Raw genomic sequence first — 113,091 nt, 5'->3', positions numbered from 1 at the left:
CGGCGGCACCACCGAGATCCTCACCGGCCTGGCCGCGAAGCGATTGGGATACACCTCGTGACTACTCTGAGGTCCACAGTGGACACGCGGACCGCCGAGTTCGGCGCCAACCGCGAGGCGATGCTGGAGAAGCTCGCCGAGATCGACACCGAGCAGGCCAAGGCCGTGGCCGGCGGCGGCGAGAAGTACGTCGAACGCCACCGCAAGCGCGGCAAGCTCCTGGCCCGCGAACGGGTCGAGTTGCTGCTCGACGAGGACTCGCCGTTCCTGGAGCTCTCGCCGCTGGCGGCCTGGGGCACCGACTACCGCGTCGGCGCGAGCCTGGTCACCGGCATCGGCGTCGTCGAAGGCGTCGAGTGCCTGATCTCGGCGAGCGACCCGACGGTCAAGGGCGGCGCGAGCAACCCGTGGACGACGAAGAAGAGCTTCCGGGCCGCGGACATCGCCGCGCAGAACCGGCTGCCGTCGATCAACCTCGTCGAGTCGGGCGGCGCGGACCTGCCGACGCAGAAGGAGATCTTCATCCCGGGTGGCCGGATCTTCCGCGACATCACGCGGGCCTCGGCCGCGGGCTGCCCGACGGTCGCGCTGGTCTTCGGCAACTCGACCGCCGGCGGGGCGTACCTGCCGGGCATGTCGGACTACGTCGTGATGGTCAAGGAACGCGCCAAGGTGTTCCTCGGCGGGCCGCCGCTGGTCAAGATGGCGACCGGGGAGGAGTCCGACGACGAGTCGCTCGGCGGCGCCGAGATGCACGCGCGCACGTCCGGCCTGGCCGACTACCTCGCCGTCGACGAGCAGGACGCGATCCGCCTGGGCCGCAACATCATCAAGCGGCTCAACTGGACGAAGCAGGGGCCTTCCCCGAAGCCGGAGTACGACGAGCCGCTGTACGACACCGAGGACCTGCTCGGCATCGTGCCGCCCGACCTCAAGGTGCCGTTCGACCCGCGTGAGGTCATCGCCCGCGTCGTCGACGGTTCCGATTTCGACGAGTTCAAGCCGCTCTACGGGTCTTCGCTCGTGACGGGGTGGGCGAGCATCCACGGCTACCCGGTCGGCGTGCTCGCCAACGCCCAGGGCGTGCTGTTCGGCGAGGAGTCGCAGAAGGCGGCGCAGTTCATCCAGCTGGCCAACCAGATCCACACGCCGCTCGTCTTCCTACACAACACGACCGGTTACATGGTCGGCAAGGAGTACGAGCAGAGCGGCATCATCAAGCACGGCGCGATGATGATCAACGCCGTGTCGAACTCGAAGGTGCCGCACCTGTCCGTCCTCATGGGAGCGTCCTACGGCGCCGGGCACTACGGGATGTGCGGCCGTGCCTACGATCCGCGCTTCCTGTTCGCGTGGCCGAGCGCGAAGTCCGCGGTGATGGGCCCGGCGCAGCTGGCCGGCGTGCTGTCCATCGTGGCCCGCGCGGCGGCCGAAAGCCGCGGCCAGGAGTACAACGAAGACCACGACAAGGCCATGCGCGCCATGGTGGAAGGCCAGATCGAGGCCGAGTCGATGCCGATGTTCCTCTCCGGCATGCTCTACGACGACGGCATCATCGACCCGCGCGACACCCGCACCGCGCTCGGGCTGAGCCTGTCGGCGATCCACAATGGACCAGTGAAGGGCGCCGAGGGCTTCGGCGTCTTCCGGATGTGAGTGAGCGATGATCCAGAACCTGCTGGTCGCCAACCGCGGCGAGATCGCCCGCCGTGTGTTCCGCAGCTGCCGCGACGCCGGGATCGGCACGGTCGCCGTGTTCTCCGACGCCGATGCCGCCGCGCCCCACACACTCGAAGCCGACGCGGCCGTCCGGTTGCCCGGCAACGCGCCGTCGGAGACGTACCTGCGCGCCGAACTGCTGGTGAAGGCCGCGGCCGACACCGGTGCCGACGCCGTCCACCCCGGCTACGGCTTCCTGTCCGAGAACGCCGCGTTCGCGCGCGCCGTCCTCGACGCCGGGCTGACCTGGGTCGGGCCGCCGCCGGAGGCCATCGAGACCATGGGCTCCAAAGTGGAGTCCAAACGGCTGATGGCCGCAGCGGGAGTCCCGGTGCTGTCCGAACTGGACCCCGCGTCGGTGACCGAAGACGATCTTCCGTTGCTGGTCAAGGCTTCCGCGGGTGGTGGTGGACGCGGGATGCGTGTCGTCCGCGCCCTCGACGAGCTGGCCGAGGCGGTGGAAGGCGCCAGTGCGGAGGCCGCGTCGGCGTTCGGCGACCCGACCGTGTTCTGCGAGCGGTACCTGGAGACCGGGCGGCACATCGAGGTCCAAGTGCTCGCCGACCGGCACGGCACGGTGTGGGCGATGGGGGAGCGGGAGTGCTCGATCCAGCGCCGGCACCAGAAGGTCGTCGAAGAGGCGCCGTCGCCGTTCGTCGACGAAGCGATGCGCGAGGAGCTGTTCGACGCCGCGCGCAAGGCCGCCCAGGCGATCGACTACGTCGGCGCGGGCACGGTCGAGTTCCTCGCCGGGCCCGACGGCCGGTTCTACTTCCTCGAGATGAACACCCGGCTGCAGGTCGAGCACCCGGTGACCGAGAACGTCACGGGGCTCGACCTGGTCGCGCTGCAGCTGCGCGTCGCCGACGGCGAACGGCTGCCCGCCGACCCGCCGCCGACGGTCGGGCACTCCATCGAGGTCCGGCTGTACGCCGAAGATCCGGCGGAGAACTGGCAGCCGCAGAGCGGCACCCTGCACACGTTCGAAGTGCCCGATGTGGACCGTGCGTTCACCCACGGCGCCGGGCTGCGGCTCGACTCCGGGTTCGAGAGCGGGTCCGTGGTGGGCGTCCACTACGACCCGATGCTCGCCAAGGTGATCACCTGGGCGCCGACCCGCGCCGAGGCTGCCCGCCGGCTCGCCAAGGCACTGGCGGCGTCGAAGATCCACGGCGTCGTCACCAACCGCGACCTCCTGGTGAACATCCTCCGCCACGACGCTTTCCTCGCGGGGGAGACCGACACGGCGTTCTTCGACCGGCACGGCCTCGACACCCTGGCCGCGCCTCTGGCCACTGTGGACACCGAGCGGCTCTCGGCGCTGGCCGCCGCACTCGCGGACGCGGCGGGCAACCGCGCGTCGGCGACCACGCAACGCCGGCTGCCCAGCGGCTGGCGCAACGTCCGCTCGGCCGGGCAGCGCAAGGTCTTCACCGTCGCCGACCGCGAGTACGAGGTCGGCTATTCGCTGACGCGTGACGGGCTGAAGGCCGACGGGTACGAGGCCGAACTGGTGAGCGCCGAACCCGGCCGGGTCGTCCTCGACGTCGCCGGCGTGCGGCGCACCTTCGACGTCGCCCGCCACGACGGGGTGTCCTACGTGGACTCCGCGCTCGGCTCGGTGGCACTCAAGGCCGAGCCGCGGTTCGCCGACCCGGACGCCGCGCTGGCCGCGGGGTCGCTGGTCGCGCCGATGCCGGGCACGGTCGTGCGGCTCGCCGTGCAGGCCGGAGATCCGGTCAAGGCGGGCGACCCGTTGCTGTGGCTCGAAGCGATGAAGATGGAACACCGGATCGCCGCGCCCGCCGACGGCGTGGTCGCGGAACTGCCGGTGACAGTGGGACAGCAGGTCGAAGTCGGCACGATCCTCGCGGTGGTGGGAGAAGCAGAATGAACGCCATGAACTTCATCGAGCCGGAGGAGCGGATCGCGCTCCGCAAGGCCGTCGCCGAGCTCGGCGCCAAGTACGGGCACGAGTACTACGCCAAGAAGGCCCGCGCCGACGAGAAGACCCACGAACTGTGGGACGAAGCCGGCCGGCTGGGCTACCTCGGCGTCAACATCCCCGAGGAGTACGGCGGCGGGGGCGCGGGCATCGCCGACCTCGCCGCGGTGCTCGAAGAGCTCGCCGCCGCGGGCTCGCCGCTGCTGCTGATGGTCGTCTCACCGGCGATCTGCGGCACGGTGATCTCCCGCTTCGGCACCGAAGACCAGAAGAAGCAGTGGCTGCCCGGCATCGCCGACGGCACCAAGCGGATGGTCTTCGCGATCACCGAGCCGGACGCCGGATCGAACTCGCACAAGATCACCACCACCGCCAAGCGCGACGGCGACGGCTGGGTCCTCAGTGGACGCAAGGTCTACATCTCCGGCGTCGACGAGGCCGACGCGGTGCTCGTCGTCGGGCGCATGGAGGACTCGAAGACGGGCCGCCTCAAGCCGGCGCTGTTCATCCTGCCGACCGGCACCGAGGGCTTCGAGTACACGAAGATCCCGATGGACATCGTCGCGCCGGAGAACCAGTACTCGCTGTTCCTCGACGACGTCAAGCTGCCGGCCGAAGCGCTGGTCGGCGAGGAGGACGCGGCGATCGCGCAGCTGTTCGCGGGCCTCAACCCGGAACGCATCATGGGCGCGTCGTTCTCCCTCGGCATCGCCCGGTACGCGCTGGCCAAGGCCGTCTCCTACGCCAACCAGCGGCAGGTCTGGGGTACCCCGATCGGCGCCCACCAGGGCCTCGCGCACCCGCTGTCGGAGATCAAGATCGAGCTCGAGCTGGCGAAGCTGATGACCCAGAAGGCGGCGTCGCTCTACGACTCCGGCGACGACTTCGGCGCGGGGGAGTCGGCCAACATGGCCAAGTACGCCGCCGCCGAGGTGGCCATCCGCGCGACCGACCAGGCCGTGCAGACCCACGGCGGCAACGGTCTCGCCACCGAGTACGGCCTCGGGACGCTGGTCACGGCGGTGCGGCTCGGCCGGATCGCCCCGGTCAGCCGCGAGATGGTGCTCAACTTCGTCGGCCAGCACAGCCTCGGCCTCCCGAAGTCCTACTAGGAGAGTCGCTATGTCTACATTGGACGGCAAGACGATCATCATGTCCGGCGGCAGCCGCGGCATCGGCGAAGCGATCGCACTCCGGGCCGCGAAAGACGGCGCCAACGTCGCGCTGCTGGCCAAGACCGCCGAACCGCACCCGAAGCTGCCCGGCACGATCTACACCGCCGCGGAGGCCATCGAGAAGGCGGGCGGGCACGCGCTGCCGATCCTCGGCGACGTCCGCGACGACGACGGGGTCGCGGCGGCCGTGGCGAAGACCGTCGAACAGTTCGGCGGCATCGACATCGTCGTGAACAACGCCAGCGCGATCGACCTGACGCCGACCGAGCAGGTCAGCATGAAGCGCTACGACCTGATGCAGGACATCAACGCGCGCGGCACGTTCCTGCTGTCCAAACTGGCCATTCCGCACCTGAAGAAGTCGGCCAACGCGCACATCCTGACGCTGTCGCCGCCGATCAGCCTCGACGAGAAGTGGTTCACCGCCGGGCACCTCGCGTACAGCATCGCGAAGTACTCGATGAGCCTCGTGACCGTCGGCCTCGCCGCCGAACTCAAGAAGGACGGCGTCGCGGTCAACTCGCTCTGGCCGCGCACCACGATCGACACGGCGGCGATCCGCAACGTCGTCGGTGCCGAGCTGGCCGACCGCAGCCGCACGCCGGAGATCATGGCCGACGCCGCGTACGCGATCCTCACCAAGCCGAGCGGTGAGGCGACCGGGAACTTCTTCCTCGACGACGAGGTGCTGCGCGCCGCCGGGGTCACGGACTTCTCGAAGTACCGCATCGGGGGTTCGGAGGAGGACCTCCAGCTCGACTTCTGGGTCGACCCGGCTTGACCGGCGTCCGCGAACCCCAGCAGGAGCGCAGCCGCACCACGCGGCGGCGGCTGATCGAGGCCGCGCTCGACGGCTTCGGCGAGCGCGGCTGGCACGGCGTGACGGTGGCCGCGATCGCCGAGCGCGCCGGCGTCTCGCGCGGCGCGGCCCAGCACCACTTCCCGACCCGGGAGGACCTCGTGGTGGCGGCGGTCGACCTGCTCGGCCAGTCGCAGATCGACGAGCTGCGGGCCCAGGCCGCGGACCTGCCGAGCGGGGCGTCGCGCATCGAGGGCGTCGTCGAGATGGTGCTGAACCTCTACACCGGGCCGCTGTTCCGCGCGGCCCTGCAGCTCTGGTCGGTCGCGGCGACCGACGACGCGCTGCGGGACGTGCTGGTGCCTCTCGAGGCGCGGGTCGGGCGCGAGGCGCACCGGGTGGCGGTGGAGCTGCTCGGCGTCGACGAGTCCCGGCCGGGGGTGCGCGAGCTGGTCCAGGCCACCCTCGACCTCGGGCGCGGGCTGGGCCTGGCGAACCTGCTCACGGACGACACGCGCCGCCGGCGTCAGATCGTCCGGGAATGGGCGCGGACGCTGGAGCTGCGGCTCGGGTGAGCCGGTCCAGCGCCGCCTGGCTCTCCTCGTCGGCGGCGCGGTGGATGACCAGCAGCTGGTCGGGGTCCTGGACCGGCCGGAGCGTCTCGAACTGCACGGCGAGCACGCCGGCCTCGGGGTGCCGCACGACCTTGCGCCCGCGGGCGTTGACCTTGACGTCCTGTTCGGCCCACAGGCGCGCGAACTCGGCGTCGCCCGCGGTCAGCTCGGCGATGAGGCCGGTCAGCGCCCGGTCGTCCGGGTGCGCGGCCCACGCGGTGCGCAGGTGGGCGACCCCGTCGCGCACCACGCGTTCCCGGTCGACGTAGAACTCGCGCACCTCCGGGTGCATGAGGCAGATCCACACGGCGTTGCGCCGCGACGGCGGCAGCGCGGCGAAATCCACCAGCAGCCGCGCCATCTCGGGGTTCCACGCCAGGACGTCGTAGCGGTGGTTGAGGAGCATGGCCGGCAGCGGGGACAGGTCGGTGACCAGCCGGGCCAGCGACGGCGCCGGGGTGGTGACGAGCTCGTCGGCGTCCCGCGGGCGCTGCCGGGTCAGGTCGAAGAGGTACGCGCGTTCGTCGGGAGCCAGGCGCAGCGCGCGGGCCAGCGCCTCCACGACCTCCGCCGAGGGCCGCAACCCGCGCGCCTGCTCCAGCCGCACGACGTAGTCGATGCTGATGCCGGCCAGCTCGGCGACGTCTTCGCGGCGCAGCCCCGGCGTCCGCCGGCGCGGCGGCAGGCCGAAGTCGCGCGGGTCCAGGCGTTCCCGCCGGGACCGCAGGAACGCGCCCAGCTCCACGGTGGGGGTCGTCATGATCGGTGCAACCGCCAGGGTGGGACCGGTGTTCCCAGGAAGTTCCTTCCCTTACCGCGGGTGAGCGGTGGCCGGAGACTCGCTGCCGACACCGTTCCAAGGAGGACACCATGACGCTCACCCTCGACAGCTACCGGCTGCTGGGCCGCTCCGGGCTGCGGGTCTCCCCGCTGGCGCTGGGCACGGCGACCTTCGGCACCGAGTGGGGCTGGGGCGCCGAGAAGTCCGAGGCACGCAAGCTGTTCGACACCTACGTCGAGCGCGGCGGCAACTTCATCGACACCGCGAACACGTACACGAACGGCAGTGCCGAGCGCCAGCTGGGGGAGTTCGCCCGCGACCGCCGCGAGAGCCTGGTGCTGGCCACGAAGTACACGACGCTGCGCCGTCCCGGCGACCCGAACTCCGCGGGCTCGCACCGTAAGAGCCTGTTCGCGTCGGTGGAAGCCAGCCTGGAGCGGCTGGGCACGGACTACCTCGATCTGCTTTATCTGCACGTGTGGGACTTCACGACGCCGGTCGAGGAGATCCTGCGTGGTCTGGACGACCTGGTCCGCCAGGGCAAGGTCCTGTACGTGGCGATGTCCAACGTCCCGGCCTGGGAGATCTCGCGCATGCAGGCGATCGCCGACCTGCGCGGCTGGTCGCCGCTGGTCGGGCTGCAGGTCGAGTACAACCTGGTCAACCGCGCCGCGGAACGCGACCTGATCCCGATGGCGCGGGCGATGGGGCTGGGGGTGACGCCGTTTTCGCCGCTGGCGGGCGGCCTGCTCACCGGCAAGTACGGCCGCGCTGTCCCGAGTGCGCGCGAGAGCTTCAACGCCGGGCTGGGGATGGTCACCGACCGGAACCTCGCGATCGCCGACGTCGTCACGGAGGTCGCGGCCGAGCTGGGCCACACTCCGGCGCAGGTCGGGCTGGCCTGGCTGCTGGCCAACCCGGACGTGACGGCCCCGATCGTCGGCGCCCGCACGCCCGAGCAGCTGGAAGGCAACCTCGGCGCGCTGGCGGTGGAGTTCACCGCGGCCCAGCTGACCCGGCTGGACGAGGCGAGCGCGATCGACCTGGGCTATCCGCACGACCTGCTGGCGGGCGACCACATCCGCGCGGTGATGCGAGGGGAGCTGAAGCTCGAAGCGCGCCGCTGACCGCGCGCGGAGGTGGGCCGGCCGCGGGCCCGTGCTGTCGCAGTTCCAGCGGAAGCAGACCTGGTAGCGGATCTTGCCGTGCGACAGCGTGCCCGAGCACTTCGGCGACGCGACGGCCGCGAGTGGTGCCGCCGCCTCCAAGCCCGGGTAGGTCCGGCGGTTCAGCTGCCGCTTGCCGCGACTCCTGAACCGGTCGGCGACACGCCGGACCAATCCGGAACCTCATCCGGGTCCGAAGCGTCATAGTGCCGTAAGTAACACAATCGGCCCAATGGGCGAATGACTGGTAGTAGCGGTTCTCAGAGGAAGGCAGTCCGGTGTCCGGTTCAGGAGTCGAGCTCACCCACCGCGCGATGGCGATGCTGAAGGCGGTGGCAGCAGGCCGTGCGCAGATGTCGTGCAGCTGCGAGCCCGACCTCTTCATCGACGGATTCGCCTGTTGCGATCAGATGACGGCCCACGCGCTGGCCCACGGCGGCTACCTGCGCCCCGCCGTCGAAGCCGCCGCCGGGCGCGTTCCGGCCGAACTGACCGAGGCCGGCCGCGCCGCGCTGGAGATCACCGCCGCCGCCTGAGCACGTTACGCAGTGTCGTAGCTTCGAACAAGTGTTCGATCTACCGTCGGTTATCCCGACCTGGCAGGCTTGAGCCATGGCGGAACCCCCACCACCGGTGGACGACGACGCGACGGTCTTCCTCCCCAGTGACCTGCGCGGCGCCCACTGGCCGACGCGCGACCTCGACGTCTCCCGGCGGCCGTACGACGAGTTCGCCACCCAGATCGTCGCGCGCCCGCCCGCCTCGCCCGTCTCCGCCGGTCGCGGCGACGGCGCCGGCTCGTCGCTGGCCCGATCGAGTGGCCGGATGGCCGTCGCCTCGGCCGTCAGCAGGCTCACCGGGTTCGTCGCGAAGCTGCTGCTCGCCGCCGTGGTCGGCACCGGGGTCGTCAACGACTCCTTCACCGTCGCGAACACGCTGCCCAACATCGTCTTCGAGCTGCTCTTCGGCGGCGTGCTCGCCAGCGTCGTCGTGCCGCTGCTCGTCCGCTCCCAGGACGACCCGGACGGCGGCCGCGCCTACACACAGCGGCTCATCACGATGGGGCTGGTGCTGCTCGTCGTCGGCACGGTCGTCGCGGTGGCGATCGCGCCGCTGTTCACCGCGCTCTACGTCGACAAATCGTCTCCGACGGCCAACTCGGCGCTGACCACCGCCCTGGCCTACCTGCTGCTGCCGCAGATCCTGTTCTACGGCCTCTTCGCGCTGCTCTCGGCGATCCTCAACGCCCAGAACGTCTTCGGCCCGCCGGCCTGGGCGCCGGTGCTGAACAACGTCGTCGTCACCGCCACGCTCGTCCTGTTCGCCGTCGTGCCGGGGGAGCTGACGCTCGACCCGGTCCGGATGGGCGACCCGAAGCTGCTGGTCCTCGGCCTCGGCACCACGCTCGGCATCGTCGTGCAGGCCGTGGTGCTGGTCCCGGCGTTGCTGCGCACCGGGTTCCGGTTCCGCTGGCGCTGGGGCTTCGACCCGCGGATCAAGGAGTTCGGCGGGCTCGCCGCGTGGATCCTCGGCTACGTCGTGGTCAGCCACGTCGGGTTCGTCGTCACCACCCGCGTGCTGACGCACGGCACCAGCGGCGGCGTCACGGCCTACAGCTACGCGTCCCTGCTCTTCCAGCTCCCGTACGGCATCCTCGGCGTCTCGCTGCTGACCGCGCTGATGCCGCGGATGAGCCGCGCGGCCGCCGACGGCGACACGGTCTCGCTCGTCGGCGACCTCTCGCTCGCTTCCCGCATCTCGACGGTGCTGTTCGTGCCGATCTCCGCGGTGCTGGCCGTGATCGGCACGCCCGTCGGCATCGCGATCTTCACCCTGGGCCGCGGCACCCTCGGCGACGCCGAACGCCTCGGCCAGACCCTAGCTGTCTCCGCCGTCGGGCTGCTGCCCTTCGCGCTGGTCATGTTGCAGCTGCGGGTGTTCTACGCGATGAAGGACGCCCGCACGCCCACGCTGATCATGCTCGTGATGACCGTCGTGAAGATCCCGCTGCTGCTGCTCTGCCGCGGCCTGCTCGACGGCGAGCACATCGTCCTCGGCGTGATGCTGGTGAACGGCGCCGGGTTCGTGGTCGGCGCCGTCCTCGGCCAGGTCTGGCTGTGGGTCCGGCTCGGGCACCTGCGCAGCAAGCGATCCCTGCGGGTCGGGCTGATCACCCTCTGCGCGAGCGCCCTCGGCGTCGGGGCGGCGGTGCTCGCCGGCTATGCCGTGCCCGGCTCCCTCGGCACGATCCCGTCCGCCTGGGTGAAACTGCCGGTCCAGACCTTGCTCGGGATGGCCGTCCCGTTCGGTTTGCTGGCGCTGCTGAGGCTCCCGGAGTTCACGCCCGTGACCCGGCGCGCGGGCGCTCTCCTGCGGCGGTTCGCCCCTCGTTGACGACTACGGCCGGGAACGTGATCCGGATGTCTCGAAACGGTAACGAGACCGCTGCGATCAGCGCGTTTACATTTCCCGCGCGGCTTTCTACGATCCATCCGGATCAGCGATGGGGTGGAGGGCGTGCATGACGCGCAGGGCGCGCAGACGGCGGGACCGGGTCACGGTCGACGAACTGCTGCGGGCGGCGGGGGCCCGGCCGCGCAAACCCGGTTCGCGCTCGGCCGAGGTGGCCGCCCGGCGTGATCCCGACGCCGAGCCGCGCGGCGCGGCGGGCCGGATCGCGCTGGCGTCGGCGGTGATCGTGGTGCTCGGCGGGCTCGTGCTCGTCCTGGCGACGCGGACCGACCCCGTCCCGGGGTCCACGCAGTTCCCTCAGCTGCAGCCGGCCACCGCCGTCCCGACGTCGACCGCGATCGCCGTGCCGACGCAGACGACGACGCCGTCGCCGGTGGTCATGCACGCGCGCCAGACGCCGACCCCCACGCCGACGGTGACGATCGACCTCCCGCCGTCCCCGACGACGACGGTCACCCTCCCGACGTTCACCCCGGACTACCGGTGCTACCCCTACGGCTGCCGCCGGGACGGCACGCCGGTGCGCTGACGCCGGAGCAGCAGGTAGATGCCGGCGGCGAGCACGAACCCGGCGGCGAACGTCAGGTCGCCGGTGCCGGGAACCGCTTTCGGGATCGGCGCGGTGTAGAGCGCCTGGTTCGCGAACAGCCCGACGGAAACGACCAGCCCGACCAGGAACGCGGTGAACCCGGCGACGTTGCGGTGGTGCCGGTCGGCGAGCAGCTCGCCGAACCCGGTGCCGCGGCGCAGGTGGTGGTCGGCCAGCAGCACGCCGAGCCACGGGCCGATCCAGTAGGCGATGACCAGCAGGAAGTTCTCGTACGCGTGCCCGGCGTCGGCCAGCCCCAGCCAGGCCAGCGCGAACCCGACGACGCCGAACGCGAGCGCCACGGCGGCGCGGCGCCAGGCCAGCGGCAACCGGACCCCGAGCGCGAGGAAGGCGAGCGCGCCCGAATAGACGTTGAGGACGTTCGCCGCGACCGCGCCGAGCGTGATCGCCAGCAGTGTCGCGGCGGCGAGGAAGCCGGGCAGGTGCCCGGTGAACGCCGTCGCCGGGTTGTCGTCGGCCGGGCCGGCGATGGTGGTCGAGGCGGCGCCGACGAGCATCAGGATCGTGGTCGAAAGGAACAGGCCGCCGCCGGCGTAGAGGCCGATCGCGCGTGGTGACGCGGTCTTCGGCAGGTAGCGCGTGTAGTCGGCGGCGTAGGGGTTCCAGCCCGCCGTGTAGCCGAACGCCGTGCCGACGGCGAGGAGGAACCCGCCCACGCTGCCGGAGTTCGTGGTGGCGCCCGCCTTCCCGAAGATGACGACGCTCGCGACGGCGAACACGACGGCGAGGACGGCGAAGACGTACTTCTCGTACGCCTGGACGAGGTTGTGCCCGAAGAACGCGATGACGATCTGCAGCACGACGACGAGCACGAGGCAGGCGACGGTGGGGAGCCCGGTGAGGCTGGCGAGCGCGAAGGCCCCGCTGACGCTGTTGACGGCGAACCAGCCGATGCCGGCCATGACCGACATGAGCGCGGCGGGCACCAGGTTCCCGCGGTAGCCGAACGCGGCCCGCCCCAGCACCATCTGCGGCACGCCGTAGCGTGGCCCGCGGGCGCTCAGGACGCCGTGCGCGACGGCGCCGAGCGCGTTCCCGACGATCGCCGCGAGCGCGGCCTGGGTGAAGGAGAGCCCGAACGCCGTGACGGCGAGGACGCCGACGAAGATCGTCGCGAACTCGAGGTTGGGGGAGGCCCACGTCCAGGCCAGCTGCCGGGGCCCGCCGTGGCGGTCCGCGTCGGCGACGGGTTCGACCCCGCCGGGTTCGACGGCCACCAGCTTGGCGCCGTAGCCGGGTTCCTCGATGCTCGCCATGCGAAAACGGTAGGCGACGAAGATTGCGCCGGTGTGACGGAATCCGGTTCCCGGTCACCGGAACGGTTTCCGCTCACCGGGCACCGTCTCCGAAACCCGCGAAGACCCCCTCACCGGCCCCGATGCCGGTGAGAGGGCCTTCGACAGCCCCACTACGGGCCTGGTGTCAGCCGGCGTACCCGGCGACGATCTTCGTGAACGCGTACTTGTCCTGAGTGATGCCGCTGCACTCGCCGCCGCCGCTGCAGTCGCGGTTGGTGGCCCAGAACGTGAAGCGGGCCAGGTGGTGGCTCGTCGCGTAGCCGCGGATGGAGTTGAAGTTCGCGACCGTGACCGTCTCGCCCGCGTTGTCGGTCTTGCCGTTCATCGAGGAGAGGCCGCTGTGCCGGTAGGCGGTGTCGTCGTTCCAGCCGAACGTGGTCTTGAGCTGGTTCTTCAGCCCGTCGACCGCGGACTTCGTGTGCGCGGCCATGTCTCCGCCGCTGGAGAAGTCGAACGGCATGACCGACCAGACGTCGACCGGGGCGCCGATCGCCTTGGCCTGGTTGATCAGGCGCTTGCCCCACGAGTCGGGGCCGGTCGTGGTGGTGCCGATGGTGATGACGACCTTCAGGTTCGGGTTCTTCTGCTTGGTCAGCTTGACCGCGTTGAGGATGCGGTCCTGCACCGTGTTGTTCTGGAACTCGTCGGTGTTCTCGATGTCGAGGTCGATCGCCTTGAGGCCGTAGGCGTCGATCACCTTCTGGTACGCGCCGGCCAGCGCCGACGCCGACGTGCACTTCGAGCCCAGCTTCGTGCCGGACCAGCCGCCGAAGGAGGGGATCACGTCCCCGCCCGCGTTGCGGATGTTCTGGATCATCGTCTTGTCCGAGCCGGTCAGCGAACGGCTGCCGTCCCACTTCGGGTTGCAGGTGCCGTCGGACAGGACGAACGCCAGGGTAAACGCTTTCACCCCGGTCGCGGACATCGCCGCGGTGGGGCTGGTCTGGCCGCCCCACTGGTACAGGTACGGGGAAGCGAGCACCGGATCGACCGCGGCCATGGCCTGCGGGGCGAGGCCGACCGCCGTCGCCAGCGCGGCCTCGGCGGCGACCGCGAGGGTCAGCAGACGGTGCATGGGTTTCATTGGGGTCCTCCAAACGAGCTGGTTGGAGCACCTCCGGTTTGAGGCGGCGGGATCAACCCGGGAGGAGCGCTGTGTGCCACCACACAGTGGACTAGACCAATGTTGTATGTCAACCCTTCGAGGGTCGGAAACATGACTGACCGTGCGCGCACGGCTCCCGAGCGTCGGCGACGTGAGATTCCCCTGAAGGCGGAGTGACAGCGCCCCGCATTCCGGCTACTTTGCCGAAATGGTGGGGGATTCCACGGTCGCCGCCGGCGGGGGACGCCGCCCGGGCCGGTTCCTGCCCGCCGTCGTCCTGCAGCGCTGGGCGCTGCGACGTTGGGCACTGTGGCGCCTGCCGCGCCGCGGCCAGGTCCTCTACCTCGTCGCGATCGACGTCCTCGCCGTGGCCGCCACCGTGCTCGCGGCCCTCCGGTTCCCGCCGCTCGCCACCATGCTGGTGCCGTTCGCGCTGCTCCTGGGCGGGATGGTGGTGTCGGCCGAGCTCGCCAGGACGGTGGAGCGCCACCGCGAGGACACCCTCCTCGGCCCCGGCATCGACACTCCGTGGATCTTCGCCGCGGTGCTCGTGCTCCGGCCCGGTCTCGCCGTCGCACTGGTCGTGCTGTCCGCGCTGCACCAGTGGTTCCGGGTCCGCAGAAGACCCGTCTACCGGCAGGTGTTCGGCGCCGCCGCGACGGCGCTGGCCGGCCTCGTCGCCGGCGCGTTCCGCACCGCGACCGGCGGGCAGCCGCTCGGCGCGGTCCTCGACACCCGCACCGTCCTCCTGCTGACCGTCGCCGGCGTGGTGTTCCTGGCGGTGAACGCCGCGCTCGTGACCGCCGCCGACGGTCCCCGACCGCTCCGCGAAGCCCTTCCGGGACACGCCTTCGACGCCGCGATGACGGCGTCCGCGCTGCCGCTCGCCTGGGCCGCCGGAGCCGCTCCGCTGCTGGTCCCGCTGCTGGCCGGCGCCACCGTCGTGCTGCACCGCGGCGGACTGGGCCGCGGCCGCCGCGACCACGTCACCCTCGACCCCGGCACCGGCGTGCTGACCGCGGCGTCGTGGCGCGGCGCCGCCGAGGCCGAGCTGGACCGGCTCGGCCGCCACGGCCCCGGCCAGGCCGTGCTGCTGCTCGACCTCGACCACTTCCGCCAGCTCAACGACCGCTACGGCGCCCGCATCGGCGACGCCGTCCTGCGCGCGGTCGCCGACACCCTGCGCGACGAGGTCCGCGCGGCGGATCTCGTGGGCCGCTCCGGCGGCGAGGAGTTCGCGGTGCTGCTGCCGGGCACCGGCCGCTTCGACGCGATGGCGATCGCCGAGCGCATCCGGCTGAAGGTCGCCTCGACGCTGGTGGCGCTGAAGGCCTCGGGTGACGGGCCGCAGTTCGTCGGCGTGACGGTGTCGATCGGCGTCGCGGGCTGCCCGGACGGCCTCCTCGGCGAGGCGCTCCGGGTCGCGGAGGCGGCGGTGCTGCGCGCCAAGGCGGCGGGCCGCAACCGGACGATCTGCGCGGAGCCGGGCTAGCGGGTCAGGACATCGTGATCGCGTTCAGCTTCTCCCGCAGGTAGTCCGCGGCGATGACCTCCGGGTACGTCCGCTTGCCCAGCGGCGGCGCCAGCGACGTGATCCGCGCGTCGTGGTCGGTCTCGTAGAAGAAGATCAGCGACACCAGGTCCTCGTCGGGGGCCGCGGCGGCCGGCGGCAGGACGCGGTGCCGCGTCGACCGCCACCGGTCGCCCGTCCAGCGGGCCATCAGGTCGCCGATGTTCACCGTGAACGCGTCCGGGTGGAACGGCGCGTCCTCCCACTCGCCGGCGGCCGTGTAGACCTGCAGCCCGCCGACCCCGGCCTGGCGGTCGAGCACCGTCACCGTGCCGAAGTCGGTGTGCGGGCCGATCCGGAACTGCTCCGGCTCGGGCGCGCCGACGTGGGTCATCGGCGGGTACCAGTTGATGTTGAACGTGTACGTCGGGTGCACGGTGTGCCGCGTGAAGTGGCTCTCGGCCAGCCCGAGCGCCGCGGCGAAGATCTCCAGCAGGTGGTCCGACAGCGCCCGCATCCGGTGCATGTACTCCGTGGCCGCCTCGGCGAGCCCCGGCACCTCGTCCGGCCAGACGTTGGCCTGGAACCAGAACCCGTCGACCTCGGCGACGCCCACACCAAGGTCCGCGCCCGCCGAGTACGACTCCTTGAGGTCCGGCGGCGTCTCGGTGCCCTCGGCGTAGCCGTTGGCCTCGACCCCCGGCGGCAGCCAGCCGCGTCCGCCGACGGTCACGGCGTAGCGCTGCTTGACGTCCTCGGGCAGCGCGAAGAACTCCCGCGCCAGCTCCCGCGTCCGGCGGCGCAGGTCGTCCGCGATGCCGTGCCCGGTGACCAGCAGGAACCCGGACTCGCGCAGCGCGCGGTCGATCTGCCCGGCCACCTCGGCGCGGCCCTCTGACGTGCCCGCGAACCACGGCGAAAGGTCCACGAGCGGAACGGTTGACGGCATACCGGCTCCTCGGAAAACTCTGTCCTATTCGGACTTCTCGACCCCGATGTCCTCGAACCACAGGTCCGGGCGCGCGGCGATGAACTCGGTCATCAGCGCGGTGCACGCGGGGTCGTCGAGCAGGGTGATCTCCACGCCGAGCCCGGCCAGCCAGTCGTGCCCGCCGTGGAACGTTTCGGCCTCGCCGATGACGACGCGTCCGATCCCGAACTGACGGACGAGCCCGGAGCAGTACCAGCACGGCGAAAGCGTCGTGACCATGATCGTGTCGCGGTAGTGCGGGCGGCGACCGGCGTTGCGGAACGCCGAGGTCTCGGCGTGCATCGAGGGGTCGTCGTCCTGCACGCGCCGGTTGTGCCCGCGGCCCAGCAGCGTGCCCGCGGTGTCGAACAGCGCGGCCCCGATCGGCACGCCACCCTCGGCCTTGCCCAGCTCGGCTTCTTCACGGGCGACGGCGAGGAGGGCGGCGGGGTCGATCGGCATGCGCCACTCTTTCCGCCCGACGCGGTCCGTGGCAAGTGTTTGACCACATGGCTGCACCATCCGGCGGATCGCGGACCGGAACTGTCCTCGATGTCTGCCACACTGCGTCTCATGTACGGGACATCGGAACGCCTGCTCAGGCTGCTGTCGCTGCTGCAGGCCCGGCGCGACTGGCCGGGCGCCGACCTCGCGTCACGGCTCGACGTCGACGTCCGCACGATCCGCCGTGACGTCGAGCGGCTGCGGTCCCTCGGCTACCCGGTGCACGCGACACCCGGCGTCGCGGGCGGCTACCGGCTCGGCGCGGGCGCCGCGCTCCCGCCGCTGCTGCTGGACGACGACGAGGCCGTCGCGGTGGCGGTGGGCCTGCGCACGGCGGCGAGCGGCACGGTCAGCGGCATCGAGGAGACGTCGGTGCGCGCGCTGGCGAAGCTCGAGCAGGTGCTGCCGGCGCGGCTGCGGCCGCGGGTGGGCGCGCTGCAGGCGGCGACGGTGTCGATGCCCGGCGGCGGCCCGACGGTCGACGCTTCGGTGCTGACGGCGATCGCGTCGGCCTGCCGCGACCACGAGCGGCTGCGATTCGGCTACGGCGACCGCGCGGGCACGGAGACCGAACGCTCGGTCGAGCCGCTGCGGCTGGTCCACACCGGACGCCGCTGGTACCTGGTGGCGTTCGACCTGGACCGCGACGGCTGGCGCACGTTCCGCGTCGACCGCGTCACCGGCGTGCCCGCCCCGAGCTTCCGGTTCACCCCGCGCGAGCCCCCGGCCGAGGACCTGGCGGCGTACGTGTCGCGACAGATTTCGTCGGCGCCGTACCCGGTCCAGCTGGTGCTGCGGGTGGCGGCCCCGGCGGCGGAGGTGGCTCGCCGGGTGCCGCCGACGAGCGGCGCGGTGGAGGAGGTCGACGAGCACAGCTGCCGGGTGCGGACCGGCGCGAACACCCTGGACACGGTGCCGTACTACCTGGCCCAGTGGGGCTACGACTTCGTCGTCGAGGAGGCCCCGCCGGGGCTGGTGGAGCGGCTGCGGGAGGTGGCCGAGCGCTTCGCCCGCGCGGTGGGCTAGGTCGTTTCGACGCGGATGCGGTCACTTTCGCCGTCGGTCAGGAACGACGCGAGTTCGCTTCCTTCCCCGGTCACCGCCGAGCGTTCGGCCCGGGTCAGCCGCCGCAACGGCCGCACCGCCACCGTGCCGTCGTCCACCGTCCAGGTCGCCGAGACCCGGCCGTCCACCAGCACCACCCGTTCGCCCGCGACCGATACGCCCCGGTGGGCGTCGTCGATGATCCGGCTCCGGTCGTCGTAGCCGAGGATCGCGTTGTCGAACGCCGGCAGGAACCGCACCGGAGCCGGCGTGTCCGGGTCGGGACGCGGCGCGTCCGGCAGGTCGAGCAGCTCGCGGCCCCGCTCGTCGCGGAAGGCCACCAGCTCCTCGCGCACCGCCTTCACCGCCGCCGGCAGCCCGGCCAGGCCGGACCACGCGCGCAGGTCCGCCGTCGCCGCCGGGCCGTACGCGGCCAGGTAGCGCTTGACCAGCGCCTGCCCGACGCCGTCGGCCGGGTCGAGCGGGTCGATCTCCCGGCCGAGCCACGCCGCGAGCGGCAGGTTCCGCACCCCGCCCTTGGTGCGCCACAGCCCGCGCGGCGGCAGCTGCGCCACCGGGATCAGCGCGGCGACGAGCATTTCGCCGAGCGGCCGCGGCCCGGCGGACGGCCACCGGTCCGCGACCGCCCGGGCCAGCTCGCCCATCGAGCGGGGCTCGCCGTCGGCCAGGACGGCCCGGCCCGCCGCCGCGAGCTCGCCGAGGTCGACCCCGGTGAGCTCGCGGCGGTAGGTGCCGAGGACGCGCTGGCGCAGCATGGCGTCGAAGCGGGCCCGCCACGCCAGGACGTCGTCGGCGGTGAGCAGGTGGACGGTCCGGCGCATCAGGTGCGTCCGCACCACGCGCCGCCCGGCGAGCAGGTCGGACAACGCCGCCGGGTCGAACGCGCGCAGCCGCGACCACAGGCCGGTGAACGGCTCCTGCGGTTCCTGCGCCTGCAGGCCGCCGAGGTGCGCGACGGCGTCGTGCACCGGCAGCGCCGCCCGGTCGAGCAGCAGCTGCCGGGCGAGCGTCGCGCGGTTGAGCGCCTCGGTGCCGAGGACCGTCACGTGGACTTCTGGCCGTCGAGCGTCTCGCGCAGGAGGTCGGCGTGGCCGGCGTGCTGGGCGGTTTCGGAGATGATGTGCAGGATCGCCCGCCGCGCGGTCCACGTCGTCCCCGGCCGGTTCCACGGCGCGTCCGGCAGCGGGTGCGTCGTGGAGAGGTCGACCTTCGCGACGATCTCCTCGCTGCGCTTCGCGACGTCTTCGTAGCGCGCGAGCACGCCGGCCAGGGTCTCGCCGGGCTGCATGGCGAAGTCGTTCTGGTGGTCGATCGCCCACTGCGGGTACTCGCGGGCGGTCCCGGCGGCCATGTCCGCCCAGGTCACGCCCTCGGGCAGGTCGTAGCGCATGGCGGACGGGCCGTCGACGGCGAAGCGCTGCCAGTTCTCTTCCATGGACGCGACGTGCTTGACGAGCCCGCCGAGGCACAGTGCGCTGACGGTCGGCCGCTCGCCGGCCTGCTCGTCGGTGAGGCCGTTCGTGGTGGTGACGAGGGCGGCTCGGGCGGCCGCCAGCTCGGCGATGAGGTCGTCGCGTTCGGTTCCGTGTGTCATAGGACCACCCTGGCAGGGGTAGCGGACAGGATGTGTCCGCTACTTCGGGCACTATCGGGGTATGCCGAAAACTTCCGCGCGGTTGCTGGCTCTGCTCTCGCTCCTGCAGGCGCGCCGCGACTGGCCGGGGGCGCTGCTGGCCGAGCGGCTCGAGGTCAGCTCGCGGACGGTCCGCCGCGACGTCGACCGCCTGCGGGAGCTCGGCTACCCGATCGCGACGGCCAAGGGTCCCGACGGCGGCTACCGGCTCGGCGCGGGCGCGGACCTGCCGCCGCTGCTGTTCGACGACGAGCAGGCGGTCGCACTGGCGGTGGCGCTGCGGACGGTCGCCGGCGGCGGGATCGAGGAGGCGGCGGCGCGGGCCCTGACGACGGTCCGGCAGGTGATGCCGGCGCGGCTCCGGCACCGCGTCGACGCGCTGCACGTCACGGCGGTCTCGCCGGCGGGGCCGCCGGTGGACCCGTCGGCACTGGCGGCGCTGAGCGCGGCTGTGCACGCCCGCGAGGTGCTGCGGTTCGACTATTCGGGCTCGCCGCGCCGGGCGGAGCCGCACCACCTGGTGACGCGCGGCGGGCGCTGGTACCTGGTGGCGTGGGACCTCGACCGCGCGGACTGGCGCACGTTCCGCGTCGACCGGCTGACACCGCGGGTGCCGACCGGCCCGCGGTTCGTCCCCCGGGAGGTGCCCGGGGGAGACGTGGCGGCGTTCGTGGCGGACCGGTTCTCGGGCCGGGACGAGTGCCGCGGCGAGGTGATCCTGGACCTGCCGGCGGGGGTGGTGTCGCAGTACGCCGGCGACGGGGTGGTGGAGGAGCTGGGGCCCGCGCGCTGCCGGCTGGTGCTGGGGGCGTGGTCGTGGGTGGGCCTGGCGGCGTCGATCGGCCGGTTCGACGCGGACGTCGAGGTCGTCGGCCCGCCGGAGCTGAAGGACGCGTTCGCGCGGCTGGCCCGCCGCTACGCCGCCGCGGCCGACCGACCGCTCAGTCTGTGACCGGCGTCTCAGGCTGAGTCGCCCCGAGCATCCGCAGTACGAGCCCGCCGTACTCCTTGCCGAGAGCGGTCGGCGTCTGCCGGGCACGCTCGGTGTACCAGCGGGCGACGTCGACGCCGAGGGAGAGCACGGCGCGGGCCGAGGTGTGGGGATCGGAGACGGTGAAGACACCGGTCCCGACGCCGTCCTCGACGACCTTGCGGACGATCCGTTCGATGCGCCGCCGCAGCTCGGCGACCACGGCGAACTCCTCTTCGGGCAGGGCCTGCAGCTCGTACTGGACGACGCGGGCAACGGTGTGCCGCCGAGCGTGCCAGGCGACGAAGTCCTCGACGATGAGCCGGATCCGCTCGACGGGATCGGACTCCTTGGCGACAACGTTCTCGACGAGCGCGAGGGTCTGCTCGTGCCCATACCGGCTGATGGCGAAGAGCAGCGCGGCCTTGGAAGGAAAGTGCACGTAGAGCGCGGCGGGGCTCATCCCGGCGGCCCCGGCGATGTCCCGGGTGGTGGTGGCGTGATACCCCCGCTTGGCAAAGGCCTCAACCCCGGCAAGCATCAACCGTCGAGCGGTCTCGGGCTGAACATCAGGCCAAAGTTCAGCCGACAGCGACATCGTCATCCGGTGATCCTCCCAGACCGCACCGCCCGGAATGGCCGGCTCCGATCAGGTCCAGTCTAAGCGCTCGCTAACCTGAGGATCTGCGGGAACCATCCCGTTTTCGGGGATGACGTACCCGAAGTGTAGCGGGGACGCTGTGACGCCTGCAGCCACGGGTGACCGTCCGAGCACACAGGGTGGAGCATCCCGACGACGCGAGCGCTTCGTCCATTCGGATGACGAGCCGGCCGACTCGAAACCGCCGGAATCACGAGACACTGGAGGACATCCAGCATGACGATCAACAAGAAGATCTTGGCGCCCCGAGGGAAACTCCGTCGACTCGCCAACGCGGGTACCGCGGTCGCGATCGCGGCGACAGCCTTGATCGCCGGATCGGGCACCGCCTCGGCAGCGTCGAACTACTACGTCAAGAACGCGAACACCGGGCTGTGCCTGACCGCCAACCAGCTGCTGGGACAGCTCAACTCCGTCATCACCAACACCTGCGTCAACGCGGCCTCCCAGAAGTGGCACATCGCCGGCGGCAAGTTCACGAGCCTGGGCACGGCACGGACATCTTCACGTCCTCCTGCCTGGCCAACGACGACCCTGCCGTCGGCTTCCAAAGGTGGACGACCGACTCGACCCCGAAGAAGTGGATCAAGAACAGCCACTACCAAGACTGCATGCACTCCGACGGCGGCGTACGCGACGGCGTCGTCCCCAGACCATGCGGAAACCAGGCCTCCCGCTGGACCTTCGTGCCGGCCTGATTCGGCTTCGACCGGCGGATCACGGTGCGGATGCTGCTGCAGCCCGTGGTCGGGCAAGGAGTGGGTGGACAACCGGTTCCACACCTACCGGCCGCAGGACCTCGTCCGGTTTCGCTGGCCGGGCCGGCGCGGTTCGCGCCGGGCTCGGGCTGGAGCTACGCCGACACCAACTACGTCGTCGCCCGTCTGCTGATCGAGAAGGTCACCGGTCACTCCTACGCCGATGAGATGCGGCGGCGGGTGTTGGGGCCGGGGCCGCACGCCCACGCCTACTACCGGTACCCCGACGGCGGGCAGGAGAAGACGGTCTCCCGGCCCCGCAGCCGAGATGCTGAAGCCGCATGCGACCCCGGACCCGACGAGCGACTACGGCCTCGGGATCTTCGAGCTGCACGCGGACGCTAACTGCAGTGGGCGGATGCTGATGACGCACAACGGCAGCAAGACGCTGCGGGCATCGGTGACCTATGTGGACACCGGGGTCGCTCCCACGGCGGCGTACCAGAAGGCTGTGCAAGCCTTCCTGCAAAAGGAATTCTGCGTCGGCCAGGCGGCGGCAGCGCCAGGCGTCACCGCGCTGCGTGGTGACCCCGCGCCGGAGGTCGCCGGGCAACGGGCGGACCCGCTGGAGGTCCCGGCGAGTCGTCGAGTGCAGCTGCCAGGGGACGCTGGTCACCATCACCCCGGGTTCGAACAGCAGCCGCCCCTTCAAGCGCAGAGAACTCTGGTTGTGGAGCGCATTTTCCCACCAGCGGCCGACGACGTACTCGGGGATGTAGACGCACACCACGTCGCGCGGACTCGAGCGCCGCAGGATGCTGCCGTTGGACATGGGGTCCGTCACGGGTCGATCACAAAGGCGGAGTCCGGACGTGATCGTGTGGTGCCTCGGCTAGACAGAGCACCATGTCGGGGCGGCGAGTGTGGACGCACATCCTGGTCGGGGCCGGGTTGACGGTCGTCGCACTCGTCCTGTGTTGCCTGTGGGGGCTAGGGGCGTTCCAGTTGGCTGTCCGCGGCCATCCCACTGGCTTCGGCGCGGCCTGGCCGGTTGCGTTGCTCTGGGCGCTGTTGTCGCTGTTCGTCTTTGTGCTTGCCACCGGCGGCATCGTGGTGCTGATCGCGTTCGGCGTGGACAAGGGCCGGCCGGCGATATGGATCACTCTCGCCATAGCTGCGGTCCTGATCGTTTTGGTTACTTGGGGTTACGTGGCGGCTACCCGTGCGGCGATGATCCGCTACGACAACACTGCTGGCCTGGAGTACCCCCAGCCGAGCGGGCGATGATACGAAGCCAGACTGCCACGACCTGATCGAGGTCTTCCATGATCTCACTGCGCGGCCTGGATAGTGTCTGCGTGCCCTCGCGAAACATACTTCAATCACATCTTTCAATGCGCGCTGGTCCTCGGGCGGCTCGTTCCCCTTGCTGTACAGCCGCAGCGAGGCCGACCGGAACCTCGACGTCGGATCCGGCTGGAGCCGGCGAAGGAGGGACCGCGCCGGTGGCTCACGGGGTGTCGGTCAGCGTGTCGAAGGCCAGGCCGCTGGTGCGCTCGCCGCGCCCGGAGTCGCGGCGGGTGGTGAGCCAGACCGCCACCCGGCCGGAGCGGGTTCTCGTGCGGTTGTACGCGGCGGTCAGGCGGGTGCCGGTGCGGGGGACCTCCTCTTCGTTGATGTAGTACGCCTGACCGGCGTCGAAGCCTTCGCGCAGCATCGCGGTCCGGGGGCGGACCGCGGCCGCGTCGACCTCGCTCGGCATGGCGGCCCGGCGCAGCTGCACGGTGCGGTTGTCGCCGGGGACGTGGACCGGGATGAACGGGATCCAGTTCTCCGGGACCGACGTCATCAGCTCGTACGCGATGGGGGCCCGGGGATCGTCCTGAGCCGGCGGGGTGTGCCCGCGGCGGCGGAACGCCAGCGTTTCGGCCGCCGTTTCGGGGCCGGGACGCGGCTCGCCGGTGGCCAGGCGGACGGTTTGCTCGATGCCCCACACCATGTTCGCGCTCTCGTCACGGACGAGGTCGACCGCCTCCAGCGCCGGGCCGGTGGCCACCTTCGGCGTGCCGGGCGGCAGGAGCAGGCCAGGGTTGCCGCCGAGGGTGTACATCTGCCACTGCGGTGTGCCGGTCGGGGTGATCCAGCGGCGCTCGCCGAAGACGTCGGTGACCGCCAGTCCCTGGATCGACGCGAACGTGCCGGCCGGCACGTCGCACGGCAGCAGGTACCAGTCGTTGCTGTACACCAGCGCGAACTCGAGGAAGATCAGCCGGGCCAGGTCCGTGCTGTCCGGTGTCACCGCGGCGAAGTTGGTCTTCCCGTCCTCCACCGCCCACCACCGCGGCAGCGGCATGCCGGAGAACCGGACCGGTGCGGGGAACACCGTGCGGTTCAGCGCGGCCGGCGCGGTGCCGGCGCCGCCGAGCGAGCCGTCGCCGGTGGAGAACGCGTGCCAGTCGAGCTCGCCGCCCGGGTACTCGGGCGCCGTCAGCACCCGCTCGCCGCCGGGGGTCGCCGTCGCCACCGAGAACCGGTGCTCGAGGCGGCGGGGATCCCACGCTCCCGCGCCGTCCGGCTGGTCGATGAGCTGGTCGAACCAGCCGGTGAGCCGGGGGCCGAGTGCGTCGAGCGCATCACGATCCTTTTTGGACAGGCCGGTGATCCCGTCGGACGCCTTCCCGCCGCCTTTCACGTGCTGGTACAGCTGGTAGCCGTCCATCCGCCGGCCCGCGACCGCCTGCATCCCGGCCCAGACGTCGGGATGCGCCACCTGCTGGACGTCGGAGCCGGGGTCGGGTAGCGCGATCGGGTACCGGCCGACGTACTGCGCCAGGACGTCTCGCCGGTGCTGCACCGACGTCCGGCCGACGAGCTTCAGCCAGCGGCGGCCGAACGCGAGCCGCAGGTCGAACGAGATCAGGTCGGTGCCGAACGAGAACGGCAGCGGACGGCGCTCCACGATCGTCTCCAGTGGACGGTCGGCGGGCAGCGGGCCGGGCGGGCCGCCGGGGTCCGGCCGGAACCGCGTCAGGGGGCTCGCCACCACGGAGTACGTCGCGGTCACCGGTGAGCCGCCGTCGGTGGCGCGGAACTCGCCGAGCTGCCACTGCCTCGCCAGCAGCCACAGCGGGTCCCGCACCTCGGCCCGCAGCGCCCGCGCGAAGTCGGTGGTGCGGGGCCGGCCCTCGAGGCGGTTCCACACCCCGACGGTGGGGAACTCGCGACGGGACAGCGCCCCGGCGAGGTCGGTAATGGGCTCAGTCATGGTCTGCCTTCCAGCGCGTGGTGGCGGTCGCCAGGTCGGTGCTGATCGTGATGGGGCGCGCCGTCGCGGACAGCACGGTCGCCGGCAGCAGTTGCGCGTACCCCGTGTCGTCGAGCTGGGCCGGCTCGACGAGCCGGGTGCGGGCCAGGTCGACCGTCTCGAGCACCGCGGCGACGAGGTCGGCGACCTGCCACGTCCCGGTGCGGACCGGGGGCACAACCAGCAGCATGCTCTGCGGGGGCTCGGAGTCCGGGCTGTCGGCGTGCACCGCGATCCCGGTGGTCTCCCGGTCGGTGGGCAGGACCTCGGTCCACTCGTCGAACAGCAGCCCGCACGACGGCCCGTCGCCGCTCGACGGCTCGTCGGCGTAGTGCGCGGTGAACAGGAGCCGGTCCTCGTCGATCGTGGCGCCCGCGGCCAGCTCCATGGCCAGCCAGTGGTCGTTCGCCCGGAACGGCAGCTGGACGGGGTGGAGCACCGGCCCGTCGTCGTCGGGATCGTCGCCGAGCAGGCCGTCGCGCTCGCGGAGCGCGTCGCTCAGCAGCAGGACCCGCTCCCACAGGCGCGGCATCTCGCGGACCCTGGCGGCGCCGTGCAGCCAGTCGTCCACCGGGAAGTCCCGGAGCGCGGGCGCCTGGGTCAGGTGCCGCACCAGGTCGTCGCTGTGCTCGAACGCGTCGTGCAGGCTGTCACCCATGTCGTCCGGGACCGTGTACTCGGGCACCACGAGGACGTCCTCCCCGAGCAGCGCCCGGAGCGCGCCGAGCACCGCCCGTGCCTTCTCCGGATCGGTGCGGGCCAGGTCCGCCTCCGCGAGCGCGGCGGCCGACGCGCTCATCCGCACGTCGATCTCCGCCGCGAGCGCGCGGGCCCGCGACAGCAGCTCGGCGCCGAACGCGACCACCTGGTCGAGCACCGGGGTCAGCTCGAGCCCCGTCGGGTCCACATCGGACAGTGGGAGCTGGTCGGCGACCTCGGCCAGCAGGCCGCTGAGCGTGGTCCGGCCGGTGCCGGCGATCTCTCGCAGGTCGTCGATCCGGTCGTCGAAGTCGTTGCGGAGGTGGCGCACGTCGCCGCGGAAATCGCTCGCCCGGCGCGGCGGGTCGGGGTCCGGCGTCGTCGTGAGCAGGCCCTCGACGACCCGCAGCTGCCGGAAGCGCTCGACATCCGGCGTCGTGTTCGGCAGTGCGTCGTACGCCACGAGCAGTGCGTCGGCCTCGGCGAGCGTCCGTGCCAGCCGGTCGGCGGTCGCCGCGACTTCGGCGAGCACGCCGGTGAACACCCCGCGCCGCCACGCGGTCAGCTCGCCCCAGCCGCTGCGCGGCATGCCGAAGCCGCCCGCCGTGGTCGCCAGTCCGGCGTAGCGGGTGAGGAAGGAGTCGATGTCCCGCACGATGTCGTTGCGCCGGGGGACGGCGGGGGCCGGTGGGTACAGCCGTTCCAGGTCGTCGAGGTAGCCGGCCACGTCGTCGGCGAGGTCGTCGAGCGAGTCGCGGACCGCGTCGGGACGCTGCCGGGACACGGAGATCGTGTCGTCGAGCGACCGGTCCACGGTGACCGGCCCGGCCGGCGGCACGAGATCCGTCGGCGTCAGCGGCCTGGCGGTGGTCAGCAGCGTCCGCAGCGCGGCGACCAAGGGGGACAGCTCGAAGAACGTGATCTTGTCGTCGTCCTCGGAGCGCTCGGTGTAGCGGATCGTCGGCACGGCGTCCGGGCGCGGGTGGAACCGGTCCACCACCTCGCCGATGATCCGGTCGTCGAGGTCGGTCCGCGCCGCCTCCCCGACCGGCCGCACCAGCCACAGCAGGTCGATAGGGGAGAGGTCCAGGTCGTCCTGGGTGACCTCTTCCCGGTGCTCGTCCCCGTCCACCGGGTCGGTCCACCGCACGACCGCGGCGACCGACCGGGCCGGCGGTAACAACGACGGCAGCCAGTCGTCGACGGCCGGCTCGGCCTGGGCGCGCGGGCTCGCCCCGCCGCTCGAGTGCAGGCCGGTCCGCAGGCGCAGGCCGAACCGGTGCGTGAGGGTGGTCCCGCCGCGCGGGGTCCGGATGACGGCCGGATCGGGCGGCAGACCGTCCTTGGCGTACGCGTCGAGGGTCGCGGACGCGCGTTCCGGGTTGCCGCCGAGCGCCTGGTGGGCCGCCTCGGCGACCGCGAGATCGGCGACGGCGTCGTTGGCGTCGAGCAGCCGTTCCGCCTCTTCGCCGATCGCCTGGGCCTGCGCCGGCGAGGCGTCCGGGAGCCCGTCGAGGTCGAACGGGTAGACCCGCGACACCTCGGTGCGGCTCAGGTGCCGCGCGAGCGCGAGACCGTCGATGACGTTGCGGGCCTCCACCTGCCCGATCTCGTCCGGCTCGGTGCCGGCGGTCTCCGGGATCTTGGCGGCCCGCAGCGGGAACTTCAGGCGCAGCCCCGCGATGAACCGGTCCACCTCGGCGTCGGCGTCGCGGTCGTGCAGGCCGCGCTCGAACCGGTAGCCCAGCAGGGCGCCGAGCGACTGGCCTTGGCGCATCCCGTCCAGGATGGACAGTGCGACCCGGACCCGCGCGGAGCTGAGGTTCACCGCGAAGGGATCGGGGTTCCCGGGCGTCTCGTTGGCGACGTGGCCGGCGCGCAGCACCGCGGCCGTGCGGGCGTGACCGAGGGACGGCGCGTGCACGAAGCCCTGGTTGCCCGGGTCGTGCAGCAGCGGCTTGGCACCGGCGAAGACCGTCGCCAACGGACCGGTCAGCGTGACCGGCTCGAGGTTCGCCGCATGCGGCCGGACCTCCTCGAGGAACCCGTACGCGCCGAGGTGCAGGCCGGGCTTGGCCGTGCCGTCGGGGGCGAACCGCAGCTCGGTGAGCCGCTCGGTCGCCAGGCCGAGCCGCCACGCGTCGAGCCGGTAGGTGGCCAGGTCGAGGTGCTCGGCGAGCACCCGCTCCAGCTTCGCGGTCGGGAGCTGCCTGAGCACGTCGAGCGAGCGCGCCTGCTCGTCGAGCGCGGCGGTCGGCCCCGACGAAGCCAGCACCCCCGGGATGAAGTCCACCAGCAGCTGGTCGGCGTGCCCGGTGACGGGCGGGTTCGGCGAATACAACAGCCGGAACCGGCTCTCGCTCGCCGGGTCTTCGCCCCCGGTGGGCAGGTGGACGTGGATGAACGCCGGGTCGACAGGTGGCCCGGCCGGCACGCCGGCCGCGGCCGCGAGCGCGCGGGCCGCGTCGTCCCAGCCGAGCAGCAAGGCGTGCCGCAGCAACAGGTACAGCAGCGCCGCGGGGCGGCTGCCGTCGGCGAAGCCCGACTCCAGCCGGACGCCGTGCAGGTCGGTGCGGGCCAGGCCGGCCAGCCAGGACAGGTAGTCGCGGCCGTCGGTGGTGTAGGGCCGGATCAGGTCGGTCTCCGACAGCGGGCGGTCGTCGACCAGCGGTCCCGGCAGGGGTTGCTGGAAGTCGGTGAACAGCCGGCGCAGCAGGTCCGGGGCCTGGCCGGTGCCGAACCGGTCGAGCAGCGCCCGCACCGGGCCGGGCAGGCCCAGCGCCGCCACCGTGGCCGGCACCGTGGCGCCGAGCCCGCCGAGGTTGTCGCGGTTGAACAGGTCCTCGACGCTCTGGGCGTACCGCTGGTGGTACTCGGCCGAGGTCGGGTGCAGGGCGAGGAGGTCGAGCAGGTGCTGGTGCGCGTCGTCGGCCTCGCCACCGAGGTGCGGCACGTGCTCGGCGGCCGTCGCCCAGTCGCGGCCCGCCTCGGTCAGCACCCGGCCGAGCGCCCGGCGATGGGTGGCACTGTCCGGAAAGGACAGCCGGGAGAACGCGGTCGTCGGCAGGATCCCGTACGGCTGCCGCCCGATCTTCACCGCGGGCAGCGGCCCGCGGCCGGACACGTACTTGAGGAAGAAGTCCCGCGTCGCGGCGACAGCGTCCGGGCCGAGCAGCGGGTGCAGCGCGGTCTGCAGGAAGTAGCCCCAGGTCGCCGGCCACAGCGCGGTGTTCGCGGCGCGCGCGTCCCGGTAGTCGGTGCTGTTCGCGTTGGGCATCCCGGTCAGCACCCCGGGGGCGAGGCCGAGCAGGTCGGCGAACCGCTGCCCGTCGGTCCGGGTCGTCCAGTCGGTGGTGGCGGTTGCGGACAGCTTCGCCCGCACGCTGTCGGCCTCGTCCCCGGCGTCCTGACCGGCGTCGGCCGCCTCCGAGTTGTTCGTCGGAGTTCCCTGCGGCAGCAAGGAGAAGCCGTCGGAGCCACGCAGCTGGCGGGTGATCAGGTCGGTGAGGGCCGTCGCCGACTGGGCCGGCGTCGCCGTCTCCCGCAACCCGAGCACGACGAGCCGCTCGAGCCCGCCGCGGATCTGGTCGGTCAGCGGGATGCGCACGCCCATGCCGACCTGCACGGCCCGGTCGAAGTCGACGAGCCAGCGCAGGTCGTCGGGCACGTGTAGCGCGCCGGTCTGCTCGTTGACGCTGATCTGGTCCGGCGCGGTCGGGTCCGGGCTCACCGCGAGCGTCGCCGGCACGGTCGCGCCGGTCACCGACACCACCTGCGTGCCGCCGGTGAACCCGAGCACCTGGAACTTGTCCGGCAGCAGCCGCGCCCGCGCCCCCTGCGTCCACGCGGCCGTCGCGACGGTGCCCGCCGCGGGCGCCGGCAGGACGAGGAACGCCACCACCACCAGCTCGGTCGCCGGGGGTGCCGGGGACACGGTCGTCAGCGCGGCGTCCACCCCGGCCGGCCGGCGGGCGCGGATCCCGGCGGCCCGGCCCGCGTTCTTCACGGCGTTGTCGAGTGTGGTTTCGGCCTGGCGCAGCAGCGTGCGGTCGCCGTGCGCCCGCCACACCGCCGTCCAGTACGCGATCGACGGCGCCCGGTCGTTCGCGGCCACCGCCGCGGCCGTCCGGATGACGAGCACCACGGCGCCGGGCGCCACCCCGGCGGGCTCCTCGGCCGGGTTGGCCGGGACCCGGGTGCGCAGCAGCCAGTCCGCCCGGCCGGCGGGCACCCGGGCCGCCAGCTCCCGCCACGCCTCCCGCAGCGGCGTCTCCCGGCCGCCGGCGGCCCAGCGGGCCGTCCAGTACGCGTCGAGGGCGGCGATCTCGGCGTCGGCGGGCTTCGGCTCGGACTTGTCGATCGCCCACTCGTCCGGGAACACCCGGACGAGCAGCTCCGTCGGGGTGAACCGGGTCTCGACGCGGACCGGGGCCAGCAGCACCGGGAAGTCGTCACTGAGCGCGGTCATCGGGGCACCATCTCCTTGGCGTGCACGGCGACCATGACCGGCACCTGGAACAGCAGGTAGGCGAGGTCGGCCGAGGACAGCTCCGCGGACCACGGCGGCACGTTCTCGTCTTCGGCGCGCTGGTCGGCCTTCTCGGCGTCGTCGTCGGATCCGTCGAAGCCGGCGAGCGCCACCGTGACGGCCGGGTCGAGCACGAGAAAGCCCCGGCCCGCCGGGTCCACATCGGACCAGGTGAGGTCGTTCCACACATCGACGGGCACCGCGGGGCCGTCGTCGACCCCGAACCTCGGGTCGCCCGGCCGCTCCTTCAGCACGAAGAACCAGCCGGCGTCGTCCGGCCCGCCGACCGCCCGCTCCGCGGTCAGGTCGAACCCCAGCAGGTAGATGTCCGGGTCGACGGTGGCCTCGTAGCGCGGCAGCTCGATGTCCGCCGCCGACGGCGGTTCGACCAGCCGGCGCGGCTTGGTCTTGTCGGGCAGCCCGTCCGGGCCGGGCGGCCACTCCGCCCGCTGCGCGTAGACGGCGGTCGTCGGGTACTTCCGCAGCAGCTCGCCGCGCACGACGAAGACGAGGTCACCACGGCGGTGGGCGTTGTCGCCCAGCCGGGTGGCCGTCGACCACTCGTGCATCGGCGGGATGTCCCCGGTGGGCGAGAGCGCGTCCCAGAACTGGCGGAACGGCGTGCCGCGCTGGTCGGTCGGGAATTCCCGCCACAGCAGCTCGCGGGCCATCTCGTGGTTGAGGCCGGCGAGGTAGGACTCGATGAACTCGTAGTTGTTCTCCAGCAGGGTCAGCGAGTTCGGCGGCAGCAGCCCGAGGTTCGGCACGAACGAGTCGAGCGAGACGTCCAGCAGCGACCGGAACACCGGCACGTCGAACACCGGGTACACCATGGCTTCGGTGAACTGCTCGGCGAACGGGCGCAGCCGCTCGGGCAGGCTCACCGCGCCGTCGAGCAGCGCCCTCGGCACGGTGTCGTCGGACCGCAGCCCGGCGAGGGTGTCGGTGGTCGTGGCGGCCAGGTCGAGGGCCGGCGGCTCGGGTGCCCGGCCGACGGCCCGGCCCGCGTCGAACCCTTGGTGCAGCTCGCGAAGCGCGGCCTTGAACCGGAGCGCCTCGTCGCTGTCGGTGGCACCGGGGTGCGGGACGACGGGGTCGCCGGGGGACCGCAGGACGAAGTCCGGGCTGTGCGCCAGGACGTCGACCGGGTCGGCGTCCGGCGGCCGCTCGGGGTGCAGCGCGGTGGTCACGTCCCTCGGCGTGACGAGCGCGCCCGGCGTGACCTTGACCGGCGCGGCCACCGCCGGGGCGACCGGATCGTCCATTCTGGACAGCAGCCGGTCCGGCCGGCGGCCTTCGGGGAACTCCAGCGTCTTCACCAGGCGCGCACCCGGCCGGATGATCCGGCGCATCTCCGGGGACACCGGCGCCGCGGCCACCCGGCTCGACGCGACCCGGAACCCGACGGCGACCGTGTCGGCGTCGCCCGCGACCAGCCCGGCCGCGCCGCCCGCCGACGTCGTCGTCACGCGGGGGTGGGCGGGCGCGGTCAGGGTGAGCGCCCGGCCGGAGCGCTCCGGAGCCGCGGCCAGGCCCGTGCCGGCCGGCGGGTCCACGTGCTTGGCCTGCAGCACGTGGCCGACCTCGCGGGCCAGCTGGGCGGCGCGGATCCGGCCGTTGGCCACCAGGACGTCGCCGACCTGGGCCCATGCGGCCGCCATCAGCTCCTCCTCATGGTCTCGCACGACCTGGGCGCCGAGGTTCGCCGCGATCCGAAACCGCGGGTCCAGGTTCAGCCGGTGCACCCAGTTGTGGGTCAGCTCGGGGGAGAGCGGGACGCCGTCCTCGTCGGTCAGCAGCCGGGACGTCAGCGAGTGCCAGCGTCCGTAGAGCGGCGGCGTGATGATCGGGTCCGGGCCGGGGTCGTCGGCCGCCGTGAGGCCGGCGGCGGCGTGCGCCTCGCCCGGGGCGTGGCGCTGGTAGTCGTCGGCCAGGTCGACCAGGCCGGCGAGGTCCTCCTCGAACGGGCGCGGGTAGGGCGGCTGATCCGGGTCGCCGGCGAAGTTGTCCCAGTTCTCCGCCGGGTCGGCGACGTTCGGGACGCGCAGCGCGCCGCCCAGCGGCAGCACCCCGCCCTGCTCCTCGACACCGCGGACGCCGAAGCCGGGGGAGCGGTGCGTGTCCACCGGCCGGTGGCCGACCGACGCGTCGGGCTTGCGCGGGGTGAGCAGGCGGACGAGGAACTCGAAGTCGCCGGCCGTGCCGGTGCGGAACGCCCAGCGGTGGTAGTACGGCAGCCGGTTCTCGGCCGGGCGGCCCGGGTAGTGCGGGCCCCACGCGGCGTGCAGCGCGCCGGGCGAGACCGCCGGGTCGAGGCCGAGCCCGGCGAGCCTGCCGGTCTCGAACGCCGGCACCAGGAACGCCTCGTACGCGGTGTCCGGCTCGAGGTGGCGCGGGCATACGAGCCGGGAGCAGGCGCGGTCCGGGTCGGCACCCAGCACGTCCTGCAGCGCCGCGAGGGCGTCGTCGGTGCGGTCGGTGGCGATCGGGCCGGTGAGCGAGCCGTCCACGTGGACGTGGACCCACGCGCCGAGCTGCTCCGGCGGCGGCAGCGTGCCGGCCGGGTCCTCGACGTCGACGGCCGGGAGCGGGTCGGTGCCCGGCGCGTCGGTGAACTCGGTGCCGGTCGCCAGGACGACCAGCGCGAGCCACGGCGCGAGCCGCGGCGTCGCCGGCCCGGACGGCGCGGGGCTGTAGCGCCACGGGAAGTCCTCCTCGGAGAACTCTATGTGGGCCAGGAAGTTCGGCTCCACGCCCGCCACCCCGGGCCGCGGCTCGAGCCGGGAGATCGCCCGCGGGTCCACCCCGATGACGTCGCCCGGGCCGTACAGCTGGACGTTCTTCGAGACGGGCTTGGACGACGTGTCGCCGGACACGAGCAGCTCCACCGGAACGCTCGCCCGCTGGGCGGTGCCGGGGTCGGTGTCGACGCGGGCGGTGATGCCGGCGCGCAGCCACGGCAGGAACGTGTAGGCGTTGGCGGTCATGGAGCTACCCCGGACACCTCGGCGGTGGCGATCAGCTCCGTGACGCCCGGGTCGGCGGCGGCGAGACCGGAGCGGGCGACGCCGCCCGCGACCAGGATCCGGCCGTCCGCCAGCGCCACCGCGCCGAACGACCAGCGCCCGTCCCGGAGCCCGGGGGCCGTGGCCCACTCGTTGCGGACCGCGTCGTAGACGAGCGCGCTGCGGAAGCCGGACTCGTCGCGGTCGCTCGCCGCGCCGCCGACCACCAGGAGCTGGTCGTCCGGCAGCGCCACGGCCCGGTGGAACGCCCGGCCCGACGGCATGGGTGCCTTCTCCGCCCACGTGCCGGTGGCCGGGTCGAACCGCTCGACGGTCCGCTGGCTGAACGGGTCGAACGGCGTGGTCCCCGGCGAGCCGGGCGCCGTGCCGCCGGTGACCAGGACCGCGCCGCCGGACAGCAGGGTCGCCCGGTGGTGCCGCCGGCCGTGCAGGAGGCTGCCGGTCGTCGTCCACCTGTCGTGGCCGGGGTCGTACAGCTCGCAGAACGCGAGCGCGGGGTCGTCGACGGCCCCGACCGGGGCGACGCCGCCGACGACCAGGACGAACCCGCTCGCGAGCAGCACTGCCGTGTGGGCGGTGCGCGCGTCGGTCATGTCCTGGGCGGCGTGCCACGCGGGGTGGTCGGGGTCGGGGTCGAACCGCTCCGCGGACCGCACCGCGGTGGTGCCTCCGCCAGGGCGGGCGGTGCTGCCGCCGGTGACGAGGACGGTCTCGTCCGGCAGCAGCGTGGCGGTGTGGCCCCAGCGCGGCGTCCCGAGCGACGCGGTCGGGGTCCACCGGCCCGTCTTGGGGTCGAACAGCTCGGCCGACGGGAGGCCGGTCGAGCCGTCGAGCCCGCCGACGGCGAGGACCTTGCCGTTCGCCAGGCGGGTGAGCGTGTGCAGCCGCCGCGGCGTGCCGAGGCCGCCGGCCGCCGGGTGCCACTGGGTGTGCCCGGCGTCGAAGACAGCGGTGTCGGGCACCGGGGAACCGCCCGCGTCCGCGCCGCCGGCCACGAGGACGTCGCCGGTGTCGAGGAGAACGGGCCCGTCGTGCTGGCCGTACCAGGCGGCCGGGGTCGGGAGGGTACCGGCGGGCGTCCACGTCCCGACGGATGTCACGGTTGGCGCGGCCATGGCTGGGTTTCCTTTGCTGGTCAAGGGATGAGCACCTCGCCGGTGCCGGCACCCGCGGCGAGGAGCACGCGGTCGTCGGGCAGTTCGGTCATCGCGTGGGAGCTCCGGCCGGTGATCAGGCCGCCGAGCGCGGACCACGTGCCCGCGACGGGGTCGAAGGCGAGCACCGACCGGTAGCCCGCGGTGCGTTCCGGCGCGCCGGTGCCGCCGGTCACGAGCACCGCGCCTGAGCGCAGCACGAGCGCGCGGTGCCCGCTGCGCCCGCCGCCCGGCATGGGCTGCGCGGCCTGCCACACCCCGGTCTTGGGGTCGTACAGCTCGGCGGTCGCGAGGCTGTGCGGGTCCAGGGTGCGATCGGGGGCGAGGACCGGGTCGCCGCCGGTCACCAGCACGCGGTGGTCCGGCAGGACCACGGCCTGGTGGCCCGAGCGTGGCTGGTGGAGCGTGCCGGCCGGGGTCCACTCCCGCGTCTTCGGGTCGTAGACCTCGCAGTACGCGATCGGGGCCGCCCCGCCGTCGCCGGTGGGGAGCGCGCCGCCGACGACCAGGACGCGGCCGTCGTCGAGCAGCACGGCCTGGTGGTCCGTGCGGGCGTCGGTCATCGGCCCGGTCGCGGTCCACGTCCCGCCCTTCGGGTCGTACACCTCGGCGGAGGTCAGTGCGCCGCGGCCGCCGGCCACCAGCACCCGGCCGTCCGCCAGCCGGGTCGCCGAGTGCCCGTGGCGGACGGCGGTCATCGACGGCGTCGGGATCCAGCGGCGGCCGGCCGGGTCGAACAGCTCCGCGGACGCCGCGTCCGCACCGCCCGCGACCAGCACCCGGCCGTCGAGCAGCGCCGTGGTGGTGTGGCGCTGCCGGGGTGTCCCCAGCGCGGGGCCGGCCGCCCACGAGTCCCCGGTCGGGTCGAACACCGCGACCGCGGCGACCGGCTCGCCCGATTCGCCGGTGCCCCCGGCGACCAGCACGGCGCCGCTGGGCAGCGCCACCAAGTCCACTGTGGACACTGTGGTCGGCAGAGTGCCGGCGGGCGACCACGTGCCGGGCACACCCGGCGTGAGGGCCGCCTCGGCCACCGGGATCACGTGCAGCCGGCCGGCAAGCGCCGGATCGTCGGTGACGAAGCCGGCCAGCGCGTCCTCCGCCGTCGCGCGGCTGCGGAACGTCGCCGCGACGCGCGGGCGGCCCGGCTTGCTGCGCGGGAACGCCTGCCGGTTGCTCTTGACGTAGGCCACGACGAAACGCTGCTCGTCGATCCGGACCGTGTCCTGCGCCGCGAACGGCTGCTTGCGCCGCGCCTGCCGCGCGGATAGCGGCGCCCGGCTCGTGCTGGCGCCCTTGCGCAGCTCCTCGAACACCGGCGCGGTGACGCTGTGGAAGCGCTTCACCGGCGGGGTGGTGGCCGCGAGCGCGGTCGCGGTGGCGGGCGCGTCGTCGCCGATGACGTGCAGTTCGTAGCGGGCCGCGCGGCGCACCACGCGCGCCGTGGCCAGCGCACCGCCGGCGGCGGTGAGCTCCAAGCCGGCGTCCTGGGTCTCGTAGGAGGGCCGGGACAGCTTCGCGGCGTCGGACATGTCCTGGTACTGCGCCATCGCGAACCGGTCACCGGTGATCGAGAGCCGCTCGAGCCCGGTGCCGTCCACCGGCTCGACGCTGAACCGCTTCCCGTCACTGGCCCGCTGCCCGCCGACCCGGTCGACCCGGACGTTCAGCGGCAGCGCCCGCTGGGTGATCACCAGTGTGCCGAGCGGGTGCAGCACCAGGTCGTCCGTGCCGGGCAGCACCCGGAGGCTGACCAGGGACCGCGTCCCGCCCGAGGGCAGCCGGGTCTCCCACCCCTCGGGCTTGGCCAGCTCGCCGGCGAGCAGGTCCAGCACCACGACCGGCGGCAGGAAGAAGTCCAGTACCTCGCCCCACGTGAGGTCGAAGTCCGCGGACACGGAGAAGAACAGGAACCCGATCGATCCGCGCCCGTGCGCCCGCCACGGCGCCGGCCCTTCGAGGGTGAAGTCGAGGCCGAGGGTGAATACGCCGATGCCGAACACCTTCAGCGAAACGTCGCCGCCGGTGTGCGCGGTGAACCGGAACGGCGAGCGCTGGATCAGGCCGTCCACCCCGAGGTGGCCCTCGACGCGGAACGCGCTGAACCCGAGCCGGACCTCGACGTCGCCGCCCAGCTGGACGGTATTGGGGGTGATCGCGAAGTAGCCGGTCAGCCGGACGAGCTGGCCACTGCGGTTCAGCAGCGGCACGGCCAGCCGGTCGGGCACCGGGAAGGGCAGCGGCGGCGGCCGGAACGACGGGTGGAAGCCGCCGACCGTGACGATCAGGTCGCGGGCACCGCCCCACGCGGCGAGCACGCCCATGCCGCCCTCGACGGTCATCCCCATGATCCGCGACTGGAAGAGCTTGGCGAAGAACCACGCCCGCGACTTGGAGAGCTCCAGCGCGCCGATGAACTGCGCCTGCAGTAGCAGAAGCGGCTTGTCCGCGGTCGGCAGCGCGGCCCGCACCACGCCGAGCACCGCGATGTCGCCGGGGATCTCGACGATCACCCCGAGCGAGACGCTGATCAGCGTCGGCGTGCCCCAGCCGATCTTCACCATCGGCCCGACGAGGAACGTGCCGTCCTCCTCGGGGAAGAACCGGTTCAGGTCGGAGAGGATCCGGGGTGCGTTCGCGACGACGTCCTTCGGGAACGCCACCGACTCGATGGCCCCGCTCGCCACGCCCTGGACGAGGGCCTGCAGGTCCATCCCGCGGTTCAGCCCGATCAGGCCGCCGACGGCCAGCAGCGTGAACCCGGCGCCGAGCTGGATCCCGGTGGGGAACTCCGCGGTGAGCACGACGAGCAGCGAGAAGCCGGGGGATCCGTCGGGCCGCCGGGTGGTGATCAGCCCGATGCCCTTGATCGCGAGGAAGTCGGCCAGCTCCAGCTCCACCGCGCCCGCGTACTCGCCGCGTTCGGCGTCGAAGGAGAGGAACCCGCCGCCGGACACGCCGCTCGCGCCGATGGTCAGGCCGACCCCGGTCGGTGGCACGAAAGCGAGGTCGATGTCGGCGGCGCCGAGGTTGCCGCCGTCGGCCGGGAAGGTGAGCTTGCCGCCGAACCCGACACCGTCGACCGTTGCGTGCACCGGGCCGAGATCGACGGACACGGCCGCCGACGCCTGGGCGGACAGGTGGTCGTCGACGGCGCGCAGCGAGAGGTCGACGGACGGGACGCGGAGCACGCCGCCGACCGTGAACCCCGGCAGGGACACGTCGAGCCCGGCGGTCCCGCTGAAGTGCAGGCCCTTCGTGTTGGACCAGCTGACGCCGAGGTCGAAGCTCGTCCGCAGCCCGTCGGCGGGCAGGATCGACGCAAGGAAGCCGTCGGCGTCGCCGGCCGCGATCACCAGCGATGAGGTGCCCAGGTCCACGGCCAGCCCGTACTCGGGGTTCCGGGCGTCGAGGGCGAGGGTGGCCGAGACGGTGATCGCCCCGAGTTCGAGGCGCGTCGCGTCGACCGCGCCGACGACCTGCCCGGCCAGCTCGGCGAGGGTGACCGCGTTGTGCAGGGGGCCGGACGTCCCGAACAGCGTGACGCCGTCGGGCCCGATGGCGAAGCCGTCGGCCGCCGCCCGGAGGTCGACGTCCGCGTCCCAGAACGGCGAGACCCGGCCGAAGGGGACGACGACCAGCTGCGGGCCGCCGAGGTCCCGCGGGGACAGGGCGAGCGTGACACCGTACCGGTCCGGGGTCTCGAAGTCGGGCTGAAGGTACACCGAGAGCAGGCCTCCGGCGACGTGCGCGGCGGCCTCGGGCGGAAGCGGCCCGCCCGGCGACTGGGCGCCGTACTCGGCGTGCAGCCCGAGGTTCCGGAGGAGCGCGGCGACCCGGGGGAAGAGCTTGTCCGCCGTGGCGCGTGCGTCGTCGGCGGTCGTGAGCCCGCCCGGCCCGAGGTACTCCTCGCGCAGCAGCGTCAACGGATGGGTGAAGAGGCCGGTCACGCGGTCGAGCGAGAGCCGGCCGGGCAGCCGGATGATCGTCAGCAGGGCCAGGACGTCGTGGACGACCGGATGCTGGGTGCGCAGGCCGTCGAGCACGAGGCCCTCGACGAGGTTGCGGCCGAGGACGCCGGCGTCCTCGCCCCCGGGCAGGGGCTGGACCGGGACCTGGCGCGCGCCGGCCCACAGGCCGTCGAGGCGGTTCAGCACCCGGACGACGTCCTCGAGCGAATGCGGTGGGTCTTCGAGGAGGTCGTCGAGCGCGCGGTAGGCGGTCGCGAGCTGGAGGACGCGGACGTCGTTCGCCGGGTCGGTGCCGTCCTGCAGGCTCCAGCCGGTGGTGTCGGAGAGCAGCTGCGCGGTGACCCCGCCCTCGACGGTGCCCTCGAAGGGCACGAGCAGCAAGCGGACCTCACGGAGGAGGAACTGCAGGAAGGTGTCGTCTGGTGTGGTCATGGCCGGTCACCTCGTCGAGGTGAATCCGTCGCCGACCGGGATCTGGTCGCCGGCGAGAATGGCGTCGACCTCGGCGTGGGTGACCGTCTGCCCGTCGGTCCACAGGTATCCGTCGGTGATCTCTTTGAACCACATGTCGAACTCGAGGTTGCTCGGCTTCGGCTCCTTCGCCTTGGAATAGAGCTCGAACTGCTGCCGGAGCAAGGGCGCCCAGCGCCGGAAGCCGAACCGGAGGTCCAGCTCCGTCAGCGCCGCGTTGACCTCGGTGCTGTCGAGTTGTTCGACGATGGCGCGCATGGCGTCTTCCTGAGCCGTCTTGGTGACCAGGAACCGGTCGATCTCGGCCTGTTTCCCGGCGATGGTCAGGGTTTTCTTCTCCCGGGCCGAGGTCACGGCCTCGGCTTCCTTCGGCGGGATACTGCCTTGGTACTCCATGTGCCAGGGGATGCCGCGGACGAGGACCTCGTTGCAGGCCTTGCTCGGGGCCCGGATCGACCCGAAGGTGAACCCCGCCGCGCCACCCACCGTGACCTCGATCGACAGCTTTTCGGAAAGCTGGAGCGCCAGTGCCTTGTGAAAACCGAGCCCCGAGCGGCAGGACAGGAGGGCGATGACGATCTTCTTGCCTCGACGGCGTTTCTCGAGGTTGCCGTCCGCCGTCAGGGCGTTGACGATCCTGGTCATCGCCTCGTCCCCGTCGTGACCCATGGCGTAGAGCCCTTTGGGGTTGCCGTGGCCGGCGATGAAGATGACGTCCGAGTCCCTGAGGCCGGAGAAGTCCAAGGGGGACACCGGTGTGGTGTGCTGCAGGATGTTGACGTGGATGCCGAACGCCCTGCTGCTCTTGCGCATGTTGTGCAGGACCTTCATCAGGGCGTAGTCCCGGACGACCGGGATGAACACGCGGTTGGGGTCCTTCTTCTTCCACTCGTCGATGATCTCCTGGCTGGCGGAGGCCACCACGAGGTAGCGCGACGCCTTCGACACGTCAAACATCGGCCGGCCTCCCCTGCTCGGGAAGGCAAGGTGGCGCTGGGGTGGGATCAGTCGTCATCGCTCGGTACTCCAACCGCTCGGCGTCTGTCCGACGCTCGCACGCGCCGTCGACAAGCGGTCGACAAGCCGTCGACACCCCGGTACGCACGAATCCGGGCGGCTCGGTGCGAGCCGCCCGGACGCGGGGTGCCTACGACCGAGTTCGAGCAGTGCATGTCGTAGTCGTCGGTGTCACCGGCAATGCCGCCGACGAAGATCGTGGCGTGCTTGCCCGAACTCGAGGTGCCCCCTGGCCTCCCGCTACTTCCCCTTGCGCGGCGCGTGGCCGGTCGCGGGGTCGGCAGGTGGCAGGTCGGCGGCGACGGCAAGGAGGTCGCCGGCGCTGTCGGCCAGCAGGGTGGCGAAGCCGGCCTCGTCACCCGACACCCAGCGTCTGGTGGCCGCCCCCAGGATCGCCATCCCGAGGGCAGTGGCCAGCCGGGCCGTCTGCTCGTCGTGGCCCCTGCGGCGCAGGGCCGCCGCGGTCACTTCGGACAGCATCGCTTCCTTGATCAGGCTGCGTTCCCGCAACGGCGGGTTGGCCACGATGACCGTGCGCAGCTCGATCAGCAGTTCACGCGGACGCAGCACCTCCGGTACGGCGGTGAACGCGGCCATCAGCGTCGCGAGCGCACCGGTTCCCGCGGGCACCTCGGCGATGCCCGCTTCCAAGCAGGCCTGTAGCTCGTCGCCGGCGAAGAGGACCTCGCGCTTGTCGGTGAACCAGCGGTAGAACGATCGCTCGGTCAAGCCGGCGTGCTTGGCGATCTGGGCCACCGTCGTGCGGTCGTAGCCCTGGTCGCGGAACAACTCCAACGCAGCGCGCTCGAGCCGTTCACGGGTGTTGCCCTCCCAACGAGCCATGGCGTCGAGCATAGCGACAGCAGATGCTGTCGTCACCGTGCTACCGTCGTAGTGACGACAGCATCTGCTGTCATCATTGGCCGAGCCAGGAGATCACCATGCGTACTCTGCGTTTCCACTACACCGGTGAGCCCCTCGACGTCCTGCGACTCGAGGAGGCCGAGCCGCCCCGGCCGGCCCCGGGGCAGATCCGGGTCGCCGTGGAGGTCTGCACCATCAACCCCGCCGACCTGGCCCTGTGCCAGGGCCTCTACCCCGGCGACCTGCCCCGCGGAGTCGGGCTCGAAGTGGCCGGCATTGTCGATGCCGTCGGCGACGACGTCACAGGCGTCCGGCTCGGGGACGCGGTGTTCGGTCCCGCGCCGTTCACCGGACCGACCGCGGGCGCCGCCGACCACGCGCTGCTCGACATCTGGTTCCCGCGGCCACCCGCCCTCCACCCGGCGGCCGCCGCCGCACTGCCCATGGCCGTGGACACCGCGCAACTCGGCCTGGACCTGCTCCGCATCACCCCCGGCACAACCCTGCTCGTCAGCGGCGGCGGCACCACCACCGGCTTCGCCGCCGTGCAACTCGCTCGCCGGATCGGGGCCCGGGTGCTCACCACCGCCGGCCCCACCCACACGAAAGCCCTGCGCGCCACCGGAGCCGAGGTCACCCCCTACGGCGAGGGCATGGCCGAACGGATCCGCGACCTGGCGGGCGGGCCCGTCGACGTCGTCCTCGACGTCTCACCGCCCGACGACGTCACCATCCCGCAACTCCTTCACACGGTCACCGACCCCCAGCACGTCCTGACCATCAGCAACCTCGCCCAGGCACGGAAATCCGGCGCCCGCGACGCGTTCACCGAAGGACCGCTCGGTCACCGCTACGACATCGTCGAAATGTGCGCCGCGCTCGCAGCCCAGGGCCGCTTCGGCGTCCCCATCGCCCGCACCATCCCCCTCTCCGACTGGCGCGAAGCCATCGAACAGAGCCAGTCACAACACCCCGGCGGCAAGATCATCCTTCAGATCGCCGAGCCGCGATGAGACGAATCCCTCTCGTTCATGCCGCCGCCGGATGCCCAGCGAGGTGCGCTCGACGCGCTCCGCCACAGCGCACGGAAACGGAAGTGGAACCGAGGTGAAGCGGCGAGCGTCCCCGGACGAATCCAGCCGCCCGCGCCCTGGTCGCTGAACGCGGCGGCGGCGACACCAACGAGGCCGACGTCGCCCGCGCTCGACGCGCTGCTCACCCGCGCCGGCGCCGGACCCGCCCGGATACGGCGCGCGGTCGCCCGTACCCGCTCAGCGCCATCGGATCTGCGGGGGCCGAGCTGATCTCGATCAGACCCCGCTGGTCAGCGACATCGCCCGCACCGGGAGACGCCTGACTCTGCTCAACCGCGACCAGACCTCGGCGCGGCGCGGCGCGGCCTGATCGTGTCCGGTGAACCCGGAACGGGCAAACCCCCGCGATCACCCAGCTCGGCAAACACCACGAGATCACCGCCCGCCGACGCCGCGGGCGAAGTCCTCGGCTGATCGGGCGGCGACGGCCAAGCCGGTCACATGCTTTACCGTCAATCCAGGCAGAACTCGTTGCCTTCGGGATCGGTCATCACGATGAACCCGGCGCTGAGCGGCGGTTCGGGCTCGAAGCGGCGTACCCGGGTGGCGCCGAGGGCGATCAGCCGGTTGCACTCCGCTTCGAGCGCCGCCATCCGCTCGGCGCCCTGCAGACCGGGTGCGGCCCGGACGTCGAGGTGGATTCGGTTTTTCGTGGTCTTGTCTTCCGGGACCTGCTGGAAGAACAGGCGGGGTCCCTGACCGTCGGGGTCTTCGACCGCGGAGCTGCTGTTGCGCTGGTCTTCCGGCACACCGGCCCGCTCGAGGAACTCGTCCCACGCGGCGAACGGGTCGGCGCCCTCGGGCAGTTCGACGCCGGGCGGCGCCGGGTGGACGTAGCCCAGCACCTCGCGCCAGAACGCCGAAAGCGCTCGCGGGTCGTGGGCGTCGAACGTGACCTGGACGTGTCGGCTCATCGGGGTTCTCCGTTGGTCGTAGGGCTGACGTCGCCTACCTTGCCGCCGGACGCGGACAGTTGCGGTCCTCGATTCCGTGACCGCCGAAGCCGTCAAGGACCCGGTCATGGCCGCCACGCTCGGGGGCATGGACGTCCAGCAGGCCATCGTCGCCGGCGGTGGGGCGCTGCCGGCCGACAGCAACGGCTACCCCTGGAACGGCCGGTACATCATCGCCTCCGGCAACCTGCCGGCCGACTTCCGTGCGAACGTCGCGGCCGAGGCGCAGGGCCGGTTGCAGACCGCCCGGCGCCAAGGGCGGCTGGACCACCGACGCAGGTATCGAATACCTCATGGAACCCGAACCACTCGGCGGCCCGGGCACCGCGCCGAAGCCCGATCCCGCGCGCTACGGCACCTACCCGCCGCTCCAGAACGCCAAGGGCACCGCGAAGGGCAAGGCCAAGGCGGCCAAGAAGAAGCTCACCTGATCGGCAGTCTCGGACCGGCGGTGGGCGGAGGCGAAGCCGCCCGCCGCCGGCCGGAGGTGTCTGGGGCCGCCCGGGCCCTCGACCACCAGCGAAAGCTAGGGTTTACCGGCCTCCGAAGCGGGAAACCGCCGCTTTCGTCAACCGGCGCGGAGGTGTCATGGCAGGAGTTCGCTCACGACGAAGTGCGGCAAGAAGTGCCGCTCGCCGGCCCGCACTCGGGCGCCCGCCTGCTCGGAGTCTTCGCCGTTTCCGTACTGCACAACCTGATCCACCTGGTGTTCGGGGTGGCCGGCGTATTCGCGGCCCGGTCGAACGGCACCTCCGCCGGCATCGCCACGACGGCCTTCGACCGGAGCCGGGGGAGATACCCGGAACCGGAGGTCCAGGGCAGTGAGGCGGTGTAGACCCGTCCGAAGCGGGTAGACGAACCAGATGTCCAATTCGACGATGGAACCCGATGCCGCCCGCGAAATCGTGGATCGCGTCGCCGCGGCGGGCGTGGCGCCCGAAGGTGGCTTGCGGGTGCAGACGTTGGCCTCAGCCGGCCCGGACCGTCCGGACGTGACGACCCTTGTTCTCGAAGAGCAGGGGAAGTTCGCCGTGCGATGAGTGCCGTATAGCTACTCGACCGGCAATCGGCTCGTGTTGAGCGGCCGCTCGCTTGACGGGGACGCCGTTCGTTTGATGGGAAGGCATGCGGGTACAGGGCAAGGAGATAGTGGCCCCGGAAAGTTCGAGTTCATTCGCCGCAGCCACCCCGGCCTCACTTTCCCGCCGTGGTGCGGCACTCACCCCGTTCTGATGAGGAGTTCCCATGGAGGACCACGACGAAGACGTCATCGCGTTGCTGCAGCGGCAGCACCGGGAGATCCGGGCGATGTTCGCCGAGCTTGAAACCGCGGCAAACGACCGGCGGAAAGAGGTTTTCCGGGATCTGGTACGCCTGCTGGCCGTGCATGAAACCGCCGAAGAAGAGGTCGTGCACCCTGAGATCCGCGATCTCGAACCGGCGGCGGAGACCGTCGTCGAGGCTCGGCTGGGCGAGGAGCACCGGGCCAAGGAGCTGCTGACCACGTTGCAGAAGATGGGTCCTGACGCCGACGGGTTCGACACGCTGCTGGTCCAGCTGCGCGAGGACGTGCTCGCGCACGCGGATCACGAAGAGCGCGAAGAGTTCCCGTTCCTGCGTGCGCACCATACGCCGGAGCGGTTACTGGCCATGGCGGCGACGGTGCGACTGGCCGAGGCGGTGGCGCCGACGCGGCCGCACCCGGGCGTGGAGAGCGCCAAGGCCAATCTGCTGCTGGGCCCGCCGGCGGCGATCATGGACCGGGCGCGTGACGTCATCCGCACCGCGCTCGGGAAATGAGCGCGGCGCCTGTGAACGGAGAGCCAGACGTGCCCGAGCGGATCGCCGCCGAACGCGACGTCATTTCCCGTGGCACCCCGTCACGCATCGCGGTGCTGGCGATCGGTGTCGTCTACCTCGTGCTGGGAGTCGTGGGATTCTTCGTCCCCGGCAACGCCGGTTCGACGACCGCCGGTCCCTTCGGAGTGCACGCCACGCAATACACGCTGCTGATCTTCAGCGTGGGACCGGTTTTGAACATGCTCCACACGCTCGTCGGCGTGGCGGGCGTGGTCGCGGCGCGCAGTGCCTCCTGGACGCGGATCTACGCGCTCGCGGCGGCGGTCGCGTTCGCCGGCCTCAACGCCTACAGCCTCCTCGTGATCACCGTCGGCACCGGCGACCGGTTGAACCTGAACTGGGCCGACGTCCTCCTGCACTTGATCACGATGGTGGTCTTCGCGATGGTCGCGTGGTCGGCGTTCCGGATTCGGCGGCGCCGGAACGCCTGAGACGGCGGCCGTCGCCAGCTCGAGCTCTTCCCGAGAGCGGGCGGCGAGCACCGGAACGGCCGCGTTCGCGGGCTGATCACCGAATCCCGCTCGCGGAGACGGCTGAGGCCTCCGGTGATGCCGGGCTCGAAGACCGCCAGCGCGAACCGTGCCTTGAAGTCGCCGTCGCGGGCGTCGCGCACGAGATCACGGGCGTCGTCCGACGTCCCGGACAGTCCGTCCACGCTCAGCTCGCCTTCGCGCGGCAGCCACAGCACCATGCCCGGGACGACGGTGCCGGATCGGTTCGCCATCATCGTGCCTTCCAGCGGCGTGAAGCCATGGAGGTGTGGACGCTGCGGCCGCGCGAGACCGCACAGACCGAGCAGCCGCCGGACAGGTGCGCCACCAACAGGTTCAGCTCACTGACCGGACGACGCAAGAGCTCGGCCGCCCGCTTGGTCGCCCAGCTGAACGACAGCCCGTGGAAGCCGTACCGCCGCAGGTCCCAGCGGGCCCGCCAGCGCGCGGGCAGGGGATAGGCCGAGCGCACTTTGCCGTTGACCACGGCGGGTTCGACGACGTCCGGGCCGCCGTGCACCAGCCGATGCGTGACGACGTCGATGTCGCTTCGGTCGAGGCTCCCGAGTGGCCGTTCCGGACTTCCGAGACGTCCGACTGGCCGCAGACGACGAGCGTGCAAAGAGTCGGTGAGAAGCTTTCTGCCGCCGCTACCGGCTCACGATGATGCCGTGGGTCCGGTCAGGCAGTGCTGCACCAGGGGACCGAACCGGTCCACCAGTTCGTCTACGGTCGAGGACGCGATCGGTTCGATCCGCATGATGTACCGCGCCACCGTGAGACCGAGTATCTGGACGTTGACCATGGCTGCCCGCAGTGTGGCGTCCGGTGTGCCGAGCAGCGCCGCCAGCCGGTCGGTGATCTCGCGGTCGATGAACTCGCGCAGCAGCGCTTGGGACTGGGCGTCGGTCGGTGCCGATCTGGTCAGCATCACGAGCGGGGTGCGGCCCGACTTGTCGAGGTTCTCCACCAGGGTCCGGACGATGCGCTCGCCGATGGTGTCGAGGCCACCGGCGAAGATCGACTCGATGGCCGGCGGGACGGTGCCGGACATCTCGACAGCGGCGCCGAACAGGCCCTGCTTGGTGCCGAAGAAGTAGAACACCATGGCCGGGTCGACTCCGGCCGCGGTGGCGATCGCGCGCACCGTCGTGGCGCGGTAACCGTGCTCACCGAACAGTTCTCGCGCGGTCTCGAGGATCCGCTGCTTGCTCTCCGCGCCGGATCGCCAGCGTCCGGGGCGGCCGTGGGTGTCGTCTTCCGTCATGACCACCTAAGCCTAGCACCCTTTCTTCATCAGTCGGTGGAGTTTTGCCCGAACTCGCCGTAGCGTGTTCTTCATCGGATGGTGAAGAAAGGGTGCTGACATGAGAGTGATCGTGATCGGAGCCGGCCTCGGTGGGCTGACGCTGGCTCACGGACTCCGCCGGGCGGGCATCGACGTCGCGGTGTACGAGCGGGATGGCGCGCGGGGACGTCGGCAGGGCGTGAGCCTGCACGTCGACGACCGGGGCGCGGCGGCGCTGCGGGCGTGCCTGCCTCCGGCGCACGCCGCGATGGCGGAAGCCACCATGGGAGGGCGGCGCGAGCGGACCCTGACACTGTCCGATGTGGAGGGAGAGCTGACCGTCGTGGACACCCGCCCGTCCGACGGTGTGGCCGGCCGGGCGCGGCCTGGCCGGCAGGTCCACCGGCCGTTGCTCCGGGCGGTGCTGCTGACGGGACTGGACGACGTGGTCCGGTTCGGAGCGGAGTTCACGCGGTTCGAGCAGCGCGCCGATGGCACGGTCCGGGCCTTTTTTGCGGACGGCAGCACGGACACCGGGGACGTCCTGGTCGGCGCGGACGGGATCGGTTCGGCGGTTCGCCGCCGATACCTGCCGGACGTGCGGGTGGCCGACACGGGACGGCGCATGATCATGGGCGCGACGCCGCTGCGAGCGGTGGCCGGCACCGGGTTGCCGGAGCTGGTCGGCGACAGCCCGGCCGTCGCGCGGGAGGGCGGCACGATGATGGCGCTGGGCGTGCTGCGGTTCACCCGGCGGCCGGTGACCGCGCGGCAGGAGTTGTTGCCCGCATTGAGCTCCCGCGCGGTCGTCGACGCCGAGGACTACGTGATGTGGGCCTTGCCCAGCACACGGGAGCGGCTCGGCTCACCGGTCTCGGTGTGGCACCAGGCCCAGGACCTGGCAGCGGACCTGCATCCGACGTTGCGGCTGATCGTCGCGGAGGCCTGGCCGGACGTCACGGCCGCACTCCGGATCGGGACGATCCCGCCGATGCCCGCCTGGCCGGCCAGTCCGGTGACGGTCCTCGGCGACGCCATCCACCTGGCCCCGGGTTTCGGTGGCAACCTCGCGATGCGGGACGCGCACCGCCTCGGCGAGGCGCTGGCCGCGGCGGATGGTGGCCGGCTCGACCTGTCCGGCGCGATCGGCGCGTACGAGGACACCATGCGCCGCACCAGCTTCACGCCCGTCGCGGCGAAGGCGAGCGCATGAGTCTCGACGTGCTGACCCGGAAGTCCCTGTCGTTGTTCGACGCGGTGGGCGGGTGGCGCACGGTCGCCGAGGGCGTCGCGTCCCGGGTGGTGTTCCTGGTCGCCTACCTGCTGACCGGCCGGGTGTGGACCGCCGCGCTGATCGCCGTCGGCGGGGTGGCGGCGCTCGCGGTCGTGCGCGTGTGGACCGACCGGCGCTACTGGTCGGCGGCGATCGGGCTGGCCATCGTCGGCGGCTCGGCCTTGCTGGCCGGCGCCACCGGGCAGGCGATCAACTTCTACCTCCCGGCCGTGGTCATCCAGGCCGTTCAGGGGGCGGTCTTCCTGCTGTCCATGCTGGTGCGGTGTCCGATGGTCGGGGTGGTGATGGGGGTGGTGCGCCGCGAACGGTTCGGCTGGCGACACGATCCGGCGGCACGGCGGCGCTACCAGCTGTGCACGGCGGTGTTCGTGGTGAAGTGCGCGATCGCGACGGCGGTGCAGGTGCCGCTGTATGTGGCCGGGCAGACCACCGCACTCGGCATCGCCGCCACGCTGCTGGGAGGCGCGCCCTCGGCGGGCGCCTGCCTCTACCTGTGCTGGCGGATACTCCGCGAAGACCCGCAGGTCGCCTAGAGTGCGGTGGCTACCCGCTACGACCGGACCGAGCCGGTTGGACAAGGTGACCTTCCGGCTCCCGGGCGAAGCCAGGTAACAGATGGCCGAGCTCGGCCGGCAGTGAAACGGTCGATCGCTGGCGTACGGTGCTGGGCGGGACGCCGCAGCGGGCACCGAACGCCGAGCTGAAGTGTGCGGGGTCGGTGGGGCCCCACCGGTGGGCGATGGCTGCGATCGTGGGCGGCAGAAGAGTGCGTTCGGCTGGAGCTACGGTCGGGCGGCGGCAGGATTGACCTCACGGGCTCGCGATGGTTTCGCACGGTCTTCGGGTGGTCGCCGCGCATTCGGACATGGGGCAACCTCCTTGTGCGCGAGCCACTGCAGGAGCGTGGTCTTCCCGGCGCCGGCGTCACCGACGAGCAGGACGTGCCGGTCGGCGGCCGGCGCGTGTGCCGCGTCGGCGTTACCCCTTGCGGTGTTTCGCCGGTGGGGCCGCGAGGGTGGCTCGGACGGCGCGTTCGACCAGGATGGGCACGAAGGCGTGGATGCGGGCGCTGCCGAAGCGGGATCGTTCGTGCTCGACGAGGTCGTGCACCGTCGTGGCCTCGACACCGGTGTAGTCGTTCACGAGGCGATCCTCGAGCTGTTCGAAGTGGGCGTTCAGCTGTTCGGACGCCATGGTGTCCAGGGTGGGTGTGCTCATGGTGCCTCCCCGCGTGTCGGTCCTGGCGAGTCTGGTGTACCCCATCAGACAACCGGCAGATGAACGAACGGTGAACACGACAATGCGGCTCAACTCGACGCCGCGGCGCGACCTTCGCTACGAACGCCGCAGCCGGCGGACGACACCCCTGGCGAGCAGCGGAGCGACGATCACCACCAGCAGCACAAGTGCGGCCCAGCCGCCGTCTCCGCGGTCGTAGGCGGCCGGGGCCAGTCCTTCGAACCGCCGTTGGTCAGGTCCTCGCCGTCCGGGGTCGCGCTTGCGTGGCCGCGCCGGCGAAGGACGACGGTCCGATGGGTTGCCGGTCAGGCGGGCGTTGGAGTTCATCTCTTGCGAGACATTGACATCTCATTACGAGTCGTCCACTGCTCGACAATCGTGTACGGTGACAGCTATCTGTTAGTCAACTAACGGATAGCTCGATGGGCGGGGAGCCCGGAGGCGTGGACGTGAAGGGAGGAGGGGGCCGGCCCGCGAGGGCGTAGCGCCCCCGACTGGCGATGAAAGCGATCTGGTTGACCGAATTCGGGGACCCGTCGGTGCTGGTCGCCGGGGATGCCCCTGATCCGGTTCCCGGCGAAGACCAGGTGCTGGTGGACGTGGAAGCGGCGAGCGTGCTGTTCGCGGAGACGCAGGCGCGGGCCGGGCGCTCGATGGCGCCGTTCCCACTGCCGACTCCGCCGTTCGTGCCGGGTAACAGCGTCGGCGGAGTGGTCACCGCGATCGGTTCGCACGTCGATCCGAGCCTGGTGGGACAGCGAGTGGTCGGCTCGACCGGCGGAACGGGCGGCTACGCGGAGAAGGCGGTGCTCGGTGCCACCGGTGTGATCCCGATTCCGGCGGAGGTGTCCACCACCGACGCGGTGGCGTTGATCGACGACGGCCGCACGGCGATGGGCTTCTTCCGGCTGGTCGAACCGAAGCCGCAGGAGTGGGTGCTCGTCGAGGCCGCGGCCGGTGGGCTCGGGAGCCTGCTGGTGCAGCTCGCCGTGAACGCCGGTGCACGCGTGATCGGTGCCGTCGGCAGCGGTACCAAGCTGGACACGGTACGTGCGACCGGTGCGGAGGCGGTGAACTACCGGCAGCCCGGCTGGCTCGAGCGGGTCCGCGGCCTGACGAGCGGTGCGGCCGTCGACGTGGTGTTCGACGGTGTGGGCGGGGAGATCGGCACGGCGGCGACGTCGCTGGTCGAGTCCGGTGGGCGGTTCATGGTGCACGGCGCGGCCAGCGGCGCCTACACCGACACCGCGGACCTCGAGGCCCGGGGTGTCACCGTGCTCGGGATCCCGCAGATGGTGGCCAAGCTCGGCCCGATCATGGGTGAGCTGGGGATCGCCGCGCTCGCGGAGGCGGCGGCGGGCCGGCTGCGCCCGGTGGTCGGGCAGACGTTTCCGCTCGAGCGGGCCGGCGACGCCCACGCCGCCATCGAGGCCAGGGCCACGATCGGCAAGACGCTTCTGCTGGTGTGAGCGAACTACGAGACACAAGGGGCGGACCGAAGATGACAGAAGCACTGAAACTGCCGCTGGAGATGCGGCGCAACGGGGTGAACCCGGTCGAGGAGCTGGGCCGGGTACGGGAAGGTCAAGGCGTGCTGCGGCAGATGACGCCGTTCGGCGAGTACGCCTATCTGATCCTGCGGTACGAGGACGTCCGGGAGGTGTTCTCGGACGCCGGCCGGTTCAGCAGCGCCTTCGACGGGCCTCCCGACACCGAACACCTGGGGACGGAGGAGCGGGCCAAGCTGCAGGCCGGGCAGTTGATCGGGTTCGACCCGCCGGAGCACACGCGGTTGCGGCGGATGCTGACCCCGGAGTTCACGGTGCGGCGGATGCGCCGGCTGGAGCCGCGGATCACCGAGATCGTCGAGTCCGCTTTGGACGATCTCGAGAAGGCGGGGAAGCCGGCGGATCTGGTGGCGCACTTCGCTTTGCCGGTGCCCTCGCTGGTGATCTGCGAGCTGCTGGGCGTGCCGTATGCGGACCGGGCCGAGTTCCAGGACCGGTCCGCGCGCATGTTGGACCTCGCGGCCCCGGCTGCGGACCGCAACGCGGCGAGGCAGGAGGACCGCGCCTACATGAGCACCTTGGTCGCCCGGGCGCAGGCGGACCCGGGTGAGGACATGCTCGGGATGCTGGTGCGCGAACACGGCCACGACCTGTCCACCGACGAGCTGATCGGCATCGCGAGCCTGCTTCTGCTCGCCGGGCACGAGACGACGTCGAACATGCTCGGCCTGGGCACCCTGGCCCTGCTGAACCATCCGGATCAGCTCGCGATGGTCCGCGACGACCCGGCGCACGTCGAACCGGCCGTCGAAGAGCTGCTGCGCTGGCTGTCCATCGTGCCGTCGCTGATCCGCACCGCCAAGGCCGACGTCGAGATCGCCGGGCACACCATCCCGGCGGGCTCGCTCGTCGCGCCCTCGCCGCTGGCCGCCAACCGTGACCGCGCCTTGCTCGACCATCCCGAGGTCCTCGACGTCACCCGTGGGGGTGCCGGTCATGTCGCCTTCGGCCACGGGGTGCACCACTGCCTGGGGGCACCCCTGGCGCGGACGGAAATGCGCATCGCGTTCCCGGCACTGCTGAAGCGCTTCCCCGGGCTCGCACTGTCCGAACCGGACGCCGAGCCCGAATTCCGGATCTTCCACCCCGTCTACGGAGTGAGCTCGCTGCACGTGACTTGGTAGTGCGGGGCACGGGGCATGGCTAGCGGGATTTGCGGGCGCCGTCGAGGAAGATGCTCACGGCGGCCTCGGTGGCTTCCTCCGGTGTCGTGGCCTGATCGACGGTGAGCCGGAAGACGCGCTCCACGATCGCGGAGAACAACTCGAACAGGGTGTCTTCGCCCAAATCGCCGCGAAGGACCTGGTCCCGGACGCCGCGGGCGAGGACCTCGCGGACGGGCTTGGTCGTGCGCTCGACGTCGGCTGGGTCGCGGTATCCGTCGGCCTGCCTGATCACGGCTGCATACCTACTTCCGTTGCGCAGGAACACGGCGACGACGCGGGCGAGCGCGCGATCCGCGGGAAGCTCGTCGAGATTCGCGGCCTCGAACGCCGTCGCGAGTTCGGCGATCCCGGCTTCGGCGAGACTCCGCAGCAACGAATCCCGGGTGGGGAAGTGGCGGTACAGCGTCGCGCGTCCCACGCCGGCCTCGTCCGCGATCTCCGCGATCCCCGCGTCCGGCCGCCGGGCCAGGGCCCGGGCGGCGGCGTCGAGGATCGCCGACCGCGTGCGCTGCATCCCGGCATCCGATTTCACCATTTGACCATACTAACGCCTCGCAACGAGACATCAACGTCTCGTAATAAGGTACGTTGATCTCATGGCTACGCCGGAATGACGCCGTACGAGGTCACCGTCTCCACCAAGTGGACACCGCTCGGCCGAACCGCGGGCGGGCAAGATCCGCTCCCGCCTCGGCTTGCGCGCCTCTCCCGGACAGTCGGTCGGAGGTCGTCATGGGGAATCCTTCGAGGTCCGGTCAGCGAGTGACTCTCGGCCGCTCCATCACGGATGCCTCGACCTCGTCATGGACACCCGTTCTCCGCTGTCCGGGCCGCCACACCGCTCGGGGCCGTCGCTGGCCTCGTCGGGCGTCTTTCCCGTCCGCAGGGTCAGAGCCGGCGGGCGGCGGGAGGGGAGAAATCGTGGGGTGAGGGCGGGGGGAGGGTGGTCGGTGCGGGGCGAAGTCCGTCGGTGAGCAGGGTGAGGTAGCGGCGGCGGTCCGCGCCGTCGGGGTCGGCCGGGTGCGTGGTGGCCATCGCCATGATGATCACGGCGGTCACGTCGCGGACCTTCAGCTCGGGGCGGACTACGCCGGCGTCGATGGCGCGGCGGAGCACGGGCTCGACAGAGTTCAGGAAGCGTTGCGCGCTGTCGGAGGCGAACGCCGTGAACTCGAAGGCGAGGGAGTTGATCACCTGCCGCCGGGCGATCACCTCGATGACGGCTTCGAGCACGCCGGCGAGATCTCGGAAGGGATCATCGGTGTGGACCGCCGTCGTGGGCTCGATTTCGGTGGCGAGGACGTGGTCGAAGACGGCCTGGACGAGGTGGTCGCGGGTGCGGAAACGCCGGTAGAGCGTCATCGCGCTCACATCCGCGCGCGCGGCGATCTCCTCGAGGGTCACCTCGGGCCCGATCTCCTCGAACGCTTCGACCGCGGCGCCGACGATCCGTTCGTAGTTGCGGGCGGCGTCAGCTCGCACTGTGACCTCTCCCCAGGTGGCTCGATCGGGCAGGAGGCTCGTCTTCTTGCTTGACTGGTTGTGCCCCTTTGTTCACAGGTTTTCACAGCTGTGGAGGCTCAGCCACGTCGGGCGGTCATCGGCCGATCGAGCCGACCACATCCGCGGTTGCCCTGTGCAGGCGCTCGGCGTTCGCAGGATCGAAGGCAGGACCGTCGACCGGCAGGGGCTTGCCCTGGTCGAACACCGTCAGGGCCGCCTCCGGACGGTCGTCGATCAGCTTGATCATCGGGGCGATCGCCTTGGCGACAGGAGCGGCGAACAGCCGGGTCAGTCCCTTGTAGAGGGTGCGCATGGGCTGGGTCATCGATTCGCCCATCCCGGTGGCGACGAAGCCCGGGCCGTAGACCACGTAGCGGGTGCGGGCGTCCGGGTGGACCTGGGTGAAGGACCTGCCCAGGAGGTCGTTGCGGCGCGCCGTCTGCGTCGCGGCGCGCATGCTGCTGTAGCCCGTGTGCATTTGCAGGTCGTCCCAGCGCATCTTCCCGGGGGCGCCCGGGGCGGCGATGTTCAGCACCAGCGGCGCCTCCGCCCTCTCCAGCCGGTCGAACAGGTCATGGCCGAGCAGGTAGCGGCTGAGGTAGCCGAGTGCGAAGGTGGACTCCAGTCCGTCCGTGGTCTCCACGCGTTCGCTCCGGAACCGCTGGGCGGCGAGGACCAGAACGTCGATCACCTCGGGCATCCGGTCGACGACCTCGCGCACGCCCGCCGTCGTGCTGAGATCGGCCCGGACGAAGGAAGCGCGCTCGGCCGCGCCGAGGTCGGCCGCTGCCGCGAGGAACCGGGCGCCCTTGGCGTCGCTGCTGCCCACTGCGATCACCCGGTCACCTCGCCCGAGGTAGTGCAGGCCCAGCCCGCGGCCCATGCCGTCGGTGCCACCTGTGATGACGAATGTGCGCATGGTTCTCCTCGAGGACCGTTGCCCGACCTGGCCTCTAGGTCGCGCATCGCGCCGCATCTTCAGCGGCAACTCCGAGGCTACCAGATAAGTGAAAGACGACTAACACTTAGCTCTGTCGAACAGGACCTGGTTCCAGCGCTTGCGTGATCGCGGATCGGACGACCTCGATGGACGGCGTGCGGGCGCCACGGCGGACCGCGAGGGAGACTGTCCATTCACTCTGTCAGGCCCGCCGCCTCATGGGCAGCTTCGTCGACTGCCTTGCCCGCTTTGGCGGCCAGGTCGGCCAGGTCGGGCAGGTCCGGGTTCAGCTCCCTGGCCCTGGCGGCGAGCCGCTCCACCAGCGCCGCCGAGTTCTGTGCCAGCCGCACCGCGTCGGTCATCCGGTCGTCCGCGGCCAGCTGTTCGATGTGCCAGCCCAGCCCGGCGAGCGTCTCGTCGTTGGTGTCCGGGGACAGGTAGCCGGACAGTCCCGGCGGGTACCGGGTGCCGGCGCGCAGTTCGGACAGCGCGGTCACCACCGAGGGCTCGGCGCTGAACGTGTCCAGCAGGTCGATCAGCGCGAACAGCCTGGCCACGATCTTCGGTCGGCCGGGGAAGCGGTCCAGCCACCGCACCAGCTCGGCGTCGCCGCCGAGGTGCTGCACGATCCGGGTCATCTGCGCGGCGAGCGCGGTGGGCAGCTCAGCGTGGAACATGGCGATGAGGGCCACCTCGTCGGCCAGCTCGGCCTGGCCGTCCTCGTCCAGCTCGTCGGCGACGAATCTCTTGACCAGCTTCGTGTTGAGAACGAAACCCGGCTTCGGCAGCTGCTCGTGGTCGGTCATGGGCCTTCCAGGTTCGGGACGGCGTCCGGTGTGGACGATGTGTGGGCGGCCCCCGGATTTCCTCCTCGACTCTGTGAATTCCAGCCGGCATCAGCCGCCGGGGGCCTGGCCGGGGACGAGGAGCGGTTCCGGCCCCGTCAGGCGTCCCCGCGGGTCCCGTCCGCTCCTTCTGGTCTCACCAGCCTGTCTCGACAATGCATCGGGTCGTGCCAGCGCCGTATCGACCTGGCAGGTCGAAACCAGCACGGCGAACGGGCCTGCCAGACGCATCGGGCGGCGCCGCGGACCAGACCGGACTGTCGTCCTCCGCAAGTACGAACAGCAGCTGTGGTGCCACGTCATCGTGGTGGCACAGGCCGTCCACAGTGGTACTGCCCTGGCACACCGGTCGGCCTGGCAGGGTGAATCCGCCCGGCAAAATCCGTCCCCGGCGTCTGAGACGCCACCCGCCCGCGGCTGCCATGCTCGGCCCATGACATCGGCACGGCAGCGGTCTTCGCCACGCTGCACGACACGATCAGCGGTGACGTTCGAGTAACAGGAGGAGACCTACCATGACTCTGCCCGTCAGGCGTTCTGTCGGCCAGGCGGATCGATGGAACCCCTTACGCGAATTCGAAGATTTCTATCACCAGGTGGACCGGCTCGCGCAGTCGGCGCTGGGCGCCGCACGGGACGGCGGGCCGTGGCTGCCGGCCGGAGACGTCTCGGAGACCGATGACGCCTACCTGGTCGAGATCGAACTGCCCGGCGTCCGGCGGGAGGACGTCGACGTCGAGCTGTACGGCAACGAGCTGGTCATCACCGGTGAACTGAAAGAGCGGGAGCGCAAGGGTTTGCTCCGCCGCCGCACCCGCAGGGTCGGCGAGTTCGAGTACCGCGTGACGCTGCCCGGCGACATCCGCGCCGACGGCATCGGGGCATCACTCGACAGCGGCGTGCTCACCGTACGCGTCCCGAAGGTGGACGCCGCCAAGCCCAACAAGATCAAGGTCACCGGTGGCTGACCGATGACCCGAATCCTGGTGGTGCTCTCCGGCAGCGACCACTGGACGCTCGCGGACGGTACCCGGCTCCCTACCGGTTACTGGGCCGAGGAGTTCGTCGTGCCGCACAACGGGTTCCGCACCCAGGGTGTCGAGGTGGTCGTCGCCACCCCGGGCGGGGTGGCGCCGACGGTGGACCGGAGGAGCCTGGACCCGGAGATGGCGGGCGGCGAGAGGAAAGCCACCGCGTTCCGCGACTATCTCGACGCGATCGCCACCGAACTGGCCCAGCCGATGGTGCTGCAGCACGCGATCGGGCACGTCGCCGACTACGACGCCATCTACATCCCCGGTGGGCACGGGCCGATGGAGGATCTGGCCGGCTTCCAGCCGCTCGGCGAGCTCCTCGTCCAGTTCTTCGACACGGGGCGCGTCGTCACGGCGGTCTGCCACGGTCCGGCGGCACTGCTCTCGGCCAACCGGCGCGACGGCGACTGGCTGTTCGAGGGCAGGCGAATGACGGGGTACACCAACGAGGAGGAGCGCTTGGCCGGCCTGGCCGACCGCGCGCCGTGGTTGCTGGAGGACCGGCTGCGGGAGCGGGGCGCGGACTTCAAGACGGGCGCGCCGTGGGAGCCGCACGTCGTGGTGGACGCCAACCTGCTCACCGGCCAGAACCCGGCGTCGTCCCAGGCGGCCACCGACTGGACGCTGCGTGAACTGCGCGTATACAACGCACTGTGAGACAGCGTCCAGTTCCGAACGGGTTTGCCAAACGAGTGGTTCCTCGGGGCGAGGGGAACTGCTTGCGGGCGACGTCGCCGAGGCCGACCAGCTCGATGACCTCGTCGACGCGGGATGCCGGTGCTCAGCGCGAGGGCCAGCAGGTGGTTGTAGGCGGATCGTCCGGTGTGGACGGCTTTCGCCTCGAGCAAGGCGCCGACCTCGTGCAGCGGCGCCGCGTGCTCGCGGTAGAGCTTGCCGTTGACCGTGACCGAGCCGGACGCGAGCTTCGATCATGGGGCGTGCTGGTCCTTTCGGCCGGAGTGGCCGACCCCTAGAACCGGACGGGGTGGCGCCGAGGCCGATGCGGCGCTGGGCAAGCTCGACGAACTCGGTGAGGCGATCGACGCCGGGACCCCGGACGGCTGGTCGCCGCCGAGGGTGATGCACTGGCCGCGGAGTTCGGGCGCAGGTTCGGGGGAAGCTGAGGGCGGCGCGTCAGCCGGCCGGAGTCCAGTCGAGGATGTCGGCGTACGCCGCTTCCACACCCGCGTTGGTGCGGATGCTCGCCGGGATGCCGCCGGCGTCGGTGATCGCGTGGTTGTTCTTGACCACCACGGACTTCTGGTTGTAGTCGGCGCTGCCGTTCTCCCAGTAGTTGTTCTCGATGTCGAGCGGGTCGTAGGTTCCCTTGTTCAGGGTGTAGTCGGTGTGCTTCGAGCCCCACGCGAGATCGGCGTTGTACAGGCCGTTGCCGGTGATCGTGATGTTCCCCGCGCCGTTGTCGGTGTAGACGGCCTTGCCCGCGCCCTTCTGGTCGTGGATCACGTTGCCGGTGACCTTCTCGCCGCCGGCCATGTTCGGTCCGGTGTTGCCGTTGGTGTAGATCCCGGCGCCGTCGGCGAGCAGCTGCATGTGGTCGAAGATCAGGTTGTTCGACAGCGCGTTGTTGTTGCTGTAGTTGGGTTCCGCCTTGATCTTCACCTTGTCCGGCCAGCCGCCCCAGCCGATCGAGATCCCGCTGTAGGGCACGTGGTCGATCTGGTTGTGCGAGACCGTGGTGTGCTCGGTGTAGCCGAGGTCCATCCCGATGCCGCCCGCGTACTCCACCGACGTGGCGAACACGTGGTTGTCGAGCAGCCGGTTGCCGCTGGTGTGCTGTGCCGCGGCGGTGGGCAGGGTGATGTCGACGCCGCCGAGCTCCAGCCCGTTGCCGGAGATGTCGGTGAACACGCTGCCCTGCACCAGGTCGTTCTGCGAACCGGTGCCGAGGTCGAGCCCCGCCGCGCCCAGGTGGGTGAACGCGTCCCGCGTGAAGCTGATGTTCTTGTCGTAGGCGAAGGAGACGTTGCCCGGTTCCTTGGTCCAGTTGCCGTACGGGCACTTCCCGCTGTCGATGAACTGGCACAGCCCCTGCTGGTCGAAGCCGTGCGCGCCGGTCAGCGTGTAGTTCGCCTGGATCTCCGAGAATCCTTCGGGGGTGCTCGGGAAGTTCCAGGTGGCGTAGGAGAACTGGAGGCCGGCGAACGTGATGTCGTGGACCGGCGCCGAGGCCGTCCCGATGCCGGACACCAGGGTTTCCAGCGCGGGCGCGGTCACCGTCTCCTTGGTGATGTCCTCACCGGGCTTCGGCACGTAGAAGACGGTGTGCGCGGTGTTGTCGAGGTACCACTCGCCGGCGGAAAGCAGCTCGTAGGCGTTTTCCACCGCGGTGGGCAGTTCGGTGATGGCCTGGCGGCCGACCAGCTCGACCGTGCGACCGGAGTCGTCGGTGCGCATCACGCGTTTCGTCGAGTTGTTCCAGCACGGTTGCGCCATCTTGATCGTCGTCGGCGAGATCGTGTTGACCGGGCACCGCGGCTGCGTCCACGCGCCGAGGCCACCGGTGTAGACGAAGTCGATGTCCTTGGGGTTGCGCCAGTTGTCCATCGCGGCCGACGACGTCGTGTAGCCGCCGGTGATCCTGGTCAGCGTCACCGGAAGGGTGCCGGTCGCGCGGGGGACCCGGACACCGTTGACGTAGAGCTGGCGCGTCCGCAGCGTCGCGGGGGCGGGCGCGGACCAGATGTTCTTGCTGCTGTCAGCGACTTTCCAGCCGGTGATCGGGACGCCGCCGCTGAGGACCGGCCGGGCGCCGGGCGCGGCGGTCCAGAGCACGCGGTGGCCGTTGGCGCCGGAGTCGGCGGCGGTCAGCTGCAGCGGCGCGCTCAGCGCGTAGGTGCCGTCGGCGAGGCTGACGGAGACGTCGCCGGTCATGCCCGGGATCAGCCCGCGCACGAGCTGCTGGGCGCGTTGCAGCGTCCGGACGGCCTGGGCGTCGCTCGTGCCGTCGTGGGTGTCGTCGCCGTTCGGGGCGACGTGGACGACCTGCTGCGGCGCCGACGTCGCCGGGGTCACGATTGCCCCGGTCCCCGCCAGCGCGAGGCCGGTCGCGAACAATGCCGCCTTGACTCGTGTACGCACCGATGACCGTCCTTCGTCGGAGGCTCTGGGCGGCTCAGAGTTTGACTGGCATAACGAGGAACTGTCAACGATTGATCGGATGACTCATCCGGATCAATGGTGTGAATAGGGCTTTTTCGCACTATTATGTTCCGGTCATCGGATCTCTATTTTGGTGGACCCCGGTCAGCCGGACGAGTTGGGCCGTGTCAGGCCGAGGTCGTAGGCCAGGATGACTGCCTGGATGCGGTCGCGGGCGCCGACCTTGGACAGCACCCGGCCCACGTGGGTCTTGACCGTCGACTCCGACAGGACGAGGCGCTCGGCGATCTCGCCGTTGGTCCACCCGCGGCCGATCGCCACCAGGATCTCTTGTTCGCGCTCCGTCAGGGATCGCCAGCGGGCGTCCGTCTGTTCCGGCGGGCCTCCCGCGCCGGCGGGCAGGCGGTGGGCGTACGTGTCGAGCAGCCGCCGGGTCAGCGCGGGAGCGATCACGGCGTCGCCGCCGGCGACGGCGCGGATCCCGGCCAGCAGTTCCTCCGGGTGCGCGTCCTTGAGCAGGAAGCCGCTGGCCCCGGCACGCAGCGCGGCGTAGGCGTACTCGTCCAGGTCGAACGTGGTGAGCGCGAGGACGCGGGAGCGGCCACCGGCGGCGACGATCCGGCGAGTCGCCTCGATGCCGTCCATCCCGGGCATCCGGACGTCCATGAGCACGACGTCCGGCCGCAGGGCCGCCGTCTGCCGCACGGCTTCGGTCCCGTGGGCGGCCTCCCCGGCGACCTCGGTGTCGGGGGTGGCCTCCAGCAGCATCCGGAAGCCGAAGCGCTGCAGCGGCTGGTCGTCGACGATGAGGACGGTGGTCACGCCGTACCGCCGGGGAGCGGGGTGATGTCCAGGACGGCCTGCACGGCCCAGCCGCCGCTCGGCGCGGGACCCGCGTCGACGGTGCCGCCGTAGAGAGCGGCGCGTTCGCGCATGCCGGCGAGGCCGTGTCCCTCCTCGGCGGGTGGCTCGAGCCGGCCGGAGCCGTCGGGCCGGCCGGTGTCGTGGACGCGGACCCGCAGCTCCGTGTCCGCGGCGGCGACCGAGACGTCGATCCGGGTGCGCGGACCGGCGTGCTTGAGCGTATTGGTCAGCGCCTCCTGGACGATGCGATAGGCCATCAGCTGTACTCCGTGGTCGAGGGTGTCGAGTTCGCCGGCGGAGCGGTACACGACGTCCGGTCCGGCGGTGCGGAACCGGGTGCAGAGCTGCTCGAGGTCGGCGATGCCCGGCTGGGGGTTGAGGTCGGGGGCGTCCGCGCGGTCACGCAGCACGCCCACCATGCGCCGCAGTTCGCCGAGGGCCTGGCGGCCGGCGTCGCCGACCAGCTGGAGGGCCTGCTTGCTCCGTTCCGGGCTGCCGTCCGCGGCGTACGCGCCGCCGTCGGCGAGAGTGATGATGACCGAGAGGTTGTGGCCGATGATGTCGTGCATTTCGCGGGCGACACGGGCGCGTTCGGTGGCGGCGGCCAGTTTGCTGCGCTGGTCGCGTTCGACCTCCAGCCGGGTCGCCCGATCGCGGAGGCCGGCGAGCTGGGCCCGGCGGATCCGCACCGTCAGCCCGAGCGCGACCGCCGCGGTCACGGCGCTGAGCAGGAAGAACAGCGCCTCCCACAGGGACACGACGCTGAACGTCCGGGAAACCCTGACCGCCACCGGGAACACCAGCGTGACCACGGCCGCGCAGGCCCACGGCAGGCGCCGGAGCCGCCCGTGCAGCACCACGCTGTACAACGCGACGAGCAGGGCGATGTCGGCGCGCAGGAAGACCCCGAGTGACCACTGAACCACGAACGCCGCCGCCACCAGGGCCAGCGCCACCGCCGGAGCCCGCCGCCGCAGCAGGAGCGGGAGCAAGAGCCCGGCCTGCAGTGCCACGGTGGCGCCCGCCGGCAGCTGGGTGAACGTCTGCAGCAGCCGTTCCGGACCGGGATCGTCCTCGTGCGGGACCAGGTCGGGCAGGCAGAACATCAGGAACATCACGGCGATGACGGCGACGTCCAGCACCCAGGGCCGGCGCCGGTCCGCCTGCCGGAGCCACTGGCCGGCCCGCGTCAGCCGGCCGACGGCGGAGTGGGCGGGCCACACTCCGTCGCCGGCCGGGTCGCTGCCGCTCACGGGGTTCACGTGTCCATCGTGGACGACGATCGCCGGTACCGGGAACTCAGGCGTCGGACCGGACCAGGCGGACGGCGGCGCCACCCAGCGCCAGCGCTGTCCAGCCCAGGAACACGAGCAGCCCGGCGGTGGGGGAGAGGCTGGTGCTGTCGTGGGTCAGGGCGAACATCGACTGGCCCGCGTTGCTGGGCAGGTAGGGGCCGATGTCGGCCTGCCAGGTCTTCGGGAGCAGCGAGATGAGGCCCGGGATCAGCATGAGCGCGGCGACGAGGACCGAGATGCCGCCGGCGACCGAACGCAGGAGCGCGCCCAGCGCCACGCCGAGCACGCCGACGAGCCCGAGGTAGAGGCCTGCGCCCAGGAGACTGCGGACGACGTCCGGGTGCGACAGCGTCATGGCCGCCGGGGTGCCGGAGACGATGGAGCTCCCGAAGAGGAACGCGGCGAACGCGCCGACCACGCCCAGCAGGAGCGCGACGAGACCGAACACCGCCGACTTCGACCACAGCACCGGCAGCCGGCGCGGAACCGCCGCGAGCGTCGAGCGGACCATCCCGGTCGAGTACTCGCCGGCGGCGACCAGCACACCGAGAACCCCGAGCGCCAGCTGGGTGAAGTTGGTCCCGAACAGGGAAAGACCGACCGCGGTCGCGCCCGCGAAGTCCGGGTCGATCGGCTGGCCGGACGTGATGTTCGAGCGGTATCGGGCGGCCGAGATCAAGCCGAACGCCAGCAGGAACACCAGACCGAGCCCCAAGGTGATCCAGGTGGAGCGCAGCGACCACAGCTTCGTCCACTCCGAGCGCAGGACGTTGCGCGTGGTCACCCGGTAGACCGGCCGGGCGGGCGCCGCTGTCGCGGCCGGGCTCGTGGTCATGGTGCTCATGCCGCCCTCCCGAGCGCGTCGGTGCCGGTGGTGACGCCGTGGTACTCGACGGCGTCGCGGGTCAGGTCCATGAACGCCTCTTCGAGGGAGACCGAGCGCGCGGTCAGTTCGAACAGCGCGATGCCATGCTCGGCCGCCTTGAGCCCGATCGCCCGGGCGGACAGACCGGTGACCTGCAGCTCCTCGGAACCGGCGTGGCCGCTGATCTCGACGCCGGGCCCGGCGAGGATCTCGCGCAGCCGCGCCGGGTCGGCGGTGGCCACCTGGACGGTGTCGCCGCCCGCCTCCCGGACGAGGTCGTCGACCGTGGTGTCGGCGAGCAGCCGGCCGCGGCCGACGACGATGAGGTGTTCGGCGACCAGCGCCATCTCGCTCATCAGGTGCGAGGACACGAAGACGGTGCGCCCGTCGGCGGCGAGCCGGGTGAGCAGGTTCCGGATCCACAGGACGCCTTCGGGGTCGAGCCCGTTGACCGGTTCGTCGAGCATGACGGTGGCCGGGTCGCCGAGCAGGGCCGCGGCGATCCCCAGGCGCTGGCCCATGCCGAGCGAGAAGCCTCCGACGCGCTTCTTCGCCACGGACTGCAGCCCGGTCAGCTCGATGACCTCGTCCACCCTCCGTCGCGGGATGCCGTGCGTCTGGGCCTGGGCGAGCAGGTGGTGGTAGGCCGACCGTCCCGGGTGGACGGACTTCGCCTCGAGCAGGACACCGACTTCCTGCAGCGGGGCGGTGTGCTGGGCGTAGTGGCGGCCGTTGACCCGGACCGAGCCGCCGGTGGGGGCGTCCAGCCCGACGATCAGCCGCATGGTGGTGGACTTGCCCGCGCCGTTCGGCCCGAGGAAGCCGGTGACGGCGCCCGGCCGGACGGTGAAGTCGAGCCGGTCGACGGCGGTCTTCTCCCCGTAGCGCTTGGTCAGCTGGTGTGCCTCGATCATCGTGGTCATCCCCTGGGTACGCGGGCCGGGTGTCCCGGCTCGTCCTGCCCGCAACGGTAGGGAGGGAAACCGGGGCGGCCGTGGTACCGCGGGTGGCAATCCCGCGAACCCGTAGTACCGCGGTACGACACGGAGACGGCCTCGCCCGCCGGCTCACGCGCGTAGACCTGGATGTCCCCGTCCTGTTCCCGGACCGGGAACCGGGGCAGTGGCGGGATGTCCACCGGGAGGTCGTAGTGCACGATCTCGCCGGTCAGCGCGAAGATCGCGTTGTGGCAGGGGCAACGCAGCCGGCTGGTGGAGGTGACGAGCCGCAGGCGGCAGCCCCGGTGGGTGCAGGTCGAAGACACCGCGCGCAGGCCGTCCGGGGTCCGCTGGACGAAGCCGATCAAGGTGTCCAGCTCGAATTCACGCACGCCACCGGCCGGCAGGTCGGCGCTCGCCGCGACCGTGGCCCGCTTCGATGGCCGGCACCGCGGCTCCGTCGAGCACGGTCAGGTTTGCGCTTTAGGTGGGTGTGAGGCCAAGACGAGATATCCCCAACCGGCCAAGGATTCCATGAACGCGGTGTACTGCGGTGCCGGGACGCGCGGACGGCGACATGCCCGAGGTAGCCGCCACTACCAGCACGAGGAGAACCCGGAGCGCACGAGCCGTGCCGCGATAGGACACGGCGCGTACTACGCGACACGTGGTAAACGATCACGCCGGTGGTCCGAAGGTGAGGCCGCGACCGCGACAGTCGGCGATGATCGCGGGAAGGGCGCCGAGGGTGGCGCGCCACGCGCCGTTGCCGGTCGTCACGTCGCTGTCGTGCAGGAGGATCGTGCCGCCGCGACCGAGGTTCCTGGCCACTCGGCGGTGGATCGACTCCGGTGTGCAGCTCTCGGTCCAGTCGAAGCCCCACGTGCTCCAGAGCAGGGGCGTGAGCCCGAGACGTCGCGCGGAGACCAGGGACGCGGTGCTGAAGACGCCGTAGGGCGGCCGGAACCAGCGCGGCGGCGCGCCGGTGAGGCGGTGGAGCAGATCGCGGGTGGCGCGGAGGTCGCGATGGGTGGCGCGGGGTGTCCGTCGCAGCAGGCAGCGGTGGTCCCAGCCGTAGACGCCCAGTTCGTGGCCGCCGGCGACGATCTGGTGGATGACGTCCGGCGATTTCCGGACCTCGGCGCCGAGGACGAAGAAGGTGGCCCGCACGTCGTGCTCGGCCAGGACGCGCAGGAACTGCGGGGTGGCGGCGGGGTCCGGGCCGTCGTCGAGGGTCAATGCGACGTGACCGGGCTCGGTGACGCCCGCCAGGCGAGGCATCAGGGTGCGTCGCGGGCCCGGCAGGAACGCGGCCGCGGGTGCGGCGTGTGCGGCGAGCGCGAAGGCGGCGGCCGCCAGGACGGCTTTCACGCGACCTCCAGGAGCTTTTCCAGCAGCGGGAACGCGTCGATGGCCGGCTGGGGGCGGTGGTCCGGGCGGGCCGAGAGAAGGGCGGCGGCGAGGTCGTTCCGGGAGTGCAGCCACGGAACCAGGCCGAGCTGGTCGAGCGTCGCGGCGTTGGCTCGTCCATGGCCGGGCAGGCAGCGGTAGGTCAGCACCGGGAGACCGCTGGCCAGGCCCTCGGACGTGGTCAGCCCGCCGGCGTTCTGCACCACCACGTCGACGGCGTGCAGCAGCCGGGGCATGTCCTCGACCCAGCCGAAAACGTGCCGGTGACCCGCGACGGTGAGCTGCTCGCGCAGTGCGGCGTTGCGGCCGCAGACGACGACCGGGATCGCGGCGACGTCGGCGGTCGTCTCGCAGACGTCGCCCACGCCCCACGATCCGGCGACGACCAGGGCCAGGCGACCTCGCTCGGGCAGGCCGAAGGCTCGCCGCGCCTCGCTTCGTTCCGCCGCCATCGGCGGGCGGAACCGCCTGCCGACCAAGGGTGCCGCCACCGCCACGTCCGGTGCGCCGAACGCCCGGGCCTCGCTTGCGGCGTAGCGGTTCTGGGCCAGGTGCAGATCGGCCGACGGATGCACGCACAGCCGGTGCACGGCGGGATCCGTGAGGTACACCGCGAGTGGAGCCGCCAGGGTGAGGGTGCCGCGCAGTGCGGCGAGCGCTGGGGTGGCGGCCGGCGCACCGGCGCCCGCCAGCACGCAGTAGAGCGTGAGGTACGCACTGGCGAACGACGCCACGCTCCCGGCGAGCACCTGGCCGTGGATGCCGATACCGAGCTGGCCGAACAGATCGGGGATCTCGAGCACGCCGGCGGCCAGGATCACCGGCGTCGCCGGCGGGAACGAGAACCGGGCGGCGTCCTCGTGCGACAGCCCGCGCAGCGGCCCGGCCGCCATCGTGACCCCGGAGCGGCTGATCCCGGGCTGCAGGGCGAGCACCTGCGCGGTGCCGATAAGGGTGCCGCGGCCGAAGGACATCCGGGACAGCCCGGCGGCTCGGTCGGCGAACTTGCTGTCCAGATCGGACACCAGCGGTGGGTTCCGTTGGGCCAGGATCGGGCGCAGCGGTCGAGCGCGGTCGGCTGGAACCTGGTGAACTTCTGCCCGGCCTCCAACTTCGCTTCCCGGACGTCGATCGCGGGGTCGAGGTAGCCGAACTTCTTCGGCGGCTGACCATCCACATCGGACACCCCGGCTGGGCTGGAGTGGCTTAGCGGCCTACCCGGAAATCCCGGGCAGGCCGTCGTCGCGCGTGTTACTCCGTGGAGAAGTCCGCCATCATCGCCATGTCCTCGTGTTCGAGGTTGTGGCAGTGCAGCATGTACCGGCCTGCGTAGTCCGTGAATTTCACCGCCACCTCCACGGCTTCCGACGGGCGGACGTCGACCGTGTCCTTCCAGCCCGCGTCGTACGGGCCCGGCGCGTGGCCGTTGCGGCTCAGCACCTGGAAGTGGTTCAGGTGCAGGTGCACCGGGTGGTGGACGTCGCTCGTGAAGCGCCAGATCTCCGTCGTGCCGAGTTTGGCGCGCGCCAGGTCGCGGCCCGGGGTGTAAGGGGCGCCGTTGATCGTCCAGGAGCCCGACGACTTCTGGAACAGGAAGTCCCGCGTCGTCGTCGCGCCGACCCGGTTCAGGACCGCGATCTCCGACAGCTTCGCCGGGACGTGGCTGTCGTCCGCGACACGGCCGTCGGTACCGACGTCGAAGCACATCACCTCGGCTGTCCCGCCCGAGCCGAGCTTGTTGACGAGCCGGACGCGCGTGCCCGGCTCGTAGCGCGCGAAGTCGATCACGACGTCGAAGCGTTCGGCGGGGGAGACGTCGATGCTGTCGTGGGTGAGCGGGCTCGCCAGCAGGCCGCCGTCGCCGCCGATCTGGACCAGAGCGCCGCCACCCGGAGGCTGCGGGTCCAGCGCCAGTGAATACCGCCGGGCGTTGGAGCCGTTGAGAATCCGGAAGCGGTAACGGGCGCGGTCGGCGCGCAACACCGGCCACGGCGCGCCGTTGACGAGGATGACGTCACCGAGCACGCCGTCCATGTAGGCCGCCGAGACGCCGGGCAACTGCTGGCTCCCCGCGAGCGCGGGGTAGGTGAAGCTGCCGTCCGCGCCGAACGACCGGTCGCAGATCATCAGCGGGATGTCCCGTTTCCCTTGCGGCAGCGGCAAACCCGCTTCTTCGTCGTCGGTCACGAGGTGGAAGCCGGCCAGGCCCTGCCAGACGTTGGCGGCGGTGAAGCCCATCCGGTGGTCGTGGTACCAGAGCGTCGCGGCGCGCTGGTCCAACGGATACGTGTGCGTGCGACTGGTCTGCCCGCCGCCGGTGTCGAGCTTCGCCATGCCCGCCATCCCGGACATCGCCGCCATGCCGGTCATCCCCGAAGCCGGGTTCGCCTGCTCGCCGCCGACGGGGTGCACGAGCTCGGTGGGGTAGCCGTCGCTGTCGGCTGGGGTGTGCCCGCCGTGCAGGTGTACCACGGTCGGGTGCGGCAGCTGGTTGGTGTGCTTCACGACGGCTTTGCGCCCGGCGGGCGTCCGCAGGGTGGGGCCGGGGAAACTGCCCTGGTAGGTCCACGCCTCGGTGGTGAGCCCGGGCAGGATGCCCAGAGCCGCCGGCCGCTGGACGATCTCGTAGAAGTCCGTGGTCGCGTCGCTGCGGACCGGGGCGAGCACCGGCGGGATCGGCAGTTCGGCGCGGAACGGCGGCGGCACGGGTGCCCGGCTGGACAGCAGCAGCCCGGGCTGGCCGTCGGCGAACAACTCGCGCAGGAACGGCATCCCGGCGACAGCGAGCGCACCGGCGCCGGCCAGGGCCACGGTGCTGACGCCGAGGAACCGGCGGCGGCTCATCGCGGGGCTCACGCCGGGGCTCCGGCGTAGCGCTCCACCGGCTGCTTCGCCCACGAGAGCATGACGATCCGGACGACGAGGTAGAGCAGCACGGCCCCGAGCGGCACGTGCACGACCAGGTCCCGGGTGAAGCCCAGCACGATCTGCGCGGCGCAGAGCACGAGCGCCAGCGCGGCGAACAGCGCGGGACGGCCCGGACCGCGCCCCCCGCGCCACACCACCAGTGCGGCCAGCAGCGTGGGCAACAGAGCTACCGCGAAGAGCATGCCGGACATGCGGTGCGCGGACAGCATCGAATAGTGGCCCTGCAGGAAGGCGCCGGCCAGGACCGGCTGCAGGCAGGCGAGCGCGGCCGCCACGACGGCGCTCGCCCGCAGCAGCACGAGCGCGCCGCTGCTGATCGGGTTGTGGACAGGGTCCATCGCAAGACTCGTTTCTCCGTGGGGACTTCGGGAGGAAGCGGTAAAGCTTCTGTCACTGAAAAATTACTGTAGCAGAAAATATTCGGCCGGTGCACTAAGCTGGTGACATGAGTCCGCGAACGGTGAACTGGGCTGCCTCACGCACCCGGCGCGACGGGGAGTCCGAGGTCGAGGGACTGCGAGAGCGCAAGAAGCGGCTGATGCGCCAGCAGCTCTCGGACACGGCGACCGAGATGTTCGTCGAGCGGGGCTTCGACGCCGTGCGCGTGGCGGAGATCGCCGAGGCGTGCGGGGTGTCGGAGAAGACCGTCTTCAACTACTTCCCGACCAAGGAGGCGCTGATCCTCGACCACCCGGACACGGCGCTGATCGCGCTGCGGACCGACCTGGCCGAGCCCGGTGTGTCCCCGGTCGAAGCGACGCTGCGGATCCTCGCGGAGGAGCGCGCCGCCGTCCTGTCCTGGCTGGTCGAGCAGGACGACCAGGCCGAGGCGATTGCGAAGTCCCGGCGCTTCGGCCTGCTGATCGCGACCACGCCGGCGCTGCGCGCGCACCGCCTGGAGATGACCGAACAGCTGGTCGTGGTCGCCGCCGAGGCGCTGGCCGAGCGGGCCGGGACCACGCCGGACGAGCCGGAACCGCGGGTGCTGGCGGCCGCGCTCGTCGCGCTCTGGCAGATCCAGTTCCGGTCGATGGCCAAGCACCTCGACGTCACCCGCACGCCGGAGCAGGTCGAGAACTTGGTCGCGGCCGACGTCGCCCGCGCGGCGGGGCTCGTCGAAGCGGGGCTCGCGGCCCTCCCGGAGTTCGCGGGGCGGGACTGAGCCCGGCTCGGACTTACTCGGTGATTGTAGACCGGTCGTCTACCTGGTGCTCTGAAGTTTCAGAGGCGAGCTGTCGGGGAGCCGACACCCCGGAGAAGCGTGTCCACGACCGCGGTGGCGAGCACGTCGGGGTCTTCGGCGTCGGTGTCGGTGTGGCAGACCTCGTCGATGAGGGCGCGGTATACGCGGGTCGCCCAGTGAGGGTCCACGTCGTCGCGGAGTAGGCCGGCCTCTTGGGCGCGGCGGAACAGTTCGTCGCAGCGGGCCAGCAGGCCGGCCATGCCGGGGTCGGTGTGGCCGTTCTGGTTCATCGCGAACGCCCAGCTTCGCTTGACTCGCAACACGTTCGCCGTCACTTGGTACAGGGCGACCAGGGGTGGGGTCGTCTCGGGACGGGCCGCGTCGACCGCGGCGTGGAACTGCTCGTCGGCCCAGGTGGACAACGCGTCGAGCAGGGCCTCGCGGGTGGCGAAACGGCGGTGCACCGTGGACCGGGCGACGCCGGCGGCGTCGGCGACCTGCTCGATGGTCGCCGCCGGGTTCTCGCCATAGACCTGCTCGGCGGCTTCGAGGATCGTGCGCATCGTTCTCGCGGAGTCCGCTCGATGCGGCCGGTCCTGCTTCGTCACGGCGTCAGGCTACGTGACGGTCTTACCCATGGCTCGACTTGCGACACGTATGACGCAAGTTGTGCTTCAATGGCGTCATCAACGGTGCAGAGCAGAGGGAGCAGTCGTGGACCTGCAGGTGAAGGGGAAGACCGTGCTGGTCACGGGGGCAAGCCGGGGGATCGGTCTGGCCATCGCGCGGACCTTGGTGGCCGAAGGCGCGACGGTCATCGGCGCCGCGCGCACGGTGTCCGAGGAGCTGGCCGCCAGCGGCGCCCACCCGGTGGTGGCCGACCTGTCGACGCCGTCCGGCCCGGACGACCTCGTGACGTCGGTGGTGGCCGAGCACGGCGACCTCGATGTCCTGGTCAACAACGTCGGCGGGGGTAATGAACAGGATCAGCGGGAGCTGCGGGACTTCTTCGGGTACGACGACGCGGCGTGGCAGCGTCAGTTCGACCTGAACTTCTTCTCGGCGGTGCGCGCGTGCCGGGCCGCGATCGCCGGCCTGACCCGCCGTCGCGGGTTGATCGTGAACATCTCCTCCATCGGGGCGCGGGTGCCCCACGACGGGCCGGTGCCCTACACGACCGCGAAGGCCGCGCTGACCGCGTTCAGCAAGGCGCTGGCCGAGGAGGTCGGCGAGCAGGGCGTGCGGGTGGTGACGGTGTCGCCCGGGCCGACGCGGACGTCGCTGTGGACCGACCCCGACGGTTTCGGTGGTGCTGTCGCCGCGGCGCAGGGGGTGGCGCACGCCGACCTGCTGGCCGGCCTGGCGGCGGCGTCCGGGATCCGGTCCGGTCGCATGGTCGAGCCGGACGAGGTCGCGTCGCTGGTCGCTTACCTGGCCTCGCCGCGGGCCGCGAGCATCACCGGGCAGGACTACCTGGTCGACGGCGGTGCTGTGAAAACCGCCTGATCTCGGAGCAGGTGGCGCAGCTGTTCGGTTGGCGATCCTGGTGCGGAAGCGTTCCGGTGATGAACGCGGGCACCGTGCCCGGTGGTTCAGGCGTCGACCTTTTCGCTGACGCCTGCCCAGGTGTCGAGGTCGGCCAGGCGTGCGGTGAGGGCGTCGCGCATCGCGGTCGCGCTGAGGACACCGAGCGCGAGTCGTCGCGGGGGGTTCGGGTCGGCGACGGCGGCGCGGATGCCCTCGGCGACCTTCGCCGCACTGGACGCGGGCGTGTCGGCCTGCGGGGCCCGGACAGTGGCGTCGTAGTCGGCGTGCGCGCCCTGGGCCGGGTCGACGTTCGCGCCGAAGGCGGTGGCGGTCGGGCCCGGCTGGACCAGGGTCACCTTGATGCCCAGCGGCGCGACCTCGAGAGCGAGCGCGTCCGAGAGCCCTTCGACGGCGTACTTGCTCGCGGCGAGCATGCCGAACCCCGGCGCGGCGGTCTGGCCGAAGATCGAGGAGCCTTGCAGGATGTGCCCGGACCGCTGGGCGCGCAGGACCGGCAGGGCCGCGCGCAGCACGTTGAGCACGCCGAAGACGTTGGTGTCAAAGAGCGCGCGCGCCTGGGTGTCGGTGGCTTCCTCGACCGCGCCGAAGACGCCGTAGCCGGCGTTGTTGGCCAAGGCGTCGATGCGCCCGAACCGGGTGACGGCCTGCTCGACCGCCTGCTGCACGGCCTTCTCGTCGCGGACGTCGGCGCTGATCGTCAGCAGTCGCTCGGCGGGGCCGAGGCCGGTGAGCGCGGCGGCGTTGCGGGCGACCGCGACGACCCGCTCGCCGGCTTCGAGGGCCTGGCCGACCAGTTCGCGGCCGATGCCGGACGAGGCGCCGGTGATGAACCAGACGCGGGTGGACGTGGACTCAGTGGTGTTCGCTGCGTTCGTCATGGTTATGACCATAAGCGTTTAGCTCGCAACCACACAAGAGTGAGGCCGGTTACAGTTGTGGCTTAGGGTCGGTTGAAGGCTCAGGGCGTCGCCGACTCCTTGCGGCGCTGACGCATCGCGCGCATGGACACCTGCGAGCTGCACCCGGGGCTGCAGAACCGCCCGGAGCGGTTGCGGGTGCGGTCGAAGAACCCGAAGTGGCACGGCGGGTTGCAGCACGCCTTCAGGCGTCCCCAGGTGTCGCCCTGGGTCGCTTCGGTGACCGCGCCGAGCACGCTGGCCAGCACGCCCGGCACGCCGCCGACGGCGGGCTGCAGCCGCGCGCCTTCTCGGCTGACCACGGCGGTCAGCGGGTAGCGAGTGCCGGCCTGGGCCAGGTACTCCTCCGCTTCGGCGAGCCCCGGCGCGGGATCGCCCGAGTGGGCGAGCAGCACCGTGACGAGCGCGTCGCGCAGCTCGCGGGCCGCGGCGGCGTCGGATTCGGCGACCGCGACGTCCGAGGGCAGCAGCTCGTGTCCGGCCGCCCAGCTCGCGAAGCCCTGTGCGGTGCCGAACAGCTCCTCGCGCCCACCGGCGTCGGCGTGCGTGTTCACGAATCGCAGTACGGCTTCGGTGCTCTCGACCATGAGTCGATGGTAACTCCTGCGCCGCCAGAGTCACTTTTCGATAGTGGCTATACTCTCACGGTCACAACTGATGTGGCGACCCGACAGGCAGTGCGAAGCGGGAGCCGGGCATCGCCAGCGCTCAGTGCGTGAAATCGGCGAACATGCCGGGCTCGTAGGTTCCCGCCGGGGTCCGGACGACAACGTTCATCCGGTTGGCGGCGTTGATCAGCCCGATGACGAAGACCAGCGCGGCTAGTTGGTCGTCGTCGAAGTGTTTCCGTGCCTGGCTCCAGGTCTCGTCCGACACGCCGTGGCTGTCGGCGATCCGGGTGGCCTCCTCGGTGAGGGCCAATGCTGCCCGCTCGGGCTCGGTGAACACCGTGGCCTCGCGCCAGGCAGCGACCAGGTTGAGCCGAACCGCGGTCTCACCGGCGGCCGCCGCGTCCTTGCTGTGCATGTCGGTGCAGAAGCCGCAGCCGTTAATCTGGCTGGCGCGCAACTTCACCAGCTCCTGCAGTGACCTCGGGAGCGGTGACTGGGAGAGCAGCACGTCGAGTCCGGCCAGTCGCTTTCCGGCCTTGACGGCGAACGCGTTGTCCAACATGGCGAATCGGGCTTCCATGACTTCATCCTCACGTGGTGTCGTGTAGCGGACGACCACCAGACACCGGTGCGGCCCGTCCCTGTGACACCACGGCCTTGTGTCGTGGGCCACACCGGAGAGGCTCACCGGCCCCCTGCTGACGCGCGGTGGATGCGACCCGATCGGGTCTTGGCTTGCGGGAGCGGTTTGGCGAGCATTCCCGTATGCGCAGGCGGGTCTGGTCCCAGCGGTTCCGCTACCGGTTGCGGGTGTGGCTCGCCGCGGGGGTCGTGCTCGGGGTGGCGACCGCGCTCACCGTGGTCACCGGGAGCAGCACCTCGCTGCTCGCCGCCCTGGCGCTGTTCGCCACGGCGTTCGCCGGTGTCGTCGCGCAGGAGCTGGTCAAGGGCGGGACCGCCCACAGGTTCTGGTCCGCGGACCGGCCGCCCTACCCGGGGCTGGAGGCGTTCGCCCCGGAGGACGCCGCGGTGTTCTTCGGGCGGGCGGTTCCCACGCAGGACCTGGTCGACCGGCTGAATCCGGTGGTCCGTGAGCACTCGCGGCGGTTCGTCGCGGTCATCGGGCCCTCGGGCAGCGGCAAGTCGTCGCTGGTGCAGGGCGGGGTGATCCCGGCGCTGCGGCAGCGGCGCACCCGGTGGGTGATCAGCCCGGCGTTCCAGCCGGGCACCAGGCCGGTGGCCGCCCTCGCGCAGGCGCTGGCGGAGTTGCCGCCCCAGGTACCCGCCGAGAAGCTCGAAGCCCGGCTCCTGGCCGACCCGGCCACCTTGGGCGCTCGGATCCAGGCGGTGTCGGGGCGGCACCGGCACCTCGTGGTCATCGATCAGTTCGAGGAACTGTCGACTCTGGCCGGCGCCGGAGAACGCGACCAGTTCCTCACGCTGGTGAGCGACGCGCTGGCGGCGAACCCGAACCTGTGGGTGGTCGCCACGCTGCGCTCGGAGTTCCTGACCGATCTGCTGGAGTCCCGGTTCGCCGCGCTGGCCCAGCAGCCGGTGACCGTCGGCGCTCTCGACGCGGACGCGCTGAGCGAGGTCATCGAGGGGCCCGCCGAGCTCGCCGGCGTCAGCTTCGCGTCGGGGCTGGTGAGCCGCATGGTCGCCGACACCGGCGGCGGCGATTCCCTGCCGCTGCTGGCCTACGTGCTGCAGCGGCTGTACGTGCGAAGCCGCGGCCGGGGCGTGATCTCCGTGGAGGACTACGAACGGCTCGGCGGCGTGCGCGGCGCGATCGCGACTCAGGCGGAAGCCGTGCTGCACGACCTGTCCGGCGAAGTCGCGGAGGACCGGGTGCTCCAGCTCCTGCGCAGGTTCGTCACGTGGGAGGGGCGGGAGCCGACTCGGCGCCGCGTGCGGGCCGCCGACCTGACCGACGGTGAGCGGCGGATCGCCGACGCCTTCGTCGACGCCCGGCTGCTGATCAGCCGGAGCAGCAGTGGGCACGTGGTCCTCGACGTCGCCCACGAGGCGCTGTTCCGGTACTGGGCGCCGCTGCGCCAGGAGGTCGAGTCGCACGCCGAGGCGCTGCGCCGGCGCACGCAGCTGGAACGGTGGGCCGGGGAGTGGCTGCGGTCGGGCCGGCTGCGGGCGTTCCTGCTGCGCGGCGAGCGGCTGCACACCGCGATGCGCTGGATGGCCGACAGCACCGAGCAGGCCGTGCCGGAAGTCGCGGAGTTCCTCGCCGCCTCCCGGGGTGACGACCAGGTGTGGCGGGAGCGGCTGGCCGACTCGCTCGCGGCGCAGGCGACGCTCACCACCGAGGTCGACCCCGAGCTGGCCATCCTCACCGTGCTGGCCGCGATCGAGGAGTGCGCGCCGCGCCCGCTGGCGTTCCGCGCCCTGCACCGGGCGCTGCGGGCGAGCCGCCAGCGCGTCCTGCTGCGCGGGCACGACGACTGGGTCTGGGGTGTCGCCTGGTCTCCCGACGGGCGGACGCTCGCGTCGGCGTCGCACGACCACACCGTCCGGTTGTGGGATTCCCGGGACGGCACCGAACTCCGCGTGCTGCGCGGGCACACCGACAAGGTCGCGACCGTCGCCTTCTCACCGGACGGCACCCGGCTGGTGTCCGCCGCGCAGGACAAGACCGCGCGGATGTGGGACACCGGGTCCGGCGCGGAGCTGTTCCTGCTGACGGGGCACGAGCAACGACTCGAGGCGGCGGTGTTCAGCCCGGACGGCCGGATGGTCGCGACCGGCGCCCGTGACAACACCGTCCGGTTGTGGTCGGCCGCCGACGGGACCGAGCTCACCGTCCTCACCGGACACGGGGACTGGGTCCAGGACGTCGCGTTCGCCCCGGACTCGGCGACGCTGGCGAGCGCGTCGGGAGACGGCACGGCCGGCCTCTGGCCGCTGGCCGATCCGGCGCTGGTGCACCTGCGCGGGCACCGCGACTGGGTCGAGACGGTGGACTGGTCGCCGGACGGCAAGCGCCTCGCGAGCGGCTCGCGCGACACGACCGTGCGGGTCTGGCACGCCGAGCGGGCCGACCAGCGGCTGGTGATCCGTGGCCACGAGGGCGTGGTGGAGGACCTGGCCTGGTCGCCGGACGGGCTCCACATCGCGAGCGCCTCGCGGGACACGACCGTCCGCCTGTGGGACGCCGGCGAAGGCGAGGAGACCGCCGTGCTCCGCGGGCACGCCGACTGGGTCGAAGGAGTCGCGTGGGCGCCCGGCAGCACGCGCGTGGCGAGCGCGTCGCGCGACGGCACGATCCGGATCTGGGATGCCGCGCCGTCCCCGGAACTGCTCGGGCTGCGCGGGCACACCGGCTGGGTGCGGGCGGTCGCGTGGTCGCCGGACGGGCGCCTGGTCGTGACCGGCTCCCGCGACGGGACCGCCCGGGTGTGGGACGCGGTGACGGGCGTGGCGCTGGTGAGCCTCGCGCACGGCGGCGAGGTCCGCGGAGTCTCGTTCGCCCCGGACGGGCGGACGCTCGCGACCGCGTCCTACGACCGCGTCGTCCGCCTGTGGGACGCCGGCGGCTGGACGGAGTCGCGGCTGCTCTCCGGCCACGAGGACGGCGTGCGGCGCGCGATCTTCGACCCGGCCGGCTCCCGCGTCGCCAGCTGCGGGCGCGACGACACCATCCGGGTGTGGGACGCGGCGACCGGCGCCGAGCTCGCCGTCCTCTCCGGACACCGCGCGACGGTGCGCGGCCTGGCCTGGTCCCCGGACGGATCGCGGCTGCTGAGCGGCTCGAACGACGGCACCGTCCGGCTGTGGCACGCCACCGGCGGCCCGGCGCAGGCGGTGCTGACCGAGCACACCGACGCGGTGACCGGGGTGGCCTGGTCACCCGACGGCACCCGGCTCGCCACCGGTGCCAAGGACCGGCGGCTGCTGGTGTGGGACGCGGAGTCCGGACGACCCGCCGCCGACCTGGGGGAGCAGGAAGAAGTCGTCCGCGACCTCGCGTGGGCCCCGGCGGGTGACCGCGTCGCGGTGGTCCTCGACGACGGCTCCTTGCGTGTGTGGGACCTGGTCTCGGCCGTCGAGCTGGCGGTCCACCGGGGCCACCGCGCCTGGGCGGAGGGCGTGGCGTGGTCGCCCGACGGCACGGCGGTGGTCACGGCGTCCGGCGACGGCACCGCCCGCGTGTGGCCGGTTCTGCCTGATGCGGCAGCACTGCTGGAGCTCGCGCACGACCGGGTGTTCCGCGAGCTGACTCCGGCGGAGCGGGACCGGATGCTGCTCCGCTGAGACCGTGCGCCGCCGGCGCCCAGGCAGCTTAGGGCTTCTGCAACGGCGTGTACCTGACCGCCGGAGTCCTGTACTTCACGCGTCGTCCAGCTGTCGGCCGGCCAGGTCGGCCTCGGGTTGACCATCGCGGCGCGGTGTCGCTCTCGGGCACCTCGCCGACCGCCACGGCGCTCGCACGGTCTACGCGCTCACGCTCGTGCTCGGCGCGGTCTCGATGGCGGGACTGTGCCTGGCGCAAGGGTTCTGGACGTTCGTGGTGTTCGCGAGCCTCGGCGCCGCGACCCGGCCGCCCGCGGAGTTCCGCGGTTACCTCCGGTCGGTGACGAACCTGGGCATCGCGCTCGGCGCGCTGCTGGCCGGCTGGGGCGTCGCCGCGGACACCCGCAACGCGTACCTGCTGCTCATCGCGGGCAGCGCGGTGTCGTACGCGGCGAGCACGGCCATCGTGTTGTTCCTGCCGACGGTGCCCCCGAAGCCGGCCGGGGCGGGCCCGCGGTGGGTGGCGCTGCGGGACCGGCCGTACCTGGTGCTGACGCTGCTTGACGGCGTCATGGCGATCCACCAGTACCGGGTGCTGACCGCGGCGGTCCCGCTGTGGCTGGTCGCCCGGACGACGGCGCCGAACTGGACGGTCTCCGGCGTCATGGTCGTCAACACGGTGATCGTGGTGTTCTTCCAGGTCCGGGCGAGCCGCCGGATCGACACGACGAAGGCGGGCGCGGTGGCGTTCCGGCGCGCCGGGTTCGCGTTCTTCGCGGCGTGCGTGGCGATCGCGGCGATGGCGGGCGCGCCGACGTGGCTGGCGCTGGTCCTGCTGCTGGCCGCGGTGGTCGTGCACACGGTCGGCGAGATCTGGCAGGCCGCGGGCGGGTTCGAGCTGTCGTTCACCTTGGCCCCGCCGCACGCGGTCGGGCAGTACCAGGGGTTGTTCGGCATGGGGCTGGGCCTGGGTGTGACGCTCGGGCCGGCGGTGCTGATCGCGCTGTGCATCACCTGGGGCACACCGGGCTGGCTGGTGGTCGGCGGAATCTTCGCGGCGACGGGCCTCGCGGTGCCGGCTGTCGTGCGCTGGGCCGAGCGCGACCGGGTCCGGCCGGCCCTCGTTCGGTGAGCAGGTAGGTCACGCGTCGGCGATAGCCCTTGGAGGCGGGCGTGTCACCTCTGGTGTCGACGTGCATCGAGGCCGTTCGCCGGGTGCTGCTGCCGGCGCCTTCGTCGTCATGCTCGTCACGACGTGCGGCCCGGCACCCCGGCGTCGCGCCGTACCCGGGACCGGTCGGCTTCAGTCCTGCAGGCGGCAGTCGTCGGGGTCGTTCTCTTCGCGGTGGGCGGTCCGCGCGACCCGCTCCAGCAACGTCCGCAGCTGCTGCTGCTCGGCGGAGTCCAGATCGGACAGCAGCGCTGACTCGGCTTCGCCCAAGCGTTCGCGAGCCTGTTTCAGGGCCTGGGTGCCCTTTTCCGTGATGAGCACCTGGCGCGCCCGGCGGTCGACGGGGTCCTGCTGCCGGGTGAGCAGGCCTTCGGCTTCGAGGTCGTCGAGGAGGTAGGTCATCACGGTCTTGTTGAGCGCCAGCTGCTGGGCGAGCGCGAGCTGCGAGCGGGGTGGTCCGGACACGACCGCCATCAGCACCAGATAGCCCCGAGGGCCACCGGGCAACGCGGCGACGGAGCTCGTGGCGGTCCGGCGGAACTCACCGGACACCACCCGGAGTGCCCAGCCCAGGTCGCTGTCCAGGCCGAGGGGTTCGTCGCGCTCGGAGGGTCGGGGAGTCACACCGTGATGATAGGTGGTCCCCGAGATGACTTGCAAGACAGATGGGTTGTCGAGCAGATCGTCTACTGGATAGACTATCTGCATGAATACCGCTCTCTGGGTCGTCGCCGGCCTGGTCGCCGCCGGCTTCCTGTTCTCCGGCGTCTTCAAGCTCGCTCTGCCGCACGAGAAGTACGTCGCGGCGCAGCCTTGGGCCGAGGACGCGCCAAGTTGGGCGCCTCGCACGATCGGCGTGCTGGAGGTGCTCGGTGCCCTCGGCCTGATCCTGCCCGCCGGTGTGGCGCCGATCCTGGTCCCGTTCGCCGCGACCGGCCTGGCCCTGGTGATGGCCGGCGCGGTCGTGCTGCACCTGCGGCGCGGTGAGCTCTCGGCGCTGGTGCCGAGCGGGGTGCTGCTCATCCTGGCGGCGGTGGTGGCGTGGGGCCGGTTCGGGCCGTACGCGTTCTGAGCCGGAAGCACTACGAACGAAAGGGAATGACCGTTGCCCATCGCACTCGTGACCGGCGCCAACCGCGGCCTCGGCTTCGAAACGGCCAGGCAACTCGCCGCAGCCGGCTTCGACCTCTACGTCGCCGCTCGTGACGGAGACAAAGCCGCCGAGGCGGCGGCGAAGCTGGGGGTCCGGCCCCTCACTCTTGATGTCACCGACGACGACTCCGTGACGGCGGCGGCCGCGCTCGTCGAGCGCGAGCGGGGCTGCCTCGACGTGCTCGTCAACAACGCGGCGATCCGGCCGGAGCTGAAGCCGGTGTCCGAGGTGACCGCTGCCTACGCGCGGACGGTCTTCGACACCAACATCACCGGCGTGGTCCGGGTGATGCACGCGTTCCTGCCGCTACTGGAGAAGGCAGGCCACGGCGTCGTCGTCAACGTCGGCAGCGGCACCGGTTCGTTCGGCCGCGTCCACGACCCGGTCCGGATGGAATCCCGCCTCGTCGAAATCCCTTATATGGCGTCAAAGGCGGCCCTGTCGATGATGACGGTCCAGTACGCGAAGGCGTACCCGGGCCTCCGGATCAACATCGTCGACCCGGGCCCCACGGCAACCGGCATGAACTCACTCCCCGGCGTACAGCCCGTCGAGGCCGGCGCGGCACCGATCGTGCGAGCCGCACGGTTCGGCCCGGCGGACCCGACTGGCGGCTTCTTCGACGCGAAGGGGATCTCCCCGTGGTGACCCTCAGGACGAGGGCGGTACCCGTGGTTCGGTGACCAGCCACGGGGCGTCCACCAGCCTGACGCGCGGTACCGCCGTGTGGTCGTGCCGCCAGAGCGCGAGGGCGCGCAGCGAGGCGGAGATGATCTCGATCAGCATCACGGTACCCAGTTCGTCCACTTCGGACTCGGCAAGCACCTCGGTGACGAAGGGCGCCGGCGCCGACGACTCGCGCGGGTGGTGTCGACCTGCGCTCGGGCGGGCCCCTTCGCAGGTCCCGCGGGGTCAACGTCAGCCGGATCGCGGCGTCGTTCCCGAACAGCGCCCGCTTCGATGACCGCGTTCCCAGGTCGTCGCCCGAGGTGTTTGCCGCCGCGTGGCCGGGGTAGCCGGGACTCGATCTCGCCTACGCCGAGCGTCGGTCTGCGCTGGGGCCACGGTGACCCGGGTCAAGCCCTCAGCCGCCGGGTCGGGGATCGCGTTGTGCGCCCACCCACCTCGCGGTGGCGGAAGGAAGGCTGGTCATGCCGGAACCCTCGGACATCGACAAAGGCGGCAACGAGCCCGAAGAAGCGCGAAAAGGCCACCACGACCTCGTCGCCCAGCCGCACACCGAAGACGAGGGATCGGTCGCCGAAGCGGAAGCCGAGGCGGCCGAGCTGAGCACCGGGAAAGCCCCGCTGGGCGAGCCGGGGCGGAAGCTGGACCGGAAGTCGCCGTTCTTCATCGGGATGCTCGGCGCCGCCGGGGTCGCGGTGACGTACCTGGTGGCCGAGCTGATCGTGACGGCCCAGGACACCCTCGTCCTGATCGGACTGTCCTTGTTCATCGCGATCGGCCTGGAGCCCGCCGTGTCGTGGCTGGCCCGGCACCGGTTCCCGCGCTGGGCGGCCGTGCTCACGGTGCTGCTGGCGCTGGTGCTGATCGGCGGCGGGTTCCTCGCCGCGGCCATCCCGGTCCTCGTCGAGCAGGCCACCGCGTTCGCCCACCAGGTCCCGCAGTACCTGCAGGACCTCAAGGACCACAATTCCCCGCTGGGACAGCTCAACGACCGGTTCGGGATCCAGCAGCACCTGCAGCAGCTGCTCGACGGCGGAAGCTTCGAAGGCGCGCTCAACGCCGGCAAGGCCGTGCTGGGAACGGTGGGCGACCTGCTGATCGTGGTCGTGCTGACGATCTACTTCCTGGCCGACCTGCCCCGCATCCGCGCGGGGCTCTACCGGCTGGTCCCGCACACCCGCCGCCCCCGCACGATCCTCATCGGTGACGAGATCTTCGCCAAGGTCGGCGGGTACGTGCTCGGCAACGCGCTGATCTCGCTCATCGCCGGCGCCGTCACGTTCGCGTGGCTGCTGATCTTCAGCGTGCCGTACGCGCTGCTGCTCGCGATCCTGGTCGCGTTGCTGGACTTGGTGCCGGTGCTCGGGACGGCGATCGCCGGGATCGGGGTGTCGCTGGTGGCGCTGACGGTGTCGTGGCCGGTCGCGCTGGCCACGGCCGGGTTCTTCCTGGTCTACCGGCTGCTGGAGGACTACCTGCTGGTGCCCAGGATCATCGGGAAGGCGGTCGAGGTCCCGGCGCTGGTCACGGTGGTCGCGGTGTTGCTCGGCGGGGTCCTGCTCGGCGTGGTCGGCGCGTTGGTCGCGATCCCGATCGCCGCCGCGCTCCTGCTCATCCTCCGCGAAGTCGCCTACCCCCGGCTGGATAGGGCGTGAGCCGGATGACCACACGGCGCGCAGTGATTTCCGGGGGCGAGCATCGCCGCCTCTCGCTGGCCTCTCGGCGGCCTTTCGGCTGCGGCGAACCGGCGGCCAGAACGTGGATGTCCGGGGCGCCGGCCGCGAAGTCCTCGCGCGGATGGGCCTCACGGAGGCGGTCTTCGTCGAAGGTTCCGGACGCGTGCTCGCGGAACTGCCCTCCGACGCCGCGACCGCCGAGCTGCGCGGCGATTTCGCCCGGACGATCCTCGACCACCTCGCCGACGTGGACGAAAACGCCGTCGAGGTGACCACGGTGTCGGGCCGGGTACTGCGGGCCGATCTGGTCGTCGTAGCCGAAGGCGTCCGATCGGCGACCCGCGACCGGCTCTTCGGCGACGTCGTCGAACGCCGGGACGTCGGGATCGCCACCTGCGGCCGGACAACCACGGCACCACGCGCGCGATTCTCGCGTATGCCCGCGCCGACGATCTCGCCCAGCTCGACCGGGCCGACGCGCTCAGCCGCGTCCGCGCGTGCTTCGCCGACGCAGGGTGGGAAGCGCCTTGCGTCTTGGACGCCTTCGACACCTCCGACGACGTCTACATCGACAACCTCACCCAGATCCGGATGCCGGAGTGGCACGCGGACGGGTGTGCCTCGCCAGTGACGCGGCTTGGTGCGTGACGTCAAGGTGCGGCTGGGCACAACCGATCAAGAGTTTGTGATGGGGGCTCACGGGTACGCCGAAGCAAGCCGAACATGATCGCGACGCGCGTCGACAGTCACCTCGCCGACGGACTGGAGCCCGCGGATGTCGATCGCTGGGGCCGCACCGCCGCTGTACCACGCCGCTGGTCCGCCGCGGCGGAGAACTCGTCTAGGCGAGCTGGGACGAGGCGCTGTCCTCCGTTGTCAAGCGCAGCAAGGACCTGCTCGCGGACCAAGGGCCCAGCGCGATCGGCTTCTGCACCAGCGGGGAGCTGTTCGCCGAGGATGTGGTCGATGAGTTCGCGTGCGTCGTTGTCGACCCGGGATTGCGCTGGTCGGCCGTAATCAGCGACGCGGGGCTTCAGAGCGGAGCCGGACGGGTCGAGCACGATGAGCCGTTCCTGCTCGCCGGGTTGCCGCAGCGTGGTGGCGAGAACCCGGACGGCGAACGCCCGGCCGTTTGCCATCCGCCGAGCCGGGAACCCGGGGAGTTCCCTTCGGAGCGGGAGGAGAGGCTCGAGCATGACCGCCGAATGTGCGCCGGAGGCCCTGGTGGTGGGCCTGCTGACCGATAACGGGTTGCCCAGGCAGGTCGCCGGGAGAATCGCGGACGGTCTGCCCGCCCGCCTGACCCGTGACCTCGGCGAGGAGACGGCCTGGCGCGTCGAGCACGAGACGCAGTCCCTTCCGCTGACCGAGGAGGGTGACATCCCCATGCTGGCCCTCGCGGAGGAGCGCAGGTCGGAACACGGCTGGGACCTGCTGGTGCTGATCACCGACCTCCCGCGGCGGGCCGGCACGGTCCCGATCGCGTCGGACTACAACGCCGACCACGGTGTCGCGATGGTGTCGTTGCCCGCGCTCGGGGCCCTGCGGCTGCGCGGCCGGGTGTCCCGGCTGATCGTCCACCTGGTCCGGCACCTGGTGGCGCGCCGCGCGGCGAAGGAGGCCGATCCGCCGCGGGGGATCCTCGACCGGCTGCGGGAGCTGGTGGCGCCGACGCGGCACATCCGCGGCCGCGGCGCCGCCGACGAGCACCTGGCCTTGGTGGGGGTGCGCGGCCGCCTGCGACTGCTCGCCGGGATGATCCGGGACAACCGCCCGTGGCGGCTGGTGCCCAACCTCGCCGGTGCCACCGCGGCCGCGGCGGCCACGGCCGCGTACGGCATCATCACGACCTCGTTCTGGAGGCTGGCCGAAGCCTTGCCCGCGTTGCGGCTGGCCGGGATCACGGTGCTGGCGGTCGTGGTCATGGCGGGCTGGCTGATGGTGCACAACCACCTGTGGGACTCGCCGTCGGGGCACCTCGACCGGCGGAAAGCCCTGCTGTACAACGCCTCGACCGCGTTGACGCTGTCGATCGGGGTGGCCTGCATGTACGCCATCCTGTTCGCGCTGGCGTTGCTGGCGTCGATCGTCCTGGTCGAGGGCACTTACTTCGGGCAGGTCCTCGGGCATCCGGCCGGGCCGGCTTCGTACCTCAAGCTGGTGTGGCTCGCGACCTCCGTGGGCATCGTCGCCGGGGCGATGGGCTCGAGCCTCGAAGACGAGGAACGCGTCCGCCGGGCGACCTACAGCCGGCGTGAACGGGAGCGGCAGCAGCGCAACCGCGAGCGCGCCGAGGAAACCGAAAGCGGCGGTGAATACTGAGCGGTCTCCGAGAGCCTCGCCGACCGTGCTGTGCAGGCTGACCAGGGACCGCACGCCGGCTACGGTCGACGGCGAGCCGACGACCTGTTCCGAGCCGACCAGCCGCAGCCCGACGTCAACGCGGCGGAGCTCCGCCGCGATCCGCACGACAACCTGGAGGGGCAACGGACCGAAGGTGGCCGGTTCGGTCAGGTCGCGGATCGGCTCGAAGGTGTGATTTCCCGCGAGGATCACCAGTTGGCCGTCCTCGGCCTGGCGGGTCGACTTGTCGCTACAGCAGTCCTACGTGATGAAGCTTGATTGCAGCCGTGATCCCGGCTCCGCCGAACAGAACGAGAAGCATCCGGAACACCCGCACAGCTTTGTCCCCGTGGCGAGGGTCATGATGCAGTACAGCCATTACTACGAGGAATGAGATCAGCGGCGGCGACGCCGTAGACCGCCCGGCTGAACTGGACCAGGTTGAGGTACGCGGCCAGGATCTGGTCGTCGGCCTGCTGGACGTGTCGGCTGGGGCGATCGGGCGATCACTTGCTCAGTCGAACTGTTGCCTGACGCGTGCCGATGACCCGCCGTCACGGCCGGATCCGCGGAAGCCGGATCGCTGCCGGGGCGGGGTGTTCCGGCGACAGCTCCCGAGCCGCGGCGAGTCGCTGCTTGGCGGACACCGACTGTCACGGAGCGGGCGCCCGCGTTCTGGTTCAATGGTGGCGAGTGGTTACGTCATCGCGTGGAGACCACGGAGAACCCGCTCCATGAAGTCGATGCTGGGACGATCGCCGGGGGCCGACCGCGTGTCTTGGACGGTCACCAGACCACGGTCGGCGAGGTCGGAAACCAGGACTCGTGCGACGCCCAGGGGAATTCGTCGATATGCGGCGATTTCGGCCACCGACTGCGACGAGCGGCACAGGAGGCAGATCGCGGCCTCTTCCCGTGAGCACGCGTGCTCCGGAGCACGGCCTCGCTCGGTTGCCGCGATGAGCGTTTCGAGGGGGAGCGTGCGCGTGGGCCGCGTACGTCCATGGGTGCGGAAGTACGGGCGGACAAGATCTGCCGTGCCCGGGTCGAGCCCCAACGCCGGCTCCACTGCTGCTCCTCACTTAAATTGTCGACTGCCGAAAATTATTTGACGGTCGACCGATCGTCGGCAATCGACCGAACGGGTAGGAGCCGGTAACAGACGGCGGCCGACACGATCGCAGCAGGCCCATGGTCGCGCCGTGGGTGATCAGCGAGGGTGCGTTCAGGGGCTTCTGTCGACGTGCGGGGCGGGAACTTGGCCGAAGACGCGTCGTTGGATCTCGCGGCGGTAGTCCTCGAGCGTGTTGTCGAGGTGCACCGCGGCGGCTCGGGCGGCGGCTTCCGGGTCGCCGTCGCGGATGGCCGCGTAGATCGCGGTGTGCTCCTCGACCGCCTCCGCGGCGTGGCCGCCGACCGTGCCGTGGAGTCCGATGGTGCTGGACTGGTGCTGCAGCCGCCGGACTTCGCGCACGGCGGCCAGGAGGAACTGGTTGTGGGACGCGGCGGCGATCCCCAGGTGGAAGTCTTCGTCGCCGCGATCGAACAGCGGCGCTTCGCCGGTCAGGTATCCCTGGCGGCAGGTTTCCGCGGCCGCCTCGATCGCCCGGAGCTCGACGGGGGTGGCGCGGGTGGCGGCCAGTCTGCTGGCCGTCATCTCCTGCACGCGGCGGAATTCGAACAGCATGTAGACGTGGTCCAGGTCGGTCGGCAGGAAGAAGCCCGACCAGCGGGCCGACCCGAGCATCCCCTCGTCGTCGGCCACGTAGAGACCGCGCCCCTTCTGGGCGCGCACCCGCCCGATGGCGGAGAGGATCTTGATCGCCTCGCGCACCACCGTGCGCGAGGCGCCGAGCCGGGCGGCGAGGTCGTTCTCCGTCGGCATGCGGTCTCCGGCCCGCAGCCGCAGTTCGGCGATGAGCCGGAGGATCTCCTCGGCGACGCGTTCGTACCCGGGCCGGTAGGCCGCTTCCCGGGGCACCGGCTCGCCCGCTGCACGCGTGTCGTCCACCCAGGTGTCTCCTTTATCCGCGGCTCGGTGCCGTGAACCCTACATCTGCCTCACCTTGACAACAATGTGTAGTACTTATTTTCTCCGGCGAGACCCCTTGACGAAGGTGTCTAGGCCAGCTGTGATAGTCCCCGTTAGAGACCGCTCGCAGCAATGTGTACGACACATATGACGTGCCGTCGCCTCGTCAGGTGCGACCTGCGGGTGCCACGATGAAGTGGAGTTCCTCATGACAGCTCATGTGCGCGCCACCGGAGTCAGAGGAAGGCGGTACGCGGTGCCGGCCTTCGGCGTCGCGGTCCTCCTCGCCGCGGTCACGGCCTGCGGCAACGGCGGGAGCGGCAGCGGTGCTCAGGGCGGGTTCCAGCCGGTGCCGCAGACGGGCGGGAAGATCGCCGTCTGGGTCGATTCCACCCGGCTGCCCGCGGCCCAGCTCTACCAGAAGCAGCACCCCGAGGTGCCGATGGACATCGTCACCTACGACGGGGACGCCAACGGCTCGAACTACCTGCAGACCAAGGTCAGCCTCTTCAACCGGACCCGCAGCGGCTGGCCGGACGTGGTGTTCAGCTCGCAGAACAACGAGGTCAGCTGGGCGGTGCAGGCCGGGTTCACCGCTCCGCTGAACAAGGGCCAGATCCCCGACGCCACCCTGAGTGGCTGGACCGCCGGGGCCAACGACCCGTGCACGGTCGAGGGCACGCTCTACTGCCTGCGCAACGACCTCGCCCAGACCGTCCTCTGGTACAACGCCCCGCTGATGCAGTCGTGGGGTTACCAGGTGCCCAAGACCTGGGAGGAGTACCAGGCGCTGGGCCAGCGGGTCGCCACCGAGCACCCCGGCTACTTCGTGGGCACGGCGGGGGACAACTTCACCCCGGAGATCTACCTCTGGGCGTCCAAGTGCGGGGCCAACGAGATCACCGGCCCGAAGTCGGTCAAGGTGAACACCACGAGCCCGAACTGCACCCGGATGGCGTCGCTGCTCGACACGCTCGTCAAGAACCGCACGATGTCCACCAGCAGCGTGTTCAGCTCCGACTTCGACAAGAACGCCGCGGACAAGATCCTCATGATGCCCGGGCCGTCGTGGTTCGGCGGCTCGGTGTTCCAGGAGTCGTTCAAGACCCCGGCCGGTCAGATCGCGGCCGCCCCGCTGCCGCAGTGGGCCGGCGACCCGTCCCCGTCGGTCGGCAACGTCGGCGGCGGCACCTGGCTGCTGTCCGCCCACAGCGCCAACCTGAAGGCCGCCACCGACTTCCTCACCTGGGTCACCACCTCGGACGAGTACCAGGGCACCGTCTCACCGGGTTACCCCGCCTACGCGGCGGCGGCGAAGACCTGGCTGGCGAAGCAGTCCTCGGGCAAGTACTACGCCAACGACATCGCGGCGCCGCTGCAGGCCGCCGCCCCGCAGGTGTGGCCGGGGTGGGGCTACGGCCAGTTCAGCCAGGAGGCGATCTGGGCGGCGACCGTGACACCGGCGCTGACCGCGGGCAAGACGATCGTCTCGATGCTGCCCGAGTGGCAGGCTGCGATCACGAACTACGCGCGGTCGACCGGGTACGAGGTCAGCCAGTGACCGGTGTCGTCCCGGCCGGGAACCCGTCGCGGCGGCGGGTGTTCCGGCCGGGCCGGGCCGGGCACCTGTTCGTCGCCGCCTACGTGGTGCTGCTGATCGCGTTCGGTGTCGTTCCCACGGTCTACGCGGTGTACTTCGCCTTCACCGACGCGGGCGACACCTTCGCCGGCTTCTCGAACTTCGTCGAAGCCGCCGGTGACTTCCGGTACTTCTCCGCCGTCGGGCACGTAGCGCTCTACCTGGTGTTCTGGCTCGTTTCGCTGGTCGTGTTCGTCGTCGGGCTCGCGCTGCTGCTGCACCGCCTGACCTCGAGCGGGACCGGCAAGGCCCTGCGCTTCCTGTACTACATCCCGGGCGCGCTCGCCGGGGCCGCGAGCGTCATGGTGTGGCTGTTCATGCTGGACCCGTCGGTGAGCCCGGTGAGCGCGCTGCTGCGCGTGGCCGGGTTCGACACCTTCGGCCAGGTCGTCGCGCCGGACCACCTCCCGGTCCTGTTCACCCTGATCGCCTTCTGGACCGGGGCGGGTGGCTGGATCGTGGTGATGTACGGCGCACTGAACAACATCTCGCCCGATCTGCTGGAGGCGGCCCGGATCGACGGCGCGCGCGCGTGGCAGACGGCGTGGCGCATCCAGATCCCGTTGCTGCGCAAGTGGATCGTCTACATGGTCATCCTCGCCTTCGCCGGCGGAACCCAGCTGTTCGTCGAACCGCAGCTGCTCTCGCAGGCGAGCGTCGGGGTCGCCGGCCGCGACTATTCGCTCAACCAGCTCTCCTACGACTTCGCGTTCCAGAACAACAACGTGAACACCGCCGCGGCCATCTCGGTGGAGCTGCTGCTGGTCGGGCTCGTCGTCGCCGGCGTGTTCGTCGCCCGATCGGGGTTCTTCGATGCCGACTGACACCCGTCGTCCCGCGCACGTGGACGAGCCGGTGCGCCGCGCGGCCGCTCCACGGCGGCGTCGCGCCCGGAAACTGCCGAACCCGCTCGCGGCACTGGTGCTCGTGCTGTTCCTCGTCTTCTTCGTCCTGCCGGTGCTGTGGCTCCTGCTGGCGGCCACGAAGACCGACGACCAGCTCGTGCGCGGAAACCCCCTGTCCTTCGGGTCGTGGCACGCGCTGGCGGACAACTGGAACGCGCTCACGTCCTTCCAGGACAACGCGATCTTCCAGTGGCTGGGCAACTCCGCGGTGTACTCGTTCGTGGCACTGGCGATCACGCTGTGCGTGGCGATCCCGGCCGGCTACGCCCTCGCGATGACCGAGTTCCGCGGCCGGCGCACGTTGCTGGTCGCGACGCTCGTGGTGATGCTGATGCCGAACGCCACCCTCGTGGTGCCGTTGTTCCTCGAGGTGAACGCGGTGGGACTGATCGGCTCGATGTGGTCGATCATCCTGCCGTACGCGTTCTACCCCTTCGGCGTCTACCTGACCTACATCTACTTCACCACCGCTGTGCCGCGGGACCTGATCGATGCGGCGAAGCTCGACGGCTGCTCGCAGTTCGGCGTGTTCCGCCGGATTGCCCTGCCGCTCGCCGCGCCGATCGTGGCCCTCGTCGGCTTCTTCAGCTTCGTGGCCAACTGGACCAACTACTTCCTGCCTTACGTCCTGTTGCCGCAAAGCGACCAGTTCCCGGTCCAGGTCGGCCTGGGCACGCTGCTGAACTCGGTTCCCCAGTTCAACCCGACGGTCGGTACCGCGGCGGTGCAGCGCCCCGAACTGGCGTTGGCCACGCTGCTGGCGATCACGCCCGTCCTCGTCGTTTTCCTCTTCTCCCAGCGCTTCCTGGTCACCGGGATGCTGGCCGGCGCAACCAAGGAGTAGCCGATGTACCCCGTCATCACGGCTTCGGTACCCCTGCTCGAACCACCGGGCTGGGCGATCGCCCAGCGAGCGCTGTTCGCCCTGCTCGACCAGGCCTGGCGCCGGTTCGCAAGCGACTTCACCGGCCCGGACGGACGGCTGGCCTACGACGACGGGCTCAGCACCCGCGACGGCGTCGACGACTTCTACGAGACCTTCTTCAACTGGCCGCAGCTCTACCTGCTGGGCGGCGCCGACGACCTGCTCGCCGAGTCGGAGCTGCACTGGGAGGGTGTCACCCGGCAGCTGACCGAACTGGACATGCTGAAGGACGAGTACGAACGCGGCTACGACTGGTTCCACCAGGGCGAAAGCCTGCTGCTGCTGTACTTCCTGTGCATGGCGTCGCCCGAGCGGTGGCGGGAGCGCGCGCTGCGGTTCGCGGAGCTCTACGTCGACCCGGCCCACGGCAACTACGACCCCGTGCACCGCATCATCCGCCGTCCGCACAACGGCAGCGATCCGGCGCGCGAGGGGATCTTCGACGGTGGCTCGTACCCGTGGCTGCCCCGAGAGGCCGCGACGTACGGCTTTCCGCTGGAGTGGCTGCTGCCCGCGGACGCCGAGGAGCCGCCGCGGGATCGCGACCCGCGGCTGGGCGAGCAGATGCGGCGGCGAACGGGGGAGGGGGACACCGCGGTCAACCTGGCCGCCTCCGGGCTCGTCTTCAACGCCTTCCTGCTGTCCGGCGACCCGCGCTACCGAGACTGGCTCGCGGAGTACGTGGGCGCGTGGCGGGACCGCGCGTCGGCCAACAACGGCATCCTCCCCGACAACGTCGCCCCGGACGGGACGGTGGGCGGGTTGCTGGACGGACGCTGGTACGGCGGGCACTACGGCTGGTCCTGGCCGCACGGCTGGTACAGCGTCGGGCACGCCGCCGTCGTCGCCGCACTGGCGGCCGCGCTCGCCACGGGCGACGAGACGTTCACCGACCTGGTGCGCCCGGCACTGGACGAGATCATCGCCCACGGCAAGGTCATGGCGTTCACCGAGGCGGATTCCAGCCTCGGCTCCAAGTGGTCGGTGCAGCTGCGGGAAGACGTGGACACCCCGGCGCTGCACGTCCCCTTCCGCTACGACGACCGGGGCTGGTTCGACTACAACCCGATGCTGATGGGCGTCCCGGCCGCGCTGTGGCACCACACGGCCGCGCCGGAAGACCGCGAACGCCTCGAACGGCTGCGGGTGGCCGGTGGCCACGACTGGCGAACCGTGCGGCCGTTCCGCAGCAAGGAGGAAGCCGGGCACGAGGAGCCGTGGCTCGCCTACCTCGCGGGTGACAACCCGGACTACCCGGAGCGCATCCTGGCCGCCGCCCAGGCCCAGGTACGGCACCGGCTGACCCGCATGGAGCGCTACCGCGGCCGGGCCGTGACCGAAGCCGACATCCACCTGTGGCAGCAGTCCAACCCCGTGGTGACCGAAGCCCTCGTCCAGCTCACCTGGGGCGCTCCGCAGGTCGTCTACAACGGCGGGCTGCAGCAGGCCCGCGTCCGCTACTACGACGCGCGGGCGGAACGGCCGGGCCTGCCGCCGTCCGTGGCGGCGCTGGTGTCCGGCATCGACCCCGAGGCGACCGTCGTCGAGCTGGTCAACCTGGACCCGCGGGAGCCGCGGTCGGTGGTCGTCCAGGCCGGCGCGTTCGCCGAGCACCACATCCGCGGCGTGGAGTACGACGCGTGCGAGGACCCGTCGTGGATCGGCGATCTCTACGACTACGGCCACCGCGAACCGGCCGTGACGACCGCGTCGATCGAGCTCGACGGCCCGTGGCTGCGGGTGGAGCTGCCCCGGTCCAGCCGGATCCGGTTGACGCTGCGGATCGCCCTGCGAGCCCGGACGCCGTCCTACGCCACCCCGTTCGACGAGCGTGCCGCGTGAACCGACGGCCACTCGGCGACACCGGGCTGACGGTCTCCGAACTCGGTTTCGGCGCCGCCCCGCTGGGCCGGTTGCCCCGCGGCGGGGAACACCGCGGCATCGACGCCGTCCACACCGCACTCGAGCTCGGCATCACCTTCTTCGACGTCTCCCCGTTCTACGGGAACGCGGAAACCGTGCTCGGCAAGGCGTTGCGCGGTGTCGAACGCTCGGACTACGTGCTGGCCACCAAAGTCGGCCGCTACGGCGAGGCGGAGTTCGACTTCGGCGCCGAGCGGGTCACCCGGAGCGTGCGGGAAAGCCTCGACCGGCTGGGGACCGGCCACCTCGACCTCGTGCAGTGCCACGACGTCGAGTTCGGCGACCTCGACCAGGTCGTGCACGAGACGATTCCCGCCCTGCGGGCCCTGCAGGAGACCGGCGTGATCGGCGCCGTCGGCGTGACCGGCTTCCCGCTGCCCGCGCTCGCCCACGTCGTCGGGCGGACCCGGGTCGACACGGTCATCTCCTACTGCCAGTACACGCTGCAGAACCGGCGGCTCGCCGCGTGGCGGGAATGGTTCGCGCGCCACGGAACGGCCGTCATCACCGCGTCGCCGCTGTCGATGGGAGCGCTCACCGACCGCGGGGCACCGTCCTGGCACCCCGCACCGGAAGACATCCTCCGGCGGTGCGCGGAGGCCGCCGCGCTGTGCCGGGACCGGGGCGAAGACCTCGCGCGCGTCGCCCTCCGGTTCGCGGTGGGGACCGGAGGCTTCGCTTCGACGCTGGTCGGTGCGGCCGATCCGGAGGAGGTGCGCCGGGACGTCCGCTGGATCACCGAGCCGGTCGACGAGGACCTGCTGTGCGCCGTCGAGGAGTGCCTCGAGCCGGTCCGCGACCGCTCGTGGCCGAGCGGCCGCGCGGAAAACCAGGAACCGGAAGTGGCGGCATGACCGCGGTCCTCGACTCCCACGTCCACTTCTGGGACCCGTGGCGGCTGCGCTACCCGTGGCTCGACGACGTCGCCCGGCTGAACCGGCCGTTCACCCCGGAGCACTTCCCCGTCCGGCACGACGTCGTCGTCGTGGAGGCCGGGCGGATCCCCGGGGACGCCGGGGCCGAGATCGCCTGGCTGCGACGGGAAGCGCGGCGGCACCCCTGGATCCGCGGGATCGTGGCGCACGCCGACCTCGAGCGCCCCGAGGAGGCGGGCCGGTTCGCCGGCGACCCGTTCGTGGTCGGCGTCCGGCGCAACGTGCAGGACGAGGCCCCCGGCTTCCTCGAAGGTGCGGGCTTCCGCGCGGGCGTCCGCTCGCTCGGGGAGGCGGGGCTGCCGTTCGACGCCTGCGTCCGCGCGCACCAGCTGCCCGAACTGACCGCGCTGGCCGAAGCCTGCCCGCGGACCACCATCGTCCTGGACCACCTCGGCAAGCCATCGCCCGGCGGCCCCGGGTACGAGCGGTGGCGCCGGGCCCTGCGCCGGCTCGCCCGGCACGCCAACGTGCGGTGCAAGCTGTCCGGCCTGGCCACGGAGACCGCCCCGGGCACCCCGCGCGCGCAGGTGGTCGACACCCTGAAGGAAGCCCTCGACAGTTTCGGGCCCGGCCGGTGCCTCTACGGCAGCGACTGGCCCGTCATGACCCTGGCCACCGACCCCGAGGCGTGGCTGGACGTCGTCCACGCCGCACTCGACGGCCACCCCGCCGAAGCCGTGCTCCGCCGCAACGCCGAGCAGACCTACCTCGCCCGCGCAGCCCTCGGGCAAGCAGCAGGAAAGGACCCGGAATGAACGCTCCACCGCAGGACCCGCCCACCCGGCGGGTCGCCTACTCCGGCCACCGGAGCCTCGTCGTCGAGGCGGTGGATCCCGTGGCGCCGCCGCCCGGCCACGTCCGGATCGACGTGGCCTACACCGGGATCTGTGGCACCGACCTGCACATCTACCACGGGGACATGGACAGCCGCGTCCATCCGCCCGGCGTGCTCGGCCACGAAATGTCCGGGCGGGTCGCGGAGCTCGGCGCCGGTGTCGAAGGCTGGCGGCCCGGCGATTCCGTGACGGTCATGCCGCTGCGGTGGTGCGGCGAGTGCCCGGCCTGCCGGGCCGGTCACTCCCACGTCTGCCACCGCCTGGTGTTCCTCGGCATCGACGCGCCCGGGTCGATGCAGAGCAGCTGGACGGTCCCCGCCGAAACCCTGGTGCGCCTGCCCTACGACCTCCGGCTCGACCACGCCGCGCTGGTCGAACCCGTCGCGGTGGCCGTGCACGACGTCCGGCAGGCCGCCTTGCGGCCGGGGGAGCGGGCACTGGTGGTCGGCGGCGGGCCGATCGGGCTGCTCATCGCCGTCGTCGCACGCCGGTCCGGGGCGGCCGTCCTGCTGGCCGAGCCGGACCCGTTCCGCCGGTCGGTCGCGGAAGGACTCGGCCTGACCGCGCTCGACCCGCGTGCCGAAGGCTTCTCCGGAACCGTCGACCGGTGGACCGGCGGGGAAGGTGCCGCGGTGGCCTTCGAGGTGTCCGGAGCCGAAGCGGGTGTGGCGACGGCGGTCGGGGCACTGGCCACGAGAGGCCGGCTGGTCCAGGTGGCCATCCACCCGGCGCCCCGGCAGGTGGACCTCCACCGGTTCTTCTGGCGCGAACTGACGCTGGTCGGCGCCCGCCTCTACGACCGCGACGACTTCACCGCCGCGATCGGGCTCCTCGGCGAGGGGGCGATCCCGGCCGGTGCCCTGATCTCGCGGACCGAACCCCTCGAGCGGGCCGGCGAGGCCTTCGCGGCCCTCGAATCCGGCGCGGGCGTGATGAAGGTCCTCATCGACTGCGGCGCTTCCGGGGAGGCGGGATGACTCCGCTTTCCCCGTTCGACCTCACCGGCCGGTTGGCGGTGGTCACCGGCGCCCGCCGGGGGATCGGCCTCGGCATCGCCGAGGCGCTGGCCGCCGCCGGGGCGGACATCGTGGCCGTCAGCGCGCAGCAGGAGCCGTCGGGCAGCGAGGTCGAGAAGCGCGTCACCGCGCTCGGCCGCACCTGCACCGCGTTGAGCACCGACTTCGCCGACCGGGCCGCCGTCGCGGAGCTGGCGGACGTCCTCGCCGATCTCGGGCGACCGGTGGACATCCTCGTCAACAACGCCGGCACCATCGCCAGGGCCCCGGCCGCCGAACACTCCGACGCCGACTGGGACCGCGTCCTGACCGTCGACCTCACGAGCCAGTTCACCCTCGCCCGGGAGGTCGGCCGGCGCATGATCGAGCGCGGCCGCGGCAAGATCGTGTTCACCGCGTCGCTGCTGAGTTTCCAAGGCGGCATCAACGTTCCCGGGTACGCCGCGGCGAAGTCGGGGATCGCGGGTCTCACCCGCGCCCTGGCCAACGAATGGGCGGGACGCGGCGTGAACGTCAACGCGATCGTCCCCGGCTACGTCGAAACCGACAACACCCAGGCGTTGCGAGCCGATCCCGGCCGCTTCGCCGCGATCCTCGACCGCATCCCGGCCGGCCGCTGGGCGACCCCCGAGGACTTCGGCGGCGTCGCCGTCTTCCTCGCCTCCGCGGCGTCGGACTACGTCCACGGCGCACTGGTCCCCGTCGACGGCGGCTGGCTGGGCCGCTGAGCCCGCTCCCCGTTCCCTCGCACGATCCTCAAGGAGGACGATCATGCGTCACCCCGTCAAGAAAGTGCTGGCCGCGCTGGCCGTCACCGCCGGCGCCGCGGCACTGACCGCCGTCCCGGCCCAGGCGGCCGGGCTCCCCGCGTTCACGATCGTCGTGGCGCCCCACGGCGGCGATACCCTGCAGCACGCCCAAAAGCTCGCCCGCACGCTGTCCGCGCTCGCGGACGTCCACGTCGAACTCGCGGGCGGCACGTACCGGCTGAACGCCCCGCTGAAGTTCACCGGCGAGGACTCCGGCCGGGGCGGCCACACCATCACCTGGCAGGCCCGCCCCGGCCAGAAGCCGGTGCTGTCCGGCGGCCAAGCCGTGACCGGGTGGAAGCTGCGGGATCCGGCGGCGAACATCTTCGTCGCCGACGTGCCGAAGGGCGCCGATTCGCGGCAGCTCTACGTCGACGGCGCTTCGGCTCCCCGGGCGGCGATCACCATCGCGCGGACCGACGTCCAGGTCACCGCCACCGGCCTGACCATCGTCAACCCGGCGTTGAGCTACCTGGCCACCCTGCCCGCCCAGAACCGGATCGAGGTGGAGAGCCAGAACTCCTTCACCGACCGGTACGCGCCGGTGCGGAGCATCGCGGGCACGACGATCACCATGCAGCAACCGGCGTGGAACAACAACAACTGGGGCTACGACACCCTCGCTCGCCCCTTCGCGGGCGGGACGCTGCTGCTGGAGAACTCGTACTCGTTCCTGCAGACCGGGCAGTGGTACCTCGACCCGGCGGCCGGGAAGCTGTTCTACAAGGCCGCGCCGGGACAGTCCCCGGCCGGCAAGGACGTCGAGCTGCCGCGCCTGACGTCGCTGGTCCAGGTGAGCGGGACCTACGACCGTCCGGTCCGCAACCTCGCCTTCCACGGGCTCGGCTTCGAGCACACCACCTGGCTGCAACCCGGCACGTCGATCGGCTACGCCGACCAGCAGAGCGGCGCGTTCATCGCGTCCGCCTTCCCGCAGCCCGCCGACTTCCTGACCTCCTGCCAGATCGGCTGCCCCCTGTTCGAGGCGGCGCGCAACAGCTGGCACCAGGTTCCCGCCGCCGTCCAGGTCTCGGCGGCGGACGGCATTTCGTTCGAGGGCAACACGTTCGCCCACCTCGGCCAGGTCGCCCTCGGCATCGGCAACGACGCCAACGCGCACGCGAGCGGCGTCGGCCTCGGCGCGTCCGGCATCACGGTGCGGCGCAACACCTTCACCGACGACGCCGGTTCCGCCGTCGTGGTCGGCGGCGTGCAGCCCGACGCGCACCACCCGGGCAACCCCGCGATGACGAACGAGAACGTCACCATCACCGACAACCTGGTCACGAACGTGGCGCGGGACTACAAGGACATGGCCGGCATCCTGAGCACCTACGTCACCCACGCCGTGATCGAGCACAACGAGGTGTCCGACCTGGCCTACGACGGCATCGACGTCGGCTGGGGCTGGGGCGCCAACGACCCCGGTGGCAGCCAGGACTACCGCAACCGCGGCCTGTACGCCTACCAGCCCGTCTACACCACGCCGACGACGCTGAAGGACACCGTGGTCCGCTACAACCTCGTGCACGGGACGAAGAAGGTCTTCCACGACGGCGGCAGCATCTACAACCTGTCGGCCGACCCGGGTGCGGTCATCGACCGGAACTACGTCTACGACAACCACAACACCGTGGGCCTGTACCTGGACGAAGGTTCGCGGTACGTGAGCCTGTCGAGCAACGTCATCCAGGACGCCGGGGTCTGGGCGTTCACGAACGCGAGCGGTACCAACAACACCAACGACAACACCTTCACCGGCAACTGGTACAACACGGGCGTCACGCAGGTCGCGACCGGTGCGCCGCACAACAACGTCCTCGACGGCAACGTCAAGGTCACCGACGCGAACTGGCCGTCCGCCGCGCAGGAGGTGATGCGCGAGGCGGGCATCTCCCCGGCGGGGCATTAGCCCACGCGGCGGTGGCGATTGTCTTTACCCGGTCCGGGTCGCCCTATATGTTGTCACCCACAACATATTGGTTGGGCCGCGTGGAGGTGCCGTTTCGATGAAGAAGCACGGCGAGACCGGTGCCGCGAGGCCGGGCCGGAGTCGCGCGGCATCGGCTGTGGTCGTCGGCTGCCTCCTGGCGGTCATGGTGACGGTGCCGGCCGCGGCCACACCCGCGCCCGGCCGGTCCGGCGACGGATGGGTGCTGAGCACGAGCGACCCGTCGGCGAACTACTCGCCGACGTTCGTCGGCAACGGCTACCTCGCCGCACGCGTACCGGCGGCGGGGCAGGGGTACAGCAGCAAGCCGATCGTCACGCAGTCCCAGCTCGCCGGCTTCTACGGCGCTCCCTCGGCCGGGCAGGAGGAGCGGGCCGGCCTGCCGACCTGGACCACCCTCGGGTTCGGCCGCGGCGCCGACGTCTACGGACAGGGGGAGTGGTCCTGCGGGTTCGGGCAGCTGTGCCCCGCCGCGTACGGCAAGATCTCCGGGGGCGCGTTCGTCGAGAGCTCGCACCCCGGCTCCACCGCCGGCTCCTACCTGGCCGGGTTGAACACCAACGACACCCCGACGGTCGGCGGCACCGACGTCCTCCCGATCCGGGACGCGCCGGCCGGTCCGGCGACGCTGGCCGTGCGCTACGGCAACGGCAGCGGCGGCCCGCAGACCCTCCACATCGGCGTGAACGGCGGGTCGCGGCAGGTGTCCGTGCCGAGCCTGGCCGGGTGGGACGACTGGGCGGTCGTGACCGTGCCGGTGACGCTGAAGGCGGGTGCGAACACGCTCGAGGTCACCGTCGCCGCCGGAGACACCGCGCGGGTGAACGTCGACTACCTCGCGCTGTACCCGGACGGCGCGCAGCCACCGACCCAGGTCGCCGCCGCCACGGTCGGCACCACCACCGGCTACCGGCAGTCGATCGACCTGCGCACCGGAGTGCTGACCACTTCGTTCGACTGGACCTCGCCCGCGGGCGACACGACCAGCTTCGCCTACGAGGTCAACGCCAACCGCGCGGACGGCCACCTGGGCACGGTCAGCGTGCGGGCCGTCCCGCACTGGAGCGGTACGGCCACCGTGGTCGACGAGTTCGACGGCCGCGGCCTGGACCACGCCTCGACGAAAGACCCGAAGGTGGACGGCAGGACCGCGACGCTGTCGCAGACCGTCGTGAGCGACGGGAACCTGGTCACCGCCGCGATGAGCTCCGTCCTGCGCGTCGACGAGAAGGCGGTGCCGACCCGGGCGATCGCCGCCCCGGGCGACGGCGGCGCCGGCCAGCGCGCGGACTTCCGGGTCCGCGCCGGAGTGCCGGTGACCGTCACCAAGTACGTGGGTGTCGCCTCCAGCGTCGACACCGACCGGCCACTGGCGGCCGACGCCCCGCGGCAGGCGGCGGCGAAGACCGCGGCTCGTGCCGCCGCGGACGGCTACCGGCGCGCGCTGGCCCGCAACGACGACGCCTGGTCGCGGCTGTGGCGGTCGAGCATCTCGGTCCCCGGTGACACCACCATGACCGCGCAGATCCACGCGTCGATGTTCTACCTGCTCGCGAGTGTGCGCGCCGGGGTCGCCTGGAGTGCCAGTCCGGGCGGGTTGTCCTCGGACGGGTACAGCGGGCACGTGTTCTGGGACATGGAGACGTGGATGTACCCGGCGCTGCTCGCCCAGTACCCCGACATCGCCGCCGACGCGAACACCTACCGGCAGCAGCGCCTGCCGGCGGCTCAGGCCGCGGCCGCGGCCCTGTCCACTCCGGACCATCCGATCAAGGGCGCGAAGTTCCCGTGGCAGAGCGCGTTGACCGGCAAGGAGACGACTCCGGACTGGTCCCCGGACGGCAAGCAGGAAATCCACATCGACTCCGACATCGCGCTGGCGCAGTGGCAGTACTACGAGGCGAGCGGCGACAAGGCGTGGCTGCGGGACAAGGCGTGGCCCGTGCTGCGGGGCATCGCCGACTACTGGGCCACCCGCGCCGTACCCGGCGCGGACGGCGCGTACGCCATCAAGGACGTCAAGGGCGCCGACGAGTACCACGACAACGTCGACAACAGTGCGAGCACCAACGCCGGGGCGCAGGCTTCGCTGCGCATCGCCATCCGTGCCGCGGGGATCGTGGGCCGGCCCGCCGCCCCGGCGTGGGGCAAGGTCGCCGACGGCCTGAAGATCCCGGTGGACGCGGGCGCGAACATCCATCCCGAGTTCGACGGGTACGCCGGGCAGACCGTCAAGCAGGCCGACGTCACGCTGCTGCAGTACCCGTGGGCGGTGCCGATGCCGCCCGGACTCGCCCAGAACGACCTCGACTACTACGGGGCGCGCACCGACCCGAACGGTCCGTCCATGACGGACGCGATCGCGACCATCGCCGGCGCTGCCCTCGGATCGCCCGGGTGTGCCGTCTACAGCTCTCTGGTCAAGAGCGCGGGCCCGTACCTGGCCGCGCCGTTCGACCAGTGGTACGAGACCCGCACCGGGGGAGCGTTCGACTTCACCACCGGCCAGGGCGGCTACCTGCAGGAGTTCCTGTACGGGTTCACCGGCCTGCGCTGGGGAACCGACGCGGTCACCATCGACCCCTTCCTGCCACCGCAGCTGCCGGGCGTCGACGTCACCGGGGTCAAGTGGCAGGGCCGCACGTTCGACCTGTCGGTCGGCCGCCAGACGACGAGCCTGCTCCTGCGCGCCGGCCCGCCACTTCCGGTCCGGGTGGGCATCGGCAGCCGTGACGTACGCCAGGTCAGGCCCGGCACCGCTCTGCGGGTACCCACCCGGCAGCCCGGAGGCGACCCGACGAACTGCGGTTCCTGACCGGGTGGATCGAGGCGTCGGCGGCTCCGAAACGCCGGACCTGAGCGCCTGCGAACCGCCCGGACGGAACGCACGCCGGTCGAGGGACGCGGCGTGCGGCTGGGGCGTGTCCTGTACCGAGTAAGTGGAACAACCAGGAGAGAAGGGAACGGAGCCATCATTGGATCGCCCGCGGCGGCCGGGTAGTGCCGCGCGGGTGCCGTAGTTCCATCGAGTTCGGAGGTGGTGCTCGGTCACGAGTCAGCGATCCCCGCTCAGTCCGGCTTTCGGCCGGACGCGGGTGCAGGAAGCCGGCGGCGACGCCGGTTGACAATGGTGAAACCCAACCCTTGAGGACCCCGGGTGCCGTTCGCGGCATCCGGGGTCCTTCGTGATGTGGAGGTGGATTTGATCCCTGACCAGGAAGGGCCGGACACACCGAGCCGGGCCGACAAGTTCGACGACGAGGACTATCCCGCCTACACCATGGGCCGGGCCGCGGAAATGCTCGGCACGACGCAGGGTTTCCTGCGCAGTCTCGGCGAAGCCGGGCTGATCACGCCGCAACGCTCCACCGGCGGGCATCGCCGCTATTCCCGGCGGCAGCTGCGCTTGGCCGCTCGGGCGCGGGAGCTGGTCGACGAGGGCACCGCCATCGACGCGCCTGTTCCCTCGAAGACCAGCTGCACGAAGCGCAGCGGCTCAACCGAACTCCGCGCCGGCGACTGAACCGGCCACGAAGAGAGGACGACGGCGGGTCATCGTCCCGGTATGACCCGCCAGGCGACCGTGAAGCCGGCCTAGTTCCCGCCGTTGAGAAGGTATTCCGCGTTCACCAGCTCGAAGAGCTCGGCCACCGAGGTGTCCTCCGACCGGCGGTCGAAGGTGATCTCGCCGTGCTGCAACAGGTTCACGCGATCGCACACGTCCGTCACCTGCCCGTAGTTGTGGGCGATGAGGATGATCGCGATGTCCCCGCGCTGCTTCAGCTCGCGCAGCAGGCGCAGGATCACCGCGCTCTCCTTGGCGCCCATCGCGGCGAGCGGCTCGTCGAGCAGCAGCAGCTTCGCTTTCGAGTACACCGAACGGGCCACCGCGATCGCCTGCCGCTGACCGCCGGACAGCATGCCGACCTCGGCGGTCACCGAAGGGATGTCGATGCCGATCGAGTCCAGTGCCTCGCGGGCGCGGCGCTTCATCTCGGCGCGCCGCAGGAACGGCAGCCCGCGGTGCGTGAGCTCGCGGTTGAGGTGCAGGTTCAGGTACACCGGCAGGTCGTTGATCATCGCCAGGTCCTGGAACACCGTCTCGATGCCCAGCGACCGCGCGTGCACCACGGACTTCAGCGTGGTCGGCTCGCCCTCGAACGCGATGCTTCCCCCGTCCGGCTGGTGGTAGCCGGTGAGGATCTTGATCAGCGTCGACTTGCCGGCGCCGTTGTCCCCGATGAGCCCGAGGATCTCTCCCCGCCGCACATGCAGGTTGATGTCGGCGAGCGCGGTGACGGGCCCGAACTTCTTGCTGATGCCCTCGACCCGGATGATCTCCCCGGCCGGCTCGGTCACGGGTTCGCCGGTCATGTCCGCTCCCGGGATCCGACGCGCTTGCGCACCACGATCAGCGTCACGTTGAGCACCATCGCGCCCAGGATGGCGGCGCCGAGCACCACGTTGAACGCGTTCGCGCTGACGCCGGTCAGGTTGAAACCGTCGAACACGATGCCCAGCAGCAGCGCGCCGAGGAACGCGCCGACCACCGTGCCGGACCCGCCGAGCAGCGCCGTGCCGCCGATCACGGCCGACGCCACCGCGAAGAACATCGTGGTGAACCCGCCGTTGGTCGGGTCGTAGGAGCCGACGCGAGTTCCTTGCAGGATCCCGGCGAGGCCGGCCAGGGTGCTGGTGATCGCGAAGTTGACCACCTTCACCCGGTTGACCGGGATGCCGGACTCCGCGGCGCCGACCGGGTTGCCGCCGGTGGCCTGCGTGTGGATGCCGAAGCGGGTCGCCGAGAGCACCACCTGCATGACGACGACCGCGCCGAGGGCCCACAGGAACTCGGTCCAGCGCGCGCCGCCGAACACCTCGAGCACGCCGCTGTTCTTCGGCGTGCCGACCGGGCGGGCGTTCGAGATGATCAACACCAGGCCCTGCAACAGGAACGCCATGCCCAGCGTGGTGATGAACGACGGGATCCCCAGCACGGTCCGGATCAGGCCGTTCGCCAAGCCGACCAGCGTGCTCACCACGACCGCGCCGAGCAGCGCGAGCCACAGCGGCCAGCCGTTGACGAAGAACTGCATCATCATGAACGGCGCCAGGGTGAACACGAACCCGGCGGACAGGTCGATCTCGCCGCAGATCAGCAGCATCACCTGGCCCGCGGCGATGATCGACCACGGCGCGACGTACTGCGCGATCGTCTGGTAGTTGTCCAGGGAGTTGAACGCTCCGCTCGTCACCGTGAAGTAGATCCCCGCGGCGATCGTGACCAGCAGGATGCTCAGCTCCTTGACCTGCATCACGCCGAGCAGCACGGGCTTCGACGACATCGCCGGCGCCTACCGGCTCAGCACCGACGCGGGCGGCAACGGGATCGAAGCCGGCATCGCGAGCACGTCCTTGTTGTCGCCGCCCTCGAACCTGCTCTTGGCCGTCGCGTAGGGGCCGACGTTCTCCTTGGTGACGAACGTGAGACCGGTGTCGGTGACCGGTGGCGCGACCAGCGTGCCGGACAGCCGGAACAGGTAGAGGTAGAGCACCGACAGGAAACCTTGCAGGTAGGGGGACTGGTCGATGGTGAAGTCGAGCGCGCCGTCCTTCACCCCGGTTACCGTGTCGTCGAGCAGGTCGAACCCGCCGCTGCCGAGCTTGCCGGACAGCTTGCGGTCGGCGACCAGCTTCGCGCACGCGGCGGTGCTGCCGGCGTCGACCGCGTAGATCCCTTTCACCGCACTGTTTCCGGTGTAGGCGGCGGTCATCGCGTTGAGTTCGCCCGCCTGCTCGGCCCCGGTGTTCACCGACTGGACGCGCACACCCGGCGCGGCCTGCTTGAGCGCGTCGGTGATGCCGTCGAGCCGCGGCTGGACGTTGTTGCCGCCGGGTTGCGAGATGCCGACCAGGATGTCGCCGGAGGTGACCTTCTGCGCGATGCGCTGTCCCATCCGGAATCCGGACAGGTACAGGTCCTGGCCGACGTAGGTGAGCGGGTAGTTGCCGGCCGCGCTCGCGTTGTAGGCGAGCACCGGGATGCCGGCGCTCAGCGCCCGCTTGGTGAGGTCGACGAACGCGTTGTCGTCGGTCAGCGCGACGGCGATCCCGTCGGCCTTGCCGGTGATCGCGGTCTCCATGGCGCTCGCCATCTGGGCGACGTTGCCGTTCTCCGAACCGGTCCACTGGGGTTCGGGCACGCCGAGCAGCGCGGCGGCGTCGGCGAGCCCGGTCCGGGTCGGGACGAAGAACGAGTTCGTGGTGACGTGGTTGACGAACACGAACCGCCACCCCGGCGTGCTCGGGAACGGGCCCGACTTGCCCCCGTTCTGGGCTTCCTGGACGCCGGTGCACGCCGACAGCACCGCGCTCGCGGCCACCGTCGCCCCGCCCGCACCCAGGTACTTCAGTGCTGCTCTCCGGGAAGTGGCATTCGTTCCAGCAGTCATCGTGACCCCGCAATCGTCTCAGCGGCTGTGCTCCGGCTACCACGGGTCTCTCACGGTCCAGCGTCGATGACCGTAGCAGACGTATGATGTCTAGAACAAACTTTCGCGAAACTATCGCAAAACTATCGGAGTTCTGGACATTTACTCGATCGGAGCGTAGCCATACGTATGTTGTCTGACTCGTCGATGAGTGAGAGGTGACGCCGGTGCCCGAGGTGATCAGCGCGATCGAAGCCGTGGACGTGCGTTTCCCGACTTCGCTGAGCCTGGACGGGTCGGACGCGATGAACCCGGAACCCGACTATTCCGCCGCGTACGTCACGATCCGGACCAGCGCGGGCGAGGAGGGCTACGGCCTCGCGTTCACCGTCGGCCGCGGCAACGACGTGCAGGTCGCCGCCGTCCGGGCCCTGGTGCCCCTGGTCGTGGGCATGCCGGTGGACGACGCGCTGGCCGACCTCGGAGGCTTCTCCCGCCGGCTGACCGGTGACAGCCAGCTCCGGTGGCTGGGTCCCGACAAGGGCGCGATCCACATGGCCGCGGCGGCGATCGTCAACGCCGCGTGGGACCTGCGCGCGCGCCGCGAAGGCAAGCCGGTCTGGCGGGTGCTCGCGGAGATGTCCCCGGCGGACCTCGTCGACCTGGTCGACTTCCGGTACCTCAAGGAAGCGCTTACCCCCGGCGACGCGCTGGACATCCTCCGCCGCGCCGAGCCGGGCCGGGCCGCGCGCCAGGCCGAGCTGCTCGCGGCCGGCTTCCCCGCCTACACCACGACTCCCGGCTGGCTCGGCTACTCGCCGGAGAAGCTGGCGACGCTCGCGTCGAAGGCGGTCCGGGACGGGTTCACCCAGATCAAGCTCAAGGTCGGGGCCGATCTCGACGAGGACGTCCGGCGCCTGCGGCTGGCGCGCGAGGTCGTCGGGCCGGACGTGCGGATCGCCATCGACGCCAACCAGGCCTGGGGAGTCGCCCAGGCCATCGCTTGGCTGCGGCCGCTGGCGGAGTTCGACCCGTACTGGATCGAGGAACCGACCTCGCCCGACGACGTGCTCGGCCACGCCGCGATCCGGCGGGCGGTGGCGCCGATCAAGGTGGCCACCGGGGAGCACACCCACAACGCGGTGATGTTCAAGCAGCTGCTGCAGGCGGAGGCGATCGACATCCTCCAGCTCGACGCGAGCCGGGTCGCCGGGGTCACCGAGAACATCGCGATCCTGTTGCTGGCGGCGAAGTTCGGCGTGCCGGTGTGCCCGCACGCCGGCGGGGTCGGGCTCTGCGAGATGGTGCAGCACCTGGCGATGTTCGACTTCGTCGCGGTGAGCGGGACCCACCAGGACCGGGTCATCGAATACGTCGACCACCTGCACGAGCACTTCGTCGACCCGGTGCGGGTCGAGCGGGGGAGGTACCGGGCGCCGGTCCGGCCCGGCCTCGGCGCCCGCCTGCACACCGAGTCCCTGGCGCGCTACCGGTACCCCGATGGTCCGGCCTGGCACGAAAACACCGTGGTGGTCGCGTGACCACCGGCCCGCCCACCACCCCGCAGCCTGTCAACGAGGAGAGGCCATGAAAATCCGTTACCTGTGCTCGGCCGCGGTCGTCGCGGCCGGCGTGCTCGCCGGCTGCAGCAGCGGCGGCGGTGGCACCGCCGCGTCCGGCAGCACCGTCGTCGGCGTCGACTACCCCCGCTCCGACACCGACTTCTGGAACGCCTACATCAAGTACGTGCCCCGGTTCGCCGGCGAGGACGGGTTCGACCTCAAGACCACGAACTCGCAGAACGACGTCGCCACGCTGACGGCCAACGTGCAGACGATGATCAGCCAGGGCGTGAAGGGCGTCGTCATGGCGCCGCAGGACACCGCGGCGATCATCCCGACGCTGCAGCAGCTGGCCGGGAAGAAGATCCCGGTCGTGTCCGTCGACACCCGGCCCGACCAGGGCGAGGTCTACATGGTCGTGCGGGCGGACAACCGCGCCTACGGCGAAAAGGCCTGCCGGTTCCTCGGCACGAAGCTCGGCGGCCAGGGGAAGGTCGTGATGCTGCAGGGCGACCTCGCCTCGATCAACGGGCGCGACCGCACCGAGGCGTTCAACGACTGCATGAAGCAGAACTTCCCCGGCATCACGGTGTTCGGCGAAGCCACCAACTGGGACGCGGGCACCGCGGCGCAGAAACTCCAGACCCGGCTGACGGCGAACCCGGACATCAAGGGCGTCTACATGCAGTCGAGCTTCGCCCTTTCCGGGACGCTGCAGCTGCTGAAGCAGCGGGGCCTGCTCGTCCCGGCGGCCGACCCGAAGCACGTGTTCATCGTGTCCAACGACGGCATCCCCGAGGAGCTCGCGAAGATCCGGGCGGGGGAGATGGACGCGACCGTCTCCCAGCCCGCGGACCTGTTCGCCAAGTACGCGCTGCAGTACCTCAAGGACGCGATCGCGGGCAAGAAGCCGGTACCGGGCAAGACCGACCACGACAGCACCGTCGTGGCCGTCCGCGACGGCCTGATGGAGGACCAGCTGGCCGCGCCGCTGGTCACCGCGGACGGCGCGACCTTCGGGCCGGTCGCCAGCGTCAAGGTCGACGACCCGTCCCTGTGGGGCAACAGCAAGAGCTGACCGCTCGCGTCGCGGAGGAGGTGGACATGAGTACGGTACCGGTCGTCGAAGCGCGGCAGGTGGTGAAGCGCTACGGCGCCACGGTCGCGTTGGACCACGCCGACCTCACCGTCCTACCGGGACAGACGCACGCCCTCGTCGGCCGCAACGGCGCGGGGAAGTCGACGCTCGTGTCCATCCTCACCGGCCTGGCCGAGCCGGACTCCGGTTCCCTGCTGGTCAACGGCGAGCCGGTACCGGGACTGTCCGATCGGGACAGGTGGCGGTCGCTGGTCGCCTGCGTGTACCAGAAGTCGACGATCATCCCCGAGCTGTCGGTGGCGGAGAACCTGTTCCTCAACCGGCAGGAGACCCGGCGCGGCTTCGTCCGCTGGTCCGCGGTGCGCCGCGCGGCCACCCGGCTGCTCGAACGCTGGTCGGTGGACGTCGACGTCCTGCGGCCCGCGGGGGAGCTCGGCGTCGAGCAGCGGCAGTTCGTCGAGATCGCGCGAGCGCTGTCCTTCGGGGCCCGGTTCGTCATCCTCGACGAACCGACCGCGCAGCTGGACGGGGGCGCCATCACCCGGCTGTTCGGCCACATCGCCGACCTGCAGCGCCAGGGCGTGACGTTCCTGTTCATCAGCCACCACCTGCAGGAGGTCTACGAGATCTGCGACACCGTCACGGTCTTCCGCGACGCCCGGCACGTCCTGACCGCGCCGGTCGCCGAGCTGCCGAAGCCCGACCTCGTCGCCGCGATGACCGGGGAAGACGCCACCCTGTCGGCCGAACGCCCGTCCACGATCCGGCCGGGGGCGCCCGCGATGCTCCAGGTCCGCGACCTGACCCTGGTCCCCGGCTACGAAGGCGTTTCCTTCGACGTCGCGCCGGGGGAGATCGTCGGCCTGGCCGGGGCCGGTGGCAGCGGCAAGACCGAGGTCGCCGAGACGCTGACCGGGCTGCGGGAGGCCGGTTCGGGCACCATCCTCGTCGGGGACCACCGCCCTCGTCCCGGCGACGTCCCGGCGGCACTCGCCGCCGGGATCGGCTTCGTCCCGGAAGACCGGCACCGCCAGGGACTCGTGCCGGAGATGTCGGTCGCGGACAACACCACCCTGTCCGTCATGGACCGGCTCGGCCCGGGCATCTTCGTCCGGTCCGCCCTCCGCGACCGGCTGGCCGGGACGATGATCACCCGGCTGGCGGTGAAGACCCCGGGCCCGAACCTCGCGGTGTCGGCGCTTTCCGGCGGCAACCAGCAGAAGGTCGTCCTGGCCCGCGCGCTCGCCGGGGATCCCCGCGTGCTCGTGCTGATCGCCCCCACCGCCGGGGTGGACGTGCGGTCGAAGGAGTTCCTGCTCGGCAAGGTGGCCGAAGCCGCGGCCGAGGGCACGGCGGTGCTGATCGCCTCGGACGAGCTGGACGACCTGCGCCTCTGCGACCGCGTGCTCGTCATGGTGCACGGACGGCTCACCGCCGAACTACCCGCCGGCTGGCCGGACCGCGAGGTCGTGGCCGCCATGGAAGGAGTCGACCTCGATGCCTGAAAGCCCGACCGCGCTGCGTGCCGAGGCGCAGACCGAACCCGCCGCCGCGCGACCGCCGCGGCGGATCGCCTTCGCCCGGCTGCGCGACCTCGCGCTCGTGCCCGGGATCATCGCGATCGCCGTGGTGGGCCAGCTGGTGAATCCGGTGTTCCTGCAGTACGACAACGTGATCAACATCCTGCAGACCATGTCGGAGATCGCGTTGCTCGTGCTCGCCCAGACGCTGGTCCTGGTCGTCGGCAAGATGGACCTGTCGCTGGAGTCCACGTTCGGCCTGGCCCCCGGGGTGGCGGCCTGGCTGACGATCGAGGGCGGCCATTCCCTCGGGCTGCTGCCCGGGTGGACCGCGGTGCCCGTGGTGCTCGCGGTCGGGGTGCTCGTCGGGGTGCTCAACGCCCTGCTGATCGTCCGGTTCGGGCTGAGCGGGTTCGTGGTCACCCTCGGCATGCTGATCGTGCTGCGCGGCCTGCTGACCGGGATCTCCGGTGGCCAGACGTTCTTCGGCATGCCCGATTCGATGCTCTACCTCGGCACCACGCTGTGGGCCGGGATCCCGGCGTCCATCTGGATCTGCGTGCTGCTGTTCGCCGGCGGTGTCGTCCTGCTCGGGTACACCCGGTTCGGCCGCAGCCTTTACGCCATCGGCGGCAACGAAGACGCGGCGAAAGCCGCCGGGATCCGGACCGACCGCATCGTGTGGATCGTCCTCATCGGAGCGAGCGTGCTCGCCGCGCTCGGCGGGCTGCTGCTGTCGGGCCGGCTGGCTTCGGTGGCCGCGGCTCAGGGCAACGGCTACATCTTCACCGTGTTCGCCGCGGCGGTGATCGGCGGCGTCAGCCTGAACGGCGGCCGGGGCACGGTGTTCGGTGCCTTCACCGGGATCCTGCTGCTGTACATGATCCAGAACGTGCTCACGCTCGCCGGCGTGCCGGCGCAGTGGATCGGGGCGCTCAACGGCACGATCATCCTGGTCGCGCTGGTGATGTCCCGCATCACCAGCGGCAAGCGGCAGAACTGAGGGTCACCCGTCTTCCAGGTTCGGGAAATCGGCCAGGTGCGCTCGCAGCCAGCGCTCGGAGGTGTCCACGTGCAACAGCGCGGCCGCGGTGGCCAGGGCGGGATCGCGGGCGGCCAGTGCGTCGTGGATCGCCGTGTGCTGGGACAGGGTCTCGTGCGTCGCGCCCCGGTCGATGGTGCCCCGCCAGATCCTCGCCCGCAGCGTCCGGGAGGAGATGCCGTCCAGCAGGGCCGTCAGGGTTTCGTTGCCCGCCGCGGTGACCACTTCCCGGTGGAAGGCGGCATCGAGCACCGTGAGGCGTTCGACGTCCTCGACGGCTTCTTGCATGGCGTCGAGGAGCTCGGCCACGGTGCGGAGCTGGGCGTCGGTGATCCGGGTCGCGGCGAGGCCGGTGGCGGCGGGCTCCAGGAGCCGCCGCACCTCGGTCAGCTCGAGCACGGTGCCGCCCTGCATGAGCGCCACCGCGTTGCCGAGGCCTTCGAGCAGGAGACTGGGCGCGAGGCTCGTGACGTAGGTGCCGTCACCGCGGCGGACTTCGAGGACCCGGGCCAATGCCAGCGCCTTCACCGCTTCCCGGGTGGGACTGCGGGAAATGCCCAGCTCGGTGGCGAGCTCGTGTTCGGGAGGCAGCTTGGCGCCGGCGGGGAACCGCCCGGACCGGACGAACTCCCGGATCCGGTCGATCGCTTCGTCGGTCAGGGACCTCGCCATAGCACTCCTCGGGCGTCGACTGCCGAGATCCTATCATTCGTATGATGATTTCCGAGTTGAGGTCGAGTTATTCGCCGATTTCGACCAGAAAGGCGCTATGGGGAGGCTTAAACATGTGATGCCTGCGGAGTGCGCCGGAGTCGTGGACCACCGGTGCGCCGTCGCCTAGCGCAATGTCCACCGCTGGTTGGCCTGCCCGCCGCAGGTCCACAGGACCAGCTGGGTGCCGTTGGCGGTGCCCTGCCCGTACGCGTCGAGGCAGAGCCCCGACTGGACACCGGTGATCGTGCCGTTCGCGTTCACGGTCCACTGCTGGTTGGCCTGCCCGTGGCAGTCCCAGACGATCACCGGGGTGCCGTTGGCCGTCCCGTGGCCGGACGCGTCGAGGCACTTCGACCCACCGACGGTCAGCGTCCGGCCGGCCGGGGTCCACGCTTGGCCGGCCTGCCCGCCGCAGTCCTGCAGCCGCACCTGGGTTCCGTTGGCGGCGCTCGCGGCGTCCGCGCACCGGCCCGACTGCGCGCCGACGATCTGCCGCGCCGAGGAGGTCCCGGGGGTGCCGATGCTCCCGGACACGGACTGCAGCGCACCGAACCAGGTGGCGGCCATCTTGTCGTACCCGGTGGCCGTCGGGTGGATGCCGTCGATCAGGTCGCCGGTGGTCACCGCGGAGTGCATGTCCACCAGGTGCACGTGCTTCCCGGCGTTCTGGTTGTTCGCGACGATCCCGGGGATCGCGGAGTTGAACGTGCGGACGGCGGACTCCTGCCCGGAGTTGGCGAGGGGGATGATCGTGGCGACGAAGACCTCGGCGTCCGGTGCGGTCGCGGTGATGTGGTCGATCAGGCCGGACAGCCGGGCGGGCGCGCGGCCGACGTCGTGGTTCTGCAGGACGTCGTTGGTGCCGATGTGCAGCAGGACCGTGTGCGAGCCGGTGGTGCGCAGCCAGGTGACGACGTTCGCGTCGATCTGGTCGATCCGCCAGCCCGGGTGGCCCTCGTGGTCGTGGTCGCCGAGGGCGGCCGGGCCGTTGTACTGCGAGCCGGTGAAGTCGACCTGGTAGCCGCTCGCGTTCAAGCGTTGCCACAGCCCGATCCGGTACCCGCCGGGGACTTGGACGCCTTCGGTGATGGAGTCGCCCAGCGGCATGACCCGGACCCCGCCGTTGGATTCGGCGGCCGCCGGGGTGCCCGGGAGGAACGCGGTCAGGAACAGGGCCGTCGCGGCCGCGATGAGCCGGATTCTCATGGTTCTCCTCGATCGGTCAGCCGAAGGTCCACTGCTGGTTGGCTTGCCCGGTGCACGTCCAGAGCCGGACGACGGTACCGCTGCCGGTCACGTCCAGGCACAGTCCGGATTGGACACCGGTGACGGCGCCGGCCGAGGTGACCTGCCAGCGCTGGTTGGCTCCGCCGTTGCAGGTCCAGATGACGACGTTGGTGCCCGGGGTGGTGATCTGCACCTGGGCGCCGGGCGTGGTGCCGGCGCCGTTGACGTCGAGGCACTTGCCCGCCCCGGCCGCGCGCACCGGGCTCGCGGCCGGCCCGGTGCCGCCCGGGCCCGCGGCGGCGATGACCTGCTGCGCGCCCGAGGGCCAGTCGGTACCGCTCACCAGGACGTTGCCGCTCAGGACGTTGTTGTGCGGCGATCCGGTGGCCACGTTCGTCGCGCCGCCGTTGTACCAGTTGCCGCCGAAGGGGTTGGCGAGGGTGTCGTAGCCCCAGTTGTTGTTGTTCCACGCGGGTTGCCGCATGACGATCGAGGTGCCGCTGACGTGGTCGACGGGGGAGTACCGGTCGGTGAACGAGTTCTGGCGCTCCACCTCGATCCGGTTCTGCTGCGGCAGCGTGGCGAGGTGGTTCAGCGCGGAGCCGACGATGGTCAGGCCGGCGGTGGTGATCCGGACGTCGTCGCGCGAGATCGGGATCGACGCGCGCGGCGCGAGCGTCCCGTCCACGAACAGCTGCCGGGAGTCGGTGCCTTGCGGCACGGAAGCCGCCCAGATGTTCCGGCTCGCGTCCTGCACCGCCCAGCCCGTGACCTGCGTGCCGCCGGACAGGATCGGCGTCTGGCCGGACGCGGCCTGCCAGGTGACGGTGTGGCCGTTCTGCCCGGAGTCGGCACCGGTGAGCTTCAGCGGGGCCGAGAGCCGGTAGGTGCCGCCGGCGAGCTGCACGACCACGTCACCGGCCGCCGATCGGGCGCGGGCCGGCTGCTGGGCCTTCGCCGGGGTGGCGACCGGCCGGTCGGGGGTGCCGGGGTCGGCGTCGTCGCCGGTGGGTGCCACGGTGATGGTGACGGTCGCGGCGTGGGCGGGCGGCGTGGCCACCGCGGTCACCACGAGCGCGGCGGCCACGGAACCGGAGCGCGGCGGCATGGCGGCTACCTTCCCTGGGGACGGCGATGGGTGTGACTCATGCCCGACCATGGTCCCCGGGACGCCGGAGGATGAGCACGGGCCTCGCGCCGCTCGACTTTTCGCCTGCGGGAACGCATGTAAGTTTCATCCCGGATCCGCTGCTGTTGACTAGGTAACCGGGTCGCGAGGTACAGTCACTGGCCGGCGCCCCTTGAGTCATACTCATCGGGTGACTCGTGGCGAGGAAACCGCACCGCCTGCTCCGTACCGGCCCGGCTACGAAGTGGTGGCCGAGCAGATCCTGCACCTGATCGCCGAGCTGGAACTGAGGCCCGGTGACCGGATGCCGACCGAGGTCGAGCTGGCGGCGCGGATGGGAACCAGCCGGACCGTGGTGCGGGAGGCCGTCAAGATCCTCTCGGCGATCGGCCGGGTACGCGCGCACAAGGGACGTGGGCTGTATGTCTCCGACGACGAGGGCATGCTCGGCGCTTCCCGGTGGGGCGGGTTCTTCCTGCCCGCCGATCTCGACCACGTCTACATGCTTTTCGAGTTCCGCCGGGTCCAGGAGACGGCGGCCGGCCGGCTGGCGGCGACGAACGCCACCCCGGTCGAGCTGCGTGCGATCGAGACCGCCGCCGAGACCTGCCGGCAGGGCCACCTGACCGGACAGAGCGTGGTGTTCGACCGCGGCGACGACGACTTCCACCTCGCCATCGCCACCGCGTCCCACAACCAGTTCCTCGTCGCGGCCGTGCGCGAAGCCCGCCGCCTGCAACGCCAGACGAACATCATCGGGATGTCCGGCGCGGTCGGCGGACACGCCGTGGACGCGATCGAAGAGCACGCGGCGATCTACCGCGCGATCCGTGACGGCGACCCGGAAGAAGCGGCCCAGGCGGCCGCCGTCCACCTCGACAACACCCTGGAGGACTACCGGCGTGAGATCCGGCGACGGCTCTTCACCCGGTGAGCGATCCATCCTTTGTGGACTGTTAGGACCGGCGCGATCCGTTGCGCCGCGTAAGTTTCATCGCGCATTGACCTTCGCCGAGGCCGACTTCTATCGTGGATCCAGCCGGTTCGACGACCAGAGGGAGCCGCGCGATGGTGAAGTTCAGAAGCCTGCTCACGTCCTTCGCGATCGGGGCGCTGGTGGTGACAGCCGGTACCGCGCAAGCGGCCGCCTCTACCGGTGAGACGTCGGCAGCCGCCGGCTGCGGGACCGCTCCCGGCTTGGCGAGCGGCACCCACACGATCTCCAGTGGCGGCCAGAACCGCAGCTACATCCTGCGGATCCCGGCGAACTACGACAGCAGCCACCCGTACCGGCTGTTCGTCGGGCTGCACTGGCTCGGCGGCACGGCCAACGACGTCGACTCCGGCGGGACCGACGGCTACAACTGGTCCTACTACGGGCTCCGGCGGCTCGCGGACACCGCGGGCGACACCACGATCTTCGTGGCGCCCCAGGGCAACGGCAACGGCTGGGCCAATCCCGGTGGCCAGGACGTCACGTTCGTCGACGATCTGCTGAGGCAGCTCGAAGCGGCGTTGTGCGTTGACACATCACAGGTTTTCGCCGGCGGCTTCAGCTACGGCGGAGCCATGAGCTACGCGCTCGCCTGCGCGCGGCCGGCGGTCTTCCGCGCGGTCGCCGTCTACTCCGGGGCGAACCTCAGCGGTTGCAACGGCGGCACCCAGGCGGTCGCCTACATCGGCATGCACGGCATCGGCGACAACGTCCTGCCGATCGCGTCCGGGCGGTCGCTGCGCGACCAGTTCGTCCGGAACAACGGCTGCGCCGCGCAGAACCCACCGGAGCCCTCGAGCGGCAGCCGGACCCACATCGTCACCGCCTACTCCGGCTGCCGGGCCGGGTACCCGGTGGTCTGGGCCGCGTTCGACGGCGGCCACGACCCCGGCCCGCGCGACGGGTGCGCCTGCAGCGGCTGGCAGACCTGGACCTCCGGCGAGGTGTGGAAGTTCCTCACGCAGTTCGCTTCGTCGACCCCGCCGTCCGGGACGCCGGTGCAGGTCGGGGTGACCTACACCCTGGTGGCCGAGCACAGCGGCAAGCTCCTGGACGTCAGCGGCGTCTCCACCGCGGCCGGCGCCCTGCTCCAGCAGTGGCCGGCCACCGGCGGGCAGAACCAGCGGTTCGACTTCCTCGACTCCGGCGACGGCTACTACCGAGTCCGGGCGCGCCACAGCGGCCTGGTGCTCCAGGTGGCCGGTTCGGGCACCGGCGCGGACATCAGCCAGCAGCCGGACTCGGGGGCCGCCGCGCAGCAGTGGCGCGTGGCCGACCAGGGTGGCGGTGTCGTCGGCCTGGTCAACCGCCTGAGCGGCCTGACGATGGACGTCTGGGGTGCCTCGACCGCCGACGGCGCGCGCATCTCCCAGTGGACGGCCACGGGAGGGGCCAACCAGCGGTTCCGGCTCCAACGCGCCTGAGGCGTCCGCTACCCGGCGGTATC

General features: G+C 71.4%; 96 protein-coding genes and 7 pseudogenes (1 of these 103 cut by a window edge). 53 read left to right on the top strand and 50 right to left on the bottom strand.

Annotated features, from left to right (window positions below; genetic code table 11):
• The 6 genes in view from ACZ7PG_RS07575 to ACZ7PG_RS07550 are tightly spaced (at most 10 nt apart) and all read left to right on the top strand, a layout consistent with a single transcriptional unit that may run on beyond the window.
• Positions 1-61: the final stretch of an acyl-CoA dehydrogenase family protein gene (locus ACZ7PG_RS07575; RefSeq protein WP_470238278.1), read on the top strand. Its footprint begins 1,088 nt before the window's first position; only the last 61 of its 1,149 coding nucleotides appear in the window; its start codon lies off the left edge, out of view; its stop codon occupies positions 59-61.
• A complete protein-coding gene (locus ACZ7PG_RS07570) occupies positions 58-1,656 on the top strand; it encodes an acyl-CoA carboxylase subunit beta (protein ID WP_470238277.1) in 1,599 nt (532 codons plus the stop codon). Before ACZ7PG_RS07575 ends, ACZ7PG_RS07570 begins: the two co-directional genes overlap by 4 nt.
• A 7-nt stretch (positions 1,657-1,663) precedes the next feature.
• On the top strand, positions 1,664-3,613 hold the full coding sequence (locus ACZ7PG_RS07565; RefSeq protein ID WP_470238276.1) for an acetyl/propionyl/methylcrotonyl-CoA carboxylase subunit alpha: 1,950 nt from the start codon (positions 1,664-1,666) through the stop codon (positions 3,611-3,613).
• Positions 3,610-4,776 (top strand): acyl-CoA dehydrogenase family protein, encoded by a 1,167-nt coding sequence (locus ACZ7PG_RS07560; protein WP_470238275.1) that lies wholly within the window; start codon positions 3,610-3,612, stop codon positions 4,774-4,776. The genes ACZ7PG_RS07565 and ACZ7PG_RS07560 overlap by 4 nt, the downstream gene beginning before the upstream one ends.
• A gap of 10 nt (positions 4,777-4,786) precedes the next feature.
• A complete protein-coding gene (locus ACZ7PG_RS07555; RefSeq protein WP_470238274.1) occupies positions 4,787-5,620 on the top strand; it encodes an SDR family oxidoreductase in 834 nt (277 codons plus the stop codon).
• On the top strand, positions 5,617-6,213 hold the full coding sequence (locus tag ACZ7PG_RS07550; protein WP_470238273.1) for a TetR/AcrR family transcriptional regulator: 597 nt from the start codon (positions 5,617-5,619) through the stop codon (positions 6,211-6,213). Before ACZ7PG_RS07555 ends, ACZ7PG_RS07550 begins: the two co-directional genes overlap by 4 nt.
• On the opposite strand, the gene ACZ7PG_RS07545 is transcribed toward ACZ7PG_RS07550, so the two are convergent.
• On the bottom strand, positions 6,140-7,012 hold the full coding sequence (locus ACZ7PG_RS07545; RefSeq protein ID WP_470238272.1) for a helix-turn-helix transcriptional regulator: 873 nt from the start codon (positions 7,010-7,012) through the stop codon (positions 6,140-6,142). The two genes, ACZ7PG_RS07550 and ACZ7PG_RS07545, sit on opposite strands and share 74 nt — an antisense overlap.
• 110 nt (positions 7,013-7,122) lie before the next feature.
• On the opposite strand from ACZ7PG_RS07545, the gene ACZ7PG_RS07540 reads away from it, so the two are divergent.
• The 4 genes from ACZ7PG_RS07540 to ACZ7PG_RS07525 all read left to right on the top strand — a co-directional run bounded on the left by ACZ7PG_RS07540 (position 7,123) and on the right by ACZ7PG_RS07525 (position 11,200).
• Positions 7,123-8,160: an aldo/keto reductase gene (locus ACZ7PG_RS07540; protein ID WP_470238271.1), complete on the top strand. Its 1,038-nt coding sequence runs from the start codon at positions 7,123-7,125 to the stop codon at positions 8,158-8,160.
• Between the two features lie 317 nt (positions 8,161-8,477).
• Positions 8,478-8,735 carry a hypothetical protein gene (locus tag ACZ7PG_RS07535; RefSeq protein WP_155542567.1) on the top strand — a complete coding sequence of 86 codons (258 nt, stop codon included), beginning with the start codon at positions 8,478-8,480 and terminating at the stop codon, positions 8,733-8,735.
• A gap of 76 nt (positions 8,736-8,811) precedes the next feature.
• A complete protein-coding gene (gene murJ, locus ACZ7PG_RS07530; protein ID WP_470238270.1) occupies positions 8,812-10,593 on the top strand; it encodes a murein biosynthesis integral membrane protein MurJ in 1,782 nt (593 codons plus the stop codon).
• Between the two features lie 127 nt (positions 10,594-10,720).
• A complete protein-coding gene (locus ACZ7PG_RS07525; RefSeq protein ID WP_470238269.1) occupies positions 10,721-11,200 on the top strand; it encodes a hypothetical protein in 480 nt (159 codons plus the stop codon).
• Here ACZ7PG_RS07525 and ACZ7PG_RS07520 read toward each other — a convergent pair.
• Together ACZ7PG_RS07520 and ACZ7PG_RS07515 are read right to left on the bottom strand one after the other, a co-directional pair.
• On the bottom strand, positions 11,164-12,537 hold the full coding sequence (locus ACZ7PG_RS07520; protein ID WP_470238268.1) for a purine-cytosine permease family protein: 1,374 nt from the start codon (positions 12,535-12,537) through the stop codon (positions 11,164-11,166). The genes ACZ7PG_RS07525 and ACZ7PG_RS07520 overlap by 37 nt on opposite strands.
• Before the next feature lie 166 nt (positions 12,538-12,703).
• Positions 12,704-13,654, bottom strand: coding sequence for a chitinase (locus ACZ7PG_RS07515; protein WP_470238267.1), 951 nt, complete (start codon positions 13,652-13,654; stop codon positions 12,704-12,706).
• A gap of 238 nt (positions 13,655-13,892) precedes the next feature.
• Here ACZ7PG_RS07515 and ACZ7PG_RS07510 point away from each other — a divergent pair, with 238 nt between their 5' ends.
• Positions 13,893-15,176, top strand: a complete 1,284-nt coding sequence (locus tag ACZ7PG_RS07510; protein ID WP_470238266.1) for a GGDEF domain-containing protein — start codon at positions 13,893-13,895, stop codon at positions 15,174-15,176.
• A gap of 4 nt (positions 15,177-15,180) precedes the next feature.
• On the opposite strand, the gene ACZ7PG_RS07505 is transcribed toward ACZ7PG_RS07510, so the two are convergent.
• Entirely contained in the window at positions 15,181-16,143 is a 963-nt protein-coding gene (locus ACZ7PG_RS07505; protein ID WP_470238265.1) for an isopenicillin N synthase family dioxygenase, read from the bottom strand.
• A gap of 24 nt (positions 16,144-16,167) precedes the next feature.
• Positions 16,168-16,626, bottom strand: coding sequence for a nucleoside deaminase (locus ACZ7PG_RS07500; protein ID WP_470238264.1), 459 nt, complete (start codon positions 16,624-16,626; stop codon positions 16,168-16,170).
• A gap of 111 nt (positions 16,627-16,737) precedes the next feature.
• Between ACZ7PG_RS07500 and ACZ7PG_RS07495 the strand changes: the two genes are divergently transcribed.
• The gene (locus ACZ7PG_RS07495; protein ID WP_470238263.1) at positions 16,738-17,694 is read left to right on the top strand and encodes a helix-turn-helix transcriptional regulator; all 957 of its coding nucleotides are present in this window, start codon (positions 16,738-16,740) and stop codon (positions 17,692-17,694) included.
• On the opposite strand, the gene ACZ7PG_RS07490 is transcribed toward ACZ7PG_RS07495, so the two are convergent.
• Positions 17,691-18,779: a winged helix DNA-binding domain-containing protein gene (locus ACZ7PG_RS07490; protein WP_470238262.1), complete on the bottom strand. Its 1,089-nt coding sequence runs from the start codon at positions 18,777-18,779 to the stop codon at positions 17,691-17,693. The two genes, ACZ7PG_RS07495 and ACZ7PG_RS07490, sit on opposite strands and share 4 nt — an antisense overlap.
• Entirely contained in the window at positions 18,776-19,327 is a 552-nt protein-coding gene (locus ACZ7PG_RS07485) for a DinB family protein (protein WP_470238261.1), read from the bottom strand. The genes ACZ7PG_RS07490 and ACZ7PG_RS07485 overlap by 4 nt, the downstream gene beginning before the upstream one ends.
• Before the next feature lie 61 nt (positions 19,328-19,388).
• Between ACZ7PG_RS07485 and ACZ7PG_RS07480 the strand changes: the two genes are divergently transcribed.
• Positions 19,389-20,318, top strand: coding sequence for a helix-turn-helix transcriptional regulator (locus tag ACZ7PG_RS07480; protein WP_470238260.1), 930 nt, complete (start codon positions 19,389-19,391; stop codon positions 20,316-20,318).
• Here ACZ7PG_RS07480 and ACZ7PG_RS07475 read toward each other — a convergent pair.
• Complete coding sequence (locus ACZ7PG_RS07475) at positions 20,308-20,940, bottom strand: TetR/AcrR family transcriptional regulator (protein WP_470238259.1); 633 nt, start codon at positions 20,938-20,940, stop codon at positions 20,308-20,310. The two genes, ACZ7PG_RS07480 and ACZ7PG_RS07475, sit on opposite strands and share 11 nt — an antisense overlap.
• Positions 20,941-21,725: 785 nt before the next feature.
• On the opposite strand from ACZ7PG_RS07475, the gene ACZ7PG_RS07470 reads away from it, so the two are divergent.
• Complete coding sequence (locus ACZ7PG_RS07470) at positions 21,726-22,100, top strand: serine hydrolase domain-containing protein (protein ID WP_470239002.1); 375 nt, start codon at positions 21,726-21,728, stop codon at positions 22,098-22,100.
• Between the two features lie 175 nt (positions 22,101-22,275).
• Here the strand turns inward: ACZ7PG_RS07470 and ACZ7PG_RS07465 are convergent.
• Positions 22,276-22,572 (bottom strand): annotated as a pseudogene (locus tag ACZ7PG_RS07465) (DNA-binding protein); the annotation flags it as partial.
• 44 nt (positions 22,573-22,616) lie between these two features.
• Between ACZ7PG_RS07465 and ACZ7PG_RS07460 the strand changes: the two are divergent.
• Positions 22,617-22,982 (top strand): hypothetical protein, encoded by a 366-nt coding sequence (locus tag ACZ7PG_RS07460; RefSeq protein ID WP_470238258.1) that lies wholly within the window; start codon positions 22,617-22,619, stop codon positions 22,980-22,982.
• 223 nt (positions 22,983-23,205) lie between these two features.
• Here ACZ7PG_RS07460 and ACZ7PG_RS07455 read toward each other — a convergent pair whose 3' ends face one another.
• The 7 genes from ACZ7PG_RS07455 to ACZ7PG_RS07425 all read right to left on the bottom strand — a co-directional run bounded on the left by ACZ7PG_RS07455 (position 23,206) and on the right by ACZ7PG_RS07425 (position 40,708).
• Entirely contained in the window at positions 23,206-24,960 is a 1,755-nt protein-coding gene (locus ACZ7PG_RS07455) for a hypothetical protein (RefSeq protein ID WP_470238257.1), read from the bottom strand.
• Positions 24,953-30,166: a hypothetical protein gene (locus ACZ7PG_RS07450; protein ID WP_470238256.1), complete on the bottom strand. Its 5,214-nt coding sequence runs from the start codon at positions 30,164-30,166 to the stop codon at positions 24,953-24,955. Before ACZ7PG_RS07450 ends, ACZ7PG_RS07455 begins: the two co-directional genes overlap by 8 nt.
• Complete coding sequence (locus ACZ7PG_RS07445; RefSeq protein ID WP_470238255.1) at positions 30,163-33,213, bottom strand: hypothetical protein; 3,051 nt, start codon at positions 33,211-33,213, stop codon at positions 30,163-30,165. Before ACZ7PG_RS07445 ends, ACZ7PG_RS07450 begins: the two co-directional genes overlap by 4 nt.
• A complete protein-coding gene (locus ACZ7PG_RS07440; protein WP_470238254.1) occupies positions 33,210-34,367 on the bottom strand; it encodes a Kelch repeat-containing protein in 1,158 nt (385 codons plus the stop codon). The genes ACZ7PG_RS07445 and ACZ7PG_RS07440 overlap by 4 nt, the downstream gene beginning before the upstream one ends.
• A 20-nt stretch (positions 34,368-34,387) precedes the next feature.
• Positions 34,388-38,809 carry a DUF6603 domain-containing protein gene (locus ACZ7PG_RS07435; protein WP_470238253.1) on the bottom strand — a complete coding sequence of 1,474 codons (4,422 nt, stop codon included), beginning with the start codon at positions 38,807-38,809 and terminating at the stop codon, positions 34,388-34,390.
• A 6-nt stretch (positions 38,810-38,815) separates the two neighbouring features.
• On the bottom strand, positions 38,816-39,805 hold the full coding sequence (locus tag ACZ7PG_RS07430; RefSeq protein ID WP_470238252.1) for a hypothetical protein: 990 nt from the start codon (positions 39,803-39,805) through the stop codon (positions 38,816-38,818).
• Positions 39,806-40,105: 300 nt separating this feature from the next.
• Positions 40,106-40,708: a TetR/AcrR family transcriptional regulator gene (locus ACZ7PG_RS07425; protein WP_470238251.1), complete on the bottom strand. Its 603-nt coding sequence runs from the start codon at positions 40,706-40,708 to the stop codon at positions 40,106-40,108.
• A 98-nt stretch (positions 40,709-40,806) separates the two neighbouring features.
• Here ACZ7PG_RS07425 and ACZ7PG_RS07420 point away from each other — a divergent pair, with 98 nt between their 5' ends.
• A complete protein-coding gene (locus tag ACZ7PG_RS07420) occupies positions 40,807-41,742 on the top strand; it encodes an NADP-dependent oxidoreductase (RefSeq protein ID WP_470238250.1) in 936 nt (311 codons plus the stop codon).
• Positions 41,743-42,275: 533 nt separating this feature from the next.
• Here the strand turns inward: ACZ7PG_RS07420 and ACZ7PG_RS07415 are convergent.
• Positions 42,276-42,737 (bottom strand): VOC family protein, encoded by a 462-nt coding sequence (locus ACZ7PG_RS07415; protein ID WP_470238249.1) that lies wholly within the window; start codon positions 42,735-42,737, stop codon positions 42,276-42,278.
• A 73-nt stretch (positions 42,738-42,810) separates the two neighbouring features.
• Here ACZ7PG_RS07415 and ACZ7PG_RS07410 point away from each other — a divergent pair.
• The 5 genes and pseudogenes from ACZ7PG_RS07410 to ACZ7PG_RS07390 all read left to right on the top strand — a co-directional run.
• Positions 42,811-43,207: pseudogene (locus tag ACZ7PG_RS07410) on the top strand (manganese catalase family protein); the annotation flags it as partial.
• Between the two features lie 191 nt (positions 43,208-43,398).
• Positions 43,399-43,530, top strand: a pseudogene (locus tag ACZ7PG_RS07405) (DUF4383 domain-containing protein); the annotation flags it as partial.
• A 124-nt stretch (positions 43,531-43,654) separates the two neighbouring features.
• Entirely contained in the window at positions 43,655-43,816 is a 162-nt protein-coding gene (locus ACZ7PG_RS07400) for a hypothetical protein (protein ID WP_470238248.1), read from the top strand.
• 205 nt (positions 43,817-44,021) lie between these two features.
• Positions 44,022-44,576: a hemerythrin domain-containing protein gene (locus tag ACZ7PG_RS07395; RefSeq protein ID WP_470238247.1), complete on the top strand. Its 555-nt coding sequence runs from the start codon at positions 44,022-44,024 to the stop codon at positions 44,574-44,576.
• A gap of 29 nt (positions 44,577-44,605) precedes the next feature.
• The gene (locus tag ACZ7PG_RS07390) at positions 44,606-45,067 is read left to right on the top strand and encodes a DUF4383 domain-containing protein (protein WP_470238246.1); all 462 of its coding nucleotides are present in this window, start codon (positions 44,606-44,608) and stop codon (positions 45,065-45,067) included.
• 188 nt (positions 45,068-45,255) lie between these two features.
• On the opposite strand, the pseudogene ACZ7PG_RS07385 reads toward ACZ7PG_RS07390, so the two are convergent.
• Together ACZ7PG_RS07385 and ACZ7PG_RS07380 are read right to left on the bottom strand one after the other, a co-directional pair.
• Positions 45,256-45,599, bottom strand: a pseudogene (locus ACZ7PG_RS07385) (acetate kinase); the annotation flags it as partial.
• 186 nt (positions 45,600-45,785) lie between these two features.
• A complete protein-coding gene (locus ACZ7PG_RS07380; RefSeq protein ID WP_470238245.1) occupies positions 45,786-46,394 on the bottom strand; it encodes a TetR/AcrR family transcriptional regulator in 609 nt (202 codons plus the stop codon).
• A 100-nt stretch (positions 46,395-46,494) separates the two neighbouring features.
• Between ACZ7PG_RS07380 and ACZ7PG_RS07375 the strand changes: the two genes are divergently transcribed.
• Positions 46,495-47,628, top strand: coding sequence for an FAD-dependent oxidoreductase (locus tag ACZ7PG_RS07375; protein ID WP_470238244.1), 1,134 nt, complete (start codon positions 46,495-46,497; stop codon positions 47,626-47,628).
• Complete coding sequence (locus ACZ7PG_RS07370; protein WP_470238243.1) at positions 47,625-48,242, top strand: DUF3159 domain-containing protein; 618 nt, start codon at positions 47,625-47,627, stop codon at positions 48,240-48,242. The genes ACZ7PG_RS07375 and ACZ7PG_RS07370 overlap by 4 nt, the downstream gene beginning before the upstream one ends.
• A 445-nt stretch (positions 48,243-48,687) precedes the next feature.
• Here the strand turns inward: ACZ7PG_RS07370 and ACZ7PG_RS07365 are convergent, their stop codons facing one another.
• Both ACZ7PG_RS07365 and ACZ7PG_RS07360 read right to left on the bottom strand, forming a co-directional pair.
• The gene (locus ACZ7PG_RS07365; protein WP_470238242.1) at positions 48,688-48,927 is read right to left on the bottom strand and encodes a three-helix bundle dimerization domain-containing protein; all 240 of its coding nucleotides are present in this window, start codon (positions 48,925-48,927) and stop codon (positions 48,688-48,690) included.
• A 117-nt stretch (positions 48,928-49,044) separates the two neighbouring features.
• On the bottom strand, positions 49,045-49,275 hold the full coding sequence (locus ACZ7PG_RS07360) for a hypothetical protein (RefSeq protein ID WP_470238241.1): 231 nt from the start codon (positions 49,273-49,275) through the stop codon (positions 49,045-49,047).
• A gap of 188 nt (positions 49,276-49,463) precedes the next feature.
• Between ACZ7PG_RS07360 and ACZ7PG_RS07355 the strand changes: the two genes are divergently transcribed.
• The gene (locus ACZ7PG_RS07355; protein ID WP_470238240.1) at positions 49,464-50,417 is read left to right on the top strand and encodes a zinc-binding dehydrogenase; all 954 of its coding nucleotides are present in this window, start codon (positions 49,464-49,466) and stop codon (positions 50,415-50,417) included.
• A 32-nt stretch (positions 50,418-50,449) separates the two neighbouring features.
• A complete protein-coding gene (locus tag ACZ7PG_RS07350) occupies positions 50,450-51,640 on the top strand; it encodes a cytochrome P450 (protein WP_470238239.1) in 1,191 nt (396 codons plus the stop codon).
• Between the two features lie 19 nt (positions 51,641-51,659).
• Here ACZ7PG_RS07350 and ACZ7PG_RS07345 read toward each other — a convergent pair whose 3' ends face one another.
• From ACZ7PG_RS07345 to ACZ7PG_RS07330, 4 genes are all read right to left on the bottom strand, one after another.
• On the bottom strand, positions 51,660-52,217 hold the full coding sequence (locus ACZ7PG_RS07345; RefSeq protein ID WP_470238238.1) for a TetR/AcrR family transcriptional regulator: 558 nt from the start codon (positions 52,215-52,217) through the stop codon (positions 51,660-51,662).
• A 353-nt stretch (positions 52,218-52,570) separates the two neighbouring features.
• Positions 52,571-53,164 (bottom strand): TetR/AcrR family transcriptional regulator, encoded by a 594-nt coding sequence (locus ACZ7PG_RS07340; protein ID WP_470238237.1) that lies wholly within the window; start codon positions 53,162-53,164, stop codon positions 52,571-52,573.
• Positions 53,165-53,279: 115 nt separating this feature from the next.
• On the bottom strand, positions 53,280-54,104 hold the full coding sequence (locus tag ACZ7PG_RS07335; protein WP_470238236.1) for an SDR family NAD(P)-dependent oxidoreductase: 825 nt from the start codon (positions 54,102-54,104) through the stop codon (positions 53,280-53,282).
• A 215-nt stretch (positions 54,105-54,319) separates the two neighbouring features.
• Positions 54,320-54,931: a hypothetical protein gene (locus ACZ7PG_RS07330; protein ID WP_470238235.1), complete on the bottom strand. Its 612-nt coding sequence runs from the start codon at positions 54,929-54,931 to the stop codon at positions 54,320-54,322.
• Between the two features lie 554 nt (positions 54,932-55,485).
• On the opposite strand from ACZ7PG_RS07330, the gene ACZ7PG_RS07325 reads away from it, so the two are divergent.
• Positions 55,486-55,938 (top strand): Hsp20/alpha crystallin family protein, encoded by a 453-nt coding sequence (locus ACZ7PG_RS07325; RefSeq protein ID WP_470238234.1) that lies wholly within the window; start codon positions 55,486-55,488, stop codon positions 55,936-55,938.
• Positions 55,939-55,941: 3 nt separating this feature from the next.
• Positions 55,942-56,661: a type 1 glutamine amidotransferase domain-containing protein gene (locus ACZ7PG_RS07320; protein WP_470238233.1), complete on the top strand. Its 720-nt coding sequence runs from the start codon at positions 55,942-55,944 to the stop codon at positions 56,659-56,661.
• 58 nt (positions 56,662-56,719) lie between these two features.
• Here the strand turns inward: ACZ7PG_RS07320 and ACZ7PG_RS07315 are convergent.
• From ACZ7PG_RS07315 to ACZ7PG_RS07265, 11 genes and pseudogenes are all read right to left on the bottom strand, one after another.
• Positions 56,720-56,921: pseudogene (locus ACZ7PG_RS07315) on the bottom strand (ABC transporter ATP-binding protein); the annotation flags it as partial.
• 217 nt (positions 56,922-57,138) lie between these two features.
• Positions 57,139-59,103: a right-handed parallel beta-helix repeat-containing protein gene (locus ACZ7PG_RS07310; RefSeq protein ID WP_470238232.1), complete on the bottom strand. Its 1,965-nt coding sequence runs from the start codon at positions 59,101-59,103 to the stop codon at positions 57,139-57,141.
• Between the two features lie 165 nt (positions 59,104-59,268).
• Positions 59,269-59,946, bottom strand: coding sequence for a response regulator (locus ACZ7PG_RS07305; RefSeq protein ID WP_470238231.1), 678 nt, complete (start codon positions 59,944-59,946; stop codon positions 59,269-59,271).
• Complete coding sequence (locus tag ACZ7PG_RS07300; protein WP_470238230.1) at positions 59,943-61,250, bottom strand: sensor histidine kinase; 1,308 nt, start codon at positions 61,248-61,250, stop codon at positions 59,943-59,945. The genes ACZ7PG_RS07305 and ACZ7PG_RS07300 overlap by 4 nt, the downstream gene beginning before the upstream one ends.
• A 37-nt stretch (positions 61,251-61,287) precedes the next feature.
• Positions 61,288-62,127, bottom strand: coding sequence for an ABC transporter permease (locus ACZ7PG_RS07295; protein ID WP_470238229.1), 840 nt, complete (start codon positions 62,125-62,127; stop codon positions 61,288-61,290).
• Entirely contained in the window at positions 62,124-63,062 is a 939-nt protein-coding gene (locus ACZ7PG_RS07290; RefSeq protein ID WP_470238228.1) for an ABC transporter ATP-binding protein, read from the bottom strand. Before ACZ7PG_RS07290 ends, ACZ7PG_RS07295 begins: the two co-directional genes overlap by 4 nt.
• Positions 63,063-63,067: 5 nt before the next feature.
• Positions 63,068-63,502 (bottom strand): annotated as a pseudogene (locus ACZ7PG_RS07285) (Rieske (2Fe-2S) protein); the annotation flags it as partial.
• 262 nt (positions 63,503-63,764) lie between these two features.
• Positions 63,765-64,457, bottom strand: coding sequence for a polysaccharide deacetylase family protein (locus tag ACZ7PG_RS07280; RefSeq protein ID WP_470238227.1), 693 nt, complete (start codon positions 64,455-64,457; stop codon positions 63,765-63,767).
• A complete protein-coding gene (locus tag ACZ7PG_RS07275; protein ID WP_470238226.1) occupies positions 64,454-65,521 on the bottom strand; it encodes an undecaprenyl-diphosphate phosphatase in 1,068 nt (355 codons plus the stop codon). The genes ACZ7PG_RS07280 and ACZ7PG_RS07275 overlap by 4 nt, the downstream gene beginning before the upstream one ends.
• Positions 65,522-65,747: 226 nt before the next feature.
• Positions 65,748-67,352, bottom strand: a complete 1,605-nt coding sequence (locus ACZ7PG_RS07270) for a multicopper oxidase family protein (protein WP_470238225.1) — start codon at positions 67,350-67,352, stop codon at positions 65,748-65,750.
• Positions 67,349-67,762, bottom strand: coding sequence for a hypothetical protein (locus ACZ7PG_RS07265; RefSeq protein WP_470238224.1), 414 nt, complete (start codon positions 67,760-67,762; stop codon positions 67,349-67,351). The genes ACZ7PG_RS07270 and ACZ7PG_RS07265 overlap by 4 nt, the downstream gene beginning before the upstream one ends.
• Positions 67,763-67,869: 107 nt before the next feature.
• Between ACZ7PG_RS07265 and ACZ7PG_RS07260 the strand changes: the two genes are divergently transcribed.
• Positions 67,870-68,586: a TetR family transcriptional regulator gene (locus ACZ7PG_RS07260; RefSeq protein ID WP_470238223.1), complete on the top strand. Its 717-nt coding sequence runs from the start codon at positions 67,870-67,872 to the stop codon at positions 68,584-68,586.
• 59 nt (positions 68,587-68,645) lie between these two features.
• Here ACZ7PG_RS07260 and ACZ7PG_RS07255 read toward each other — a convergent pair whose 3' ends face one another.
• Positions 68,646-69,215 carry a TetR/AcrR family transcriptional regulator gene (locus ACZ7PG_RS07255; RefSeq protein ID WP_470238222.1) on the bottom strand — a complete coding sequence of 190 codons (570 nt, stop codon included), beginning with the start codon at positions 69,213-69,215 and terminating at the stop codon, positions 68,646-68,648.
• Positions 69,216-69,321: 106 nt separating this feature from the next.
• On the opposite strand from ACZ7PG_RS07255, the gene ACZ7PG_RS07250 reads away from it, so the two are divergent.
• Complete coding sequence (locus tag ACZ7PG_RS07250) at positions 69,322-70,113, top strand: SDR family NAD(P)-dependent oxidoreductase (RefSeq protein WP_470238221.1); 792 nt, start codon at positions 69,322-69,324, stop codon at positions 70,111-70,113.
• 86 nt (positions 70,114-70,199) lie between these two features.
• Here ACZ7PG_RS07250 and ACZ7PG_RS07245 read toward each other — a convergent pair whose 3' ends face one another.
• The 3 genes from ACZ7PG_RS07245 to ACZ7PG_RS07235 all read right to left on the bottom strand — a co-directional run bounded on the left by ACZ7PG_RS07245 (position 70,200) and on the right by ACZ7PG_RS07235 (position 72,263).
• Positions 70,200-71,033 carry an SDR family NAD(P)-dependent oxidoreductase gene (locus ACZ7PG_RS07245; RefSeq protein WP_470238220.1) on the bottom strand — a complete coding sequence of 278 codons (834 nt, stop codon included), beginning with the start codon at positions 71,031-71,033 and terminating at the stop codon, positions 70,200-70,202.
• Positions 71,034-71,113: 80 nt separating this feature from the next.
• Positions 71,114-71,659, bottom strand: coding sequence for a CGNR zinc finger domain-containing protein (locus ACZ7PG_RS07240; RefSeq protein WP_470238219.1), 546 nt, complete (start codon positions 71,657-71,659; stop codon positions 71,114-71,116).
• Between the two features lie 121 nt (positions 71,660-71,780).
• Positions 71,781-72,263, bottom strand: a complete 483-nt coding sequence (locus ACZ7PG_RS07235; RefSeq protein ID WP_470238218.1) for a carboxymuconolactone decarboxylase family protein — start codon at positions 72,261-72,263, stop codon at positions 71,781-71,783.
• Between the two features lie 185 nt (positions 72,264-72,448).
• Here ACZ7PG_RS07235 and ACZ7PG_RS07230 point away from each other — a divergent pair, with 185 nt between their 5' ends.
• Both ACZ7PG_RS07230 and ACZ7PG_RS07225 read left to right on the top strand, forming a co-directional pair.
• Positions 72,449-75,946 (top strand): NACHT and WD repeat domain-containing protein, encoded by a 3,498-nt coding sequence (locus tag ACZ7PG_RS07230; protein ID WP_470238217.1) that lies wholly within the window; start codon positions 72,449-72,451, stop codon positions 75,944-75,946.
• Between the two features lie 196 nt (positions 75,947-76,142).
• Positions 76,143-77,057, top strand: a complete 915-nt coding sequence (locus tag ACZ7PG_RS07225; protein ID WP_470238216.1) for an MFS transporter — start codon at positions 76,143-76,145, stop codon at positions 77,055-77,057.
• 171 nt (positions 77,058-77,228) lie between these two features.
• Here ACZ7PG_RS07225 and ACZ7PG_RS07220 read toward each other — a convergent pair whose 3' ends face one another.
• On the bottom strand, positions 77,229-77,720 hold the full coding sequence (locus ACZ7PG_RS07220) for a MarR family winged helix-turn-helix transcriptional regulator (protein WP_470238215.1): 492 nt from the start codon (positions 77,718-77,720) through the stop codon (positions 77,229-77,231).
• Between the two features lie 82 nt (positions 77,721-77,802).
• Here ACZ7PG_RS07220 and ACZ7PG_RS07215 point away from each other — a divergent pair, with 82 nt between their 5' ends.
• Both ACZ7PG_RS07215 and ACZ7PG_RS07210 read left to right on the top strand, forming a co-directional pair.
• Positions 77,803-78,168 (top strand): DoxX family protein, encoded by a 366-nt coding sequence (locus ACZ7PG_RS07215; protein ID WP_470238214.1) that lies wholly within the window; start codon positions 77,803-77,805, stop codon positions 78,166-78,168.
• Between the two features lie 33 nt (positions 78,169-78,201).
• The gene (locus ACZ7PG_RS07210; protein WP_470238213.1) at positions 78,202-78,897 is read left to right on the top strand and encodes an SDR family NAD(P)-dependent oxidoreductase; all 696 of its coding nucleotides are present in this window, start codon (positions 78,202-78,204) and stop codon (positions 78,895-78,897) included.
• Positions 78,898-78,900: 3 nt separating this feature from the next.
• Here the strand turns inward: ACZ7PG_RS07210 and ACZ7PG_RS07205 are convergent, their stop codons facing one another.
• The gene (locus tag ACZ7PG_RS07205; protein ID WP_470238212.1) at positions 78,901-79,056 is read right to left on the bottom strand and encodes a hypothetical protein; all 156 of its coding nucleotides are present in this window, start codon (positions 79,054-79,056) and stop codon (positions 78,901-78,903) included.
• 344 nt (positions 79,057-79,400) lie between these two features.
• Between ACZ7PG_RS07205 and ACZ7PG_RS07200 the strand changes: the two genes are divergently transcribed.
• The 3 genes from ACZ7PG_RS07200 (at position 79,401) to ACZ7PG_RS07190 (ending at position 82,934) form a co-directional block, all read left to right on the top strand.
• A complete protein-coding gene (locus tag ACZ7PG_RS07200) occupies positions 79,401-80,591 on the top strand; it encodes an AI-2E family transporter (protein ID WP_470238211.1) in 1,191 nt (396 codons plus the stop codon).
• Positions 80,592-80,694: 103 nt separating this feature from the next.
• Positions 80,695-81,243 carry an FAD-dependent oxidoreductase gene (locus ACZ7PG_RS07195; RefSeq protein WP_470238210.1) on the top strand — a complete coding sequence of 183 codons (549 nt, stop codon included), beginning with the start codon at positions 80,695-80,697 and terminating at the stop codon, positions 81,241-81,243.
• A 563-nt stretch (positions 81,244-81,806) separates the two neighbouring features.
• Positions 81,807-82,934: a hypothetical protein gene (locus tag ACZ7PG_RS07190; protein ID WP_470238209.1), complete on the top strand. Its 1,128-nt coding sequence runs from the start codon at positions 81,807-81,809 to the stop codon at positions 82,932-82,934.
• 718 nt (positions 82,935-83,652) lie between these two features.
• Here the strand turns inward: ACZ7PG_RS07190 and ACZ7PG_RS07185 are convergent.
• Both ACZ7PG_RS07185 and ACZ7PG_RS07180 read right to left on the bottom strand, forming a co-directional pair.
• Positions 83,653-84,024, bottom strand: coding sequence for a DUF742 domain-containing protein (locus ACZ7PG_RS07185; protein WP_470238208.1), 372 nt, complete (start codon positions 84,022-84,024; stop codon positions 83,653-83,655).
• Between the two features lie 156 nt (positions 84,025-84,180).
• Positions 84,181-84,966, bottom strand: coding sequence for a FadR/GntR family transcriptional regulator (locus ACZ7PG_RS07180; protein ID WP_470238207.1), 786 nt, complete (start codon positions 84,964-84,966; stop codon positions 84,181-84,183).
• A gap of 229 nt (positions 84,967-85,195) precedes the next feature.
• Here ACZ7PG_RS07180 and ACZ7PG_RS07175 point away from each other — a divergent pair, with 229 nt between their 5' ends.
• From ACZ7PG_RS07175 to ACZ7PG_RS07125, 11 genes and pseudogenes are all read left to right on the top strand, one after another.
• The gene (locus ACZ7PG_RS07175; protein WP_470238206.1) at positions 85,196-86,548 is read left to right on the top strand and encodes an ABC transporter substrate-binding protein; all 1,353 of its coding nucleotides are present in this window, start codon (positions 85,196-85,198) and stop codon (positions 86,546-86,548) included.
• Positions 86,545-87,450, top strand: a complete 906-nt coding sequence (locus ACZ7PG_RS07170; RefSeq protein WP_470238205.1) for a carbohydrate ABC transporter permease — start codon at positions 86,545-86,547, stop codon at positions 87,448-87,450. The genes ACZ7PG_RS07175 and ACZ7PG_RS07170 overlap by 4 nt, the downstream gene beginning before the upstream one ends.
• A complete protein-coding gene (locus tag ACZ7PG_RS07165) occupies positions 87,440-88,375 on the top strand; it encodes a carbohydrate ABC transporter permease (RefSeq protein WP_470238204.1) in 936 nt (311 codons plus the stop codon). The genes ACZ7PG_RS07170 and ACZ7PG_RS07165 overlap by 11 nt, the downstream gene beginning before the upstream one ends.
• Before the next feature lie 3 nt (positions 88,376-88,378).
• Positions 88,379-90,298 carry a DUF8034 domain-containing protein gene (locus tag ACZ7PG_RS07160; protein ID WP_470238203.1) on the top strand — a complete coding sequence of 640 codons (1,920 nt, stop codon included), beginning with the start codon at positions 88,379-88,381 and terminating at the stop codon, positions 90,296-90,298.
• Positions 90,295-91,233, top strand: a complete 939-nt coding sequence (locus ACZ7PG_RS07155) for an aldo/keto reductase (protein WP_470238202.1) — start codon at positions 90,295-90,297, stop codon at positions 91,231-91,233. The genes ACZ7PG_RS07160 and ACZ7PG_RS07155 overlap by 4 nt, the downstream gene beginning before the upstream one ends.
• Positions 91,230-92,069: an amidohydrolase family protein gene (locus ACZ7PG_RS07150; protein ID WP_470238201.1), complete on the top strand. Its 840-nt coding sequence runs from the start codon at positions 91,230-91,232 to the stop codon at positions 92,067-92,069. The genes ACZ7PG_RS07155 and ACZ7PG_RS07150 overlap by 4 nt, the downstream gene beginning before the upstream one ends.
• Positions 92,066-93,127: a zinc-dependent alcohol dehydrogenase gene (locus tag ACZ7PG_RS07145; RefSeq protein ID WP_470238200.1), complete on the top strand. Its 1,062-nt coding sequence runs from the start codon at positions 92,066-92,068 to the stop codon at positions 93,125-93,127. The genes ACZ7PG_RS07150 and ACZ7PG_RS07145 overlap by 4 nt, the downstream gene beginning before the upstream one ends.
• The gene (locus tag ACZ7PG_RS07140; protein ID WP_470238199.1) at positions 93,124-93,894 is read left to right on the top strand and encodes an SDR family oxidoreductase; all 771 of its coding nucleotides are present in this window, start codon (positions 93,124-93,126) and stop codon (positions 93,892-93,894) included. The genes ACZ7PG_RS07145 and ACZ7PG_RS07140 overlap by 4 nt, the downstream gene beginning before the upstream one ends.
• A 43-nt stretch (positions 93,895-93,937) precedes the next feature.
• Positions 93,938-95,887, top strand: coding sequence for a right-handed parallel beta-helix repeat-containing protein (locus ACZ7PG_RS07135; protein WP_470238198.1), 1,950 nt, complete (start codon positions 93,938-93,940; stop codon positions 95,885-95,887).
• A 97-nt stretch (positions 95,888-95,984) separates the two neighbouring features.
• Positions 95,985-98,741, top strand: coding sequence for a glycosyl hydrolase family 65 domain-containing protein (locus tag ACZ7PG_RS07130; protein WP_470238197.1), 2,757 nt, complete (start codon positions 95,985-95,987; stop codon positions 98,739-98,741).
• A gap of 387 nt (positions 98,742-99,128) precedes the next feature.
• A pseudogene (locus ACZ7PG_RS07125) lies at positions 99,129-99,427 on the top strand (helix-turn-helix domain-containing protein); the annotation flags it as partial.
• 93 nt (positions 99,428-99,520) lie between these two features.
• Here ACZ7PG_RS07125 and ACZ7PG_RS07120 read toward each other — a convergent pair.
• The 3 genes from ACZ7PG_RS07120 to ACZ7PG_RS07110 are packed head-to-tail and all read right to left on the bottom strand — an operon-like array spanning position 99,521 to position 102,378.
• Positions 99,521-100,300: an ATP-binding cassette domain-containing protein gene (locus ACZ7PG_RS07120; protein ID WP_470238196.1), complete on the bottom strand. Its 780-nt coding sequence runs from the start codon at positions 100,298-100,300 to the stop codon at positions 99,521-99,523.
• Positions 100,297-101,271, bottom strand: a complete 975-nt coding sequence (locus tag ACZ7PG_RS07115) for an ABC transporter permease (protein WP_470238195.1) — start codon at positions 101,269-101,271, stop codon at positions 100,297-100,299. Before ACZ7PG_RS07115 ends, ACZ7PG_RS07120 begins: the two co-directional genes overlap by 4 nt.
• Before the next feature lie 9 nt (positions 101,272-101,280).
• Complete coding sequence (locus ACZ7PG_RS07110; RefSeq protein ID WP_470238194.1) at positions 101,281-102,378, bottom strand: substrate-binding domain-containing protein; 1,098 nt, start codon at positions 102,376-102,378, stop codon at positions 101,281-101,283.
• Positions 102,379-102,575: 197 nt separating this feature from the next.
• Here ACZ7PG_RS07110 and ACZ7PG_RS07105 point away from each other — a divergent pair, with 197 nt between their 5' ends.
• Genes ACZ7PG_RS07105 through ACZ7PG_RS07090 form a run of 4 tightly spaced genes read left to right on the top strand, consistent with a single transcriptional unit; the run spans position 102,576 to position 107,541 of the window.
• Entirely contained in the window at positions 102,576-103,898 is a 1,323-nt protein-coding gene (locus ACZ7PG_RS07105; protein WP_470238193.1) for an enolase C-terminal domain-like protein, read from the top strand.
• A gap of 46 nt (positions 103,899-103,944) precedes the next feature.
• A complete protein-coding gene (locus ACZ7PG_RS07100) occupies positions 103,945-104,997 on the top strand; it encodes a sugar ABC transporter substrate-binding protein (protein ID WP_470238192.1) in 1,053 nt (350 codons plus the stop codon).
• Between the two features lie 26 nt (positions 104,998-105,023).
• The gene (locus tag ACZ7PG_RS07095) at positions 105,024-106,523 is read left to right on the top strand and encodes a sugar ABC transporter ATP-binding protein (RefSeq protein WP_470238191.1); all 1,500 of its coding nucleotides are present in this window, start codon (positions 105,024-105,026) and stop codon (positions 106,521-106,523) included.
• Positions 106,516-107,541 (top strand): ABC transporter permease, encoded by a 1,026-nt coding sequence (locus ACZ7PG_RS07090; protein ID WP_470238190.1) that lies wholly within the window; start codon positions 106,516-106,518, stop codon positions 107,539-107,541. Before ACZ7PG_RS07095 ends, ACZ7PG_RS07090 begins: the two co-directional genes overlap by 8 nt.
• Before the next feature lie 3 nt (positions 107,542-107,544).
• On the opposite strand, the gene ACZ7PG_RS07085 is transcribed toward ACZ7PG_RS07090, so the two are convergent.
• The 3 genes from ACZ7PG_RS07085 to ACZ7PG_RS07075 form a co-directional block, all read right to left on the bottom strand.
• Entirely contained in the window at positions 107,545-108,252 is a 708-nt protein-coding gene (locus ACZ7PG_RS07085; protein ID WP_470238189.1) for a FadR/GntR family transcriptional regulator, read from the bottom strand.
• A gap of 165 nt (positions 108,253-108,417) precedes the next feature.
• A complete protein-coding gene (locus tag ACZ7PG_RS07080; protein WP_470238188.1) occupies positions 108,418-109,500 on the bottom strand; it encodes an RICIN domain-containing protein in 1,083 nt (360 codons plus the stop codon).
• Between the two features lie 16 nt (positions 109,501-109,516).
• Entirely contained in the window at positions 109,517-110,629 is a 1,113-nt protein-coding gene (locus ACZ7PG_RS07075) for a ricin-type beta-trefoil lectin domain protein (protein WP_470238187.1), read from the bottom strand.
• A 211-nt stretch (positions 110,630-110,840) separates the two neighbouring features.
• Here ACZ7PG_RS07075 and ACZ7PG_RS07070 point away from each other — a divergent pair, with 211 nt between their 5' ends.
• The gene (locus ACZ7PG_RS07070; RefSeq protein ID WP_470238186.1) at positions 110,841-111,584 is read left to right on the top strand and encodes a FadR/GntR family transcriptional regulator; all 744 of its coding nucleotides are present in this window, start codon (positions 110,841-110,843) and stop codon (positions 111,582-111,584) included.
• 134 nt (positions 111,585-111,718) lie between these two features.
• On the top strand, positions 111,719-113,068 hold the full coding sequence (locus ACZ7PG_RS07065) for an RICIN domain-containing protein (protein WP_470238185.1): 1,350 nt from the start codon (positions 111,719-111,721) through the stop codon (positions 113,066-113,068).
• Positions 113,069-113,091: the final 23 nt, after the last annotated feature.

Source organism: Amycolatopsis sp. NPDC114504, assembly GCF_055633595.1.
This window is presented reverse-complemented; position numbering and strand designations above follow the sequence as displayed.

What these genes read in the sequence shown, in the direction of transcription:
- ACZ7PG_RS07515 (WP_470238267.1), bottom strand. Translation starts at nt 13,654, where the DNA reads ATGCACCGTCTGCTGACCCTCGCGGTCGCCGCCGAGGCCGCGCTGGCG.
- ACZ7PG_RS07110 (WP_470238194.1), bottom strand. Translation starts at nt 102,378, where the DNA reads ATGACTGCTGGAACGAATGCCACTTCCCGGAGAGCAGCACTGAAGTAC.
- ACZ7PG_RS07230 (WP_470238217.1), top strand. Translation starts at nt 72,449, where the DNA reads ATGCGCAGGCGGGTCTGGTCCCAGCGGTTCCGCTACCGGTTGCGGGTG.
- ACZ7PG_RS07375 (WP_470238244.1), top strand. Translation starts at nt 46,495, where the DNA reads ATGAGAGTGATCGTGATCGGAGCCGGCCTCGGTGGGCTGACGCTGGCT.
- ACZ7PG_RS07445 (WP_470238255.1), bottom strand. Translation starts at nt 33,213, where the DNA reads ATGACCGCCAACGCCTACACGTTCCTGCCGTGGCTGCGCGCCGGCATC.
- ACZ7PG_RS07380 (WP_470238245.1), bottom strand. Translation starts at nt 46,394, where the DNA reads ATGACGGAAGACGACACCCACGGCCGCCCCGGACGCTGGCGATCCGGC.
- ACZ7PG_RS07440 (WP_470238254.1), bottom strand. Translation starts at nt 34,367, where the DNA reads ATGGCCGCGCCAACCGTGACATCCGTCGGGACGTGGACGCCCGCCGGT.
- ACZ7PG_RS07120 (WP_470238196.1), bottom strand. Translation starts at nt 100,300, where the DNA reads ATGACCGGCGAACCCGTGACCGAGCCGGCCGGGGAGATCATCCGGGTC.
- ACZ7PG_RS07235 (WP_470238218.1), bottom strand. Translation starts at nt 72,263, where the DNA reads ATGGAAGCCCGATTCGCCATGTTGGACAACGCGTTCGCCGTCAAGGCC.
- ACZ7PG_RS07085 (WP_470238189.1), bottom strand. Translation starts at nt 108,252, where the DNA reads ATGGCGAGGTCCCTGACCGACGAAGCGATCGACCGGATCCGGGAGTTC.
- ACZ7PG_RS07165 (WP_470238204.1), top strand. Translation starts at nt 87,440, where the DNA reads ATGCCGACTGACACCCGTCGTCCCGCGCACGTGGACGAGCCGGTGCGC.
- ACZ7PG_RS07510 (WP_470238266.1), top strand. Translation starts at nt 13,893, where the DNA reads ATGGTGGGGGATTCCACGGTCGCCGCCGGCGGGGGACGCCGCCCGGGC.
- ACZ7PG_RS07265 (WP_470238224.1), bottom strand. Translation starts at nt 67,762, where the DNA reads ATGGACCCTGTCCACAACCCGATCAGCAGCGGCGCGCTCGTGCTGCTG.
- ACZ7PG_RS07095 (WP_470238191.1), top strand. Translation starts at nt 105,024, where the DNA reads ATGAGTACGGTACCGGTCGTCGAAGCGCGGCAGGTGGTGAAGCGCTAC.
- ACZ7PG_RS07215 (WP_470238214.1), top strand. Translation starts at nt 77,803, where the DNA reads ATGAATACCGCTCTCTGGGTCGTCGCCGGCCTGGTCGCCGCCGGCTTC.
- ACZ7PG_RS07425 (WP_470238251.1), bottom strand. Translation starts at nt 40,708, where the DNA reads ATGGCTCGTTGGGAGGGCAACACCCGTGAACGGCTCGAGCGCGCTGCG.
- ACZ7PG_RS07400 (WP_470238248.1), top strand. Translation starts at nt 43,655, where the DNA reads ATGGAACCCGATGCCGCCCGCGAAATCGTGGATCGCGTCGCCGCGGCG.
- ACZ7PG_RS07470 (WP_470239002.1), top strand. Translation starts at nt 21,726, where the DNA reads ATGCTGCTGCAGCCCGTGGTCGGGCAAGGAGTGGGTGGACAACCGGTT.
- ACZ7PG_RS07150 (WP_470238201.1), top strand. Translation starts at nt 91,230, where the DNA reads ATGACCGCGGTCCTCGACTCCCACGTCCACTTCTGGGACCCGTGGCGG.
- ACZ7PG_RS07505 (WP_470238265.1), bottom strand. Translation starts at nt 16,143, where the DNA reads ATGCCGTCAACCGTTCCGCTCGTGGACCTTTCGCCGTGGTTCGCGGGC.
- ACZ7PG_RS07200 (WP_470238211.1), top strand. Translation starts at nt 79,401, where the DNA reads ATGCCGGAACCCTCGGACATCGACAAAGGCGGCAACGAGCCCGAAGAA.
- ACZ7PG_RS07190 (WP_470238209.1), top strand. Translation starts at nt 81,807, where the DNA reads ATGACCGCCGAATGTGCGCCGGAGGCCCTGGTGGTGGGCCTGCTGACC.
- ACZ7PG_RS07175 (WP_470238206.1), top strand. Translation starts at nt 85,196, where the DNA reads ATGACAGCTCATGTGCGCGCCACCGGAGTCAGAGGAAGGCGGTACGCG.
- ACZ7PG_RS07090 (WP_470238190.1), top strand. Translation starts at nt 106,516, where the DNA reads ATGCCTGAAAGCCCGACCGCGCTGCGTGCCGAGGCGCAGACCGAACCC.
- ACZ7PG_RS07065 (WP_470238185.1), top strand. Translation starts at nt 111,719, where the DNA reads ATGGTGAAGTTCAGAAGCCTGCTCACGTCCTTCGCGATCGGGGCGCTG.
- ACZ7PG_RS07565 (WP_470238276.1), top strand. Translation starts at nt 1,664, where the DNA reads ATGATCCAGAACCTGCTGGTCGCCAACCGCGGCGAGATCGCCCGCCGT.
- ACZ7PG_RS07350 (WP_470238239.1), top strand. Translation starts at nt 50,450, where the DNA reads ATGACAGAAGCACTGAAACTGCCGCTGGAGATGCGGCGCAACGGGGTG.
- ACZ7PG_RS07540 (WP_470238271.1), top strand. Translation starts at nt 7,123, where the DNA reads ATGACGCTCACCCTCGACAGCTACCGGCTGCTGGGCCGCTCCGGGCTG.
- ACZ7PG_RS07395 (WP_470238247.1), top strand. Translation starts at nt 44,022, where the DNA reads ATGGAGGACCACGACGAAGACGTCATCGCGTTGCTGCAGCGGCAGCAC.
- ACZ7PG_RS07075 (WP_470238187.1), bottom strand. Translation starts at nt 110,629, where the DNA reads ATGCCGCCGCGCTCCGGTTCCGTGGCCGCCGCGCTCGTGGTGACCGCG.
- ACZ7PG_RS07245 (WP_470238220.1), bottom strand. Translation starts at nt 71,033, where the DNA reads ATGACGAACGCAGCGAACACCACTGAGTCCACGTCCACCCGCGTCTGG.
- ACZ7PG_RS07475 (WP_470238259.1), bottom strand. Translation starts at nt 20,940, where the DNA reads ATGACGATGTCGCTGTCGGCTGAACTTTGGCCTGATGTTCAGCCCGAG.
- murJ (WP_470238270.1), top strand. Translation starts at nt 8,812, where the DNA reads ATGGCGGAACCCCCACCACCGGTGGACGACGACGCGACGGTCTTCCTC.
- ACZ7PG_RS07115 (WP_470238195.1), bottom strand. Translation starts at nt 101,271, where the DNA reads ATGTCGTCGAAGCCCGTGCTGCTCGGCGTGATGCAGGTCAAGGAGCTG.
- ACZ7PG_RS07500 (WP_470238264.1), bottom strand. Translation starts at nt 16,626, where the DNA reads ATGCCGATCGACCCCGCCGCCCTCCTCGCCGTCGCCCGTGAAGAAGCC.
- ACZ7PG_RS07160 (WP_470238203.1), top strand. Translation starts at nt 88,379, where the DNA reads ATGTACCCCGTCATCACGGCTTCGGTACCCCTGCTCGAACCACCGGGC.
- ACZ7PG_RS07325 (WP_470238234.1), top strand. Translation starts at nt 55,486, where the DNA reads ATGACTCTGCCCGTCAGGCGTTCTGTCGGCCAGGCGGATCGATGGAAC.
- ACZ7PG_RS07100 (WP_470238192.1), top strand. Translation starts at nt 103,945, where the DNA reads ATGAAAATCCGTTACCTGTGCTCGGCCGCGGTCGTCGCGGCCGGCGTG.
- ACZ7PG_RS07430 (WP_470238252.1), bottom strand. Translation starts at nt 39,805, where the DNA reads ATGTTTGACGTGTCGAAGGCGTCGCGCTACCTCGTGGTGGCCTCCGCC.
- ACZ7PG_RS07485 (WP_470238261.1), bottom strand. Translation starts at nt 19,327, where the DNA reads ATGACACACGGAACCGAACGCGACGACCTCATCGCCGAGCTGGCGGCC.
- ACZ7PG_RS07495 (WP_470238263.1), top strand. Translation starts at nt 16,738, where the DNA reads ATGTACGGGACATCGGAACGCCTGCTCAGGCTGCTGTCGCTGCTGCAG.
- ACZ7PG_RS07130 (WP_470238197.1), top strand. Translation starts at nt 95,985, where the DNA reads ATGAAGAAGCACGGCGAGACCGGTGCCGCGAGGCCGGGCCGGAGTCGC.
- ACZ7PG_RS07455 (WP_470238257.1), bottom strand. Translation starts at nt 24,960, where the DNA reads ATGACTGAGCCCATTACCGACCTCGCCGGGGCGCTGTCCCGTCGCGAG.
- ACZ7PG_RS07330 (WP_470238235.1), bottom strand. Translation starts at nt 54,931, where the DNA reads ATGACCGACCACGAGCAGCTGCCGAAGCCGGGTTTCGTTCTCAACACG.
- ACZ7PG_RS07435 (WP_470238253.1), bottom strand. Translation starts at nt 38,809, where the DNA reads ATGACCACACCAGACGACACCTTCCTGCAGTTCCTCCTCCGTGAGGTC.
- ACZ7PG_RS07420 (WP_470238250.1), top strand. Translation starts at nt 40,807, where the DNA reads ATGCGTACTCTGCGTTTCCACTACACCGGTGAGCCCCTCGACGTCCTG.
- ACZ7PG_RS07365 (WP_470238242.1), bottom strand. Translation starts at nt 48,927, where the DNA reads ATGAGCACACCCACCCTGGACACCATGGCGTCCGAACAGCTGAACGCC.
- ACZ7PG_RS07295 (WP_470238229.1), bottom strand. Translation starts at nt 62,127, where the DNA reads ATGAGCACCATGACCACGAGCCCGGCCGCGACAGCGGCGCCCGCCCGG.
- ACZ7PG_RS07370 (WP_470238243.1), top strand. Translation starts at nt 47,625, where the DNA reads ATGAGTCTCGACGTGCTGACCCGGAAGTCCCTGTCGTTGTTCGACGCG.
- ACZ7PG_RS07335 (WP_470238236.1), bottom strand. Translation starts at nt 54,104, where the DNA reads ATGCGCACATTCGTCATCACAGGTGGCACCGACGGCATGGGCCGCGGG.
- ACZ7PG_RS07360 (WP_470238241.1), bottom strand. Translation starts at nt 49,275, where the DNA reads ATGAACTCCAACGCCCGCCTGACCGGCAACCCATCGGACCGTCGTCCT.
- ACZ7PG_RS07240 (WP_470238219.1), bottom strand. Translation starts at nt 71,659, where the DNA reads ATGGTCGAGAGCACCGAAGCCGTACTGCGATTCGTGAACACGCACGCC.
- ACZ7PG_RS07290 (WP_470238228.1), bottom strand. Translation starts at nt 63,062, where the DNA reads ATGATCGAGGCACACCAGCTGACCAAGCGCTACGGGGAGAAGACCGCC.
- ACZ7PG_RS07345 (WP_470238238.1), bottom strand. Translation starts at nt 52,217, where the DNA reads ATGGTGAAATCGGATGCCGGGATGCAGCGCACGCGGTCGGCGATCCTC.
- ACZ7PG_RS07555 (WP_470238274.1), top strand. Translation starts at nt 4,787, where the DNA reads ATGTCTACATTGGACGGCAAGACGATCATCATGTCCGGCGGCAGCCGC.
- ACZ7PG_RS07140 (WP_470238199.1), top strand. Translation starts at nt 93,124, where the DNA reads ATGACTCCGCTTTCCCCGTTCGACCTCACCGGCCGGTTGGCGGTGGTC.
- ACZ7PG_RS07135 (WP_470238198.1), top strand. Translation starts at nt 93,938, where the DNA reads ATGCGTCACCCCGTCAAGAAAGTGCTGGCCGCGCTGGCCGTCACCGCC.
- ACZ7PG_RS07320 (WP_470238233.1), top strand. Translation starts at nt 55,942, where the DNA reads ATGACCCGAATCCTGGTGGTGCTCTCCGGCAGCGACCACTGGACGCTC.
- ACZ7PG_RS07145 (WP_470238200.1), top strand. Translation starts at nt 92,066, where the DNA reads ATGAACGCTCCACCGCAGGACCCGCCCACCCGGCGGGTCGCCTACTCC.
- ACZ7PG_RS07480 (WP_470238260.1), top strand. Translation starts at nt 19,389, where the DNA reads ATGCCGAAAACTTCCGCGCGGTTGCTGGCTCTGCTCTCGCTCCTGCAG.
- ACZ7PG_RS07545 (WP_470238272.1), bottom strand. Translation starts at nt 7,012, where the DNA reads ATGACGACCCCCACCGTGGAGCTGGGCGCGTTCCTGCGGTCCCGGCGG.
- ACZ7PG_RS07525 (WP_470238269.1), top strand. Translation starts at nt 10,721, where the DNA reads ATGACGCGCAGGGCGCGCAGACGGCGGGACCGGGTCACGGTCGACGAA.
- ACZ7PG_RS07260 (WP_470238223.1), top strand. Translation starts at nt 67,870, where the DNA reads ATGAGTCCGCGAACGGTGAACTGGGCTGCCTCACGCACCCGGCGCGAC.
- ACZ7PG_RS07520 (WP_470238268.1), bottom strand. Translation starts at nt 12,537, where the DNA reads ATGGCGAGCATCGAGGAACCCGGCTACGGCGCCAAGCTGGTGGCCGTC.
- ACZ7PG_RS07080 (WP_470238188.1), bottom strand. Translation starts at nt 109,500, where the DNA reads ATGAGAATCCGGCTCATCGCGGCCGCGACGGCCCTGTTCCTGACCGCG.
- ACZ7PG_RS07560 (WP_470238275.1), top strand. Translation starts at nt 3,610, where the DNA reads ATGAACGCCATGAACTTCATCGAGCCGGAGGAGCGGATCGCGCTCCGC.
- ACZ7PG_RS07450 (WP_470238256.1), bottom strand. Translation starts at nt 30,166, where the DNA reads ATGACCGCGCTCAGTGACGACTTCCCGGTGCTGCTGGCCCCGGTCCGC.
- ACZ7PG_RS07415 (WP_470238249.1), bottom strand. Translation starts at nt 42,737, where the DNA reads ATGAGCCGACACGTCCAGGTCACGTTCGACGCCCACGACCCGCGAGCG.